Genomic DNA, 115,343 nt, shown 5'->3' with positions numbered 1-115,343 from the left:
GCAAGGTCGAGCTGCTCGCCACGCGCCAGCCGTAACAACTGACATCGACATCCCGCTTCCAGTTGACTTGACGGCTGCAGCAGGACTAGCTGCGCGCGATCAAGCCGCGGCTTGATTGCTGACATGTCGGCGCACCTGCACCGACAAAACAGCGCATCCATATCAAGAGGAATAGCCATGTCGGCCACACTCCGCCCCGCCCCCATTTCCGAAACCGAACGCCGCGAGCGGCTGTCGACACTGCGCAGCCGCATGAGTGCCGCCGGCGTGGACGCCGTGCTCCTCGGCTCGACGGAGAGCCTGCGCTATTTCACCGGCCTTGTCTGGCACCAGAGCGAGCGGCTGGTCGGCGCGCTGATCACGCAGGCCGACCTCTTCTACATCGTGCCGGGTTTCGAGCGCAGCCGCGTGGACAGCTTGCCGAAACTCGACGGCGCGATCGTGACCTGGGAGGAAGACGAAAACAGCGCAGAGACCGTGGCCGCCCTGCTCACGGCGAAGAGCCGCGTTGCGCTCGACGACGCCCTGCCGCTGTTCGTCTACCACGCGCTAGCCAAAGCTCTCGGCGCGGAGCGTCTTGTCGATGGCGCACGACTGATCCGCGATATCCGCCTGCGCAAGTCCGCGGCCGAAATCGGTATCATCCAATACGCGATGAACCTGACGCTGGAAGTCCACCGCCGCGCGCACGCCCTTATCAAGCCCGGCGTCCTGGCGTCGGATGTCGTGCGCTATATCGACGAACAGCACCGCGCGCTTGGTGCTGCGGGCGGATCGAGCTTCTGCATCGTCTCCTTCGGCGAAGCGACCTCGCTGCCGCATGGCGCGGACGGCGAGCAGACCTATGCGGCCGGCGATGTCATTCTGGTCGATACCGGATGCCGTATCGATGGTTATCATTCGGATCTGACGCGCACCTATGTTCTGGACGAGCCGGATGCGGACTTTGCCCGCGCCTGGGCGATCGAGCGCGAGGCCCAGCAAGCCGTTTTCGACGCGGCCACACTCGGCGCCGCCTGCTCCAGCCTGGATGACGCGGCGCGCGCGGTCATGGTTCGCCATGGGCTTGGGCCTGATTACGCGCTGCCCGGCCTGCCGCACAGGGCGGGCCACGGTCTTGGTCTGGAAATCCACGAAGAGCCCTATATCGTGCGCGGCAACCAAACGGCGCTTGAACCTGGCATGTGCTTCTCGAACGAACCGATGATCGTTTTCCCCGGCCGCTACGGGATCCGCCTCGAAGATCATATCCACATGACCGAGACCGGCGCGGCATGGTTCACGCAGCCGGGCAAGAGCCCGACCGAGCCGTTTGCGTGAGATGCACGACATCGCCTGACTGAGCTGTCTGGCGCCAGACAGAATAGAAATGAGAGGCCGCTGCCCGTGCAGCGGCCTCTCATCGTTTTACGGCGACGGTCCCCACAGCCCCCTGTTACAAGCGGCGTTTGCTGATAAGTCTTGCTCTCAGGGAATGGAGGAGGACGTGATGACCCGCAATATTGTTCTGGTGGACCCTTTGCCACGAACGCTCGATCTGATCATGAAGCCGGATGTTCGCCGCCGGCTGGAAAATCTCGGCGAGCTGGTGATTTCCGAAGATCGGCAGATGCCAGCTGAGCAGGTCGATGCATTGCTTCCCGAGACGGTGCTGATCTTCGGGCAGACGGATATGCCGCGCGAGCGGCTGGACCGGGCGCCGAAGCTGAAGGCGATCATCAACGTCGAATCCAATTTCATGCCGAATATCGATTACCAGGCCTGCGTCGAACGCGGCATCTGGGTGATCACCCCGGCATCGGCCTTCGCATCGCCCGTGGCTGAGGCAGCGCTCGGCATGGCGATCGATCTTGCCCGCGGCATCACCCGGGCCGACCGCGAATTCCGGGCGGGTAGCGAAGAATATGGGCTAGCGGGCAACGACGGCGTCTTCCGCTTCGCCGGCGCGTCGGTCGGGATCATCGGCTTCGGCGACCTCGGCAGGCAGCTTCGAGATCTGATCCGCCCGTTCAAGAACATGGTGCGCGTGTTCGACCCATGGCTGCCCAGCGAGGTTATCGAGCGCCTGGATTGCGTTCCCTGCGGCCTGGACGAGACGTTGAGCGAGAGCCAGGTGGTTTTCGTCTTCGCCAGCGTGACCAGCGAGAACGAGGGTTTCATCGGCCGCCGCGAGTTTCAGCTGATGAAGCCGGGCGCCGCCTTTCTCTTGATGAGCCGCGCAGCGGTGGTCGATTTTCCCGCGATGCTGGAGGCGGTGAAATCCGGCCACATCATCGCCGCAACCGACGTCTTTCCGGAAGAGCCCGTGGCGGCTGACGACCCCGTGCGCGAGCTTCCGGGTCTGCTTCTCTCGGCGCACCGCACCGGCGGCACCCGCGATGCCTTCTACGAACTCGGCACAATGGCCGTCGCCGATGCCGAACTCATCATGAAAGGCCTGCCGCCGCAGCTTTGCCGGCGTGCGGACCCGGCAACGGCGAGCCGTTTGCGCTCGAAGCCTGTGTCGGTGTCCTGAGATCGTGTTGGGATAGAGCAGAAAATAAAAAAGCCTGTCGCGGGAGGAGGTGCGACAGGCTTTTTAAAACAAATGAACAGCAGCTGGGAGGAGGAGTGCTACTGTTCGCGCAAGTCCCTCTGGGAGGAGGAGTGAGGCACTTGCAAAGTCGAAGCTCTGCGGGAGGAGGATGCATCGCTTCGATGGATATGTATATACACACCCCCGCGCCTAAACGGTAGGCAAGTTTGCGCAAGGCAGCCATGCGCCATGCGCTTGGCGCGGAGCTCTCGATATAGCCCTCGGAGCACGAAGCCCCTGTACTGATCGACCGATCCGGCTATAGAACCAGCTGTCACGTGGAAACGCTTGCGAAAGGCGATACGGCATGCTGCGCTGGGGAATTCTCGGAACGAGTTTCATCTCGAACACGGTGGCAGAAGCCATCAGTGGCAGCGACGGATCGGTGATCGGCGCGGTCTTCGGTCGCGATCCCAAGCGCCTCGCAGCCTTCGCCGACCGCTACGGCATCGCCGTCAGGCATTCCACCATCGATGCGATCATCGACGATCCCGATATCGACGTGATCTACGTCGGCCTGCCCAACAACGTGCACCACGACGCGGTTATCAAGGCGGCGGCGCGCGGCAAGCCGGTGCTGTCGGAAAAATCGCTGACCACGACGATGGAAGAAGCGCATGCGCTCGCCGCCGCTGTCGAGCAGGCCGACATCTTCTTTCTCGAAGGGCTGATGTATCTCAGCCATCCCGTCATCGCCGAGCTCGGCAACATCGTCCGATCCGGCCGTCTCGGCACCATACGCTCGATCTCGGGCGGCTATGCCGCGGACATCTGGCGGGTCGTCAATCCGGCGGGCGGCGGAACGCTCTACAATCTCGGCTGCTATCCGGCCTCGCTGATGCACTACGTCATCCAGACGGCCTTCGGCGCCGACGCCTTCGCGGATCGCGTGATCTCGGGACATGGCAACCGGTCGAGCCACGACGGCAACATCTGTGACGCGGCGCTCACCGCCCGCTTCGGCTCGGGCGTTTTGGCGACGCTGCAATCGACGGACAGCTATGGCATGGCGTTTGACTTCATTGTGCGCGGCGACCGCGCCTCGGTCCGCTTCCTCACCAATCCATGGCTACCCGTTGCCGGCGACAATCTGCTGGAGATTGAGGAATACGGCCTACCAACTGAGCGCATCGTCGTTCCGTCGGACCACGATGCCTTTGGCCATCAGGTTCGCCTCGTCGAAGACTGCCTGCGCAAGGGGCTGAAGCAGGCGCCCCGCCCCTCGCCGCGTCTTTCCGATTCCATCGAGATCATGCAGTTGCTGACCGAATGGGAGCGATGCTGCCGCGCTTGAGCCGTCGTCCAGCTTGAGAAAAAGATCGATCCGGTTATATAAAATCATCATGATAACGTCAGCACAGATCCGTGGCGCCCGCGCGATGCTCGGCCTCCAGCAAGCCGAATTGGCCGACGCCGCCGGCATTTCCGCAGCGGATCTCGATCGTATCGAGCGCGGGGCCGAAAGTGCCGACGCCACACTGCGCGCGATCAAGCAGGCGCTCGAAAGCTCGGGCATCGTCTTCGAAGCGGACGGAGAATTGATATCGGGCGGGCCGGGCGTGCGGCTGGCGCAATCGGCGGGCAAGTCGTTCGACACGGTCGAGACGGAAGTTGTTCAATATCCGGAATTCATGAAGAACGACGCACCTCCCGGTGCCGGCGGGTGAAGTTGAGGTTGAGGTTTGTGAGATGAGCTACGACTTTCATGTCGGCCAGAAGGTCGTATGCATCGATGACACGTTCAAGCATGTCAGCATTGACCAGGGTATCCGCAAGGGCGAGATCTACACGCTGCGCTGGGTCGGCGAATACACGCACTATATCGACGGCACCTTCTTCGGCGTGAAGCTGGAGGAACTGCATCGCGGCAACGACGACGGTCCGGAGGGCTACGGCGCCGCCGACATGCCATTTCGCGCCACGCGCTTCCGCCCGCTGGTCAAGGACAAGATCTCATCGCTGCGCAAGCTGCTTGCGCCGACGCCGGAGGAGCCGAAGGTGAAGGTCAAGAAGAAGGAAGAGGTCTGAGCTCGATGCCATCTGACCTCATCGAACCAACCCATCAATTTGAGGACAATTCTTGAACAGCGTTTCCGATCTCGTCGCCTCCGCAAAGACCGTTCACGCACGCTATCTGGCAGGCCGCATGGAGCGTGAAACAGTCAGGGAGTGGGTCATCCGGCTTGGCTCCTATCCTCAGCCGCACGGCGACCGGGTGCGCGAAGCAGCCGAGTGGTTTCGCGCCGCCCAGACCGATCCCGTCCCTTTGGAAGTTAAGCTTGTCGATCTCGATCGGCTTTCGGCAATCGTTTCAGGCTGACCGAAATAGGTAGTCTTCGCGCAAAACGAACCCATAAATGGCGCTTGAACTTCCCAGAAGTTGCGTTACACTCAACTTACATAATTCGTCTCTGACGGCTGACCACGGAGGTACTGGCAGTCGTTGTCGAGACGGGTCGAGGAAGGTCGGTGCGATTTCGCCCCGGCCTTTTTCTTTGTCGGATTGGCTGAAAATGTGCGCAGTGGAGGCCGGAGAAGCGGCGGCAATAGCTACCGCGCCGCTCTGCTCGTCCTTGGCGGGTTCCAGGCGATAGCCTGATTGCGGCCATCGCGCTTGGCCTGGTAGAGGCCCTGATCGGCCTCGAGAATAAGCTCGGCGGCGCTTATCTGCTGCTTCCAGTTGGATTTGGCCGAAATGCCGATGCTGGCCGTCACCACACCGTACTCGCTGCCGGTGTGAGCGATCGCCCGCGCAAGCAGGGTGCTGCGGAACTGCTCCGCCAACTTCAGCGCCTTGGTCTCGTCGGTATCAGGCAACAGAACGACGAATTCCTCGCCACCGAACCGCGCCAGCACGTCCTGGGGACGGTTCATTGTGCGTCGTAGGCAATCGGCAATCGCCTTCAGGCACGCGTCTCCTTCAGGATGGCCGTAGGTGTCGTTATAGGCCTTGAAGCGGTCGACATCGATCATCAGCACCGCCATCGGCCGGCGCTCCAGGCGGCTTCGCTCGACGGCAACCGACATCGCGTGGTCGAAGGCCCTGCGGTTGAGAAGCCCGGTCAGCGCGTCAGTCTCTGCAAGGCTCTTCATTTGCTCGGCAACTGTCCTGAGCGCGAATTCGGCCTGCTTCATCGTCGTGATGTCCGAGACCGCAACGAGCGCCATGCCATTGTCGGCGACGCGGGTGCGAAGGCTCAGCCAACGTCCGTCATGGAGCTCGAGCTGCTCGTCCTTGTCAAAGAACAGCGCGGCCGAGGCTTCCGACAACCATTCATCGGTGATCTCTTGGCGGAAATCCCGCCGCTCGTTCGATTCAACGACTTTTTTCAGGATCTCGCGAATATTCGTTCCGGGCACGCGGACGTCGCCCGAGAGCGGGAACAGCGCCGCATATTGGGTGTTGCTGAAGACAAGCGTGCCAGTTCGATCGAACATCGCGAAGCCATCCGACATGCCAGCCATGGCGAGCGACAGTAGATCCTTGCTCTCGCGTAGCTCCTGCTCGATCTTTCGTTCCTCGGTTACATCCCGCGTCGCGCCCGCAAGCCCGATGACGGTGCCGGTCCGGTCGCGCAGCGGCACTTTCGATGTCGAATAGCAGCGATCGCGGCCGCCTTCGCTCAGATACTCGATCTTGTCTAGCTGCGACTGCCCGCTCTCCATCAAGGCTTGCTCTTCGGCATAGAGCATTTCGGCGCGGCGCTGGGTGGCGAGCTGGAAATCGGACGCGCCGACCATTGCCGCCGGCGACGGGTAGTGGTGGTGCTCGGCTACGTTCTTGTTAACGATGACGAACTTGCCTTCGCGGTTCTTCACGTAGTGAAAATCGGGCGTCTGCGTCAACGCCGCCGACAGGATATCGCGGTCATGCGCCATTCTTTCGAACTGGATCAGAACGAAGGCGGCGATCATGATGCTGAGGAAATTGAGAACCGTGATCGGGAACCCGACGAGCTCGACCGCCCGTGCATTGGCCTGCGACATCAGCACCGACATGACCACGAGCAGCGTGGCCGATACCGCGATCCCAAGCACGGCCGCATCGGCGAGCCTGACCTTGCGCCTTCTCACGATCAGGTAGCCGCACAGCCCGACCATGCCCACGACGCATATGCTGATCACGCCATCGACCGCACCCGCTCCGCCCTCAGAAAGGCGAAAAACGGAGGCAATCACGATCGTCAAGAGCACGGAGAAGGGCCCGCCAAACAGAGCCGAAACCGCCACCAGCGTATAGCGGAGATCGACGAAAACGCCTTGATCCAGCGGTACCGCCAGCATCATCGAACAGATCGCGCCCAGCCCCATGGCGATGCCGAACGCCTGGTTGCGCCGGCGCTCGGACAAGACACGCGTATGATAATAGGCGTGCGACCACAGCGATATTGCTAGCGCGGTGATGGCGAGGTTTCCGAGCAGTATCTGCCAAGTTGCGTTCATCGATGGTCTGGTCTGGAACTCAGGACAATAGAGAACCCAACTACATCAATTTTCTTTCCGTCCCTTTAATCCGTAGCGGCAGCTTCTCGCCTTGGCGGCAAGCTCATCCTGCCGCCACTAGAAGGCTCGAGGAGACGGCGCGGCGTCGCCGCAGTTGGTATCATTGCCCGCGCAGCGCGCTCCAGAGCCGGTCACCTTGCCCGCTGTTTATGTTCGCTTCGGCCAACATTTGGCTGGAGAACAGTGCCCCCGGGCCCAGCTCGGCGCGCCGGTCCCTGACATGGTCGAGCACCGTTCCCGTCTGCAGGTCGATCCTCAGCGTATCACTCACCGTACCGTCGCGCGAGGTGCCCCATACGCGGATGTCGATCGAGACGGCACCGACCGGCGGCCGGCCGATGATCATGCCGCCATGCGTCACCGTCATCCAGTCCGGCAGCGCGCGGCCATCCGACAGCGTCACGCTGAAACTCGTCTTTTCGGTCTGGCTGCCATAGGCGGGCAGGATATAAAGGAAGTTCTCGTTGAAGATCGTATCGACCGTGAACCAGGTGCTGTCGTCACCCGATCCGGCGATGTGAATATTCGACCCTCCCTTGAAGAAGCCGATATGGATATCGTCGAGACGACGCCCGCTTTCGATCCATTCGGAAATCTGGCGCACGGCATGCAACACCGCACCATGGCGCGGCAGCGAGCCAATACCGTTCAGGGGCTGCGCTGCGTTGACGACAGCGTCGATCGGGCCATCCACAGTGATGTCGTCCGATATGGCGCCGAGATCGTCCATGATCTCCTTCGACGCGCCACCAATCTCCTCGGACTTGTAACCTAAATCAGGCGCGCCCGGATCATTTGCATCGACGGGGAACACGACCGGCGGATCCCTTTCGAGCGGCGGACGTTCGCCGGGCGGTGTTTCCGGCGGAGGCTCTGTCGGCGGTTCGGTAGGCGGCTCCGTAGGCGGCACGGCAGCCCCTACGGCAATCGTGACCGTATAGGTCGATGTCGCGTCGCCGTCGGAGACCGTGAAGGTGAAGCTGTCGCCACCCTCATAGCCGGCTGCCGGCGTGTAGCTGTAGCTGCCATCCGGATTGACGGTGACGACGCCGTGGGCTGCGGCCGATCCCAACTGGTAGGTGATCGGCGATCCCTCGACATCGAAGGCCGGCGGCAAGGTGCCCGTAACGGTCTGGTCGCGTCCGACCGCGATCGCCGTGCCGGACCCGACAGGCGCGTCGTTGACGGGGGTGACCGTGACGAACACGCGGTAGACCACCGTCGCCCGGCCATCGCTCACCGAATAGCTGAACTGATCCGTGCCGTTGAAATTGCCATTCGGCGTGAAGACATATCGGCCGTCAGCCGTGATCGTGACGACGCCGTGGGCAGGGCCGGCGGCGACCGCGTAGCTCAGCGGATCGCCATCGGGATCGGTGGCGGCGGGAAGAGTGCCGGTAAACGTCGTATCCTCGGCAATCGTCAGCGTCGCGTCGCTGCCGACAGGTGCACCATTCGCCACGCCGACGGAGACCGTCACGGTATAGACCGAGGTCGCCGTGCCATCGGAAACCGTATAGGTGAACTGGTCGGCGCCGCTGAAGCCAGCGTCTGGCTGGTAGGTGTAGTTGCCGTTCAGATCGATGGTAACGGTGCCGTGGACGGGATTGGCACCGAGACCATAGGTGACCGGTGATCCCTCGACATCGAAGGCCGGCGGCAGGGTGCCGGTGGCGACCGTTCCCTCCTGCACCGAGATCGACGTATCCGACCCGACAGGCGCATCGTTGACGGCGGTCACGGTCACGGTTACGCGATAGATGTTGGTGACGGTACCGTCGCTCACCGAATAGCTGAAGCTGTCGGTCCCGTTGAAGTTTCCGTTGGGCGTGTAGCTGTAGGTCCCATCGGCATTGATGCTGACCGTGCCGTGACCGGCAGCGGCCGCCAGGCCATAGGTGATGGCATCGCCATCGGCATCGGAGGCCGTCGGCAGCCGTCCGGTGAAGGTGGTATCTTCGGCGAGCGAGATCGCGGTATCCGATCCGACGGGGGCGTCGTTGACGGGCGTGACCGTGACGAACACGCGGTAGACAACGGTCGCCCGGCCATCGCTGACCGAGTAGCTGAACTGATCGGTGCCGTTGAAATTGCGATCGGGCGTGAAGGAATATTGCCCGTTCGCCGAAACGGTGACGACACCATGCGCCGGTCCCGCGGCAAGGCCGTAGGTCAGCGCGTCGCCATCCGCGTCGGTCGCGACCGGCAGCTGGCCGGTAAACGGCGTATCCTCGGAAACGGTCAGCGTCGTGTCCTGGCCGGAGGGCGCGCTGTTGACGGCGCCGACGGAGACGGTGACGGTGTAGATCGACACCGCCGTTCCGTCGGAGACGGTGTAGGTGAACTGATCGCTGCCGCTGAAGCCGCTATTGGGCTGGTAGGAATAACTGCCGTTGGCTCCGATGACCACGGTGCCGTGCGCGGCCTGCGCGCCAAGCCCATAGGTGACCGGGCTTCCCTCGATATCGTAAGCCGGCGGCAGATTGCCGGTCGCGATCGTGCCCTGCTGCGCCGAGATCGACGTATCCGACCCGATCGGCGCATCGTTGACGGCGCTGACGGTCACCGAGACGCGATAGACGTTGGTCGCCGTTCCGTCGCTGACGGAATAGCTGAAGCTGTCGGTGCCGTTGAAGTTGCTGTCGGGGATGTAGCTGTAGGTCCCGTTGGCATTGATGCTGACGGTCCCGTGGCTTGCCGCGCCGGCGAGAGCATAGGTGACCGGATCGCCATCAGGATCGACGGCCGGCGGAAGCTGGCCTGAGAAGGGCGTATCCTCGGCAAGCGAGATGGCCGTATCGGCGCCGATCGGCGCGTCGTTCACACCCTGGACGTCGATGGTGACGGTGTAGGTCACCGTCACGGTTCCATCGAACAAGGTGTAGGTGAACTGGTCCGGCCCGGCATAATTTGCCTGCGGCACGTAGCTGAAGGTGCCGTCGGGATTGACGGTGACGGCCCCATGGGCGGCCGGCGTGCCGAGGCCATAGACGATGGTGTCGCCATCCGCATCGGAGGCTGATGGAAGCGAGCCGGTAAAGCTCGTATCCTCGGAGATGCTGATTGCCAGATCCGAGCCCGTCGGCGCATCGTTTTCGGCACCGACGTTCACCGTCACCGTGTAGACGGACAGCACAGTGCCATCGGACACCGCGTAGGTGAAAGTATCAGTCCCAGAGAAATTGGCGGCGGGGACGTAGGTGTAGCGGCCGTCGGACTGCACGGTGGCCACGCCGTGGCTCGGCCCGTTCTGCAGCAGATAGGTCAGCGGATCGCCATCGGCATCCACCGCGCGCGGCAGCGTTCCCGACGCGGAACCGTCTTCATCGACAGAGATCGACACATTGCTGCCAACCGGCGCATCGTTGACCGCGGTCACGGTGATCGCGACCGTGTAGGTCGAGACCGCCTGGCCATCGGTCACCTGATAGGTGAAGCTGTCGGTGCCGTTGTAGTCGGCTGCCGGCACGTATCGGTAGGTTCCGTCGGGATTGACGGTCACCGAGCCATGCATCGGCTGCGTGCCGACGGCATAGCGGACCGGATCGCCATCCACATCGCTGGCGGCCGGCAACACGCCGTCGAAGGGCACGTCCTCGGATACCGTGATCGCGGTGTTCGATCCGACCGGGGCGTCGTTGACAGGCGTCACGGTGATCGAGACGGTATAGGTCGATTGATCGATGCCGTCGGAGACGGTGTAGGTGAAGCTGTCGGTGCCGTTGTAGTTGGCGTTTGGCCGATAGGTATAGCTGCCGTCGGTGTTGACGGTGACCGTGCCGTGCGCGGCAGGCGCACCGAGCCCATAGGTCAGGGGATCGCCATCCGGATCGGTCGCAAGCGGCAGCGTTCCGCTGGCCAGACCGTCTTCCGCTACGGTGATCGCCGCATTGGAGCCGCTCGGCGGATCGTTGACCGCACCCACGGTGACATTGACCACGTAGGTCGTGGAATCCCTGCCATCCGAGACGCTGAAGCTGAAGCTGTCGGAGCCGTTGTAGCCGGGGGCAGGCGTATAGCTGTAGCTGCCGTCTGGGTTGATCACCACGGTGCCGTTGGCTGCCTGGGCGGCGAGCCCGTAGGTGATCGGGTCACCATCGGCGTCGGTGGCCGCTGGCAGCTGGCCGGTAACGGTTTCGTCCTCCTCGGTGGAGATCGAGGTTCCCGAGCTCACGGGCGCATCATTGATCGCGGTCACGGTGATCGAGATCGTATAGGTCGAGGTCGCCTGGCCGTCGGAGACGGTGTAGGTGAAGCTGTCGGAACCGTTGTAATTCGCGGCCGGCACGTAGCTGTAGGTGCCATTGGGGTTGACTGTCACCGTGCCATGCGCCGCCTGCCCGCCAAGCCCGTAGGTCAGGCTGGGGCTGTCCACATCGGTTGCGACCGGCAGCTGGCCGTTCAGCGTCTGGTCCTCAGCCACCGTCGCAGTCGCATCCGAACCGACGGGCGCGTCGTTGACCGGGGTCACGGTCACCGCGATCGTGACGGTTGTGACACCGCCCTGTCCGTCGCTGACGCTGATGTCGAAACTGTCGGTGCCGTTGAAATCGGTGTTGGGCGAGTAGAGGTAGCGCCCGGCCGCGTCGATGACGACGGTGCCGTTGCGCGGGCCTGTTGCGACCGCATAAGTCAGCGGGTCGCCATCCGGATCGGTGGCGGCCACCACGCCCGAAACCGGAACATCTTCGCGCGTCTGGATCATCGAGCCGCTCGCGACAGGGGCGTCGTTGACGGGTGCGAGAATGATCGTCGCCCGGTCGGTATCGGTCTGGACGCCGCCGGCGCCGCTATTGCCGCCGTCGCTGGTGACCATGGTCAGCGTCACCGGCGCATTGGAATTGAGGAGCGGATGATAGATCGGGGCCGATGCGCCGGCGAGATAAGCGTTGATGTCGCCGAGCGTACCGGTGAGCGTGATCGCGCCCGAACCGTTGCCCGTCACGGCCACATTGCCGCCGGCGGCAGCCGTCAGCGTGCCGGCATCGACCGAGAGCGTCACGGTCATCGTGCCTGATCCGGCATCGACATCGGAGAGCGACAGGCCGGAAAGCGGCAGCGCCGTATCCTCCGTGCCGTTGAAGGTCGTCGGCAGGCTGTTAACAGGTGCGTCATTGACGCCTGTCACCGTGCCGTTGACCGTGCCTTGCACGCTCAGGGTTCCGTCGGAGAGCGTGTAGGTGAAGCTGGCATTGCCCGCGAAATCGGGTGCTGCCGCAAATGTCAGCGTGCCATCGGAATTCAGCGTCACCGTTCCGGACACAAGCGCAACGCTGCCGCCGACGCTGATCGGCTGGCCGTTGATCTCCGTTATCGTCAGCGCATCGCCATCGGGATCGCTGTCGTTCGCCAGGACCGGAATGACCACCTGGCCATCCTCGGCGACGGTGAAGTTGTCGTTGACGACGACAGGCGCGTCGTTGACCGGATTGATGGTGATCGTCACCGTCGCCGTATCGGTGCCGCCATTTCCGTCGTCGATGCGATAGACGAAGCTGTCGGTGCCGTTGAACCCTGCGGTCGGCGTGTAGGTGAAGGTGCCATCGGGATTGAGCACCAGAGCGCCATGCGCGGTATTCGTCACCAGTGAAACGGTGAGCGGATCATTATCGGGGTCGGTATCGGGGCCATTGCCGTTGGCGACGAGAACCGAGCCGCTCAGCTGACCACCTTCGTCCATCGTGAAGGCATCGTTGACCGCATCCGGCGCCGGGTTGGTCACCGTCCAGGCAAAACTGCGAACGGCTTCGCCGCCGAGGCCGTCTCTCGCCGTGATCGTGACGTTATAGACCGCGCTGCCGATCGCGCCGGAGGCGTTCGGGAGGATGTTGCCGGTGATCTCGCCGGTCAGAGTGTTGTAGACGAGGCCCGGCGGCAAGCCGGTGATATCGAAGGTCAGCGGATCGCCATCGACATCGGTGAACTGAGCACCGACAGGCAGCACGATGGCGGCACCATCGAGACTTGCCTGCGGCGGCAAGGCCGGCGCAGTCGGCGCGTCGTTGAGGCCGGTGACAGTGACCGTCAGCGTTGCGGTGGCGACGCCGCCATGGCCATCGGAGATCGTGTAGCTCACCGATGTCGTCGCGGTTGCACCAGCGGCAAGGCTGTCGAAGTCGGTGCCGGGGTCGAACGTATAGGAGCCGTCGGCGGCGATCAGGAAGCTGCCGCCGCCCTGGCCGGGGATTGCAGTACCGACATTGCCGGTGGCCGCGCCGACGCCGACTACGGTCAGCGTGTCGCCATCCGGATCGCTGTCGGCACCCGATCCGCCGACGATCACGTTACCTGAAATCGCGGTATTCTCGGTGGTCGCGGCGGCATCGTCGACGGCAACAGGCGGATCGTTGACCGCGCCCACCGTGATAGTGATCGTTGCCGTGGCGGTGGCGCCGCTCGGGTCCGTGACGACCACGACAAAGCTGTCGGTGCCGTTGAAATCAGGATTGGGGGTATAGCTGTAGGTGCCGTCGGGGTTGACGACGGCGGTCCCGCTCGCGGCGGCGGTCTGAAGACCATAGACCAGCATCGCCGGCGCGTCGTCGATATCGGTGGCAACGATCTGGCCTGTCGCCGTGCCGTCTTCATTCATCGAGACCGCGACATCCTGCAGAACCGGCGCGTCGTTGACCGGGTTGACGGTCACCGTCACCGTATGCGTGACGACGGCGGTTCCATCAGAGATCGTATAAGTGAAGCTGTCAGCGCCGTTGAAGTCTGCAGTCGGCGTGTAGACGTAGGCGCCGGTCGGGTCGATCGTGACGCTGCCATGCGCCGGCTGGCTGCCGACCCCATAGGTCAGCGGATCGCCATCGACGTCGGTTGCCGCCGGCAGCTGGCCGCTGAGGGCGGTGTCCTCGGCGGTCGAGACCGCGATGTCGGAGCCGACGGGCAGGTCGTTGGCGCCCGATACCGTCACCGTGAAGGTTGCGGTCGATGTGCCGCCCTGGCCGTCGGAGATGGTGTAGGTGATGCTGGTGGTGCGCTGTTCGCCGGCCTTCAGATTGTCGAAGTCGGCGCCCGGCACGAATGTGTAGCTGCCATCGGTGCCGATCACGAAACGCCCGCCCGCCGAGCCTGCGATCGACGCGCCGACATTGCCGGCAACACCGTTGACGGCGCTGACCACGATCGTGTCGCCATCCGGATCGCTGTCCGCGCCATTGCCGTTATCGGCGAAGACCGAGCCGGCGATATCAACGTTCTCGCCGGTGCTGGCGGCATCGTCGCGGGCGATGGGCGCCGGGTTGGTGACCGTGATGATAAAGGTCTGGTTCGCCGAGCTCGTGCCGTCGCTGGCGGAAACCGTGACCGAGTAAGCGCCGCCATTAAGCTGCGACGCGTCGCGGTCGACCGTTCCGGTGATGACGCCCTGTGAGGAGATCGAGAGACCTGTCGGTAGGCCCGTCGCGGTGAAGGTCAGGCTTGGCGTATCAATATCGCTGAAGTTGCCCGAGACATCGAAGCTAATGGTCTGCGCATCCTGATAGGCCTGGTTGGCGATCGGCGTACCCACCGGTGCGTCATCGACTGGCGTGACGGTGACGACCATGGTGTAAGTGACCGTCGAGCGGCCGTCGGAGACGCTGTAGGTGAAGCTGTCGCTGCCGTTGAAGTTGGCCGGCGGCGTGTAGCGATAGCTGCCGTCGGCGCTGATCGTGACCACCCCATTGGCGGGCGGAGTGGCGATGGCATAGGTCAGCGCATCTCCATCGGGATCGCTTGCGGTGGGCAGGAAGCCGGTCGCAACCGTATCCTCGGCGGTCTGGAAGCTCCCATCACTTCCGATCGGCGCGTCGTTGACGCCGACGACAGTGACCGACAGCGTGGCGTTCGCCGTGCCGCCATGGCCGTCCGATACCGCGTAGGTGACGGAGGTAACCCGTGTTTCGCCGGCCTTGAGGCTCTGGAAATCGGCGCCGGGATCGAAGCGATAGCTGCCGTCGGCGTTGATCACGAAGCTGCCGCCTGTCGAGCCGGCGACCGCCGCGCCGGGCGCGCCGTTGCCAACAGCCGAGACAACGAGCGCGTCGCCGTCAGCGTCTGTATCGTTGCCCAGTACGCCGGGCACGGCGCCGACAATGGCGGTGTCCTCATCTGTGGTCGCCGTGTCATCGACGGCGACAGGCGCGTCGTTGACGGCACCGATCGAGATGGTCGCGACCGCCGCGGCCGACGTCGCGCCGCCATCGTCGGTCACCGTGATCGACACGGTGCGATCCCCCGTGGTCGGGTTGTCGCTTCTGTTTTCATATTGAATGGCGCGCAGCAGGGCACTGGTCGCCGCGTTGCCCATCGTGCCGCCGGCAGCATTGGTGATGGCGAGCGCATTGGCACCGTCATAGCTGAAGCGGAAGGTCGTGCCGCCGAAGATGATCGTGCCGGTGTTGGCCGTACCGTAGACGATATCGACGGAGCCGTTCAGGTGGATGATCTCGGAGCCTGCATTGGCAAAGCCGCCAAGCGCGACGTTGAGCGATGTGATGCCGTTCTCGACATCGAACACGGTTGCATCGCCGCTGGCGATCGCGACCGGCGCATCGCCCTCATTGAAGGAGACGGCGATATCGACGCCAGCGCCGGCGCCGTTGAGATCGACGACGCCAACATCGTTCACCGCCGCGACGGTGATGACGATCGATGCTTCCGCAAAGCCGCCATTGCCGTCACTGATGCGGTAGGTCAGCGGCACCGTGCCGTTGAAATCGGCCGTTGGCGTGAAGGTCAGCGATCCATCGCCGTTGAGGCGGATGACGCCGCCCGCAACAGCAACCGTGCCATTGGTGGCAATCGGCTGGCCGTCGATCGCCACGATCGTCAGCGGATCGCCGTCGGGATCGACATCCACGCCACCGCCGGTCGTGCCGACGCCGGTGATCGGGTTGAAGGTGACGGCTGTATCTTCATTGGTCGCGACCGCGTCGTTGGCGGCGATCGGCGCGGGGTTGCTGACAGAGAAAACGAACTGCGTCGAGACCTGGCCGCCATGGCCATCGTCGGCTGATACGACGACAGTGTATGGGCTGCCCGCCGATGCATTCGCATCCAGCGTGCCACTGATGAGACCGGTGGCCGGATCGAAGCCGAGGCCCGGCGGCAGGCCGTTGACAGAGATCGCCAGCGTGTCGCCATCGACATCGCTGAAGAAGCCCCTGACATCGAAGCTGACGGCCGAGCCATCGGCCTGAGCGCGATCGGGGATCTGGGTCGCCACGGGCGCGTCGTTGACGGGATCGACCGTGACCGTCGCCGTCGCCGTGTCGCTGCCGCCATTGCCGTCGCTGATCGTGTAGGTGAAGGACGCGGTGCCGGCGTAGTTGGCAGCAGGCGTGAAGCGCAGCACCTGCGCGCCGTTGACCAGCACGAGCTGCACCGAGCCGTTGGAAATCGGCACGGCCGCGCCATCGACGCTCAGGTTGACGCCGTTGACGAGGACGATGCTCTTGGCATCGCCGTCGGTGTCGACATCATTGGCGAGCACGTCGATATCGACAGGCGTGTCCTCCAGCGTTCTTGCGGTGTCGTTCATTGCATCAGGCGCGATATTGCGGATGACGTAGGTGAAATCGGATTCGGCGGTGAGGCCGCCGTCGTCGGTCGCGATGACCCTGACCAGGTAATTGGACAGGCCCATCGGGCCGGATGCGCCGGCGCTGATCCGGCCGCTGATGATGCCGGTCGCAGGATCGAAGGTCAGGCCCGGTGGCAAGCCTTGAACGTCGTATGTCAGGACGCCGCCCTCGGGATCGGCGAAATAGCTCGAAATATCGAAGCTGATCGTGTCGCCGTCATTGCGTTCCATGTCGGCGATCGGGGTTTCGATCGGCGCGTCATTCTGGGCACCGACCGTGATCGTCAGCACGCCAGTGCTGAGGCCCCCTTGGCCATCGGTCACGCGATAGACGACGGTATCGATGCCGTTGAAGTCTTTTGCAGGCGTATAGTTCAGCGTTCCATCGCTATTGACCGTCACCGTGCCGTGGCCGGCTTGCGGCGGGAAATCAGGATCGATCGTCAGCACATCGCCATCAGGATCGGTATCGTTTCCAAGCACGTTGATGTTGAGAAGAGGCACGTCCTCAAGGGTGGTCGCCGTATCGTTGACGGCGGTCGGAGCCGGATTGGTGACGGTGAGGTTGAACGTCGTCCTGAACGTGCCGCCCTGGCCGTCGTTCGCCACAACGGCTACCGTATAGATCGGGCCGCCTTTCGACGCGTCCGCGGCGATCGTGCCGGTGATAACCCCATTCGCGTCCATCGACAGGCCTGCCGGCAGGCCGGATGCCGTAAAGGTCAGCGTATCGCCATCGACGTCGCTGAAGAAATCGCTGACGTCGATCGGCTTTCCATTGAGCGACTGGCCATCAGCAAGCGTCACAGCGGGAATGGGCGTTGCGGTCGGATTGTCGTTCACGCCGGTGACAGTGACGGTGATCGTCGCCGTATCGCTTTCGCCATCGGCATCCGTCACGCGGTAGGTGACCGATGTCGTGCGGGTCTCGCCGGCGCGAAGATCGGCGAAATCGGTGCCCGGGTTGAAGGTGTAAACGCCGGTGGCGTTGACAATGAAGGTTCCGCCGTTCGAACCGGCGACCGCCTGGCCGACGCTGCCCGCCTGGCCGTTGATCCGATCGATGGTCAGGGTGTCGCCATCGGGGTCCGTGTCATTGGTCAGCGCATTGCCGCCACCGCCGGCGTTTTGCCCGACCGACAGAGAATCGCTGAACGCCTTGGGCGGGAAGTTGCTGATGATCCAAGTAATCGTGCGCGAGATCGTGCCGCCATGTCCGTCCGATACCGTGATCGTCGCGACATAGGGTTCGGGGCGCGAGGCGTTGTTCGGAAGCGGACCAGAGATCACGCCGGTCGCGGCATCGATCTGCAGGCCGGGCGGGAGGTCGGACGCGGCATAGCTCAGCGTATCGCCATCGCGATCGGAGAAATAGATGCCGGCGTCGAAGGAGACGGTCTGGCCGTCGCTGTCCATCTGGACCGGCAGCGGACCGCTGACATCGGGCGCATCGTTGACGGCATTGATCGTGATCGTAACAGTCGCCGTCGAGACGCCGCCCTGCCCGTCGGAGATGGTGTAGATGATCGTGTCGGTACCATTGAAATCGGCGGCCGGGACGTAGGTGATCGAACCGTTCGCCGCAAAAGTCAGCGTCCCGTGCCCGGCAGAGGCGGCGATCAGGCTCAGCGTGTCGCCATCCGGATCGGTGTCGGCCCCGGCGGTGCCGCTCGCCGTTCCCGCGCCGGTGATAACGTTGAACGTCGCGGATTGATCCTCGTTGATCGCGAGATTGTCGTTGACGGCGGTTGGACCCGGATTGGTCACCTGGAGCTCGAAGCTCTGGGATACGGACGCACCCGTCCCGTTCGCCCCGTCATGCGCAGTCACAGTGATCTGGTAGACGCCCGAAGTGCCGCCTTGGCTGGCGTCGTGATCGATCGTGCCGAAGATGAGGCCGGTTGCCGCGTCGAAACTCAAGCCGTCGGGCAGGCCCGTGATCGTGTAGTTCAGCGTATCGCCATCGGGATCGTCGAAGAAATCCGAGACGCGATAGATCAGCTGCTGGCCATCGGCCCGCACGCGATCGGGTATCGGCTTGGTCCCCACGGGCGCGTCGTTCTGCGGGATGATCGTGATCGTCACCGTCGCGGTATCGACGCCGCCATTGCCGTCGTCGATCGAGTAGCTGAAGCTCTCCTGGCCATTATAGTTCGCATTTGGCGTGAAGCGCAGCACCGGCCGATCGGTGGGGCCGGCGACCAGTCGAACCGTGCCGTTCGTCGTCGCCACCGCCGGGCCGTTCAACTGCAGCACCACATTGTTGACGCGGATGACCTCGTCATTGTCGCCATCCGGATCGCCGTCATTGGCGAGCACGTCGATATCGACGGGCGTATCCTCGTTTGTGGTCGCGAAATCGTCGCGCGCGATCGGCGGCAGATTGAGGATGGTGTAGTGGAAGGTGACCGAGGTCGTGCCGCCCTTGCCGTCCGATGCCGTCACCGTCACCGTATAGACAGCCTCGCCGGTCGGGCCGGAGGCTTCCGGCGCGATGCGACCGGAGACCAGGCCGGTGGCCGGGTCGATGGTCAACCCCGCGGGCAGGCCGCTCGCGGCATAGGTGAGCGGATCGCCATCGGCATCCGAGAAGAAGGCGGAGATATTGAGACTGTCGGTATCGCCGTCGTTTCTCGTGCGGTCGGCGATTGGCTGGCCGACCGGCGCGTCGTTGACCGCGAGCACGGTGACGGTGACCGTCGCGGTCGCCGTTCCGCCGTTTCCGTCGGAGATCGTGTAGGTGATCGTATCGGTGCCGTTGAAGTTGGCGTTCGGCTGATAGGTGATCTGGCCGCCGGAGCCGAGCGTCACCGTGCCGTTGGCGGCGCTGGCCGCCGTGACCGTCAGCGGATCTCCATCGGGATCGCTATCAGGCACACCGCCGCTCGCCGAACCATCGAGCACATTGAAGGTCAGCGGCGTATCTTCCGTCGCGGTGACCGCATCGTTGACGGCAATCGGCGGCGGGTTGCTGACCGAGAAGGAGAAGCTCTGGCTGGCCGTGCCACCATGGCCGTCGCTGACGCTGATGGTCACCGTGTAGACGCCATTGCCCGTTGGCCCGCCGACGCTCGCCTGGCGATCGATCGTTCCCGTGACCACACCGGCGGCGTTGATCGAGAGGCCGACCGGAAGGCCGCTTGCCGAATAGGTCAGCGTGTCGTTGTCGGCATCCGTGAAGAAGCCGGAGACATCGAAGGTGACGGCTGCGCCATCGGCGCCCGAGCGGGCCGGAAGCGGAGTGCCGACCGGCACATCGTTGACGCTCGCGACATTGACCGTGACCGTATACTCGTTGCTGCCGCCCTTGCCGTCGCTGACGACATAGGTGAACCGGTCGGTGCCGTTGAAATTGGCCGATGGCGTGTAGCTGTAGGTGCCATTTGGATTGACGACAACGGTGCCATGAGCAGGCGTGGTGCTGCCGGCGGCATAGGTGATCGCATCGCCGTCCACGTCGGTTGCTGTCGGCAGGGTGCTCGAGATCACCCCATCTTCATCGACCGAGACCGTGGTATCGGAGGCGACGGGCGCGTCGTTGACCGGCGTGACGGTCCCATTGACCGTGGCCGTCGCGGTGCCGCCATTGCCGTCTGAAATGGTGTAGGTGAAGGATGGGGTGCCGTTGTAGTTGGCTGCCGGCGTGAAGGTCAGCGTGCCATTCGCATTGAGCCTGACGCTGCCGCCGGTGATGGCCACCGACCCGCCGGACGCAATCGCGGTGCCGTTGATCGCGGTCACATTGAGTGCATCGCCATCCACGTCGCTGTCGTTGCCGCGGACATCGAAGGTCACGGCCGTATCTTCAGGCGTGGTGAAGCTGTCGTTGACGGCAACAGGCGCATCGTTCACCGGCGTCACGCTGCCGCTGACTGTAGCGGTCGCGGTTCCGCCATTGCCGTCCGAGACCGTGTAGGTGAAGCTCGGGCTGCCATTGTAGTTGGCAGCAGGCGTGAAGGTCAGCGTGCCGTTGGCGTTCAGCCGCACCGTGCCGCCGGTGACGGTAACCACCCCGCCGGCCGCGATATTGGCGCCATTGATCGCGGTCACGGTGAGCGTGTCGCCGTCGACATCGCTGTCATTGCCAAGCACATCGAAGGTGACGGCAGTATCCTCTGGCGTCGTGAAGCTGTCGGCAACAGCGACGGGTATGTCGTTGACCGGCGTTACCGTACCGTTGACGGTTGCCGTCGCCGTGCCGCCATTGCCGTCGGAGACGGTGTAGGTGAAGCTCGGGCTGCCGTTGAAATTCGCCGTCGGCGTGAAGGTCAGCGTGCCGTTGGCGTTCAGCGTGACGCTGCCGCCGGTGATCGCCACGGAATTGCCGACCGTGATGCCGGTGCCGTTGATCTCAGTGATCGTCAGCGCGTCGCCATCCGGATCGCTGTCGTTGGCGAGAACGGCGATGGTGACGGCTTGGTCTTCCGGTGTCGTGAAGCTGTCGTTCTGCGCGACCGGCGGATCCTGGACGGGGTTGACGGTACCGTTGACGGCTGCCGTCGCGGTGCCGCCATGGCCGTCGGAGATGGTGTAGGTGAAGCTCGGATTGCCGTTGTAGTTGGCCGATGGTGTAAAGGTCAGCGTGCCATCGGCGTTCAGCCGGACGCTGCCGCCGGTGACGGCGACCGAGCCGCCGGACGCGATGTTCGAGCCGTTGATCTGGATCACGGCAAGCGCGTCGCCATCGACGTCGCTGTCGTTGGCGCGCACATCGAAGGTGACCGCAGTATCCTCGTTGGTGGTGAAGCTGTCGTTGGCGGCGACCGGCGGGTCCTGAACCGGGTTGACGGTGCCGGTGACCGTCGCGCTCGCCGTGCCGCCCTGGCCGTCGGTGATTGTATAGGTGAAGGTTGGCCTGCCGTTGTAGTCGGCCGTCGGCGTGAAGGTCAGCCGGCCATCGGCATTGAGCGTGACCACGCCGCCGGTAACGGCAACCGAGCCGCCGGAAACGATGGCGGTGCCATTGATCGCCGTGACAGCAAGCGTGCCGCCGTCGACATCGCTGTCATTGGTGCGGACGTCGAAGGTGACGGATGTGTCCTCGTTGGTGGTGAAGCTGTCAACCACCGCGACCGGCGCATCGTTCAGGCCGGTGACGGTTACGGTCACCGTTGCCGTCGAGAAGCCGCCCTGGCCGTCGGTGATCGTGTAGGTCACGGTCGTGACGCGTGTTGCGCCGGCGGCGAAATCGTCGAAGGCGGTGCCTGGATTGAAGGCGTAGGTGCCATCGGCGTTGATCGTGAAGGTACCACCGTTCGAGCCGGCCACGGCCTGGCCGACACCGGCGCCGGTGCCACCGACCGCCGAGACGGAAATCGGGTCGCCATCGGGATCGGAATCGACGCCGTTACCATTGTTGTCGAAGACGGAGCCCGTGAGCGGAGAGTTCTCGGTCGTCGCCAGATTGTCGGCGGCGGCCACCGGCGGCGGGTTGAGGACGGCCCAGGTGAAGCTGCGGTTCGCTGTCGCCCCGCTGCTGTCGGTTGCCGTCACCGTGACGGCATAAGGACCGTTGACGCTGGCGCTGCGGTTGATGGTACCGGAGATGACACCGGTCGTGGCGTTGATCGTCAGGCCCGGAGGAAGACCGGTCGCGGTGAAGGTCAGCGTGTCGCCGGTATCGGGATCGCTGAAATTGCCGCCGACATTGAGCGTCACCGCCTGCGCATCGTTGCCGGTCTGGTTGGCGATCGGCGTGGAGATCGGCGCATCGTTGACACCCGTGACCGTCACCGTGACAGTCGCCGTCGAGAAGCCGCCATGGCCGTCGGACAGCTGGTAGGTGACGCTGGAGGTGCGGCTCTGGCCGGCCGGAAGGTCGGTAAACGCCGTGCCCGGATTGAACACCGCCGCACCATTGGCGCCGATCGTGAACGTGCCGCCGTTCGAACCCGTGACGGCAAGCCCGACATTGCCGGCGACGCCGTTGATGGCAGAGACCTGCAGCACGTCGCCATCCACATCGGTGTCGTTGGCGAGCACGTTGAGGCTGGTGCTCACGCCCGCATTGGTCTGGGCGGTATCGTTGACGCCGACAGGCGCGTCGTTGACCGAATTGACCGTCACGCTGACCAGATATTGCACCGTGACGGTACCGTCGGTGACGCTGTAGGTGAAGCTGTCGGCGCCGTTGAAGTTGGCGGATGGGGTATAGGTATAGGTACCGTTGGGATTGACCACGACGGTGCCATGCGACGGCGCGATCGATCCGGCGCCATAGGTCAGGCTGTCACCATCGACATCGGTGGCGACGGGCAGCGTGCCGGAGAAGGCAGTATCCTCGTTGGTGGTGATCGCCGTATCGGAACCGACAGGCGCGTCATTGACCGGCGCCACTGATATCGTCGCCGTATCGGTATCGGACAAGGCGCCGCCGCTGCCGGTGTTGCCATTGTCGTTGGTCACCATCGTCAGCGTTACCGCGCCATTGGCGTTGGCGGCGGGGTTGAAGACCGGGCGGGTGCCCGCTGCGGCAAGGAAGCCGTTGATGTTGGAGAGCGTGCCGGTCAGCACCAAGGTGCCCGATCCGGAACCGCTGACGGTGACGCCGGAGCCGCCGGTGGCGGCGAGCGTGCCGGAATTGACACGGAGCGTCACAATGATCGAACCGGAGCCGGCATCGACATCGGAGACCTGCAGGCCGGCCAGCGACAGCGCCGTATCCTCGTTGGTACCGAAGCTCGCGGGCAGCGTGTTGACCGGCGCGTCGTTGACGGCCGTGACGTTGAAGGTGAAGCTGTTCGGGCTCTGGTCGGTATCCTGGCCGCCGTTCGCGGTGCCGCCATTGTCGCGGACCTGGAAGGTGAAGGAGGCGAGCGCCGTGCCGTTGGCATTGGCCGCCGGCGTGAAGGTGAGGTTGCCGAGATTGGCGGCGGAGATGACCTGGCCGGCGGTGACGGCGGTGCCGCCGAGCGAGAGCACGCCGTTTGTCGGCAGCGTGGTGATGACGACGGCGGCGAGGCTGTTGGCCGGGCTGTCGTTGGGATCGGTAAAGCCGAAGCTTGCGGCCGAGAAGGTGTAGACGCTGTCCTCGTTGATGGTGACCGTATTGTCTGTGCCGGCAGGCGCATCGTTGACTGATGTAATCGCAATCGTCGCCGTATCGATATCAACGAGCGAGGGGCCGCCGGTATTGCCGTTGTCGTTGGTGGTCATCGTCAGCGTGACGCTGGCGGTGGAATTGGCTGATGGCGTAAAGCTCGGACGCGTCGCGCCGGCGAGATAGGCGTTGATATCGGTCAACGTGCCGGACAGCGTCAGAGCCTGGGATCCGGAGCCGCTCACCGAAACGCCGCCGGCGCCAAGCGCCGAGAGCACGCCGGAATTGACCGACAGCGTCACCGTCATCGTGCCGGAGCCGGCGTCCTGATCGCTGATCTGCAGGCCGGCGAGGCCGAGAGAAGTATCCTCGATCGCGGTGAAGGAGGGCGGCAGCGTATTGACGGGCGGTGTATTCACCGAAGCGACGGCGACGGTGACCTGCGCGGTCTCAGTCACTCCGCCCGAGGTGACGGTATAGGTGAAGGTCGTCACGCCGTTATAGTCGAGCGTCGGCGTGAAGATCAGCTGGCTGGAGGCATTCAGCCGCACCGTGCCGTTGGCAACGGTGACAGCCGCACCGCCTGCGGTGATCGCGGTGCCGTTGACGGCGGTGATCGCGCGGCCCGGGTTCTCGAAACTGTCGTTTGCAAGGACCGAGATGACAGCGGGAACGTCCTCATCCGTAGACACGGAATCATTGGCGATGTCGGCGACCGGGGTGACGGTGACAGGGATGGTGCTGGTGGCGCTGAGCGAACCGTCGGAGGTCTGCACCGAGATCTGCGCCGAGCCGTTATAATCGGCAACCGGCGCATAGCTCGCGCCCGCGAGCGCCGTATTGATCGCCGCCGTGGTGCCAGTGAAGGTCATCGTCTGGTCGGCCGTGCCGTCGCCGGCGCTGAACGACAGGCCGGATGTGCCAGACAGCGAGAAGGAGCCATTGGTGACTGTGACCGTCACCGTCAGCGTTCCATTGTCGACATCGGAGACGACGATCGCATTGCCGGCGGAGGACGAGAAGACGATGGAGGTGTCTTCCGCCGTCGTCTGTGCCGTCGGCACGGTGTTGACGGGCGCATCGTTGACTGGGTTGACCACGATGGTCACAGTCGCGGTTTCCGTCACGCCGCCTGATGTGACCGTATAGGTGAAGCTCGTCGTGCCGTTGAAATTGGCTGCCGGCGTATAGGTGATCGTGCCATCGGCGGCGAAGGTGACGGTGCCCTGGCCGGCCGGGGGTTGCGTGACCGATGTGATCGCCCTGCCCGCATTCTCGAAATTGTCGGCCGAGGCGCCGTTCGTGCCGGTGATGGCGTTGAAGGTGATGGCCGTGTCTTCGTTGGTCGTCAGGTTGTCGGCGACGATATCGGCGACCGGGGTGATTGTTATCGCCACCGTATCGGTGTCGGTCAAAGAGCCATCCGTCGTGACGACGGTCAGCTGCGCCGCGCCGTTATAGTCTGCGGTGGCGGTGTAGGTGAGGCCGGCTAGCGCCGCGTTGATCTGCGCGGCCGTGCCGGACAGCCGGACCGAGGACGTGCCGTTGTTGGCGATCGTCGCCCCGGTTCCCGTCGTCACATTGGCGATGCCGTTGGTGACGGTTACCGTCGTGGTCAGCACGTCGCCATCGACATCGGCGACCGACACGCCTGAAACGGCCAGCGGCGTATCCTCGGCAACGGTCTGGGCGCCCGGAACGGTATTCACCGGCGCATCGTTAACCGGCACGATGGTCACGTTGACGGTCGCGGTCTCAGTCACGCCGCCGGAGGTGACCGTATAGGTGAAGCTGGTGCTGCCGTTGACGTTGGCCGATGGCGTGAAGGTCAGCGTGCCATCGGCATTGAGGCGAACCGTGCCGCTGGTGACGTTGACGACGCCGTTCGCGACGATGGCCGAGCCGTTGATCGCGGTGATCGTGTGGCCGGCGTTTTCGAAGCTGTCATTGGCATCGACGGCGATGACGACCGCCGTGTCCTCGTTCGTCGTGGCCGTATCGTTGGCGATATCGGCGACAGCGGTTATCGCGATTGTCTGCGTATCGGTGTCAGTTAGCTGGCCGTCGCTGCTTGTCATCGTCAGCGTCACGCTGCCGTTGAAATCTGCGACCGGCGCATAGCTCGGCCGGGCGGTGCTGGCCAGATAGGCGTTGATGCTCGTGAGCGTGCCCGACAGCGTGATGGTGGCGGTGCCCGAGCCGGTGATGGTCACCCCCGAGCCGCTTGCAGCCGTCAGCACGCCGGAGCCGACCGAGAGCGTCACCGTCGCCGTGCCCGAGCCGATATCGGGATCGGCCACGGAGAGGCCGGTCAGCGACAGCGTGCCGTCCTCGTTCATCGTCCAGCCGCCCGCAGGCAGCGTGTTGACGGGCGGGTCGTTGACGGGCGTGACCGCGACCGTCGCCACGGCGGTGTTCGACGACGCCGCACCATCGGATACGGTGACGTTGATCGAGCGGGTCACCGCACCCGGATCATCGGAGGTCGAGGCGTAGCGGATTTGACCGAGCGCCGTCTGGTAGGCGGCTTTGGTCGCCGAGCCGGTCAAGGTTAGCGTGTAGGTCGAGGCGTTGTAGCTGGCAGTGATGCCCGATGGCAGCGTGCCGGTAACCGACAGCACGTCGCCGGCTTGTCCATTGGAGATGACGATCGTCGCCGATGCCATGTTGGCGTTGTCGACGTCGGCGACGAGAACGCCGGTGTTGACGATGGCAACGCCGGCGGCGTTTTCCGTATAGCTGGCCGCGTAGCCGGTGCCGGCCGCCGATGTGTCGAGATCGAGCGTCGGCGCGTCGTTGACGGCGATGACGGTGATGGTTGCTGTATCCACGTCGGTCAGCGCGCCGCCCGACCCGGTGTTGCCGCCGTCGTTCGTCGTCATCGTCAGCGTGACCGCGCCGTTGAAATCGGCCACGGGCGTGTAGACCGGCCGCGCGGTGCTGGCGAGATAGGCGTTGATGCTGGCAAGCGTGCCCGAGAGCGTCAGCGACGAGGTGCCGGAGCCGCTGATCGTGACACCCGATCCGGATACGGCGGTCAGCTGCCCGGAATTGACGCCGAGCACGACGGTCATCGTGCCGCTGCCGGCATCGACATCCGAGATCGCAAGCCCCGTCAGCGCAAGCGCCGTATCCTCGTTGACCGACCAGCCGCCGGCCGGCAGCGTGTTGACGGGCGCGTCGTTGACGGGATCGATGGTGATGGTGCGCGTGTCGACATCGGTGAGCGCGCCGCCGGAGCCGGTATTGCCGCCGTCGTTGGTCGTCATCGTCAATGTCACCGGGCCGCTGGCATTGGCGGCCGGGTTGAACTGCGGCGCGGCGGCTGACGCCAGATAGGCGTTGATCGCCGAAAGCGTGCCCGACAAGGTCAGCGACGCCGATCCCGATCCGGAGATGGTGACACCGGCGCCCGAGGTCGCCGAAACCGTACCGCCGGAGACAGCGAGCGTCACTGTCATCGTGCCGGTGCCGGCATCGACGTCGGAGATCGACAGGCCGGAAAGCGCGATGGACGTGTCCTCGCTGGTGCTCCAGCCGGATGCCGGCAGGCTGTTCACCGGCGCATCGTTGACGGCGCTGACATTGACCGTGACGGTGGCCGTCTCGGTGACACCGCCTGCCGTGACCGTGTAGGTGAATGCCGTCTGTCCGTTGAAGTTCGCGGATGGCGTATAGACCAGCGTTCCGTCGGCGGCGAAGGTGACGCTGCCCTGCCCGGCCGGCGGCTGCGTGACCGACGTGACGGCGCGGCCGGGATCCTTGAAGGTATCGGCGGTGGCGCCGTTAGTCCCGGTGATGACGTTGAAGGTGATTGCCGTGTCTTCGGCCGTCGCCACCGTATCCGGCGTGATATCAGCCACAGGCGTGACCGTGATCGCGACATTGTCCGTGTCCGTTAGCGAACCGTCGGACGTGGAGACGACAAGAGTGTCCGAGCCATTATAATCCGCGCGGCCGGTGTAGCGCAGCGAGGCGAGCACGCTGTTGACCTGTGCAAGCGTGCCCGAGACGGTGACCGAGGCCGTGCCATTGCCGGTGACGGTTCCGGCGATAACCGAGGGCGACAGGGTGCCGTTCGCGACCGACAGGGTGACGGTGACTGAGCCGCTGTCGACGTCACTGACGGAAATGCCAGAGATCGCCGTCTGTACGTCCTCGCTCAGCGTCACCGACGTCGGCACCGTATTCACCGGCGCGTCGTTGACGGCGATGACGTTGACTGTGGCGACCGCGACGTTGGAATTGGCGGCGCCGTCGTTGACCGTGACGTTGATACTGCGCGGCGTGGTGGATGGGTTTTCCGAACTCGACAGGAAACGTATCTGCTGCAACGCCGTCTCGTAGCTGGCGCGCGGGGCCGAACCGCTGAGCGTCAGGGTAAAGGTCGTGGAATTGTAGCTCGCGGTGATGCCCGCGGGCAGCGTGCCGGCGACCGCCAGAAGGTCGCCCGCCTGGCCATTGGTGATGACCGCCGACAGCGAGGCCATATTGGCGCTGTCAATGTCGGTAATCACGCCATCGGTATCGGCGATGGCAACGCCGGGGTCGTTTTCGGTGTAGGTCGTGGTGAAGCCGGTGCCGGCGCCCGATGCGTCGAGATCGAGGATCGGCGGATCGTTGACGGGCGTGATGTTGATCACGGCCGTGTCGGTATCGGTGAGCGGACCGCCGGTGCCGAAATTGCCGAGATCGTTCGTCGTCATGGTCACCGTGACGCTGCCATTGGCGTCGGCCACCGGCACATAGACGGGAGCCGCACTCGATGCCAGGTAGGCGTTGAGATTGGCGAGCGTGCCTGTCAGCACCAGCGTGCCGGTACCAGAACCTGAGACCGTGACGGAGCCGCCGGCCGTGGCGGTCAAGACGCCTGTCGGAACCTGCAGCCGGACGGTCATCGAGCCTGTGCCGGCATCCGGATCGATGATCGACAGGCCAGTCAACGCGACGCTGGTGTCTTCGTTGGTCGTCCAGCTCACGGGCAGCGTGTTGACGGGCGCATCATTGACGGCGGTGATGGCAACCGCAGTGACAGCGGTGTTGGAGTTCGCAGCGCCGTCATTGACGGTGACGCTGATATTGCGCGATGCGGCGGCGCCATTCAGCGTCGGGTTGTCGGAGCTCGAGGTGTAGAGCACCTGTCTGAGCGCGGTCTCGTAATTGGCCTTGGTCGCCGAGCCAGTCAGCGTCAGGGTGAAGGTGGTGGCATTGTAGCTGGCTGTGATCCCCGCTGGCAGCGTGCCGGTGACCGTAAGGAGGTCGCCGACCTGACCGTTGGTGATCACGATCGAGGCCGAGGCCATATTCGTATTGTCGACGTCGATGACGCTGCTGTTGGTATTCGAGATCGCCACGCCGGCGGCGTTTTCCGTGTAACCGACCGAATAGCCGGTTCCGGTCGTCGAGCCATCGAGATCCAGCACGGGCGCGTCGTTGACCGGGTTGATGATGATGTTGCGCGTATCGACATCGGTGAGCGCGCCGCCCGTGCCGGTGTTGCCGTTGTCGTTGGTCGTCATGGTCAGCACGACGGTGCCGTTGGCATCGGCGACAGGAACGTAGACGGGGGCTGCAGCAGACGCGAGATAGGCATTGATATTGGCGAGCGTGCCCGTCAGCACCATGGTGCCGGTTCCGGATCCCGATACGCCGACGCTGCCACCGGCCGTTGCGGTGATCGTGCCGGAGGCGACGCTCAGCGTCACCGTCATCGGGCCGGTGCCGGCGTCGAGATCGGTGATCGAAAGACCCGACAGCGCCAGGCTGGTGTCTTCGTTGGTCGTCCAGCTGGCCGGCAGGTTGTTGACGGGCGCATCGTTGACGGCGACGACCGCGATGGTGGACGTGGCAACGGCCGACGACAGGCCGCCGTCATTGACCGTGACGTTGACGACGCGTGGCGTCGTGCTCGGGTTGTCGCCGGTGTTGGAGAAGGTGATGGCCTTGATCGCAGTGGCATAGCTTGCCTTGGTGGCCGAGCCCGTCAGCGTAACGGTGACCTGTCCGGCAACCGATGTATCGACCGATCCAGTGATGCCGCTCGGCAAGGTGCCGACGGTCAGCACATCGCCGGCCTGCGCATTGGTGAGCACGATGGTGGCCGAGCGCATGTTGGTGCTGTCGAGATCGCGCACGTCAGTCGCCGCGCTGCCGATCGATACGCCGGCGCCGTTTTCCGTATAGGTCGTCGTGTAGTTGACGCCGGCCACCGTATCGACGTTGCGGAAGGCGCTGACATTGTCGATGAAGATATCGTCCGTGCTCGGCGTCAAAAGGCCGCCGGCCGCGGAATAGCTGAAGACGAGGTCGCCGGTGGCGACCACGGTCGAGGGGAGGTTGATGGTAACGGCGGTGCGGCCCCAGGCCGTCGTGCCGGCGGCTGATGCGGCGACCGTGGAGGGTGATCCGGTCGCACCGTTGAAATAGGTGATGGTGGCGGTATTCGGCGTTCCGTTCAGCGTGCCCGTGGTGATGCGCGCATAGAGCACGCCGCCGATGGTGACATCCACCGTCGCCGGCGTGTTGTTATCGTTGGAGATGCCGAGCAGCAGATCGTTGCTCCAACCCACATCGAATGTCAGCTGCGCTGCACCAGATGGCGCAAGACCGTCAGTCCAGCCTGACACGTTCGCTTGTGTCAGCGTGCCGGTTCCGCCGTTCAGCGTCCAGGCAAAGCCGCCATTGGCCTGCGCCCCCGCTGTGCCGCCGACCGTCCAGCCTGTGGTCCCCGGCGTGCCGCCATTGGTGATGATCTGCGTCGGCGTCGTGCCGGAATTGAGGTCGACGATTGGTGCCTGGGCATAATAGCCGAAGTCCGCCGCGAGGTTGGCGGCGCCGATCGTGGCGAGCGCAAGCGATTGGGTCGTGCTTCCCGTCGTAAGCGTCGCCGTACCAAGCACACCATTCGCATCGGTGACGCGCACGATATACTGGCCGGGGAGAACGCCGGTGAAGAGATAGTTGCCGTTGGCGTCGGTCGTATCCGTCGCCAGAATGCGTTCGCCGGTGCTTACCAGGCCGTCGCCGTTGACGTCGTCGATCAGCTGCACCGTAACACCGCCGATGCCGCCATCGCCCGTGTTGAAGGTGCCGCTCTTGTCGTTGTCGGCGAAGATCTTGTCGCCGATCGTTCCCGTCGGCGGCGTCCAGCGCGCGGCATCGGAGATGTTGGTGAGCGCGGTCGTGCCATTGGTCGTGATCGTCACGGCCGATCCGATGGCAACACCCGTGACCGGGTTGATCTGGCGGATGTCGGTGCCGACGAGATAGGTGTTGCCGTTGATGTCGCCGCCGCCCTGCGCTCCGGTGCCACCCGTGGCATTGGCGATGCTGTCGACGATCGCGCCCGTCGAGAGATTGTAGCGGGTGATGCCAAGCGTGGTGATGCTGAGCAATGTGTTGTTGGCCGCATCTATGGCGAAGTCGCCCCAGTCGTTCGCAGCCGTGATCTGTGCGCCGAATGCCGTCGCGCCGGCCATGGTGCGGCCATTGTTGCTGAAGGTGATGCGGTAGATCTGGTCGTTGCTTCCCGAAACGTTCTCGACGCCAAGATAGAGGCCGCCGCCAAAGAATGTCGCGGCGCCGCCGCCGACGCCAGTCGTGCCCGTAACAATATTGGTCGCGGCGCCCGTGGTCAGATCGGAATCGACTAGGATGTGGGTGTTGTTGATGTAGTCATAGGCAAACAGAGCTTTGTTGCCTGCGACCGAGTTGCTGTCGGTGTAATAGATCAGGCCATTTGACTGATCGGCCGCCAGCGAGTTGATCGTGTCCGACATGGTGATGCCGCCGACGGACGTCGGCACCGTTGTGATCATCGTCGCTTTGCCGGTCAGCACGTCGACGCTGTAGATCGACCGCCCGGCCGAGACCAGTAGAGCACCGTTGCCGTTCGACGAGGCGATGTTCAGCGTATCGGCGTAATCCGCATGACTCTTGTCCGTGCCGATGAGGTCAGAGGCGATATCGCCGTCGTGGTATTCGAGATCCCAGTTGCCGCCGAGGGCAGCACTTCCGGTCGGGTCGGTCGAGGCAGCGACGTCGGCGCCGGTGAGGTAGCCGAGCATCTTGACGGCGTTCGTGCCCGTTTCGCCCTCGGCGAAATTGCAGCCGTAGACGAGAATATCGGCATTATCGGTCAAGGAGCTGCGAATAGACGTCAGGTCGGCGGCGTAGTCGGTCGCCATCGTGGTTGCCGTCAGCGACGCGGAACCGAGCTGCAGGAAGCCTTCCTTGCCGTGCGAGATGATGTGGATCGCTTCGACATCGTGCATCGACGAGAGCGTTTCGGCGAGCTCGTGAACGCCGTTCTCGTTCGGGTCGACGACGATGATTTTGAAATTGTCGCCCAGGTCTTTGACCAGCGCCTGGTAGTCGGGCACGGAGGAATCGATCACCACCACCTGGCGCGGCTGTGCGACGGCTGACGTCTCGGGTGCTGCCGAAGCAGCCTGGTGTTCGGCGAGCGCCGCCACCAGCGCATCATGGCCATCGCTGGCGCCGTCATGCTGGGCGGTCTCGGCGGAGCCGTGATCCCCTTGATCCTGGTGGGTTTTTTCCTGGGATTTTTCCACGGTCGCCGCGCCGGCGGCGTCGAATGCGATGCGTTGTTCCAACTCCATCAACATCGAGCCGTATTTCGGCTTGGCATTCCTACTCCGCACCTTTTCGATGCGGTCAGGGGCGGGGCGAACGTAGCGTTCGTTCATGGGGTTTCCTCCACGACAGATCGTTTTCGTTGGCCGGGTGCCCTTACTATCCCGGCATGTCAGCGATGTTAGTCATCCTCGGAACCGACTCCCAATGTCGGCTTTTTCAACCGTAGTGAGCAGAGAATTAACAAATTCCTAATTTTCCGCACCAGCAATTAGTTTGTACTAAATCAACCATGACAGGAGCTTGCAGCCGTATCCATCCGAGACATCATTTAGCACACACCAATAAAGAATGCTCTGAAAAATTGTGTTTTGTTAAGTCTTGATTAACCATGTTAGCAAAGACTGAAGGCAATCAGGCGGCAGTTTCGCATTCAAAGTACTCGTCATGATTGTGTATTTTACACCCTTGCAATTGCACTTCCGCAGACTTCACCCATGTCAGACACCGTTGTCTGCGGTACAGGTTCGAGGAATGAATGAATGAAAATCCCTGTATTTCTGGTCGTTTCCGTCAGCTTGATCGCGAGCGGATGCACCGTTACGCCCAAACCGTTACCCCCTGAGGCACATGCAAATTTCGGCAAGGAGAGGCTTGCCCTTGCCACCGCCAATCAAGAGCCCATTTCAGACAGGGTAGACTTGTACGAGGCCATGGCGAGGGCCTTGAAGTACAACCTCGATACGAAGGTAGAGGTCATGCAGGCGGCGCTGAAATTACGGGAGGCGGATCTGGTGAGCTATTCCGCACTGCCTAAGATTGTAGCCGGCGCAGGCTATGCCGGCCGCAGCGAAGCGGACCCCACCGAGGCCTCTACTCGCGATGATAGTATTGTCACGGCCGACCTAACATCCTCGTGGAACATCCTCGATTTCGGCCTCTCCTATGTGCGCGCAAAGCAGGCGACCGACGAAGTGCTGGTTCAGGATGAGATGAAGCGGCGTATGGTCAACAAGGTGATCGAGGATGTCCGCACGGCCTATTGGCGCGCGGTGAGCTACCAGCGTCTCGTCGGCCGCATGCGCGCGCTGGAAGGCCGTGTCGCCCGCGCGCTTAAGGACACCCGCAATCTTTCGTCCAACGGCGAAACGTCGCCGCTTGTGGCGCTTACCTATGAGCGCGAACTGATCGAGGTCAAGCGCGAGGTGGAACTGCTGGAAGGCGAACTGCTGGTCGCCAAGACGCAGCTTTCCGCGCTGATGAACGTAAACCCCGGCACGGAATTCACGCTCGAGGTTCCCAAGCGCCGCGATACGCAGCTGAAGATCAGCTACACCTCGCAGGAGATGTTCAATATCGCCGCCACCAACCGCCCGGAGATGCGCGAAATCTCCTACCGGCTGCGAATCAACGAGCGCGAAGTGGATGCGGCGCTTCTCGACCTGCTGCCCGGCATCAACCTCTACGCTGGCCCGAACTACGATTCCAACGACTATATCGCCACCAACGACTGGGTGTCGTGGGGCGCCAAGGTCAGCTTCAATCTGATGAAGCTCGCGACACTGCCTGCGGTCAACAAGAAGATCGAGGCAGAAAAGCAGATGCTGGATACGCGCTCGCTTTCGGTGGCGATGGCTGTGATGACGCAGGTCCATATCAGCCGCGCGCGCTATGCCCACCTGAAGCATTCCTATTCGACGGCGGCCGCTCTCTCTAACGTCTCGCATCGGATCCTGACACAGGTGCGCACTGAAACGGACGCTCAGAAGACCAGCGAGCAGATGCTGATCCGCGAGGAGATGAACGCGCTACTGGCCGATGCAAAGCTTGATATGGCCTATGCCGACCTCCAGAACGCCTATGCGAACATCTACGCATCGCTCGGCATCGATCCGTTCCCGCAGACACTGCGCACCACCCAGCCCGTCAAGGAGATGGCTGGCCAATTGCGTGACATGTGGCTGGAGCGCGGTGAATTGAAGACAGACCTCGTTGCGGCCAAATAACCGCCGGCATGGGAGACCGTGATGAAGCACATAGCGGCATCCGTTCTGATGATACAACTTTTGGCCGGTGGCGCAGCTTACGCCGCCGGCAATGATGCGGCGGATGCCACGGCATCGCTGGAAGGGCTGCGCGGCATCGTCCGCGCCGCCGACGAAGCCTCCATATCGAGCGATCTCGGCTTCGCCATCGCCACCCTACCCTTCAAGGAAGGCGAGAGCTTCAACAAGGGCGACATCCTCGCCACCTTCGAATGCGGGGATATCCAGGCCCAGCTCAAATCCGCCGAAGCGGCGCTGGCGGCGGCCCAGATCGCCGTTGCCAACGATGAGCGGCTGGCGCGCTCGAATGCTGCCGGCAAGTTCGAGGTCGACATATCGCGCGCCAAGGCCAACCAGGCCGCGGGCGAGGCCGATGCGTATCGCAGCAAGCTTGGCCGCTGCACGATAAGGGCGCCCTTCGACGGCCGGATCGGCGCCATGCCCTCCCATGCACATGAAACCCCGGAACCGAGCCGCCCGATCATGCACATCGTCGCCAGCAACGACCTGCTGGTCGATGTGCTGGTGCCCTCCGTCTGGCTGCGCTGGCTGCGCGAAGGCGAAGTGTTTTCATTGAGCGTCGACGAAACGGCCAAGACCCTGCCGGTCGATATTATCCGCATCGGCGCGACCGTCGATCCGGTCAGCCAGACGGTCAAGGTGACCGGGCGTTTTTCTGGCCAGGCCACCGGCGTCCTGCCGGGGATGAGCGGCCCCACAGTGTTCAAAATCCCGAGTGAGTAGGCATACGCAGATGCAAGGTGTCGAAAAGCCAGTCAACGATCCCATCAAGCTTCAGCCACCGGCAGCGGCCGCCGCGCAGCACGCCTACGAACTGTTGCTCAGGATCGAAGCCGACGCGCGCCGTGTCGAAAGCGTCGGCGAACTGCGCTTTCTGATCGCCAACGAGACGATGAAGCTCACCAAGGCCAGGCAGATCTTCGTGCTGTCGGTATCGAAGGGTGTCTTCAAGGTCGAGACGGTGTCGTCGATCGGCGCGGTGGATCGAAACGCCCCGCGTATCCGCTTCGTCGAGGGCGTCATCAGGCAGCTGTCGCGCGAGGCAGGGCTCGCGAAGATCAAGGCCTTCACCCTCCCCGCCTATTGTCCGCCCGGCGAGATCGAGCAGGACAGCTATCCGTTCCGCTTCATGGCCTGGGTGCCGTTTCAGCTGCGCGACGGCCATATCTTCGCGGGCATGCTTTTGGCGCGCGAGACGCCGTGGCCGGAGGCGGACCTGCTGCTGGCCGAAAGGTTGGCCGAGACCTATTCCCACGCCTGGCGGGCGCTCAGCGGACCAAGACGCCTGAAGCGCAATCTGCCGATCAAGCCGCTGATTGGTACCGCCGCGTTGCTGGCAATAGCGGCAATGTTCATCCCCGTGCACATGACGGTGCTGGCGCCGAGCGAGGTGGTTCCGGTCGCGCCGGAGATCGTCGCGGCGCCACTCGACGGCGCGATCGAGGAGATCCTCGTCAATCCGAACGCAACCGTCGTCAAGGGACAGCCGCTCTTCAGGTTGGCCGATACAGCCCTTCGAAACGAGCTACGCGTCGCCGAGCAGGATGTGAAGGTGGCGCAGGCGAAGCTGATGCAGATCAGCCAACGCGCCATCGCCGACCCGGAAGCCCGGCGCGATCTGGCGGTCACCCGAAGCGAATTGAGCGTCGCATCGGCCAAGCGCGATTACGCGGCCGACATGCTGGCGCGCACGAGCGTGAAGGCTGAAACCGACGGCGTGGTCATCTTCACCGACAAGCGCGACTGGATCGGCCGGCCGGTATCGATCGGCGAACGCGTGATGGAAGTGGCCGACCCCAAGCGCGTTCAACTGCGCATCGACGTGCCGGTGGCTGATGCCATCGCGGTCGAGAACGGCGCTGTGGTCAGCGCCTTTCTGGATGCCGATCCGCTGCATCCAGTTGCGGCGAAAACGCTGTCCTCCTCCTTCGATCCGCAGATGATCGAGGGCAACATTCTGGCCTATCGCATCTATGCCGGATTTGACGCGGTGCCGGAGCGCGGTCTGCGTCTCGGTATTCGCGGGACGTCTCAGATCTTCGGCGAGAAAGTGCCGCTGGCCTATTATCTGTTCCGGCGGCCGATTGCCGCGATCAGGCAACGGCTGGGTCTATGAGCGTATCACCCTCGCCCGATCTCAGACTGCCGCCCCTGCGCGAGGATCTGCAGATCGTGCGCGGCGGCACCAGCCTGTCTGGCGAGCCGGTCTGGATCGTGCTCGATCCAGTCCGCAACCGCTTCTTCCGCATCACCTTCGAGATGTTCCAGCTGCTGACGCTCTGGAATTTCGCCCGCTCGCTGCGCGGTCTCATCCAGGCCGTGCAGGCGCAGTTCGGACGGCTTCCCGAGCAGGAGGAGATTTATGCCGCGATGCGGATGCTGGAGACGAGCTTCTTCGTGACCGAACCGGCGTCGGCGACCTGGCGCGCGCTTCATGCCAGCGCGACGCGCCGCCATTCGCTTTTCATGCGGCTGATCCACAACTACCTCTTCTTCCGCATTCCGCTGGTGCGGCCGGATCGCTTCATCCGCAAGACCGCGCCTTACATTACGGGGCTCTTCAGCCCGGCATTCCATGCGCTCACCATCTGCGCCGCGATTCTCGGCCTTTATCTGGTGTCCCGGCAATGGGATGCCTTTACCGGCACGTTTCCCTACATTTTCACGCTTGAGGGCATCGTGGTCTCGGTGATCTCGGTCGGCTTCATCAAGTCGATGCACGAGTTGGGCCACGCCTATGTCGCGCATCGCCATGGCTGCCGCGTTCCCACCATGGGTATCGCCTTCATGGTGCTGGTGCCGCTGCTCTACACCGACGTCAGTGATGCGTGGCGGCTGAAATCGCGTTTCGATCGGCTGAAGATCGATACGGCGGGCGTGCTGACCGAGATGCATATCGCCGTTTTCGCGCTGCTGCTCTGGGTGTTCCTCCCCGACGGGCCGTTTCGTTCCGCGGCTTTCGTCCTGGCGGCGACCGGCTGGGTGCTCAGCCTGATCGTCAACCTCAATCCCTTCATGCGCTTCGACGGCTATTACATCTTCGCCGATCTCCTCGGCGTCGAAAACCTGCAGCCGCGCGCCTTCCGGCATCTGCGTTGGCGGATCCGCAATCTACTATTCAACACCGGCGAGGAACGGCCCGATCGCTTCGGACCGAAGCTCGACGTGATCGTGACGCTCTATGCGATCGCCACGACGATCTACCGCCTGTTTCTCTATTTCGGCATCGCGCTCCTCGTCTATCACTTCACCATCAAGATCGTGGGCGTGATGCTGTTTGCCGTCGAGATCGGCTTTTTCATCCTTCGGCCGATCCTGTCCGAACTCCGGGAGTGGTGGACCATGCGCCATGACATCATCACGAGCAGACGCAGCTATCTGTCGCTGGCGATCTTCCTTGCCATCGTCGCACTGCTCTCGCTGCCGATCTTCAAGAGCGTCTCGGCCCCGGCGGCGCTCTATCCCAACGAGTTCACGCGGCTTTTCCCGATGGAGCCGGGAAAGATCGAGGCAATCGGGATCAAGCGCGGCGATGTCGTGAAGAAGAACGACGTACTGTTTTCCATCGTCCGCCCCGAGTTGCAGCAGGAACTTCGCACCACCGAGATCGAGGCCGAGCTGACACGCTACCGCCTAGCGCGCGTGCTGGCCGATCCGCAAAACCTCGTCGATCGCGGCATACTTCAATCGCAACTGGCCGCGCTCGAGGCCAAGCGTGATGGGCTGGCGCGCCGGCAGGCATCGCTCATCGTTCGCGCACCGTTCGATGGCACCGTGATCGACATCGATCCGCAGGTCCATCTCGGCCGTTGGATCAGCCGGAAGGACCAGCTCGGGACCATCGCCGGCGCATCCGGCATGGCGGCGCGCGGCTTTTTGTCCGGCGGCGACCGCGGCCGCCTCGACGTCGGCGCCACTGGCCACTTCATCCCTGACGATCTCACGCAGTCCTCGCTGCCCGTGCAGCTTACCTCCATCGCCTCGGCGGGCGCCTCCGAGATCGATATTCCGCAGCTAACCTCCGAGTATCACGGGGAGATCGCCGTTCATCCGCAGAACGCCCATGAACGTCTGCGCCTCAGCCCTGTTTCGGCACAGTATGCGATCACCGCCGAGGTATCCGGCAAGGCTTTGTCGGAGACCGTCAGAGGCGTGGTTGTATTGAACGGCAAAGGCGAAAGTATTGCCGGCCGTGTCTGGCGACAGGTTGTAAAAGTTCTCGTCCGGGAGGCCGGTGCCTGAGGTTTTGGTAATAACTGTGAAACCATTGCGGGCGTCAGCGCTTTATATCACAAACCGGGGATAGTATTCCGGGTGATCAACAGCGGAAAGGATGCGCAATGCGCCTGTTCAGGACGCGGACAACTCATCGTCACTCCATCTGGAAGCGCGACACGACCGGCCGGGCCTATGCCAGCCACGGCAGATTCCGGCTGACGATCAATGGCGCCAATGAAAATTGGTTCTACCGCGTATCCGACATGAACGGCGAGCTGCCCTCCGTCGACAGCAACCCCTTTACCAGCGAAGACGAAACGATGAAGGCCGCGCAGGCCGAGCTTGAGGACACCGCCGCCGAGCTACCGCTGCCGCCGGAATATTGATCTCGATATCAGAAAGGCAGGCGAGACGGCTTTAGCCGGTCGTGCCGGTCACAAGCCTTGCGATCGCCTCGGTGCTTCCGGGCTGCCCAAGCCAGATCATGGCCAGCCGATCACCGGTCTGCTTCGCCAGATACATATAATTATCCGCACGCTTGACAAAGGAAGCCGCGTCGTCCTCCGGCTGCAGAAGCGTGACGCCCATCGCAGCACCCAATTCCACAACCACACCTTCGACAGCGATCGGTTTGAAGATGCGATCCACCGCATCCTTGAGCGTAAGTTCCACGTCGTTCAGATGCGAAGGATCAACCTCGAGGAGAACGACGAACTCGTCGCCGCCGATGCGCGCGATGAAATCATTGGCGCGGAAGCTGTCACGGAAGCGGCTGGCGATGATCCTCAGCACCTCGTCGCCGGCGGCATGCCCCATCGTGTCGTTGACAGCCTTGAAGCCGTTGAAATCGATGAAGGCGAGCGCCAGGAGCTTGTCGGTCTCATCGCGCCGCTCGAGGTGCTCGGCCAGAACTTCATCGAAACAGGCGCGATTGGGCAGGCCCGACAGCGCATCGGTGCGCGCCGAAGCGCGGAGCGCAAGCTCGATCTCGTGTTGATGGCGAACGCGGGCGGAGACGTCGAGGATGACTTCGACATCGAAGGACACACCATCGATGACCGTGCGCTGCGCGGAGATCAGCGTTGGCAGGATCGTTCCGTCGGCGTGACGGATATCGACTTCCTCCAGCACATAGCCGCCGTCTTCGGCGAGCATGCGATGACGCCGATCGCGCGCCGGGCTGCTGATCGCGGCACCCTCAGCGATCAACGTTCTACCGCTGATATCCTCCCATTTCAGGCCCGTAAGCCTGAGATAGGCGTCGTTCACCTTGAGGTAGCTGGATGTCTCGGTGTCGCTGGTCGACACAGCCATGGCGATCGGTGCGAACTCGAACATTCGCATCAATATCGAAGTCAGGATCTCTGGTGGAAGTATCTCTTCGTCGGCCATACACGTGATCGCAACAAGTATGGCTGGTTGTGTAGCAGACGAAAGTTAAGCTCTTCTGACTTAAAATGCTAATTTACCAAACACATGGCAACGATGAATTCTCCGGTTCCGCGCGCGATAAAATCGGAGCCGCCGCTTTGCAACAGGTGTGATTACACCTATCTTGCGTCATCATCGTCAACGAACAAGGGCTCCTGTGTTTCTCGAAATTGGAATTGTGGTCTTGCTCACCATCCTGAATGGTGTGCTCGCCATGTCGGAATTGGCTGTCGTGTCTTCCAGGCCCGCCCGCCTCAAAGTTCTCGCCGATCACGGAAGCAGAGGAGCCGCACAAGCCATAAAACTTGCCGAGAACCCCGGCAGGTTCCTGTCGACCGTGCAGATCGGCATCACGCTCGTCGGCGTTCTCTCCGGCGCCTTCTCGGGCGCCACGCTCGGTAGCCGCCTGACGGCCTGGCTGCAGCTTCAGGGCATGTCGCCGACGGTGGCCGATGCCGTGGGCGTCGGCACCGTGGTCATCGCCATCACCTATCTGTCGCTGATCGTCGGCGAACTGGTGCCGAAGCAGATCGCGCTGCGGGAACCTGAAGCTGTGGCCGCAAAGGTCGCGCCCTCCATGGCGGTCCTGTCGAAGATGGCGCTACCGCTGGTCTGGCTGCTCGATGCTTCCGGCAAACTCGTGCTGAAGCTGCTCGGACAATCCGGTAAGGGCGGCGACAATGTCTCCGACGAGGAAATCAAGACGGTCCTCGCAGAAGCGCAATCCGCAGGCGTGATCGAGAGCGAGGAATCCGCCATGATCTCCGGCGTGATGCGGCTTGCCGACCGCACCGCGCGCGCGCTGATGACGCCGCGACGCGACGTCGAGATCATCGACGTGGACGACAGCCTGGAGGAGATCCGCGCCCAGCTGCACAACACCAAGCGCTCGCGCCTGCCGGTCAGAAAGGGCAGTTCGGACGAGGTGCTCGGCGTGCTTGCGGTCAAGGATTTCTACGACGCCATGTCCGTCGATGGCACCGCCGATCTGAAGGCGATCACACAGGACGTGCCGATCGTCTCCGATCTTTCCAATGCCATCAGCGTCATCCAGGCGATCCGGACGTCGCCCGTGCACATGGTGCTTGTCTTCGACGAGTACGGACACTTCGAAGGTGTCATTTCCTCCGGCGACATCATGGAAGCGATCATGGGCGCGCTGCAGGATGGCCCGACCGACGAACAGGCGATCGCGCGCCGCGACGACGGCTCCTATCTGGTGTCCGGCTGGACGCCGATCGACGAGTTCGCTGAATTCATGAGCCTGAAGCTTGGCGACGATCTCGAATACCAGACAGTCGCAGGTCTCGTTCTCGAGGAGCTGAAGCACCTTCCGGTGCTTGGCGAAAGCTTCACCAAGGATGGCTGGCGCTTCGAGGTCATCGACCTCGACGGGCGACGGATCGACAAGATCCTGGTCAGCTCGCTGGACACGCGCCAAACGGCCGACGTCGAGTAATCACTTCGGAAGACATGTCGCGAGCGGTATCCGGTCAGGATATCCGCTCGCGGCACAATGCCTAGCTCAGCGCTTCATGTCAGGGCAGACATACGGCACCTTGGCGACGCTGTAGCGGTGCTCGACCGTATCCTTGCCGGCTTTCACGCTCAGGGTCAGCTGGCTCGGCGACACCGATTTCACCTTCGCGGTGATTTTGGCGCCATCCTCGTCCCAGGTAACGGTATCGTGAGAAGTGCGGCTCCATTTGCGTAGCGCATATGTTTCCCAGCAGGAATCCATCAGCAGGCTGCCATCGGCCATGAACACCATCATCACGCCGGGCAGGCCGGATTGCGATTTGGTTTCGATCCACGCCCGACCGACAAGCGGGTCGGCGGCCGGCGCTTGGGCCGCCGCGATCGGCGCCACCATCGTTGCCGTCGTTCCCACGGCAATTGCCAACATCTTGTATAGATTATTCAATTCTCGCTCCTCCATTCTGGAATCATGTCCCAAGAGATAAGGATCGAAGCGACAGGATTGTGACCGTCGCGCGCTTTTCTTGCGGCCATGTCGCTTTGCGGGACGCTCGACAAACGGCCACCCGGCTGCGCGCGCCTTCCCCACCTTCCGCGCCGCGCCCGATCCGCCGAACGCCCAAGCAGTAAGGCCACGCGCGGTCCCACTGTCCCGATAATCCATTCCTCATAAACGATACGTTAGGAATCTGTTGACCATAATCGGCTGCAAAGCGACCTCGCCGATCGCAAGCATCCGGCCTTCGCACCCTTCAACAATGACGGAAGTCGTGTTCGTGTACCATGCAGTCTTTTCCGTTCCCGTGACCATGCTGGCCCTGGCTGTGTCGCTTGCCGCGCACCGAATGGTGATGATCGCCCTGATCATATTCGCGGCCATGGCCGGCGCCGCACAGGCGGCCGCCGACGACCGCGCGCTGAAACTCTATTTCACCCACACGGGAGAGCGGGCGACCATCGTCTTCAAGCGCAACGGCAAGTTCGATCCGAAGGGCCTGGCGCAGATCAACCGCTTCCTGCGCGACTGGCGCCGCAACGAACCGACCAAGATGGATCCGCGCCTGCTCGATCTGGTTTGGGAAGTGTACCAGCGCAGCGGCGCCAAGGAACCCATTCACGTCGTCTCCGCCTACCGCTCTCCGGCCACGAACAACATGCTGCGCACCCGCTCGCGGGTGACAGGTGTCGCCAAGAAGAGCCAGCATATGCTCGGCAAGGCGATGGACTTCTATATTCCGGGCGTAAAGCTCGCCACGCTGCGCGGCCTCGCCATGCAGATGCAGGTGGGCGGCGTCGGCTATTATCCGACGTCCGGCTCGCCTTTCGTGCATCTCGATGTGGGCAATGTTCGCGCCTGGCCGCGCATGTCGCGCATGGAATTGGCACGGCTCTTCCCAAGCGGCCGCACGCTGCATCTGCCGGCCGATGGCCGTGCCTTGCCCGGCTACGAGCTGGCGCTCGCCGACCAGAAGAAGCGCAATCGCCCTGTGGCAATCGAGACCATCCGCACGCCTGAGAGCGATGATGACGAAGGCGCTCCGGCACCCTCCCGCGCTCTCGTAACCGCAATGCTGCCTGTGCCGCAGACGCGTGCCGAACGCGGCCTCGAGCTTCAGCTTGCCCGGCCGACGCCGCGCGCCGACAACACCGATAGCAAGGTTCCTGACCTGGCCTCCCTCACCGTGCCGCTGCCGACTTTCAGGCCGGCGCTCGATGAAACCGTCACGGCAAGCGTTCCCACGCCCGCCGCGCCAGTCCTGCTCGCCACCGCCGTCACCGGCAAGGGATCGGCTGGCCAGCTGCTCTTCGCCCTCCACGCAGGCGGCTCGCTTGCCGGCGGGGCGGCAAAGCGCCCCGACATGACCGCGGTCGCTCCTCGGGAACCGCAGGTCGTATCGGCAGGCGTCGGCGCCATGTCCGGCAAGGCGCTGGTCGCTTGGGCCTTGCAGCCACCGGGTATGAAGATCGAGATGACCGCACCACGGCCATCAGGCATGCGCCTGACGACGCTCGAAGACGTCGGTCCGGCGATGGATAGCGACACCGACGAATTTGCCGAGGAGGAATTCGATGAGGACCGCTTCGCCCTAGACGGCTAAGGCGAGCCCTCAGCGGATACATTCACCAATCAGTATTGCGTGAAATCGCCGGTTTCCGATTGCAGCAACGTCAGCGGGTAACGGGCCGGATGGTGCACGAGCGCGGTCATGTTGACCGGCCGATTGCGATCGTCGAAGGCGATTTGGTCGACCGTCAGGACTGCCGCCGGCGGCGCGAGTTGCAGCAATCGCGCCTCGTCGTCGCCCGCCAGACGGGCGCTCAGCGTCGTCTGGCCACGTTTCGGAAATATGCCGTAGCGCTGGCGCAGCTCTTCATAGAGAGAGCGGTTGGCGATGCCCCAATCGAGATCGAGCAGCCCAGGCACACGCCCGGCCGGAATCCAGTCGGTCTGGATCACCGCCGGAATATCGTCGAGCAAACGCAGACGCGATAGCACCACGACCTCCGCGCCGGGGGCGAGAAAGAGCGGCCTGCTGACTTCGAGCGGTGCCCGCACGAGGCTTGCCTCGATCAGCTGGTGGCCCGGCGCACGACCATTGGCCAGCGCAATGCTGGTGAAGCTCTTCAGCACCTGAAGCTCGAAACCGTCGCCGCGTTCCGTGACATAGAGCCCCTTGCCGGGCTGGCTATGCACCACCCCCTGCTGGATGAGTTCGCGCACCGCGTGGCGAATGGTGATCCGGCTCACATCGTAGAGATCGACGAGTTCACGCTCTGAAGGCAGCTTGCCGCGCAGCGGCAGACGCCCGTCGCTGATTGCCGCCAGCAGCGCCTCATACACCTGTTTGTGCAGTGGCCGCGGGTCGTCGCGATCGATGACGCCGCGTGTTGCGATCAATGTGTCCTCGGTTTCGAGCGTCTTCAAATTCGATTTTCCCCGGGCCTTGGCCGCCTCTGCCAATGTCATCTTCAACGCAATTCTCTCGAAAGTCCATATTGACATAACTGGTCATAACCAGTCCTATTGATGGCAAGGAGCCAGAAGAGCCCCGACGATGCCGTGCATTATCACAATCAAGGGAACCCATCATGCTTAAGAAGAGCCTTGCCGCCCTCGCGTTCTCCGCCGCCCTCTGGAGCGGAACGGCCCACGCTGAGACGATTTCCGTATTTTGCGCGCCGACGGAATTCGAGCTGTGCACCAATGTCGCCAATGCCTGGAAGGAGAAGACGGGCAATGAAGCGAAGATCAACAAGATGCCGGCGCTGCTCGATGACGCGATCCCGATCTATCAGCAGCTGATTGCCGCAAAGTCGACCGACATCGACGTGCTTTTCCTCGACGTCATCTGGCTCGGCATGTTCAAAAACGGCCTTCTCGACCTGAAGACCGTCATCCCGCAGGCCGATCAGGACAAGCACTTCGCCTCGACGCTTAATGCCGCCAAGCTAGACGGCAATCTGGTCGCCATGCCTGCCTACATGGACGTCGGGCTGATGTTCTACCGCAAGGATCTACTCGAGAAATACGGCAAGCAGCCGCCGAAGACCTGGGATGAGCTGGCCGCCACGGCCAAGGAAATCCAGGACAAGGAGCGCGCCGACGGCAAGGGCGACATGTGGGGTTACGCCTGGCAGGCCAAGAGCTATGAAGGCCTGACCTGCGACGCGATCGAGCTTGTTGCATCGAATGGCGGCGGCACGATCATCTCCGACGATGGCAAGGTGACCATCGACAATCCGAAGGCCGCCGAAGCGATCGAGAAGGCCAAGGGCTGGATCGGCTCGATCAGCCCCGAGGGTACGCTGAACTATGACGAGGAAGCCTCTCGCGCCGTCTTCGAATCCGGCAACGCCGTATTCCACCGCAACTGGCCCTATGTCTGGGGCACGTCGCACAAGGAAGGCAGCGCAGTTGTCGACAAGGTCGGCGTCATGCCGCTGCCCGTCGGCATGGAAGGCCAGAAGTCGAGCGGATGCCTCGGCCCGATGTATTACGGCGTTTCGAAGTACAGCGCCAAGGCTGACGTCGCGGCGGATTTCGTGAACTTCATCACCGGCCCCGACATGCAGAAGAAGCGCGCGCTGCAGGATGCGGTCAATCCGTCGATCCCGGCGCTCTACACCGACCCGGACGTGCTGGCGAAGATCCCCTTCCTCAAGGACAACCAGCAGGCCTTCGCCGATAGCGCCGTGCGTCCCTCGGGCTATACCGGCACCAGCTACAACCGCGTGTCGCAGGCCTTCTATCGCTCCGTCCACGACATGCTGTCCGGCGGTGGCGATATCAAGTCCGGCCTGACCTCGCTCGCCGGGCGACTGGAAAAGCTCAAGGAAAGCCGTTGAGCCTCGACTGAACGCACGAGGGCAGGCCCATAGCGGTCTGCCCTCGTCTCGCGCATCGCAAATCGCCGCCGGCAAGGGGGCGAGCCTTTTATCGTGATCAAGTCCGGGTGAAAAATGGCATCGGTTTCGCTTGAATCCGTTTCGAAGAATTTTGGGACGCACACCGTCATTCAGGGCGTCGACCTCAGGATCAACGACGGCGAGTTCGTCGTCTTCGTCGGCCCTTCCGGCTGCGGCAAGTCAACGCTTCTGCGCATCGTCGCGGGCCTTGTCGCCGCATCCAAGGGTGTCGTGACGATCGGCGGCGAGGACGTAACCGATGTTCCGGCCTCGAGACGCGGCGTCGCCTTCGTCTTCCAGTCCTATGCGCTCTATCCGCATATGAGCGTCGCTCGCAACATCGGCTTCGCGCTGGAAACGCTGGGGATGGCCAAGGACGCAATCAGCCAGAAGGTTTTGTCGGTGGCGCGCATGCTCAAGGTCGACCACCTGATGGATCGCCGGCCGCGCGAACTCTCCGGCGGCCAGCGCCAGCGCGTGGCGATCGGCCGGGCACTGGTGCGCCAGCCGGAAATCTTCCTGTTCGACGAGCCGCTGTCCAACCTCGATTCCGACCTCCGGATGGAAATGCGCATGGAGATCGCCAAGCTCCATGACGACCTGAAGACGACGATGATCTACGTCACCCACGACCAATCCGAAGCGATGACGCTCGCCGACCGGATCGTCGTTCTGAACCACGGTCGCATCGAGCAGGTGGGAACGCCCCAGCAACTCTACCACGCCCCCGATAACCGCTTCGTCGCAAGCTTTATCGGCAGCCCCCGGATGAACTTCCTGGTCGTCTCGCCGAAGACAGGCGCGGACACCGGCACGATCGTCGGGCCCGGCAATCTATCGATCGCCATGGTCGCCACCAACCCCGCTGGCCCGATCGCCGAGATCGGCATCCGGCCTGAGGGACTGCGGCTTGTTGGCGCGAACGAAGGCCGCATCACCTGCACGCTGGAGCGCGTGGAAGACCTTGGCCACGAGCATTTCGCCTATTGCCGGATCACCGACGACACCGTCTGGGTGATCCGCGTCGCAAGAGCACCGGCGCATGATCTCATCGGCCAGCCTGTCGGCCTGGATTTCGCTGATGCCGCCGTTTTCGCCTTTACGGCAGACGGCAAGCGCGTTCTGCTCAGCCAGCCGGCCGGCGGACAGGCACAGGTGATCGAACCATGAGCGCCAAACTTGCCCGCCGCGATTACCGGGCCGCATGGCTGTTTCTGGTTCCCGTCATCGCCGTCATCCTGTTGGTCGCCGTTTGGCCGCTGAGCCGGACCTTCTTCTTCTCCTTCACCGACGCCTATCTCGACGACCCATCCGTCTATTCCATGGTCGGTCTCGACAACTTCATGGAGGTCATCAACGACCACAGCTGGTGGGTTGCAGTGAAGAACACGCTGGTGTTCACGATCATCTCGGTCGCAATCGAGACGGCGCTCGGGCTTGCGATCGCACTGCTGCTCAACGAGATGATCCCGGGCCGCGGCCTCGCGCGCGCCGCCATTCTGGTGCCGTGGGCCATTCCTGTCGTTGTCGCCACCAAGATCTGGGAATGGATGCTCAACGATCAGTTCGGCGTCATCAACAAGATCTTGACGGGCCTCGGCGTTGTGGATCACGGTATCGCCTGGACGGCCAGCAGCTCGCTGATCATGGGCGTCGTCATTTTCATCGACGTGTGGATGACCACGCCTTTCATGGTGCTGCTCATCCTCGCCGGTCTGCAGCTGATATCGCCGGAGATCTTCGAAGCCGCCGAAGTGGACGGCATCCCCGCCTGGAAGCGCTTCTGGTCGATCACCCTTCCGATGCTGCGCCCGGCCATCGGCGTCGCCGTTCTTTTCCGCGTTCTAGACGCGCTCAGAATGTTCGACCTTGCTTACGTTCTGGCTGCGAGCAACGAAAACGTCATGACCGTATCGATCTATGCCCGCGACCGGCTGATCAGCTTCCAGGAACTCGGCGTCGGCTCGGCTGCCTCGACCTGGGTCTTCCTGCTCGTCGCACTGGTCGCAATCATCATCATCGGGGTTCTTCGCCTCGACAAAGCGGCGGGGACCTGATCGATGGCCAATGCAATCGCACAAAAGGCGCTGCGCAAGCCCGCCGGCTACTATCGCATGAGACGGCGCGTCGTGCGCGGCCTGCAAATCTTCGCGCTGCTGCTCGTGCTCGTCTATACGCTGTTCCCATACTACTGGGCCTTCGTCTCCTCGACGAAGCAGGGTGCCGCGCTCTATCGCTCGGCCCTGATGCCGGCGCTGGATTTCACTTACTACCGGCAACTGATCGACAACCCGGTCTTCATGGGATCGCTGCTCAACTCGGCCTATGTCGCGATATCGACGACCTTTCTGTCGCTGATCATCGGGCTCTCGGCCGCCTATGCGCTCGGCCGCATCGAGTTTCCGCAGCGGCGCGCGATCCTGATGATCGTCCTGATGATCTCGATCTTCCCGCAGGTCGTGGTGCTCTCGGGCATGTTCGAGCTGATCAACTGGCTGGGGCTCTTCAATCGCCCAAGCGCGCTGATCCTCACCTATCTCCTGTCGACCGTGCCTTTCACGACGTGGATCCTCACCACCTTCATCCGCGAGTTTCCGCGCGAACTCGAAGAGGCCGCCATCATCGACGGCTGCTCGCACTTCCGCATCCTGATGAAGGTGCTTTTGCCGCTGATGGGACCGTCGCTCGCCAGTACCGGCATTCTCGCCTTCATCCTCGCCTGGAACGAGTTCCTGTTCGCGCTGACATTCACGCTGACCGACGAGAACCGCACCGTGCCGGTGGCGATCGGCCTGATCGCGGGCACCAGCCGCTATGAGTACCCGTTCGGGCAGATCATGGCGGCCTCGATCACCGTCACGCTCCCCCTCATTGCCGTCGTGCTTATCTTCCAGCGGCGGATCGTGGCGGGCCTCACCGCCGGCGCCGTCAAAGGCTGACAGATACAAGGATCAAGACCATGGACATGCTTGTGAAGCTCTACGAGCTGAAGCGCGACCCAGCCCTCGACGAACGCATGACATCGCAAGGGGTCACCATCCGCCGCGTGCTGGTGCCGGAACTGCCGGCGCTGACATCGTGGATCGAACCGCGCTTCGGCGCCGGCTGGGCGGCTGAGGCGACCGCCGCCACCATGCGCCAGCCGACCACCTGCTTCATCGCCATCCAGGCTGGAGAATTGATCGGCTTTGCCTGCCACGAGGCGACCGCCAAGGGATTCTTCGGCCCCACCGGCGTCGATCAGGCGGCCCGCGGAAAGGGTGTCGGCCACGCCCTGCTCCTCGAAACGCTGCTCGACATGCACGCGCAGGGCTATCCCTACGGCGTGATCGGCGGCGCCGGGCCGATGGATTTCTACCGCAAGAGCGTCGGCGCGATCCCGATCGAGGGCTCCGATCCGGGTATTTATCGCGGCATGCTCTCGCTCGCCCACCCGAGCGAAATCTCCTCATAAAGGACACGATTTCGGACGCGTCGGCGCCGTATTTCAGCCTTTGATTTCAAAAATACCCGGGCTGCCGGCGCAGCGCTGCTTCGCCGGTACAGCAGGCGTTTTGGCCTGTTTCGACGCTGTCGGCGACCGGTGCATCTGTCACAAAAATTGATTTTAAGATGGACAATTTTTGTATATCGCCCTATATACGCAGCTAAGGAGCACAGTGCTCCATCGAAAATGACAGTATCAAAGTTCGAATACGTGACCTTTTGTCATATCGGATAGATATTTTCGATATAATATATTTTTTCTCGGACGAATTTGACTTATGAGATGTCGATTTGTCTCAGCAACACAACGGATAATACATCCTGATCCAGAAGATATTCTGCAGATCGTGGACGTATGCGAATAAAGGAGAATGCCTGGCCTCTCGAGCTCGGCGCCAAGATTATATGAATGCTGCAACTGAAACAGACGCGCCGACATCATCGGCTTCGACCAAGATCAGTCTCAACAACATCTACAAAGTTTTCGGCGAACACCCGAAGAAGGCCCTGGCGCTACTACGCGCAGGCAAGTCAAAATCCGAGATCCATGCAGCAACGGGCTGCTCGATCGGCGTCAACGACGCCAGTTTCGATATTCGCGCCGGCGAGATCTTCGTCATCATGGGCCTGTCGGGCTCCGGCAAATCAACACTGTTGCGCCTCCTCAATCGGCTGATCGAACCCACGTCCGGATCGATCAAGATCGATGGCCGCGATATCACCGACATGTCGCGCAGCGAGCTGATCGCGCTTCGCCGCCGCGATATCAGCATGGTCTTCCAGTCCTTTGCGCTGCTACCCAACCGCACCGTTCTCAGCAACGCCGCCTTCGGTCTCGAGGTTGCCGGCGTTGGCGAAGCCGAGCGTCGCGAGAAGGCATTGGCCGCGCTGAAGGCGGTCGGCCTCGAGGGCTACGCCGACAGCCGCCCGGATCAACTTTCCGGCGGCATGAAGCAGCGTGTCGGCCTTGCCCGCGCGCTCGCCAGCGAACCCACCATTCTCCTCATGGATGAGGCCTTCTCGGCGCTCGACCCGCTGATCCGCACCGAAATGCAGGACGAACTCGTTCGCCTGCAGTCCGAGCACAGCCGCACCATCGTCTTTGTCAGCCACGATCTCGACGAGGCGATGCGCATCGGCGATCGCATCTGCATCATGCAGAACGGCAATGTCGTGCAGATCGGCACGCCGGACGAGATCGTCACCAAGCCGGCCAACGACTACGTCCGCTCTTTCTTCCGTAACGTCGACGTCGCGCATGTCTTCAAGGCCGGCGATGTCGCCCGCAAGTCGCAGGTCACTATCATCGAGCGCGAAGGCGTTTCGGCTGCGGCAGCACTTGAGCGGATGAAGAACTACGATCGCGAATACGCGATCATTCTCGGCCGCGACAAGACCTATCACGGCATGATCAGCCAGACATCGCTGATCGAAAAGATCAGGGCGAAGACGGCCGATCCCTATCGCGGCGCCTTCCTACCCGAGATCGAGGCCATTCCGGCCGACGAGCCGCTGTCGAACGTTCTTGGCAAGGTGGCGGCCAGCCCTTGGCCGGTTCCCGTCATCGACGGCGGCAAGCGCTATCTCGGCTCCATCAGCAAATCCGCGCTGCTCGAAACGCTCGACCGCGCCGGCTGATCACAAACACATCGGATAAATCATGAACTTCGATATCGGAAACGGCATCGACGCTGCCGTCAATTATGTGCTCGACAACTTTTCACCCGTGCTTGATTTCATCGCGGCCACGATCGGCTTCGTGACATCAGGCATCCAGAACGCCCTGCTCGCCATCCCCATGCCCGTTGGCATCGCGATCTTCGTGATCCTCTCGCTCTGGCGGGTCGGGATCGGCTTTGCGGTGTTCACCGCGCTCGGCCTGCTGCTCGTCAACCACATCGAGCTCTGGGGCCCGATGATGGAAACCTTGTCGCTGGTCATCGCCGCGACGCTGATCGCCATGCTCGTCGGCCTGCCGCTCGGCATCGCCATGGCTCGCAAGGATTCCGTCGCAGCCGTCGTGCGCCCGGTCCTCGACCTGATGCAGACCATGCCTGCCTTCGTCTACCTGATCCCAGCCGCGATGTTCTTCGGCCTCGGCGCCGTGCCCGGCGCAATCGCGACGGTGATCTTCTCGATGCCGCCGGTGGTTCGCCTGACCAATCTCGGCATTCGCCAGGTGGATGGCGAGTTCATCGAGGCGGGCAATGCCTTCGGCTGCACGGCCACCCAACTTCTGTTCAAGGTGCAGCTCCCGAACGCCCTGCCCTCGATCATGGCGGGCATCAACCAGACGATCATGCTGTCGCTGTCGATGGTCGTGATCGCCTCGATGATCGGAGCAGGCGGCATCGGCAACACGGTTCTGACAGGCATCCAGCGCCTCGACGTCGGCACCGGATTCGAGGGCGGCATCGCCGTCGTCATCCTCGCCGTCATCCTCGACCGCATCACCCAGAGTCTGGGCAAGCCGCGCGCCGCATTCTGGCAGGGCCTGTTCCGCAAAAGCGAACGCGAAGAGCTGAAGCCGGCGACGGCCTGATCTCTAGCAACTCATCATGGCGGGCAGCGCCTGCCAAATGCGAACCTTCACAAAAGGAGCACTCATGTTCAAAACACTCGCAACTCTCGGCCTTGCCGCCGCTCTCGTCAGCGGCGCGGTCACCTCGACCATGGCGCAGGACGCCAAGCCGGTGAAGATCGGCTGGGCCGCGTGGTCCGACGCCGAATTCGTCACCAAGCTCGCCGCCAAGCTGATCGAGACGAAGCTGAACCAGAAGGTCGAGCTCGTGCAGGCCGACGTCGCGCCGCTCTACCAGGGTGTCGCGCGCGGCGACCTCGACACGATGATGATGGCCTGGCTGCCGCAGACGCATGCCGACTACTATGCCAAGGTCAAGGACAAGGTCGAGACGCTCGGCACTGTCTATGACGGCGCCAAGCTCGGCTGGGTGGTTCCCGATTACATTCCCGCCGACCAGATCGGCTCGATCGAGGACCTGAAGAAGGAAGACGTGCAGAAGAAGCTCTCCGGCACCATCCAGGGCATCGATCCGGGCGCCGGCCTCACGCGTCTGTCGGAAAAGGCGGTGAAGGATTACGGGCTCGACGGCTACAAGCTGCAGATCTCCAGCGAAGCCGGCATGCTGACGACAGTCGATCGCGCCATGCGCGGCGAGAAGTGGTTCGTGGCCACCGCCTGGAGCCCGCACTGGATGTTCGGCAAGCACAAGCTTCGCTATCTCGATGACCCGAAGAAGTCGCTTGGCGAAGCAGAACATGTCGACATTCTCGCCCGTAAGGACTTCAAGTCCGACAACCCCAAGGTTGCGGCCTTCCTGTCGCGCATGAACCTGCCGATCCCCGATCTCGAAGCGGCGATGTTTGCCGCGCAGGAAACGTCCTACGACCAGGCAGTGGATAAATATATCCAGGACCATCCCGACCAGGTGAAGAGCTGGATCGGCGACGAAGGCTGATCGCATTCTCGCGCCTCGCCCGATCTCCGGCGGGGCGCGACCCTTCGACCGAACAGGAGCGATGAATGTATATCGACCGCCTGCAACCGACCGACGCCGAGGACGATACGATGGGTGGGCGCATGTCGCTCGCCCGCGACGCGGTGAAGCTCTCCATCGAAGCCGCCGCGAGAAACCTCGGCATCACGCCCGACATCTGGGCATCGTGGGAAAACGATCGCGCGGCGCCGGCCGCCGGCAATCTGGAAACGATCGCCGATACGCTTGAGGTCAGCCTCGCATGGCTGCTGCGCGGCCACGGAGCGGGACCCACATGGCCGGTTGCGAACGACAACGCGCATCGGCCGAGCTGAACGGAAAGCCGCTATGCGGCTGCCCGATCACCGCACACAGACACAAGGAAATGACAATGGATACGAAAGCGATCACCGCCGAGCTGGCACAGCATGTCCCTGTTACCTCCACGCTGGAGAACGTCATCGAGGACGTCGCACCTGCCGATATCGCAGACATGCATACGCTCTATTCCGACATGGGCTGGCTGATTGCCGAGCGGTTCTCGACGCTTGAGGACAAGCAGCGGGTGTTCGAGCTGATCGAGCTCGGCATGCGCAACGGCGACGGAAGACTGAAGGACGCCGTCTCCACCGGGCTGATCGAAGCGATGATTTCGCGCACGGGCGCTCAGCCAGCGCGATGGCGCCAGATATCTGCTGAGCTCGGCCCGTTGTCCTCCGCCTACGTCAGGCAGTAATCAGACAGACCAGTCGGCCGGCCGCGCGTTTTTCAACGCGCGGCTTTCGGTTTGGGTTTGCGTGGGGGCGCCGACCTGTCATACGAAGACCCGCAAGAAACAGACGCAGGACCCTCCCCACCATGCCAAACTCTCTCATGCCCGTTTTCGACGGCCACAACGACGTATTGCTCCGGCTCCAGCATTCGGGCATCGCGCAGCCGGCCAAGGCGTTTATCGAGGGAGAAGCGACAGGGCATATCGATCTTCCCAGGGCGCGCGCCGGCGGCCTGGCCGGCGGGCTCTGCGCCATCTACATCCCCTCGCCCAGCATGGGGAAGGACGCCAATGGCGACTTCCTGACGCCGGCGCAGCCGGAATCGCTGAACCGCACCCTGGCGATGGCCCGCATACTCTTTGACATCGAAGCGCAGAGCGCCGGCGGGCTGAAGGTCTGCCGCACGGCAGCCGATATCCGCCAGTCGATCGAAACCGGCGCCTTCGCAGCCGTGATGCATATCGAGGGCGCCGAAGCGATCGCCGCTAATCTCGATGCGCTCTATGTGCTGCACCAAAGCGGACTTCGCACGCTTGGACCAGTCTGGAGCCGGCCGAACATCTTTGCCTACGGCGTTCCGTTCCGCTTCCCGTCATCGCCCGACATTGGCCCCGGCTTGACAGACGCCGGCAAGGATCTGATCCGTGCCTGCAACGAGCTGAAGATCATGGTCGATCTCTCGCATATGAACGAGCAGGGCTTCTGGGACATCGCCAAGCTCTCGAACGCACCACTGGTCGCCTCGCATTCCAACGTCCACCAGATCAGCCCGCACAGCCGCAACCTGACCGACCGACAGCTGGACGCGATCCGCGACACGGGCGGTCTCGTCGGCATCAATTTCGGCGTGCTCTTCCTGCGTGACGACGGCACCCGCAATGCCGATACGAGCCTCGACCTGCTGGTGCGTCATGCCGCCTATATCGCCGATCGCATCGGCATCGACCACGTCGCGCTGGGCTCGGATTTCGACGGGACGACGATCCCGGCAACGATGAAGGACGCGACCGGTCTGCCTCTCTTGATCGACGCGTTCCGCGCCGGCGGCTTCGATGAGGAAGCACTGGTCAAGATCACCCACGCCAACTGGATCAGTGTGCTCGAGCGCACTTGGGGCGGCTAAGCCGCCTGCGACTGCAATCGCGGCATAAAGCAGCGGAAACCATGCCCTACTTGGACACGTGTTCCGGCTTGCCCTTGGTCTTCGTGTAGGCGAAATCCTCGAGCTGCTTTTCGGTCATGGAATCCACCATCTCGCGGGATGCGCCCTTGAGCTTGCTCTTCGGCGTTTCACCGCGCTTGGCGGATAAGGCTGCGCCGGCTGCCTTCTGTTGCGCTTTCGATTTTGCGGGCATGGTCGTCTTCTCCCTTTCGTCCTGAACTCATGGCGACAGCGAAGGTTCCTGGGAGCGTGCGCGCAGTCATTCCAACCGCGCGATAGAGTTTCTCGATCGCCGATCCTTTCCTTTTTGAAAGAGAGATTTATCTAACGCTCTGTGACTAAAAGATTTTTCAACGGAGTGGGATCCAAATGGCTGCATCTATACTGATCGGAATACTGATAACCTTCCTGGTCATCATCCTTGTCTTGTACCTCGTCGCCCGCCTGCCGATCGATGCCAGAGCCAAGCAGATCGTGCAGATCATCGTCATCATCATCGGCATCATTTCGCTTTTGAAATATCTGGCTGTTTTCTAAGGCCGGGGCTCGATCGATGGAGGGATCGCATTGAGCCTGATCCGTGGCAAAAGCGCCGAGAAGACGAAGGCCAGCTTTCCGGAGCTGTTCTTCGATCTCGTCTTCGTCTTCGCGCTCATCCAGCTGTCGCACACGCTCGTCGAGGACTTCAGCTCGACGACGCTGGCGGAATCGGTCCTGCTGATCCTGGCGATCTGGTGGCTGTGGGTCTACACGACCTGGATCACCAACCTGCTCGACACCGACAAGGAAGCGGTGCGGCTGCTGCTCTTCGCCCTCATGTTCGGCGGCATCCTACTTGCGATTGCGCTGCCGGAAGCCTTCAAGCATCAGGGCCCGGCATTCGCGGCGCTCTATTGCGCCATGCAGATCGTGCGCTCGGTCTTCATGCTCTACGCCTACAGGAGCGTCGACCGGCCCTCATACCTCACCTTCGTGCGCATCACCGTCTGGGTGATCGCCTCCAGCGCCTTCTGGATGATCGGCGGCTTCGCCAGCCTTGAAGCGCGTGTCGCCTTCTGGGCCGTCGCGCTTTTGATCGAATACGTCTCGCCTTTGGCCCGCTACTGGGTGCCCGGATTGGGAAGCTCCCCGCGCGAAACGCTGGACATATCGGGCGAGCACATGGCGGAGCGCTGCGCGCTCTTCGTCATTCTCTGTCTCGGCGAGACGATTCTAACCACCGGCAGAACCGCGGCCGAGCACATGCAGTCGAACCTCTCCGTCATGGTGTTCTGCAGCGCGTTTCTGACGACAGGCTTCATGTGGTGGATCTATTTCCATCACGGCCAGCAGAAGGCCGCCGACAAGGCGGAGACGACCTCGGCGCCCGAGACCGTGGCCCACGGTCTTTTCACCTATGGGCACCTGCCGATCGTCGCCGGCATCATCCTCACCGCCGTCGGCGAGGATTTCAGCCTGTCGCATCCCGAAGAGCATAGCAGCCTGAAGACCACGCTCGCCATTCTCGGCGGACCGGGCCTGTTCCTGATTGGAAATATCTGGCTGAAATTGACGGCGGCGCGCAAGCTGCCGCTCTCCCACATCGCCGGGCTCGTCATCCTGCTGGCGACCGCCGTTCTTCTGCCGGTGCAGCAGAATTTCACGATCCAGATGGTGAGCACCGTCACGCTGCTGCTCGTCGCGCTGTGGGAATATCTGGCATTGCGTAAGGCGAACGCGACCACCGCCTGAGCCGCATGGCTCACTCATTCGCGAGCTACATCCGGATCGCCGAGATGGTGACCCGGATGCGACCAATCTACAAATCAGCCAGCAGTACCGATCTTGTCCTGCGTCTTCGTGTCGAAGTCGCTGGCGTCGTGACGCTCCCATAGCTGGCTCGACGGTTCACCGGAGAGACGGTTGACCATGCGCCCGCGCTGGACCGGCTTGCGCTCGCCGATCTGATCAGCCCAACGCTGGATATTCTTGTATTCCTGAACCTGCAAAAATTCCGCCGCTTCGTAGATCCAGCCCTTCACCAGCCCGCCATACCAGGGCCACACGGCCATATCTGCGATGGTGTATTCGGCACCGCCGAGATACTCGCTCTCGGCAAGCCGGCGATCCAGAACGTCGAGCTGACGCTTGGCCTCCATGGCGAAGCGGTCGATCGCATATTCGATCTTGGTCGGCGCGTAGGCATAGAAGTGGCCGAAACCGCCGCCGAGATAGGGTGCGCTGCCCATCTGCCAGAACAGCCAGGAGAAGCACTCGGCGCGCGCCGCCGGCTCCGTCGGCAGGAAGGCCTGAAATTTTTCGGCGAGATAGGTGAGGATCGAGCCGGACTCGAAGACGCGGATCGGCTTGGCACCGCTGCGATCGACCAGCGCCGGGATCTTGGAGTTCGGATTGGCCTCGACGAAGCCGCTGCCGAACTGATCGCCATCCCCGATCCTGATCAGCCAGGCATCATATTCCGCACCGCTGTGGCCGGCGGCGAGAAGCTCCTCGAGCATGATCGTAACCTTCACGCCATTCGGCGTGCCGAGCGAGTAAAGCTGCAAGGGATGGCGCCCGACCGGCAGTTCCTTCTCATGCGTCGCGCCGGCGATCGGCCGGTTGATGTTGGCGAAACGCCCGCCGCTGTCCTTGTTCCAGGTCCAGATCTTTGGCGGCGTATACTCAGTCGAATTGGCCATGCTTTGTCTCCAGTGGTGGCGTCTTCATGCGATACGCAACCGGTCTCGATTGCGCTGAATGCGGATAGGTTAGTGTCAGATCTTTCGCCCGACCTCGGCGATCATTTCGAAGGATTGCAGGCGCGCGTGGTGGTCATAGACGTCGGACACGATCATCAGTTCGTCGGCACCGGTCTCCTCGATCAGCTTCTCCAGGCCGGCGCGAACCGTCTCGGGCGAGCCGATGATTGAGCGGGCGAGCATCTGCTGGGCCTGCACTTTTTCCATCGGCGACCAATAGGTCTCGATATCGTCGATCGGCGGTTGGCTCAGGCCGCGCGTGCCGCGAAACATGTTGGTGAAGGACATCTGCTGTGTCGTCGCAAGCCGGCGCGCCTCGGCATCGGTTTCGGCTGCGATCACGTTGACGCCGACCATGGCGTAGGGCTGCGACTGCTGCTCCGATGGCTTGAAACGGGTGCGATAGATCTGCAGCGCCTGAATAAGAAGCTCGGGCGCAAAGTGGGAGGCGAAGGCATAGGGCAGGCCGAGTTCGCCCGCGAGCATGGCGCCGAAATTGCTGGAGCCGAGAATCCAGAGCGGCACTTCGGTGCCTGCGGCCGGAACCGCCTGTATCCGCTGGTTCGGGCCGGCGGGCGCGAGAAATGCCTGCAGTTCGAGCACATCCTGCGGGAATTGATCGGCGGACTCGGGCGAGCGACGCAGCGCGCGAAGCGTCATCTGGTCGGTTCCCGGCGCGCGGCCGAGACCGAGATCGATGCGATCGGGAAACAGGCGCGCCAGCGTGCCGAATTGTTCGGCGATGACATAGGGAGAGTGGTTCGGCAGCATGATGCCACCGGCGCCGACGCGGATCGTCTTCGTCCCCGCCGCGAGATGGGCAAGCACGACGGCTGTCGCCGCACTCGCGATCCCGATCATGTTGTGGTGTTCGGCCACCCAGATGCGCTGGTAGCCCCACTCTTCCGCATGCGCGGCCAGATCGCGCGCGTTGTCGAGGGCGCCACGGGCGTCCGTCTCCTCCGTCACGCGAACAAGTTCGAGGATGGAAAGAGCGGCCATGGCAATACCTTTGTAATCAACAAGTGGAGACAACCGCTGAAGACGGCTGCCCTAATCAAAAGGTATATGGAGTCCGCGACGCGCCCGAACAATGGTTTGGACGTCTGCTTTTTTGAGATCGGCCATTGCCCGGCCGATAAGCCCCACCTAGGCGACTGTCTTGCGGTTCCAACGCCCGCTCATCTTCGCGGCACTGCCGCCGAATGTCAGGCCGAGCATGATCGCCGCCCTATAGAGACGGATGAGGACGACCACGACGAAGGCGAGCGCTCTGGAGCGCAGACCCGTGATGCGATCCGAGCGGATAATGGAGAGAAGGCCGGCGGCCGGCGAGAGCGCCACGGCGAGCGTGCGCGCCACCCAGCGCAGTCGCCAGGCGGACTTGGCCTGGATGCGCACGAAATCATGCGCGGTGTGCCGATCCCATTTCTGCGCGAGTTCGGCGAAGGTCTTGCGGGCGGGGTGATAGACGATCATGCCCGGGCAATAATGCGTGCGATAGCCCTGGCGCAGCGCCCGCTGTCCCCAGTCGCGGTCCTCGGCGACCTCGATGCCGCCAAAGCGGCCGACGGCCGAGAAGACCTCGGCGCGCATGGCCAGATTGCCGGTTCCGGTAAAGCCCTGCTTGGCGATGTATTCCTTCATTCGATAGGCGAACACGCTCTCATAGGCTTCGAGCATCGTCAGATGGTCGGCGTCCTCATAGGCGATGCGCACGTCGCCGCCGAGGATCGAGCGCTCGGGATCGGCCGAGAACTGCCGCTCGATTTCGGCAAGCCAGCCCTTGCCCGCGAGGCAATCGGCATCGATGAAAGCCAGTATCTCGCCGCTGGCATGCGCCACACCACGGTTGCGTGCCGGCCCCGGCCCCGGAATGGGTTCCGAGAGCAGCGTGACGGACGCGAATGCGGAGCAGGTCTCGACCGGCAACACCTTCGAGCCATTGTCGACCACGATGATCTCGACCGCCTGCGTCACACCGGTTTGCCCGGCCAGCGACGCAAGGCAGGCGCTGAGCGCCTGCGGCTGGTCAAGATGCGGGATAATGACGCTGATCATTGACGTCCAATCTGCGGTCGAACAGGGTTCGGTAAGCGTCGAGATAGCGGTGCGCCTCGGCCGTCCAGCGGAAGCTGCGCTCGGCAACGGCGCGGCCGAGCACACCCATCTCCGCGCGCCGCTCCGGATCATCCACGAGCGAGACGATGCCCTCGGCAAGCGCGCGCGGCGAATGCTCGGCGACAATCATCGCCGCATTGCCCGCGTCGTTCGTGGCTTGGCGCAGATTGAACTGCACGATCGGCAGGCCGAGCATCATGTATTCGAAGACCTTGTTCATCGACAGCTTGTCGTTGAAGTCGTTCGGCGGGTCGGGGATGATCCCGACATTGAGCGCCGAGAGATGCGCGAGCAGCGACGGTCCGCTGAGATACCCGGTGAAGCGCAGCCGGTCGCCCAGCTGTCTTTCGGCGGCGAGCGCCTTCAGCCGGCCGAATTCCGGTCCGTCGCCGATGATCAGGCAATTGATGTCGTCGCGCTTCTGCACGTGAACGATGTCGTGCATGGCCTCGACCAGCGTATCCACGCCATCCTGCGCGCCCATGATGCCGATATAGCCGATCAGGTGCTTGCCGGGAACGACGAGCGACTGCTCCGCCTCCGTCAGCCTGAAGCGCGAGGCCTCGGGATAGCTTTTGACCACGACCACCTTGTCGGGAGACATGCCACCCCGCGCCACCGCTATGTCGCGGAAGGTCTCGTTGGTGGCGATACTCACATCGGCGACGCGGAAGGTCTGGCGCTCGAAGAACTGCACCAGCCGATAGAAGAAGTCCTTGCGGCCGAACTTGCTGACATAGAGCTCGGGGCTCAGATCATGATGGTCGAACACGAAGTAGGTGCCGAACAGGATCTTGTGCACCAGCGCCACGAGAAACATCAGGTCCGGCGGATTGCACGCCTGGATGGCATCGATGCGCTGGCGGCGGCGAACGCGGAACGACAGATAGAGCTGGTTGATCAGCGCCGTGGCGTATTCGCGGAAATAACCGGCCGCCGTGTCGGCCTCGCGCAGCGGATGGCGGTAGATATGAATGTCGTTGATCACCTCATAGGCCTCGTTGTGGCCCTTGCCCATCGGGCAGATGACGGAGACCTCATAACCCGCGTCGTTGAGCGCCTGCGCTTCCTGCCAGACGCGACGATCGAACGGAACCGGAAGGTTCTCGACCAAGATTAGAACGTGTTGATTCATAGAACTGGTGGCCTCCCATACGCGTCTGGTGAACACGCTGAGCCACGACCATACGGTCTCGCCACCGTAACTCTCTAGTTAGCTAACAGGATAAGCGATAGACCTTTTGTGTAACTACCACTCAATCTTAAGAGCGGCTATAAACACTTCAGTAATACTTGCATCAATGCTTTCAAGCATAGTGTCTCGAGTGGTTGCAAAGGAAGTGGCGGGCTGTGTCAAACACTGTTTTGAAAGCGACGGACGGGAACGTCGTGATATGCCCGATCACCGCAGGCGACATCGCCTCGGTCGCGGATTTCCTGCACGCGGAACTGAACAGCCGCCTCTCGCCCGCTCTATGGGCCTCCGCGATCCGTCCCTCATGGCAGACCACGGCACCGAACCACGGCTTCATGCTGACGTGTGACGGCCGCGTGGTCGGCGCGCAGGTCGCCTTCTATTCGGAACGCCACGTCGGCGATCTCATGGAAAATGTCTGCAATCTCTCCGCCTGGTGCGTCAACGAGAGCTATCGTTCGCACGGCCTGAGACTGCTCCGGGCTATACTTGGCCAGCAGGGCTATACTTTCACCGATCTATCGCCGAGCGGCAACGTCGTCCCCCTGAACCGGCGCCTGAACTTCAGCGACCTGGATACCGCCGCCGCACTGATCGTCAACTGGCCGATGCCACGCCTCGGGACCGGCATCCGCATCATCTCCGACCGGAAGGCGATCGAGGCCAGCCTCGACGGACGCGACCTGGAGATCTACCGCGACCACGCCAATGCGCCCGCCGCCCACCACATCGTGGTGACGCGCGGCCGGCAGCGCTGCTATGTGATCTTCCGCCGGGACCGGCGCAAGCGCCTGCCGTTGTTCGCGTCGATCCTCTATGTCGGCGATCCCACGCTGTTCCAGGACGCCGCGCAGCAGGTCTACGGCTACCTGCTGACCCACTTCGGCATCCCGATGACGCTGTTGGAAAACAGGCTCGGCATTACCCGCCCGCGCTTGTCGATCGCGCTTCGCTCGCCGCGGCCAAAGATGTTTCGAAGCAGCCGGTTGGGGGCCGATCAGGTCGATTATCTCTATAGCGAACTCACGTGCGTGCCTTGGTAGTAGGGGAGCAGGTACACATGCAATCGGCAATCAAGATCAACCTGTCCCACCTCGTCCTTCAGGCCGCGCAGAAGCACGCAGACCTGCCCGCGCTCACATACAAGAGCGAAACGTTGAGCTACGCCGAGCTTTGGAGACGGGTCTGCGGGTTTGCTTCGGCGCTTCGCGAGCTCGGCGTGCAGCGAAGCGACCGTGTGGCCGTGCTGCTCGAAAAGCGGATGGAGACGGTGGTCTCGATCTTCGGCACGACGGCGGCCGGCTGCGTTACCGTTCCCGTCAATCCGCTGCTGCGGCCACCGCAGGTCGCCTATATTCTCGCAGACTGCAACGTCCGCGTCCTCGTGACATCGCACGATCGACTGCTGCAGCTGCAGGAACATATAGCCGATCATCCCGCACTTGAGCATATCGTGCTCGTCGATCAGGTCTCGGGCGATATTCAGGGGCTCGACATCAGAAAGGTCGGCCTGCATGGCTGGGCGCCGTCGTTTTCGCAGGAGCAGGAAACCGCGCCACCGATCGTCGCCGTCGATTACGACATGGCGGCCATTCTCTATACATCGGGAAGCACGGGAAAGCCGAAAGGCGTCGTTCTCAGCCATCGCAACATGATCGTCGGCGCCGAAAGCGTCAGCCACTATCTGAAGAACGGTCCTCACGACACCATCCTCTCGGTGCTGCCGCTGAGCTTCGACGCCGGCCTGAGCCAGCTGACGACCGCGTTCAATTCCGGCGCGCATGTCGTCTTGATGAACTATCTGCTACCCGGCGACGTCATCCGCCTCTGCGAAAAGCACAAGGTGACGGGTATCACCGGCGTGCCACCCTTTTGGATCCAGGTGGCAGCGCTCGATTGGCCGGCCGAAACAGCCGCGCGGCTGCGCTACTTCGCCAACACCGGCGGCCGCATGCCGAAGGCGACGCTCGATCGGCTGCGCAACCTGTTTCCCCAGGCCCTGCCCTATCTGATGTATGGCCTGACCGAAGCGTTCCGCTCGACCTATCTCGACCCGTCCGAGATCGACCGCCGGCCGGATTCGATCGGCAAGGCGATCCCCAACGCCGAAATCCTCGTGGTCCGTCCCGACGGTTCGCGTTGCGATCCGGGCGAACATGGCGAACTCGTCCATCGCGGCCCGCTGGTCTCGATGGGCTATTGGAACGACCCCGCCCGCACCGCCGAGCGCTTTCGGCCGGTGCCGGGCAGCGAGGCCAGCTGGCGCGCGCCGGAGCTCGCCGTCTTCTCGGGCGACACCGTCGTAGCCGACGAGGAGGGTTTCCTGTTCTTCGTCGGCCGGCGCGATGAGATGATCAAGACGTCAGGCTACCGCGTCAGCCCCACTGAAATCGAGGAAGTGGCCTATGCCACCGGCCTCACCAAGGACGCGGTCGCGCTTGGCGTCGAGGACGGCGCGCTCGGTCAGCGAATCGTGCTGGTCGCGAGCCCCATCGCCAGTTCGCTCGATGTAAGCGCCCTGTTGACCGCATTCCGCCGGACCCTGCCGCAATACATGGTTCCGTCGCAGGTGGTCGAAATGAGCGCCATTCCAACCAATCCAAACGGCAAGTTCGATCGGGTTCTATTAAGGGAGCAATTAGGTTCGTGAGTTCGCACCCTTCCATTTCCATGTTCGAGCCGGTCGGAAACTGTATGGCGGTGGGCGGCATCCCGTTGGATCGCCTGGCCGAGCGTGTCGGATCGACGCCGTTCTTCGCCTATGACCGAGGCCTGATCACCTCGCGCATCGGCTATCTCCGCTCCATTCTGCCCGCTGACGTCAAGCTCAGCTACGCGGTGAAGGCCAACCCGATGGCGGCCGTCGTCCAGCATCTCGCCGGCCTCGTCGACGCATTCGACGTCGCGTCGGCATACGAGATGAAGACGGCGCTCGACACGCCGGTGCATGCAAACAACGTCAGCTTCGCAGGTCCGGGAAAGACGAGTGCAGAGCTGACGCAGGCCGTTGCCGCCGGCGTGACGATCGAGATGGAATCGGCCAACGAGGCCGCCCGGGTCGCAGACATCGGCCACAGGCTCGGCATCCGTCCGCGCGTGGCGCTACGCGTCAATCCGGATTTCCAGGTCAAGGGCTCCGGAATGCGCATGGGCGGCGGGCCGCAACAGTTCGGCATCGATGTCGAGCAGGTTCCCGATCTCCTTCAAACGCTCCGTGTCGCCGATCTCGATCTCCTTGGCTTCCACGTCTTCGCCGGCTCGCAGAACCTGCACGCCGACATCCTCTGCGAAGCGCTGACGCGAAACGTGGCGCTGCTGATGCGGCTTGCGGATCAATCGCCATGGCCGGTTCGCTATCTGAACCTCGGCGGGGGCTTCGGTATTCCCTATTCCGAGAAGGATCAACCGCTCGATCTGGTGCCTGTCGGCGCCAAGCTGAAGGAGTTGATCGAGGGCGAAATCCGTCCGCAACTTCCCGATGCACGCGTAACGATCGAGCTCGGGCGATATATCGTCGGCGAGTCCGGCGTCTACGTCACGCGCGTGGTCGACCGAAAGGTCTCGCGTGGGCGCGCCTATCTGGTGGTCGATGGCGGCATGCATCATCAGCTGGCTGCATCGGGCAATCTCGGCCAGGTCATCCGCCGCAACTATCCTGTCGTCATTGGCAACCGGATGCAGGAGGGCGAGCGCGAGGCAGTCTCCGTCGTCGGCTGCCTGTGCACACCGCTCGATCTGCTCGCCGACAACGTGATGCTGCCGCCGGCCGAGATCGGCGACCTCGTCGTCATCTTCCAGGCCGGCGCCTACGGCCTGACTGCCAGCCCGACGGCGTTCCTCGGGCATCCGATGCCGGTGGAAATTCTCGTCTGATTTGATTTCAACCGGCCTATAGCCGGCAACATTAAGAGGGGTATCATGAATTCGTCTACCTTCGAGGCCGTCAAGGACGTCATCATCGAAACGCTCGGGATCGAAGACCGGGACCGGATCGAGACCGCTGCTACGCCGCTGCTCGGCAACATTCCGGAGCTCGATTCCTTCGCGGTGCTGAGCCTGGCGGCCGCACTCGAAGCGCGCTTCGGCTTTCAGATCGACGACAGCGACTTCACCGGCGAGGTGTTCGAAACCGTGGGGTCGCTGGCGCAATTCGTCGATCGCAGCCTCGTGGATCGCAAACAGCTTCACTAGCAACCGTGGCTTGGTGGCCAATCAACGGTGGGGGATAAAGTGGCAGTCATGGAACGAGATCGTCCGATCACGCGCGATACGGAAGCAGCCTCGCCGGCGCTCTCCGTCATCATCGTCACCTATAACAGCGCGGAAGCGCTGCCGCCGCTGCTCGATTCGATCCCGGCGGGTCTCGCCGGCATCGATCGCTTCGAGGTCCTGATCGTCGACAACGAATCCAAGGACGGGTCGGCGGAACTGGCCGAGACCCATCCGGTCTCGCCGACCGTGATCCGCATGGGCTACAATGCGGGCTATGCGGCCGCAATCAACGCGGCAGCAGCACGGGCGCATCCGGGATCGCACCTGCTCATCCTCAATCCGGACCTGCGCCTCTATCCCGACGCGGCGCGGCCGCTGGTGGAGCGCGCCGAGAAGACTTCGACCGGCGTCGTCGTTCCGTTGAATTACACCGAAGAGGGACGGGTCGATCCGACGCTTCGGCGCGAACCGTCGATCATGACGGCCTGGGCCGATGCGCTGCTCGGAGGTACGCTTGCGATGCGCGTTGGTCTCGGAGAAGTCATCGGCGGCGCGGCGCGCTACGGCCGCAGCGGCACCGTGGAATGGGCGACGGGATCAGCGCTGCTGGTATCCGCACGGGTGCGGGACTTGATCGGCGCGTGGGACGAATCCTTCTTTCTCTACAGCGAGGAAGTCGATTATCTTCGGCGCGTCCGCGAGGCCGGCTTCGAGGTGGTGTTCGAACCGCGCTCGCAGGTCATGCATGAAAGCGGCGGCAGCGGCCGCAATGCGCGTCTCTTCGCGCTGATGACCGCCAATCGCATCCGCTACTACGGCCGCCACCACAATGCTCTGCAGACATCGATCTTCAGGCTGGGCATCGCGCTCGGGCAGGCGATCCGCTGCTGGCGGGGGGCGGCGCACCGGGCGGCGCTATCGAGCGCGCTGTTGCCGCTGAAGTCTCCGACCGAATTCATGGCGATCCGCCGGGGCTGAAAATGGCAAGGACGGCGCTTCGGATCATAAACTTTCACGGCATCGGCGAGCCCGCGCGGACGCTGGGACCGGGCGAAGCTCCCTATTGGCTGAGCGTCGCGCGGTTCAACGACATGCTCGACCGTATCGCCGATCACCCCGAGCGCGATGCCTTGGCTATCACTTTCGACGACAGCAACACCTCCGACCTCACGATCGCAGCACCTGCGCTCACCAAGCGTGGCCTCACAGCACAGTTCTTCGTCCTGACTGGCCGGATCGGCGAGCCGGGATCGCTTGGCAAGGCCGATATCAAGGCGATGATCGACATGGGCATGCCCATCGGCAGCCACGGCATCGCCCACCGTGACTGGTCGAGCCTTGCCCCTGCCCAACTGGACGAGGAGCTGAAGACGTCGAGGATCGTGCTGGAAGATGTTTGCGGTTTCGAGATCAAAGACGCGTCCATCCCCTTCGGCCGATATAACGCCGCCGTTTTGTCGCGGCTGCGGAACGCGGGATACAGATGCGCATATTCAAGCGACAAGGGGAGTGCCGATCCCGCTGCATTCCTGCAGGCCCGAACTTCGGTTCGATCCGATACGACGGATGATGCGCTGAACGACGCCCTGTCAGGAGATATGCCCGCCATGAGCCGGCTGCGGAGAGCGGCTCGCATGCAGCTGAAGCAGTGGGTCTGACCCTCTAACCCGTAGCGTCGTCCTGCCGCCGGCAATCAGGATTGGGCTGATGCCCGAACCGCGGCGTCCCCGCCGATCACGCCGTTGAGGTTGGCGGCGCCCTCGGCCCGCACGCGCGGCAAGCTCGCCGGATACTCCCGCTGCACGAAGTCGATGATCTTCTCGCGCATTTCGCAGCGCAGGTCGAAGGTCTTCGGTGCATTGGAGGCCGAGACGAGGATGCGGATTTCCATGACGTTTTCGCGGAAATCCGTGACCTGTACGGCGACCACCCGCTTGTCCCAAAGCTTGGAGGCGGCGGCTATTTGCTCGACCTTGGCCCGGATCACCGTAACGGGCACCGAGTAATCGAGATAGATCATCACAGTGCCGATCAGCGCCGAGCTCTCCCGCGTCCAGTTCTGGAACGGGTTCTCGATGAAATAGCTGAGCGGCAGGATCAGCCGTCGCCAATCCCAGAGCTTGACCACGACATAAGTCGACGTGATCTCCTCCACATTGCCCCACTCGCCCTCGACGATCAGCGCATCATCGATGCGGATCGGCTGGGTGATCGCAAGCTGGATACCGGCGAAGACGTTCTTCAGTACCGGCTGCAAGGCGAGGCCGAGCACGATGCCGGCAACGCCGGCCGAGGCGAGCAAGCTCACGCCATATTGCTGCACCGCCGGAAAGGTCATCAGCCCCGCCGCTATCGTGATGGCAACGATCATGAAGGCGGCGATGCGCTCGCCGATGCGCGATTGGGTGACATGGGTGCGCGCCAGCAGATTGTCTTCCGCGTCGAGCTTGAAGCGACGCAGATAGACCGTCATCCAGATGTGCAGCGTGGTCTTGGTGATCCAGCCGACGACAGCAATGAAGCCCAGAAGCAGGATGTGGCGGATGAACTCCGCCTGTGGCGTCGTCAGCGGCGCGATCGTGGCGCCGAGCGAAAGGGTCATCGTCAGAATGCTGAGCCTAAGCGGCCTGCGACCGCGCGACACCAGCGATCGCCAGAACAGATCCCGCGTTTCGACCACGCGGCTCAAGAAGCGAAAAGCGAGGCGATGGATCATCAGGCCTACGGCCAATGCGACGGCAAGGACACCGATGCTGACCAGCCAAGCGGGCAACCATGCGGTTGCTTCCTGAAAGTCGAGAATGAAGCGTTCCATACGACATCAGCTAGAGTGCAATGCAGCATGGGAAAGGTCAGGCGGCGAAAATCAGGCTTTTCGTGACCGGTCGTGCTTGCGGGAGACGGCGTGGTCCGAGCGGACGAGCCCCGGTCTCAATGCGAGGTCAGAGCCAGCGAAACCGCGCCCTGCCGCGTCGATCGATGCGGTGAAGCGCGATCGGCGTGGATCGGCCGCTGATCGTATCAAGCAGGCGGATGCTCTGCTTTCCGGCCACGAGCGCGAGAAATCGCGGGCATCCGCGGATCGTTCCGCCGTTGTCGTTCTCGGTAAAGATGCAGGGCACGGAGAGAGCCGTCCCATACACGTTCATTCGTCCACTCTTTGGCATGCGCAAATCCTATCGCTTTGCGTCGCCGTGTAGTGGAGCCGTGATTCCTTCATATGACAATTGCGTGATAATTTTGGACATGTGTGAAATTGCCGGCGCCGCGCATTTTCGCGGTCGCTGATAGTGCCCGCGCGAAGGCGCAGGACGACACCAGCTGCGGGCAAGGCCCACGACGTAACCTTCTTCCCGGCAGCGGGTACGACCCCTGTTTGGGGATAGACCACCTGCAATTTCAGGTTCAGACAAGCCACACAACCTACCTTCGGCTCTTAGCTGCGCGGGCTTGGGTGACCGATTCTTCATTCAGACCTTGGGCCGGAAGCCGCCTGCCGTTCGCTATCGGGGTTTCGACCTGGCTTTTTATTGACGCCATTTGAACATTTGGGATTGATGAGCATGACGACCGTTGCATCCACGCTGACGATAACGCAGATCAGATCCCTGTCGTCCGCGGCAGTCGCAGCTTGGACAACCGACGACATCGCGTCGCTGTCCACGGCCCAGGTCAAGGCGCTATCGTCCTCTCAGATCGCGGCGCTCGACGTCGAGGACGTCGAGGCGATGAACTCGCAGCAGCTCAGCGCGATCGCCAAGACCTCCATCGTCGGCTTCACCTTCGATCAGCTTCATGCGCTCAACAAATATGCCATCGAGAGCCTGACATCCGTCCAGGTCTCGGCGCTTACCACCTCGCAGCTGAGCGCCTTGACGACCGAGCAGTCGGAAGCGCTGACCCCGAACCAGATCAAGGCGCTGTCCACCGCCCAGCTCGCGGCACTCAGCCCCGAGGACATCGCGACCTTCTCGACCGCCGATATCGCCGCCATCACCAAGGCCATCCAGGGTCTCGGTACGGCGGCACTCGCGGCCCTGTCTCCGGATCAGATCGCGGCCTTGAACACAAGCGCCGTCGCGTCGATGACGAGCAGCCAGATCGGCGCATTGAGCGCAGACCAGGTCGAAGCGTTTACGCCGGCGCAGATGGCGGCGATGACTTCGGCGCAACTGGCGGCACTCGGGCCTGATGATATCGCGATGCTGTCGCTCGAAGACATTGCCGCGATCAACACCAAGGCCATGAAGGGCCTGAACCTGTCCGCCCTGTCACCCGACCAGATCGCGGCGATGACGACGGCCCAGGCGAGCACACTGACGACGGCGCAGCTCGCCTCGCTTGATATCGGCCAGATCGAAGCGCTCTCGCCGGCCCATATCGCCACGCTCAGCTCCAGCGCGCTGGCGAGCCTGACAACAGCACAGATCGAAGCACTCAGCCCCGAACAGGTCGAAGCCTTCACGCCGCAGCAGGTCAAGGCGCTCACCTCCGACCAGCTTGCCGTTCTCAACCAGGATGGCATCGCAGCCTTCTCGGCTGCCGATATGGCGGCGATCAGCAGCAAGGCGATCGCGGGGCTCAGCGCCGGCGCAATCGCGGCGCTGTCGACCGGGCAGATCGCCGCCCTCGGCACCGGCTCGATCGCGAGCCTGACGACCGGGCAGCTCGAGGCCCTGAACGACGACCAATTCCGGGCACTCTCCCTGGTCCAGGTGAAGGCGCTGAGCTCCGGGCAGCTGGCAGCGCTCGACGCCGCCGATATCGAAGCCTTCTCGACCGCCGCCATCGCCGCGATTTCCAGCCGCGCCATGTCGGGCCTGAGCACGGATGCGATCGGCGCGCTGTCATCGGCCCAGATCGCCGCCATGTCGACGAGCCTGATCGCCAATCTCACCGGCAGCCAGCTCGAAGCCTTGAGCGCCGACCAGATCGCGTCGTTCTCGACCAGCCAGATCACCTCGCTGGGCGCGCAGATCGCGGGCTTCAGTGCCGGGCAGCTGGAAGGTCTCTCGACCGGCAAAATTGCCGCGCTCAGCACCGCCGCGATCGCAAGCCTGACGACCGACCAGATCGACGCGCTGAGCGTGGAGCAGGCCGAGGCCCTGACGCCCGCGCAGGTCAAGGCGCTGAGCGCAGCGCAGATCGCGGCCTTCGGTGCCGACGATATCGCAGCCTTCTCGACAGCCGATATCGCTGCGATCACCAGCAAGGGCTTCACCGGGCTCAGCATGGATTCGCTCTCGACCGCGCAGATCGCGGCACTGTCCACCGCCCAGATCGCGAACCTCGGAACGGACCAGCTGGCCGCGCTCACCACCGACCAGACCGAAGCGCTGTCGCCGGCACAGGTGAAGGCCCTAAGTTCGGTTCAGCTCGCCGTGTTCGACGCCGAGCACATCGCCACCTTTTCCACCGACGATATCGCGGCCATCACCAGCAAGGCCATCAACGGTCTGACCACCGATATCATCTCGACCTTCTCGACCGCCCAGATCGCGGCCCTGAACTCGACGGCGATCCCGCGGCTCACGAGTACCCAGATCGCGGCGCTCAGCACCGATCAGGTCGAAGCATTGACGCCGGTACAGGTCGCCTCGCTGACATCCGTTCAGCTCGCCGCGATCGATGCCGATCACATGGCGACCTTCTCGACGGCCGATATCGCGGCGATCACCAGCAAGGCGATCCCCGGTCTCAGCACCGATATCATCGCCACCTTCTCCACCAGCCAGATCGCCTCGCTGACGACGGCGCAGGTGAGCGCGCTTAAGACCTCGCAGCTTGCGGTTTTGAGCACCAGCCAGGTCGAGGCGTTCACGCCGTCGCAGGTCATGTGGCTGAGCTCGCTGCAGCTCTCCGCGCTCGGCGAAGACGGCATCGCGACCTTCTCGACGGCCGATATCGCAGCGCTCTCAAGCAAGGCGATCCCCGGCCTCAACATGGCGAGCCTGTCCTCGGGCCAGATCGGCGCGCTGACGACCGCTCAGGTCAATGCGCTGAAGACGCTGCAGGTCGCCGGCCTGGGAACGAACCAGGTCGCGGCGCTGACGACCGCTCAGATCGCCGCCTTGAGCACGACCTCGATCGCCAGCCTGACGACAGATCAACTCGACGCCCTTGGCTCGGCGCAGGTCGAGGCTCTGTCTCCGCTGCAGGTGATGTCGCTGACCTCGCTGCAGCTTGGCGTGCTCGACGCCGGCGATATCGCGACTTTCTCGACCGCCGATATCGCCGCGATCACCAACAAGGCCCTGCCGGGCCTCAGCACGGATGTGCTCGCAACGCTCTCCACCACCCAGATCGCGGCCATGAGCACAAGCGCGGTCGCAAGCCTGACAAGCGATCAGATCGCCGCTCTCAGCACCGCGCAGGTCGAAGCCCTGTCGCCGGCGCAGGTGAAGGTTTTGAGCTCCGCGCAGATGGCGGCCCTCGGCGCCGATGACATCGCGACCTTCTCCACCGCCGATATCGCGGCGATCACCAACAAGGCCATCTCGGGCCTCAGCGGCGACGCTATCGAAGGACTGACGAACGAGCAGATCGCCGCGCTCAACACCAGCGCGATCGCCAGCCTCACCAGCCTGCAGATCGGCGCGATGAGCACATCGCAGATCGAAACGCTGTCGCCCGTTCAGGTGGCAGCGCTGACATCGGTCCAGTTCTCCGCGCTCTCAGCCGAGGATATCGCGACCTTCTCAACCGCCGATATCGCGGCAATCACAAACAAGGGCCTGCCCGGCCTCGGCACCGATGCGGTCGCGGGCCTGACCACCGCCCAGATCGCGTTGCTGAGCACGAGTGCTTTGGCCAGCCTCACGAGTGGCCAGGTCGCGGCTCTCGGAACGGACCAGATCGCCAAGCTTTCGACGGCACAGGTTAAGGCGCTGACATCGGCGCAGGTCGCAGCGCTCGGCGACCATGTCAGCGTTCTCTCCACCGACCAGATCGCCGTCCTGACGCCATCAGGCATCACGGGCCTGACATCCGACCAGATCGATGCGCTGAGCAGCGCGCAGCTTGGCGCGCTCAGCACCAGCCAGATCGCGGCGATGACCACCAAGCAGGTGGCGGGGCTCAGCACCGGCGACATGGCCGGATTGACCACGCAGCAGCTGGCCGCCATGAGCTCAGCCGGCGTTTCCGGCCTCTCGACCAGCCAGGTCGCGGCCCTTAGCAACACACAGATCCTGGCGCTCTCGACCAAGCAAATGGCGGCGCTCAGCTCCTCTCAGGTCGGCGCACTGCGCACCGACGACATCGCGTCACTCTCCACCGCGCAGATCGCCGCTCTCTCTGTTGGCGGCATTGCCGGGTTGAACTCGCAGCAGCTGGCGGCACTTTCGACCGCGCAGGCGGAAGCGCTCACCAGCAACCAGGTCGGCACGCTGAATTCCAGCCAGCTCTCGGTCCTCGGACCGGATGATGTCGTGACCTTCTCCACCAAGGATATCGCCGCGATCACGTCAAGCGCGCTGGGCGGCATGTCGACGGACACGATCCGGGCTCTGACGACAGCGCAGATCGCCGCGCTGAGCAAGAATGCGATTGCAGGCCTCACCACCCAGCAGCTTGCCGCACTCAGCACAGCCCAGGCGGAAGCGCTGACCAGCAGCCAGATCAGCGGCCTGAGCTCCTCGCAGCTCGCCGCCCTCACCGCCGATGACATCGCGACCTTCTCGACCAAGGATATGGCCGCCATCGGCTCCGGCGCCATCACTGGCCTCTCGACTGGCACGATCGCGGCGCTCTCGGCGAGCCAGATCGCGGCGCTGAACACGGCGGCGATCACGGGGATGACGACCGGCCAGATCTCGGCGCTACGCACCGATCAGGTCGAGGCGTTGACGTCGGCGCAGATCGGAGCGCTGAGCTCGAAGCAGACGGCGGCTCTCAGCACCGACGATATCGCCATTCTGTCGGCGAAGAACATCGCGGCGATCAACTCCGGCGCCATCGCCGGCCTGTCGGCAGCCGCACTCGCGACGCTGACGACAAGCCAGATCGCAGCACTCAGCACCGCTGGCATCGCCGGCCTGACCGTTGATCTCATCAACGCGCTCAGCAGCGACCAGATCGGAGCGCTGACCACGAGCCAGATCGCAGCCTTGAGCTCGCGGCAAATCGGAGCGCTTGGCACCGACGACCTTGCATCGCTGACGACCGCGCAGGTCGCGGCATTGAGCACGGCGGGCATACCCGGCCTCAGCAGCGATCAGATCGCGGCATTGAGCACCGACCAGACCGAGGCATTGACCAGCCTGCAGGTCGGCGCCTTGAACTCCAGGCAGATTGCCGCCCTGGGCACGGACGACCTCTCACACTTCTCCACCGCCGATATCGCCGCCATCGGCTCGGGCGCTATCCTTGGCCTTTCGACCGCCGCGATCAGCGCGCTGTCGACGGCGCAGATCGTCGCCATGAGCTCGGCCGGCATCTCGGGCTTGTCCAGCGGCCAGATGGCCGCGCTCGGATCCAACCAGGTGGAGGTGCTGACAACAGCGCAGATCGGCGCATTGAGCTCCAAACAGGTCGCTGCACTTGCCACCGACCGTATCGCGGCGCTTTCGATCGACCAGATCGCCGCCTTCGGCACGGCGGGGATCGCGGGCCTGACCAGCGATCAGATTAGCGCGCTCAGCGTGCGCCAGGTCGAGGCGTTCACCAGCGTTCAGGTAGGCGCGCTGAACTCGAAGCAGATCGCCGCGCTCGGAACGGATGATCTCGACAGTTTCAGTACCGCCGACATGGCCGCGATCACCTCCAGCGCAATAGCAGGTATTTCGACATCAGCGCTGGCCTCGCTCTCGGGCGACCAGATCTCGGCCCTAAGCCCCACCGGCATTGCCGGCCTCACCAGCGACCAGATCGGCGCGCTGCGCACCAATCAGGTGGAAGCCCTGACGACCGCCCAGGTCGGCGCACTCACCTCCAAGCAGATCGCGGCGCTGAACACAGCCGACATCGGCGCGTTTTCGCCGGAACAGATCGCGGCGCTGAGCACCGCGGGCATAGCCGGGCTCTCGACCGGCCAGCTGGTTGCGCTGCACAGCGACCAGATGGAGGCGCTGACCAGCATCCAGATCGGCGCGCTCTCCTCACGACAGGTCGCCGTTCTGACGTCTGGTAATCTCGACAGCTTCACCACCGCCGAAATCGCCGCGATCAGCTCGTCGGCCATCTCCGGCCTGTCGACCGCAGCCCTTGCCTCGCTCTCACCAAGCCAGATCGCGGCGCTGAGCACCGCAGGCATCGCCGGCCTCAGCACGGACCAGATCGCCGCACTCAGCGTCGACCAGGCAGAAGCGCTGACCAGCCTGCAGGTGGGCGCGCTGAGCTCCAAGCAGATCGCGGCACTCGGCACCGATGATCTCGACAGCTTCTCGACGGCCGATATCGCCGCGATCAGCTCTGCCGCCATCTCCGGATTGTCGCCGACGACGATCGCCTCGCTGTCGGCCGAGCAGATCGGCGCGCTGAGCACGGCGGGTATTGCCGGGCTCTCGACCGCCCAGATCGCGGCTCTGAGCACAAGCCAGGTCGAAATGCTGTCCACCGGCCAGATCGGTGCACTGGGTTCGGCCCAGGTCGCGGCACTCAGCACCGGCGACATCGCCGTGCTTTCGGTCGAGCAGGTGGCAGCGCTGAGCGCGAAGGGGATTGCCGGCCTCGGCAGCGCCCAGGCCGGCGCGCTCAACATCGACCAGATGGAGAAGCTCTCGACAAGCCAGATCGCGGCGCTCAGTTCGGACGCACTGAAGGGGCTGACCTCGTCCAGCCTGGACGCACTGACGCCCGCCAAGCTCGCGGCGATCAGCTCCGGTGCCATGAAAGGGCTGTCGACGGGCTTCATCGCGTCGCTGTCGACCGAGGAGATCGCGGCTCTCGGCAGTTCCGGGATCTCCGGCCTGACCAGCGACCAGATCCATGCGCTGAGCACGGATCAGTTCAGCACCTTCACCACCGACCAGATCGCGGCGCTGAGCTCGACCGGACTTGCCGGCTTGACGACCGACCAGCTGCAGACGCTGTCGACCGAGGAGTTCGCGGCCATCACGCCGGCCTCGATCAAGGGGCTGACGACGGCGCTGTTTTCGACCCTGCCGTCGAACGACATCGCAGCGCTGACCACGGGCCAGGTGGCGGCGCTCAGCTATAGCCAGGTCGTGGCCATGAGCTCGGCGCAGATCGGTATGCTCTCGACCATCCAGATCGGCGCGCTCAATGTGGTTCAGGCCGCGGCCCTCGGCCCGGATGATCTGGCGGGCTTCTCGCCCGAGAGCATCATCGCACTCAGCTCCAGCGCGGTTTCGGGTTTGAGCACGAGAGCGCTCGGCGCGCTCACGGTGAGCCAGGCCGAAGCCTTCACGCCGGCTCAGATCAACGCGATGACCTCTGCCCAGGTGCAGGCGCTGACCAACGGCCCACTGGCAAGCGCGAGCACCGCCGCCGCGACAACGACGACAGCCACCACCACGCCATCGACGGCGACAGCTTCGGCCGCAGCCACACCCGACACGAGCGAATCGTCTCAGGTTGCCTCGGTGATCATGTCCTATCTGGGATAAGCAGCTGATTGCGGGCGCGGCAGCGCCCGCTTCAAGTTTCAGGGAAAAGCCTGAAAACGGCATTGATCGACAGGCCATTTTATGGAGCATGTGGCGGAGACGTTCGTATTCAGTTGACCGCAAGGAAAGTCGCCTACGCCATGTCGATGATGGAAGAGCCCGATGTCGTGATCATTGGCGCCGGCGCGGCCGGGACAGGTGCGGCCCGAACGCTCGCCAAGGCCGGCCTGAAAACGCTGGTGCTCGAGGCTCTTGACCGCAAGGGCGGCCGTGCCTCGACGAAAACGGCAGCGGGCAGCGTCGTTGATCTCGGCTGCGGCTGGCTTCACTCCGCCGATCGAAATCCCTGGACCCGCATTGCCGGCGAGATCGGCATCGCCGTCGATCGCCGGTCATCCGCCTGGGGCGGCCAGTTTCGCGATCTCGGCTTCACTGCATCCGAGCGCGATGAGGCGCATATCGCCTTCGAAAATTGGACGGAGCGGGTCTCCACCACTCCGCCCCGCTCCGACATCGCCTCTGATGCGCTCGACCCGGCCGATGGCTGGACAAGCTACCTGCAGGCACTGAGCGGCTATATCAGCGGCGACGAACTCGAGCGCATTTCCTGCAAGGACTACGCGGCCTACGACGGAGCCTCGACGCACTTCAACTGGCGCGTCGCAACCGGCTATGGCGCACTCGTCAGCGCTGCCATGCCTGTAGAGGCGATGGTGAGGCTTTCGACGCCCGTCGAAGCGATCGGGCTCGACGGACGTCGCGTCGAGGTCGAGACAGCGGTCGGCACCGTGCGCGCCCGCGCGGTCATCGTCACCACTTCCACCAATATCCTGGCCGGAGACACGATCCGCTGGCCATCCGCACTTGATGCGTGGCGAGAGGCGGCGGCCCGGCTGCCGCTTGGCGCCAACGAGAAGCTCTTCCTCGAGATCATCGGCTCCGGCCCATTCGAGGACGAGACGCACCTTATCGGCGATCCCCGCGATGCATCGACCGGAAGCTACTATATCCGCCCCTTCGGCCAGCCCGTGATCGAATGCTACTTCGGGGGCGCCGGCGCGCGCGCCGTGGCGGAGCAAGGGCACGAAGCGGCATTCGCACGCGCGACGGATCAGCTCGCTCATCTGTTCGGCAGCGATTTCCGTCGCAATCTCCGACCGCTCGTCGCATCGGACTGGACCAGGACGGCTTCGATCGGCGGCGCCTACAGCCACGCGCTACCCGGCTATTCCGACGCCCGCCTGACGCTCGCCAAATCTTACGACGAGCGCGTGTTCTTCGCCGGCGAAGCGACCCACACCACGGACTTTTCGACCGCCCATGGCGCCCTGCAAAGCGGCGAACGCGCCGCGCGCGAGGTCATCGCCGCCCTTGCAGGGTAGCGCCCGGGCGACACCCAAGACATACCCATCGCGATCAGGAGAGACGAAGCCATGCCGGACCACACGTTCAACCAGCCGCTCGGCGGCAACGACATGCCCCGCTTCGCCGGCCCGGCGACGATGATGCGGCTGCCGAGCCAGGCGACGGCGGAGGGTCTCGACGCGTGTTTCGTCGGCATTCCGCTCGATGTCGGCACCTCCAACCGGCCGGGCACCCGGCTTGGCCCGCGCCAGATCCGGCAGGAGTCCTGCATGCTGCGCCCCTACAACATGGCAACGGGGGCGGCGCCCTTCGCGCGGATGCAGGTGGCCGATATCGGCGACGTGCCGATCGACACCTTCGATCTCAAGCGCTCCGTCGATATCATCACCGCCTTCTACGACGACCTCCTCACCCATCCCTGCATCCCGCTGACGCTTGGCGGCGACCATACGCTCACCTATCCGATACTGCGTGCGATCGCGAAGAAGCACGGCCCCGTGGCGCTGATCCATGTCGATGCCCATGCCGACACCAACGACGAGATGTTCGGCGAGAAGATCGCCCACGGCACGCCGTTCCGCCGCGCCTATGACGACGGGTTGCTCGTCAACGACAAGGTGTTCCAGATCGGCCTGCGCGGCACCGGCTATTCGCCCGAGGATTTCGATTGGGCGCGCGACAAGGGCTGGACGGTGGTTCAGGCCGAGGAATGCTGGGGCAAATCGCTGAAGCCCCTGATGGAAGAGATTAGGGCGAAGATCGGCTCGACGCCCGTTTACCTGACCTACGACATCGACAGCCTCGATCCGGCCTTCGCGCCGGGCACGGGAACGGTCGAGATCGGCGGCCTCACGACATGGCAGGCGCTCGAAATCATCCGCGGCTGCGCCGGGTTGAACCTTGTCGGCGGTGATTTGGTCGAGGTCTCACCGCCATTCGACCCATCGGGCAACACGGCGCTGATCGCCGCAAATCTGATCTACGAGATGCTCTGTGTCCTTCCCTGACACATAGGCATTTAGCGGCAAGCGCGGCGATTCACCGGTTTGAAACCTGTTCGTGCGACAAGAACGGTTCAAGGGTCAGACCCTGAAGACCAAGCCGTGTTGCACTGAGGTACGGAAAAATGAGACCGTTCGCCGTTCTTTCCGCGAGAGTTGTTCTTGCTGCCGCTCTCTTCAGCGCCGGCGCTCCGCTGGTTGCCAACGGCACCGAGGAATGGATCGGATCGTCCCGCCAATGGTCGATCGGCTATGTGCATAATGGCGGCGAGCCCTATTGCGCGCTGGTTTGGGACAGCATGACGGGAAGGACCGTCGAATTCCACGAAAGCCTCAAGGATGCGTCCTGGCTCATCAAGAACGACGCATGGTCGCTCCCGGACCACCTTGCCACCAAGGTTTCGGTGACGGGCAAGAGCAACAGCATGGAGGTGCCGGCCATCGGCGCCGACAGCAAGAGCCTGCGTGTGTGGAGCCTGCCTGGAAACTCCAACGCGGGCGGTGTCCAGGGCATCATCCGCGCCGCACTCCGCGGGATGGCGGATATCAACGTCGCGTTCCAGGGCAACGAGCCTGACTGGGTCATCCCGACCTCGCGCATCTATCCCATGCACGCGACCTATGCCGCCTGCATCGAGCGTTTGTCGAACAAGAAGCCGGTCAAGATCGAAAGCGCCACCACAAATCCGTTCTGAACAGATAACAGACGGGACTAACCGCGATTGCTTGGGCGGAATCAAGCTGGTCACAACCCCGCGACTGGCTGCTTATCCCTTTAAAATAGCACTTGCCACCATGCCTTCGCTGGCGATATATCCCGCCCAGGGTTGGAGACGTTAAGGTACTGTCTCCCTCCGTCGGTGCCTGACGCGTGAACTTCTGAACCACGTAGGACGAGCCTGATGGACTTTTGCAGTTTTCCCGAATGGGCGCCGAAAGCGCCAGTTTTCGCAAATCATGGTTTGCCTGCCCGCGTGCGCTCGAAACTTTTCGCCTGCTGTCGTTAAGGCAGCTAACCGAACGGCGGACGGGCGCGGCGAGCATTTCGCGTTGCAGGCTTTCCATCTTCGTTTGCCGGATATGCAATGAGGCTATTCAATGGATAATTCACCGAATCCACCGGCGCTGTTAGGTCGCCTGTGGCTGGTATTGCTCGGCGCGATCATATCGCTCGCCGGGTTGTTTTTCGCGGTCGGCGGCGGCAAGCTCGTCTCGCTGGGCGGCAGCTGGTACTTCCTGCTCGCCGGCATCGGACTTGTCATCGCGGGCCTGCTCATCATCCGGCGCAAGCCAGTGGGCGCCCTGCTCTTCGGCCTTGTCTTCGTTCTCTCGGCAATCTGGGCCATCTGGGACGCCGGCTTTGAGTTCTGGCCGCTGATCTCGCGACTGCTGGCGATTGCCGTCGGCTCCATCGTCGTTGCGCTCTCCTTCCCGCTGCTGCGTCGCTCGGCTGGCCGCACGCCCGCTTACGGCGCTTCGTTCGGCCTTGCTCTGATTCTCGCGATCGGCACCGGCGCAGCCTTCTACGGCATGTTCATCCCGCATCCGCCGGTCGTCGCCACTGGCGCCGGCCCGGCCCGCACGCCGGTCGATCCGGCTCGCGAACAGAAGAACTGGGAGCACTACGGCAACACCTCGGGCGGCAGCCGCTTTGCGGCGCTCGACCAGATCAATCTCGACAATGTCGGCGATCTGAAGGTTGCGTGGGAATACCACACCGGCGACACGCCGATCAGCCCCGGCGCCAACGGCGCGGAAGACCAGGAAACCCCGCTGCAGGTCGGCGACCGCGTGTTCGTGTGCACCCCGCACAACAACGTCATCTCGATCGACGCGGATACCGGCAAGGAAATCTGGAAGGCCGAGATCAACGCCAAGTCGTCTGTCTGGATGCGTTGCCGTGGCCTCGCATACTTCGATTCGACGCGTGCGCTCGAACAGCCTTCGGCACCGAACTCCACGCCGGTCACCGCGGTCAACGTCGCACCCGGCGCGCTTTGCGAACGCCGCATCCTGATGAACACGATCACCGCCGAGCTGATCGCGCTGGACGCCGACACCGGCGCGTTCTGCCCTGACTTCGGCACCAATGGCCGCGTCGACCTGAAGGTCGGCATGGGCCAGGCGGCTGATCCGAGCTACGTTCTGACCTCGGCGCCGACGCTTGCCGGCACCACCGTCGTCGTTGGCGGCCGCGTTGCCGATAACGTCAGCACCGACATGCCTGGTGGCGTCATGCGCGGCTTCGATGTCGTGACCGGCCAGCTGCGTTGGGCATTCGACCCGGGCAACCCCAACATCACGCTCCTGCCGCCTCCGGGCGAAAGCTACACGCGTTCGACCCCGAACGTATGGGCGTCGATGTCCTATGATCCGGCTTCCAACACGGTCTTCATGCCTGTTGGTAGCCCGTCGGTCGACCTTTACGGCGCGACCCGCACCGACCTCGACCACAAGTACGGCGCCTCGATGCTGGCGCTCGATGCCACCACCGGCCGTGAGAAGTGGGTCTATCAGACCGTTCACAACGACCTGTGGGACTTCGACGTTCCGATGCAGCCTTCGTTCATCGACTTCCCGAAGGCCGACGGCACGACGGTTCCCGCTCTGGTGTTCGGCACCAAGGCCGGCCAGCTCTACGTGCTCGATCGTGCAACCGGTCAGCCGCTGACCAAGGTCGACGATGTACCGGTGAAGCCGGGCAACATCCCGAACGAGCCGTACGCTCCGACCCAGAAGCTCTCCGTCGGCATGCCGCAGATCGGCGCCAAGACGCTGACCGAAAGCGACATGTGGGGTGCGACGCCGTTTGACCAGCTGCTGTGCCGCATCGCCTTCAAGGGCATGCGCTACGATGGCGTCTACACGGTTCCGGGCACCGACCTCGCGCTCAACTTCCCGGGCTCGCTGGGCGGCATGAACTGGGGCGGCCTTTCGACCGACCCGAACTCCAACTACATCTTCGTCAACGACATGCGTCTCGGTCTGTGGATCCAGATGAAGGAAGCCGCACCGACCAAGGCCGTCAACAGCGGTGGCGAGTCCGTCAACACCGGCATGGGCGTCGTTCCGATGAAGGGCACGCCGTACGCGGTCAACAAGAACCGCTTCCTTTCGGCGCTCGGCATTCCTTGCCAGGCTCCGCCCTTCGGCAGCCTGACGGCGATCGACATGAAGACGCAGAAGATCGCCTGGCAGGTTCCTGTCGGCACCGTCGAAGACACCGGCCCGCTCGGTATCAAGATGGGTCTGCCGATCCCGATCGGCATGCCGACGCTCGGCGGCACGCTTGCCACCCAGGGCGGCCTGATCTTCATCGCCGGTACGCAGGACTTCTACCTGCGCGCCTTCAGCACGGCGACCGGCAAGGAAGTCTGGAAGGCCCGTCTGCCCGTCGGCAGCCAGGGCGGCCCGATGACCTACAAGTCGCCGAAGACAGGCAAGCAGTACGTCATCATCTCGGCCGGCGGCGCACGCCAGTCGGATATCCGTGGCGACTACGTCATCGCCTACGCTTTGCCGAACTAAACGTCAGCGAAAAGCAACAGAAAGGGGCCGTTCAGCGGCCCCTTTTTTGTGCATGAACGAGATTTGTCACATATCGTGCAAAAAAGAGTGAAAACCTATCTGCGCCCTTGGCGATCTGCCGCGTCGGCTGCATAATGTGAGTCTGACGAGTATCGCGGCTATCGGCTACAGACTGTCCCGAACTTCGTAAGCGCATTGTAATAAAATAGTCTGACGCGTTCTTATCTCGCGAGCCGACACGTAGCGATCCCGTCCTCATTCAACCGGCCGCGGGAGAGCAAAGATGCAGAAGAGCGAAAGCGACGTATTCGATCTGTTTTCGGAGATCTATACGAACGCCGCGCAAGAAGAGCTAAGTCTCCAGGAATACCTCCTGGCCTGCCGTGATGACAAACGACTATATGCCACCGCGCAGGAACGCATGGTGGAAGCCATTGGCGAACCTAAACTAATCGACACCAGCGCCGATGAGCGATTAGGCCGCATATTCTCCAACCGCACCGTCAAGATTTATCCCGCCTTTGCCGATTTCTATGGAATGGAAGACACGATCGAGCGGATCGTCGGCTATTTCAGATATGCCGCGCAGGGTCTCGAAGAGCGCAAGCAGATCCTCTATCTCCTCGGTCCCGTAGGCGGCGGCAAGTCGTCTCTCGCCGAACGGCTGAAAAAGCTGATGGAGCGTTTCCCGATCTACACGCTGGCGATCGACGGACAGGTGAGCCCGGTCTTCGAATCACCGCTGGGTCTCTTCCAGCCGGAGCGCATGTCCGATCTCCTGGAAGACAAGTACGGGATCGCCAGACGCCGGCTCACCGGCCTGATTTCGCCCTGGGCCACCAAGCGGCTCGACGAGATCGGCGGCGATATCTCGCGCTTCAGCGTCGTCAAGCTGATGCCGTCGAGGCTACGCCAGATCGCCATCGCCAAGACCGAGCCCGGTGACGAGAACAATCAGGACGTCTCGGCGCTGGTCGGCAAGGTCGATATCCGCCAGCTGGAAAATTACAGCCAGGCCGACCCCGACGCTTATTCCTACAGCGGCGGCCTCAACCGCACGACGCAGGGGTTGCTCGAATTCGTCGAAATGTTCAAGGCGCCGATCAAGGTGCTGCACCCGCTGCTGACGGCAACGCAGGAGGGCAGCTATAACGGCACCGAAAACTTCGGCGCCTTCCCCTACCAAGGCATCGTGGTTGCCCACTCCAACGAATCCGAGTGGCAGCAGTTCAAGAACAACCGCAACAACGAAGCCTTTCTCGACCGTATCCTCGTGGTCAAGGTGCCCTATTGCCTGCGCGTGACCGAGGAACGGCAGATCTATGAGAAGCTGCTGCGCGAAAGCGAGCTCGCAAAGAGCGCCTGCGCACCGGAGGTTCTGGAAAATCTCAGCCGCTTCACTGTGGCGACACGCCTGATCCGCCACGAAAACTCGCCACTCTACACCAAGATGCGCGTCTACGACGGCGAGAACCTGAAGGACACCGATCCCAAGGCCAAGTCCGTGCAGGAATATCGCGATGTCGCCGGCGTCGACGAGGGCATGAACGGCATCAGCACCCGCTTTGCCTTCAAGGTGCTGTCGGAGACCTTCAACTACGACACCAAGGAAGTCGCCGCCGATCCCGTGCACCTCATGTATATCCTCGAGCAGGCGATCAAGCGCGAGCAGTTTCCGAAGGAAATGGAGGCGAGTTATCTCGACTTCATCAAGTCGGAGATCGCCACCCGCTATGCCGAGTTCATCGGCCACGAGATCCAGAAGGCTTATCTGGAATCCTACAGCGAATATGGCCAAAACCTCTTCGACCGCTACATATCCTATGCGGATGCCTGGCTGGAGGACCAGGATTTCAAGGATGCCGATACCGGCCAGATCCTGAACCGCGAAATCCTGGACAGCGAACTCTCGCAGATCGAGAAGCCTGCCGGCATCGCCAATCCCAAGGATTTCCGCAACGAAGTGGTGAAGTTCACGCTGCGGGCAAGGGCGCGCAATGGCGGCCGCAATCCGGCTTGGACAAGCTACGAGAAACTGCGCGAGGTGATCGAAAAGCGGATGTTCGGTCAAGTCGAGGATCTGCTGCCCGTCATCAGCTTCGGCTCCAAGAAGGATAGCTCGACCGAGAAGCAGCATGACGAATTCGTTCAGCGGATGATCGAGCGTGGCTATACCGCGCGCCAGGTCCGCCGACTGGTCGATTGGTACATGCGGGTGAACAAGGCCGGTTGACGATGCCAAAACCGGAGCCAAAGCGAGGGATTGGCGCATGCCGAATTTCATCGACCGCCGGCTTAACCCGAAGGACAAGAGCCTCGGCAACCGGCAACGATTCCTGAAACGCGCCCGCGACGAGCTGAAGCGGGCGATCAAGGATCAGATCAAATCCGACAAGATAGCGGATGTCGACACCGCCCATGGTGTTCCGATGCCCGCGCGCGGCGCCGGTGAGCCGAGCTTTCGCCCCTCCTCCACATCGGGCAACCGGGAACATGTGCTGCCGGGAAACAAGGAGTTTTCGGCGGGCGACCGTATCTCGAAGCCCGATGGCGGCGCGGGCGGCGGTGGGGGACATGGCGCGGGTGGCGGCGGAAGCGATGACGATTTTCAGTTCATCCTGTCGCGCGAAGAAGTGCTCGATCTCTTTTTCGAGGACCTCGAACTGCCTGATCTCATCAAGCTGAGCCTGAAGGAAACGGTGACGTTCAAACCGCAACGCGTCGGCTTCACCACTTCCGGCTCCCCCACCAACATCAATATCGGCCGCACGATGCGCAACAGCTTCGGCCGGCGCATGGCCTTGCAGCGGCCCAGCGAGCGGCAGGTAAAGCTCATCACCGACGAGATCGCGGCGCTCGAAGCCGAGACGCCGCTCTCGGCCGAGACCCGCCGCAAACTGACGGCCCTGCGCGAAGACCTTGCGACGCTTGAGCGCCGCCGGCGGCGGATTTCCTATGTCGATCCCGTCGACGTTCGCTTCAACCGCTTCGAGCGCCAGCCGGTGCCGAACGCCAATGCCGTGATGTTCTGCCTGATGGACGTCTCAGCCTCGATGGGCGAGCGCGAGAAGGATCTCGCCAAGCGCTTCTTCGTGCTGCTGCACCTCTTCCTCAAGCGCCGTTACGGCCGGATCGACATCATCTTCATCCGCCACACCGACGAGGCGCATGAGGTGGATGAAGAGACCTTCTTCTACAGCAAGCAGAGCGGCGGCACGGTGGTCTCCACGGCTCTCGAGGAGATGCAGCGGATCATCGAAGCGCGCTACCCGGCCGACATGTGGAACATCTACGCGGCCCAGGCTTCCGACGGCGACAACAGCAGCGGCGATTCCGAGCGATGTGCGGCGCTCCTGCGCGGTGACCTGATGCGGCTTTGCCAATATTACGCATATGTCGAGATCATAGACGAACGGGAGACCGAGATATTCGGCGCCACCGACAATGGCACTTCGCTTTGGCGCGCCTATCGCACCGTCGATGGCGAGGTCCCCAACTTCCACATGGCCCGCATCGCAAGACCCGGCAATATCTACCCGGTCTTCCGCAAGCTCTTCAGCCGCAAAGCCGGCGCGCGTACGCATAACTGAGGGAAGACCGATATGGCGAAGCGAGCGGAGAGTTCCGAGCTGCTGTTTGAAGGCTCCGACTGGAATTTCGGAACGCTATCGATCGTCCACGACGCCATCCAGGATATCGCGATCGGCGAGATGGGGCTCGATATCTATCCGAACCAGCTGGAGATCATCTCGTCCGAACAGATGCTCGACGCTTACTCCTCGGTCGGCATGCCGCTGATGTACCAGCACTGGTCCTTCGGCAAACGCTTCATCTATGAGGACAGCCTCTATCGCAAAGGCCACCGGGGGCTCGCCTACGAGATCGTCATCAATTCCAACCCCTGCATCGCCTATCTGATGGAGGAAAACACGATGGCCATGCAGACGCTGGTCATCGCGCACGCCTCTTTCGGGCATAACCACTTCTTCAAGAACAACTATCTGTTCCGCCAATGGACGGATGCCGGCGCCATTCTCGGCTACATGGACTTCGCCAAGAAATATATCGCCAAGTGCGAGGAGCGTCACGGCACCGAGGCGGTCGAGGCAATCCTCGATTCAGCTCATGCGCTGATGGACAACGGCGTCTTCCGCTACCGCCGCCCTCCCCGCCTCTCCTCCGAGAAGGTGCGTGAGCGGGCGCGTGAACGATTGGAATATGAGGAGCAGACCTATAGCGACCTCTGGCGCACCCTGCCCTCTTCCGTCGACAGCCGCGATCCGCACGAGGCGGAGCGCAATGCCTCCGAACGCAAGAAAGCGCTCAACCTGCCGGAGGAGAACCTTCTCTACTTCATCGAGAAGCACAGCCTGATCCTGGAGCCCTGGCAGCGCGAGATCCTCAGGATCGTGCGCATCATCGCCCAATACTTCTACCCGCAGCGGCAGACCAAGGTGATGAACGAGGGCTGCGCGACCTACGTGCACTACACGATCATCAATCGCCTGTTCGATCAGGGCAAGATCAGCGAAGGCAACATGCTGGAGCTTCTGAGCAGCCATTCCAACGTCGTCTTCCAGCCAGGCTTCGACGATCCCCGCTTCTCGGGCATCAATCCCTATGCACTCGGCTTCGCGATGATGCAGGATATCGAACGCATCTGCACCAATCCGACCGACGAGGACCGGAACTGGTTTCCCTCCATGGCCGGCAACAACGACCCTATGGGGACTTTGCGCGACGCATGGGCGAACCACCGCGATGAATCCTTTATCCTGCAGTATCTGAGCCCGGCCGTGATCCGCAAATTCCGGCTCTTCAGGCTGTCCGATATGGCGGCCGACAAGTTCTGCGAGGTCTCCTCGATCCACAACGAACGCGGCTACGCGGAAATCCGTTCGGCTCTCGCCCGCAGCTACGATGTCAGCGCCAGGCAGCCCGATATTCAGGTCGTCGACGTCGATCTCCTCGGCGATCGCAGGCTTCGGCTGAAGCACACGGTCAATGACGGTCTTCTTCTCGAAGAAACCAGCCGCAACGAAACCCTCACCCATATCCGTCATCTCTGGGGATACGAGGTCAGCCTCTCCGGCGTTGATGGCGCGACCGGCAACGTCCTCTACGATCATTCGACCGGATAAGCGTCCTGACGGGAGACGGAGCCGATACCCTCTCCATCTCAGCTTTGCAGCGTGATGGCAGCTCCTCCATTGCTTCTGACGAGTGACATCAGCATCGGCCCGATCGCGAACTCACCCTTCTCCGTACGTCGCGTCAGATCTCTCAGATAGCCGCCCGCCGAGTTGATCTTGGTGGCGCGCTGGAGAATGCAGGCGATGACGGTCGCCGCGTTGTCATAGCCCATGATGGTGCAGGCGTCGTGATAGGCCGACGGCGTGACCCCCAGCATCGATTTGACCACGGATGCGGCGTTGGTGAGATCCCGCCAGCTTCGAATGCCGCCACCGGGCCCATAGGCCGCGATATCAGGGCATGCCTGCAGCACGAGACCAAGCGGGAAGGATTTCAATTCCGAACCACGGTTATCCCCAGCCTTTGGCATGATCGTCAAAGCTTTGTCATCGGAGCCGACCATCTTAGGCTCAGGCAGCGATGGAATGGATACCGAGACAGGCCTCCGAGGAAACGCATTGTCCGCATCCTCTCGATCTTGCTCGACGTTATGCCCATCCGCGTGTTGCCGGTTCTCGATTTGAGCAGGCGCTTCAGAATCAAGAATAGATTCGGAATTGGAATTCTGTATGTGGCGCTCATTTTGATAGGGATTGGCGCTCAAATTTTGCAATTTTATCTGTAGATCCAGATGGTTAAGCACTTTCAGCCGCAAACGTTCGATCTGATCGCAAACGACTTCCAGCTCGGTGGTCGTCGGAGCGCGCGGAACGCTTTCGACAATGTCGCGAAACTCGTTGAAAGTCTGAGCCCATTCGCCCGGAACCTGGTCGGCGATCGCGGCTTCGATCAGCTTGGCGATATCCCGGCGAAACAGGCTGATCTGCTCGCGCAGATGCTGGACGTACAATTTCTCCGCCACGACCTTTGCCGCCAGATGCTCGATCTCCTCGGCACGGGCAAGCAGAGGCGCAAGCGAAAAGCCGAACGCATCGCGAATGGAGCCGGAGCGATCCTTGCGGGCATAGCGCTTTCCGTTCGGGCTGTCCTTGCGGGTCAGCAGGCCGGCATCGACAAGCGCTGCCAGATGACGACGGATCGTCTGTTCGGCCATGCCATGGGAGCGCAGGGACAACTGGGCATTGGAGGGAAACACCACCAGCCCGGTTTCTTCCGACAGCTCGTTCTGCGGATAGAAGCTCAGAAGCGCATTCAAGACGGCAAGCGCACGATCCGTCACGCCGAGCAAGGGCTTGGCCTCGCACAGCGAACGATAGAGCTTCCACTTATCGATCGAATAGCCCGGCTTGATCTGCTGGGCTCTGACCTGATTTGCGAGCATGCCAAGCGACATCGCTCGCCGCCCAAAGGGCGTCGTTACAAATTGGCCTTCCATCACCTTCACCTTTTCCAAGGCAAAAGAAGTTCGTCCACCAAAACGGTGCCAAAGATGCTTGACAGTGATTCGAGGAAGTGCGATTCTCTAGCTGCTAAACCAATGAGAAGAGCTTCCGCGACGGCAACGTCCGGGGGCTTTTTTCTTTTGCGGCGTTATCCTTTGCTCTTGTTGTCTACGGACTGCAGGAATTCGCCGTGAAGCGTCTCCATGCGATCATTCAGAAAATCGACGAAACTGGTCGGCACCGCCTTGGTGAAGCTGATGCGCGGACCTGATTTCGGGTAGCTGACGGTAGCCAGAAGAAAGCCGTTGGCACGGATTTCGGCTGTCTGCGGTGTCTCGATGACGGCAGGCTTGGAGGCAGCGGTCTTGAGGGCCGCAAGTGCCAGAGCGAAACGATCGGTCTCCGAGCTGCGCTTGACCTCCGAGAGGGCCTCTTCCACGCATTCGGCGGCATCGGGACGCGCCACGAAAATATCGACGAACTCGATCCAGCGGCGACGACCGATATCCGGCGCCGAACCGATGACGAGCATGGTGGTGCGCGGAACGGCCGATGCGATGCGCAGCATTTCCGAGATATGGGACTTGCCGGTGGCCAGCGACGCCGAGATGATGTCGCGCTTATATCCGGCCTGTTCCTGAGACAGCGCGAAGGCGCACTTCTCGATGAAGGACAGATCGTTGCGGTTGGCGTTTTCTTCGCCCTGGAAGACGATCGCTTCTTCGTCCGTGAGCTCACGAACGATGGCGCGAAACTTCAGGCCGAGCTTCTTGGCGGCTGCCAGACGGCGGCGACCGAAGACGATCTGGTAAGGCTTGGGGCCATTCTTGAACGGACGGATCAGGCCCGGCACGATCTGGCCGCGCTCGCTGATCGATGCAGCGATATCCTCGATGGCGCTGTCGTCGTAGGCACCGTCGAAGCGATCGGGAATGGTCGAGGGTGCTACGTCATCGGGATCGACGTCGACGATATGGTCGCCATCCTTCAGCAGGCGATCGAGGACCTCGCCCTTCTCCTGAATCTGGCGCACGCCGGCGGCAACCTTCAAAAGATGCGGCGATGTTGTCTTGGCCTGCGGCGGTGTCGCCGATGGCTGGTCGAGCTGACCGAGCACATTGGCGAACATGCCTCGAGAGTCTTTGCGGCTCATTCACGCCCCCATGCATTCCAGAGTAGTTTTTCGATCTCGGCGTTCGAGGCGTTGATCGATTCCATGGCGCGGTCGTAGGTCTTCGGTGCGGAGAACCTCGAGCGCTGCACTTCATACAGGCTCTGCTTCCAGGTCAGCGCATCGGCAACGGCCGTGGATTTCGTCACCATGTTCAGCAAGAGATCGTCACCGAAGACCTGGCGCATCAGCGCGGTCATGTTCGCCTGCGGGTGATCATTGGCTTCGAACTTGGTGACGAGAAACTTCGCGAAATCCCACTGCGCCGAAGCGCCCATGTCGCTCAGGATCTGCATGTAGGAGGATGCGAGCTCCAGGAACTTGCCGGTGGAATCGACATCCAGCATATGCGCCGGCACCGGGATGATGACGGCGGTCGCAGCGGTCAGCGACGACAGCGTCAGGAAGTTCAGCGACGGGGCGGAATCCATCAGGATCACGTCATAGTCGTCGGCAACCTGCTCAAGCGCCTGCGAGACACGCAGCAGGAAGCTGGTGCCACCGCTCTTGCGCATTTCGAGCGCGACCGCGGTTTCGAACTCTGTGAGATCGAGACCGGCGCAGATCACATCGAACCCCGCAATGTGGGTCTGATGAATGAGCGAACGCGTCGGCTTCGTATCCTCGAAGCGGATCGCCGCATAAAGCGTTTCGTCTTCGCGCGGATTGAAATCAGGCAGATTGCCGTGAAGGCTGGTCAGCGACGCCTGCGGATCGAGATCGACGGCCAGCACGCGGTAGCCCTTGAGCGCCAGATAGTGGCCGAGGTGGATCGTGGTCGAGGTCTTGCTCGATCCGCCCTTGAAGTTGGTGACGGCAAGAACCTGGCAGGCTTCGCCGTCGACGCGTCGCGGGTTCATCCACTTCTTGCGGCCCTTCTCGGCGAGCGTCATGCGCAGTTCGAGGATCTGTTCCAGAGAATACATGCGGCGGCCATTGGCCGTTGTCTCCGGTGCGGGTCCTTTTTCCTTCACGACGATCTGGCGGATATAGGCTTCGGAGACATCGAGAAGCGATGCGACTTCCGACGACGTGAACTTCCGCATCTCTCTGCGGGCGTCAGGTGGATATTGTGCCATCGATAGGTTTTGCAGCGCCATTTCCAGTTTGCTGGAAAAGCTCTGCATGAAGTCGAGGCTGCTCAAGTGCCGGTTCACGATTCTACCCTCAATTCGGTTTTGATAACCTAAGCGCCGAGATGGTTAATGGTGAGTTAACCCGCCTGTTGTTTCGCAAAAAAACGATAATTCGCACTTTTTGCGTAGTTGAAGAAGTAGCGCGATTCGCAATTGGCTGCAAATTGCCGAGTTCCCCGCGGGGAACGTCGATTTGGCCACCCATCAGGCGGCAGCGGCGCTCTGTTCCCCGCGGGGAACTCGATCGGTCGATCGAGGCTGTCGCGCCCTACAGGGCCATGGCCTGGTTGGCGTCTGCTTGCTTTGTACGCGCCGATAATCGGCGACGGCAGCTGATCCCAGTAAGATCATCGGAACGATAACACGGCCCGCCGTCGGCGTCTCGCCCTGTGAGGGGTTTTGAACAGGTGGTTCACGCGTCGTCGCGCTGCGGCCAACGCATGGCGGGCTTGCGGTTGGGAGGGCAATGCCGCCTGTCTGGCGCCGACAAATGGGCTCCTCCTCCCTGCCCCGGTCGAATGCCTGAGGCCCGCAAGCCGCCTGTACGGTGTTGGGTTGGCGAGAGGTTGTGTGCTGCATTGATCAGACGAGAGCGCCTGCCGGTGCCTCACTCTATATCTCCCGACGTCCAAGGCGCGTGCCGGTCGCCGTGATCTCGTCTTTCGCCGGATCTTCTCAATCGTGGTGGCGCCGGCTTGGCGATGACGCCAAAACAGAAAGGGCGCTCAACTCTTTCGAGGAGCGCCCTTCGTTCCCGGACAGCAAAAGCGTGTGAGTTCACGGCTCACTCTGCAGGCTATCGATACGGGTGGTGACAGATAGATGATGCGGGGATCAGCCGATTTCAAGAGTGGACGGCGGGTGAAGAACTCTCCGGCGGGTTATGTCCCGCCTCTGGTAGAGACCTCTTCGCTCCGACCTTCATTTTCAGCCGCAACTGCGAGAGTGGGGTCGCGCTCGCGCCTTCGAGCCCGAGCCGGGTTGCCGGATCGCAATCCCTGAACAGACACTGACGACGGATCGATGCCTGCTTTCTTTGCACGGGTCTTGACGATCAGATTGACCGACTGCGGTGTTAGCATCCGTCGCGAGACATTGCCCCATTGATCGATTTTGCGGAAGACGGGCCCGGTCTCTATGTCGCCTTCCCGTATCCATTCCATCAATGCCTTGGCCGCCTCGCCAGATAGGTTCAACTGGTTGTCGCGTTCCGCCGCGCCGATCCTGACGGTCAACCGAGTCCGACGGGTGTACCTTTTGTGAATATCGTTGCTGCCTCCGATGCACAGGTCTTCGACGCGGAGACTGGCGACCTCCGCGCGACGTTGGCCGCCGGCCTCTGCCGCCAGCAACAGGATCGCGCGATCGCGGCGACCGACGATGCCGTCCTTCTTGCAGGTCTGGAGAAGACGGCGGAGGATATCGTCTGTTATTGGCGTGGCGCTCATTGAGACCGGCGTGTGCCCGCCATTGTGCTTCGCCTGCTTGATAGCTTCTTTGACAGACGCGCTGTCGAAGGAGCCGGACAGGCCACGCTCTCGCGTCAGCAATGCCCAACTTGCGATCCGTCGACGAACGGTCGAAGGGGCATGTGGGAGGGAGCCTTTGAGAAGGGTCCGCTGGCGCAGACTGTCCTCAACGTGGCGCGGCATGCCATCACTCTGTCCATCCGGCGCGGCGGCTGCACAATGAAGGTGCTGCGAGATGAAGGCGTGAACCATTTCTTCTGGCGTTGGCCAGGGCAGGGACCTCTCAGTCGTGGCGCGAGCCCAAGCCTGAAGATAACCCAAGTCAGAGGCGAGAGCGCGGAGTGTATTCTGCGCGATATTTCTCTGCGCCAGTCTTTTCAAGATAAGGGCATCTTCGTCCGTCAGCAGCTGCGCGAGCTGGTCGCGCCTGTCGAATGGGAAGATGCTATCAAGAATGTCGAGCGTCTCCGCGCGCGAAAGCGCCTGCGGATCGAGCGTCTCTTGAATATTGGGGCGAATTTTTCGCATGCCGTGCTGATCGTGAACCGTAGAAAGTCGCGACTATACGGACTCTCCGACTCGAAAGCGATCACTATCGATAACTACCTAAAATGAGCCCCGAAAATGGGCCGTACGAGTCAGTAAACAAAACCGCTCGTTATCTTCCGTGTTGGAAAAATACCGTTTTAAAACAATGCAATGCTGATAGTGAACTTTGTCTGAAGATCGCACTCTTCGTGCCCGCTCCAACGCAAACTACATAGCAATTTCCGTGCGATCTGGCAATCGCCTCCAGGCCTAAGCGCCGTTTTCATCAGCGAAAGCGCCGCCTTCTTTCCAAACCGAACGCCGGTCTTCGCGGCAGCGGAATAATCGGCCAGGCGAAAAGAGCTGTCATATTTATAGCCGCACCGCCCTCGCATCCGGCGCGGATAAAATGCTAGCCTGCCGTAAAAGAAGAATGCGGAGGCTTGAGATGACGAAGAAGACGTTTGGGGAGAGGACACTGGGGGACTGGCAGGCGCTTGCCGAAAAGGAGCTTCGCGCCTCGCCTGATACGCTCGTGTGGAAAACACCCGAGGGGATAGACGTCAAGCCGCTCTACACAGAAGCCGATCTGGACGGTGTCTCGCAGCCGGGCTCGCTTCCGGGCTTCGCGCCCTTCACTCGCGGTCCGCGCGCCACCATGTATGCTGGCCGGCCCTGGACGATCCGGCAATATGCCGGCTTCTCGACCGCCGAGGCATCCAACGCGTTCTACCGCAAGGCGCTGGCATCAGGTCAGCAGGGCGTCTCCGTCGCCTTCGATCTGGCCACCCATCGCGGCTATGACAGTGACCATCCGCGCGTCGAGGGCGATGTCGGCAAGGCGGGCGTGGCGATCGACAGCGTCGAGGACATGAAGATCCTCTTTGACGGAATTCCGCTGGAGAAGGTCTCGGTGTCGATGACGATGAACGGCGCGGTCATTCCGATCCTTGCGAATTTCATCGTCGCCGGTGAGGAGCAGGGCGTGTCGCGGGCCGCCCTTTCCGGCACCATCCAGAACGACATCCTCAAGGAGTTCATGGTCCGCAACACCTACATCTATCCGCCCGAGCCCTCGATGCGGATCGTCGCCGATATCATCGAATACACCTCCAGGGAGATGCCGCGCTTCAACTCGATCTCGATCTCCGGCTATCACATGCAGGAGGCGGGCGCGACGCTGGTACAGGAGCTTGCCTTCACGCTGGCCGATGGGCGCGAGTATGTGCGGGCGGCGATTGCCAAGGGTCTCGACGTCGACGAGTTCGCCGGCCGCCTGTCCTTCTTCTTCGCGATCGGCATGAACTTCTTCATGGAAGCGGCCAAGCTGCGTGCGGCGCGGCTGCTCTGGACGCGGATCATGGAAGAGTTCACGCCGAAGAAGGCGTCGTCGCTGATGCTGCGCACGCATTGCCAGACGTCGGGCGTCTCGCTGCAGGAGCAGGATCCCTATAACAACATCATCCGCACCGCCTTCGAGGCGATGTCGGCCGTGCTCGGCGGCACGCAATCGCTGCACACCAATTCCTTCGACGAGGCGATCGCGCTCCCCACCGAATTCTCCTCGCGCATCGCCCGCAACACCCAGCTGATCCTCCAGCACGAGACGGGCGTCACCAAGGTGGTCGATCCGCTGGCCGGATCCTACTATGTCGAGAGCCTGACGAACGAGCTTGCCGAAAAGGCCTGGGCGCTGATCGAAGAGGTCGAGGCACTCGGGGGGATGACGAAGGCCGTGAACGAAGGGTTGCCGAAGCGGCTGATCGAGGAAGCCGCAACCCGGCGGCAGGCGGCGGTCGACAAAGGCGACGAGATCATCGTCGGCGTCAACAAGTACCGGCTGGAAAACGAAGAGCCGATCGACATCCTCGATATCGACAACAGCGCCGTGCGGGCCTCGCAGATCAAGCGTCTGGAAGAGACGCGCCGCCGCCGCGATCCGGCAAAGGTGGCGGAAACGCTGGACCGGCTGCGCGAAGTGGCTGAGAGCGGCAAGGGCAATCTGCTCGAGGCTGCGGTCGAGGCGGCGCGGGCGCGTGCAAGCGTCGGCGAAATCTCGGATGCGATGCGCAGCGTTTTCGGCGACCACACCGCCGAGCCCGAGGTCGTGAAAAACGTCTATGGCAATGCCTATAGCGACGAGCCGGAGCTGCAGCAGTTGCGCACGCGAATGACAGCGATTTCCGAAGCACTGGGTGGAGCGCCGAAAATCATGGTCGCGAAGCTTGGGCAGGATGGCCACGACCGCGGCGCCAAAGTCATCGCCTCGGCCTTCGGCGATATCGGCTTCGACGTGCTGGCGGGCCCGTTGTTCCAGACGCCGGAGGAAGCGGCGAACCTCGCGATATCGAGCAAGGTGCATGTGGTCGGCATGTCGTCATTGGCCGCCGGCCACAAGACGCTGGCGCCGCAACTGATCGAGGTGCTGAAGGCGAAGGGCGCCGAAAACATCATCGTCGTGGTCGGCGGGGTCATCCCCCGGCAGGACTATGCCTTTCTCACCGAGCATGGCGTGGCGGCGGTGTTCGGCCCCGGAACCAACGTCATGGACGCCGCCAATTCCGTGCTCGACCTCCTTGAAGGCAAGCGCCGCAACCGGTGAGTTGGTCGTCTAACCGGTCGCCAGCTTCGGCCGCTAATATAAAGCGCTGGGTTGCGCTCCGCACCACTTCCCCAAGTCGATGTTTCCGCTACATAACTGGCGGGAGCAACCGGTCGACGTCCATGAAACCTGATGAATTTGATTTTCTCGCCCATGACGGCGAGCTCGCCCGGCTTATCCGTGGCTTCGACTGGGAGAAGACCTCTCTTGGTCCACTAGCGCTATGGCCGAACGCCGTGAAGGTCACGACCTCGACCATTCTGCAGTCGCCGGTGCCGATCGTGACACTCTGGGGCGAAGACGGCGTCATGATCTATAATGATGCCTATTCGGTCTTCGCCGGCGGCCGGCATCCGCAGCTTCTGGGATCGAAGGTGCGCGAGGGTTGGCCCGAGGTCGCCGATTTCAACGACAATGTCATGAAGGTCGGATTGGCCGGCAAGACGCTCGCCTATCAGGATCAGGAGCTGACACTGTTCCGCACAGGCAGGCCCGAACAGGTCTTCATGAACCTCGACTATTCGCCCGTCATGGATGAGGACGGCCGTCCGTGCGGGGTGATCGCGATCGTGGTCGAGACGACCGCCAAGGTGGCAGCCGAGCGCTGGCGCAATGGCGAGCAGGAGCGACTGCGGCGCATGTTCGAGCAGGCGCCCGGCTTCGTCGCGATGATGCACGGCCCCCACCATGTCTTCGAGCTGACCAACGCGGCCTATAACCAGCTCGTCGGCGGGCGCGATGTCGTCGGCATGTCGGTGCGCGATGCGTTGCCGGAGCTTCGCGGGCAGGGTTATTACGAGTTGCTCGATCAAGTCTACACATCGGGCGTCGCCTATGAGGGGCGGGCGCTGCCGGTTGATCTGCAGGCCTCGCCCGACGATCCGGTCGAACGCAAATATGTCGATCTCGTCTATCAACCGGTAACGGAACCTGATGGCAGCATCGTCGGCGTTTTCGTGCAAGGGTCCGATGTCACCGACCGCGTCGCGGCGGAGGAGGGGCTGCGGGCATCCGAGCGGCAGAGCCGCCAGATCATGGACGGCGCCATCGACTACGCCATTCTCGCGCTCGATCTTGATGGGATCATCCTGCGCTGGAACGAGGGCGCGCGCCGCATCTTCGGCTGGACCGAAGACGAGGTCGCCGGCAAGCATTGGCAACTGCTCTTCACGCCCGAGGATCGCGCCGCCGACAAGGCGAGCGAGGCGATGGCCGCGGCACTCAGGCAGGGCAACGCCCACCACGACCGGTGGCACCTGCGCAAATCCGGCGAACGCTTCTGGGCCAATGGCGAGATCCGCCCGATCCGCGACGAGGACGGAACGCCCGTCGGCCTGGTCAAGGTTTTGCGCGACCGCACGGAAGAACACCTGACGGCGCAGGCGCTGAGCGACGCCGAGGCGCGGTTGCGCCGAGCGCAGGAGGCGGGCGGCGTCGGCGTGTTTTCGCTCGATCTGGAAACCAATGTCCTCAACGCCACGCCGGAATTTTGCAAGATCTACGGCTATGAAGATGCCGGCGACGTCCGCATCGAGACGTTGGAAGGGCTGATCGTCGAAGAAGACCGCGAGATCAGCTCCAACGGCAGGACGCGGGCGGCGGGCGCCTCGCCCTTGAACGTCGAGTATCGCATCCGCCGCGCCGACAACGGCCAGAAGCGCGTCATCGCCCGCAAGGGAGAGTTCGAACGCGACGCCAGCGGCAAGCCGTTGCGCTTCGTGGGCGTCGTGCAGGATGTGACCGACCGGCGCAAGGCGCAGCGCGAACTGAGGGAAAGCGAGGCCCGCTTCCGCGCGCTCGCCCAGGCGATCCCCAATCACGTCTGGACCGCGCGGCCCGATGGACAGCTCGATTGGTTCAACGAGCGCGTCTACGAATATGCCGGTGCCGCACCCGGCGAGCTCGACGGTGGCGCCTGGACCAAGATCGTCCACCCCGACGATTTCACCGCCATGGCCGACCGCTGGCGATCCGCCTTGTCGTCGGGTCAGGCTTATGAGATCGACCTCAGGCTGCGGCGCTCCGATGGTTCCTATCGGTGGCACATCGCCCGCGCGGTACCGTCGCGCGACGAGGATGGCCGCGTTTTCCGCTGGATCGGCACCAATACCGACATCGAGGACCAGCGCGAGACGCGCGCGAAGCTCGAGGCGCTGAACGAAACGCTCGAGCAGCGCGTCGCCGAGCGCACTGCCGACCGAGACCGGATGTGGCGGTTGTCGACCGATATCATGCTGGTCGCCGATTTCGAGGCCAAGATAACGGCGGTCAATCCGGCATGGAAGACAGTCTTCGATTGGGAGGAGAGCGAGCTCATCAATCGGTCGTTCCTCGATTTCATCCATCCCGAGGATATGGCGACGACGCTGGCCGAAATCGGCAAGCTCAGCGAGGGCGCGACAACCTTCTCATTCGAAAATCGTTACCAGGCTAAGGACAAGAGCTACCGCACGATATCCTGGACCGCGGTTCCCTATGACGCGTCCATCCATGCGGTCGGCCGCGACGTGACGGAAGAACGCGAGGCGGCGATCGCGCTGCGCAACACCGAGCTTGCCCTGCAGCAGGCCCAGAAGATGGAGGCCATCGGCAACCTCACCGGCGGCGTCGCGCATGACTTCAACAATCTGCTGCAGGTGGTGGCGGGCAATCTCCAGCTCCTGTCGCGCGATGTTATCGGCAACGACAAGGCACAGCGCAAGATCACCAATGCGCTGGCCGGCGTGGAACGCGGCGCCAAGCTCGCGGCTCAGCTTCTGGCCTTCGGCCGCCGGCAGGCGCTCGATCCCCGCGTCGTCAATGCCGGCCGGCTGATCCGCGGCATGGACGAGATGATCCGGCGGACGATCGGCGAAGGCGTCGAGGTGGAGACGGTCGTCTCGGGCGGATTGTGGAACACGCTGGTCGACCCCATGCAGATCGAAAACGCGCTGCTCAATCTCGCGATCAATGCCCGTGATGCGATGGAGGGGTTCGGCAATCTGACGATCGAGGCCGGCAACGCCTATGTCGACGACGCCTATGCAAGGCAGCATCAGGATGTCGTGCCCGGCCAGTATGTGTCGATTTCGGTGACCGATACCGGGTCGGGCATCTCTGCCGATCTTCTGGACAAGGTGTTCGAGCCGTTCTACTCGACGAAGCCGGAGGGGAAGGGCACGGGGCTCGGCCTCTCCATGGTCTATGGTTTCGTCCGCCAGTCGGGCGGCCATGTGAAGATCTATAGCGAGGTCGGACACGGAACGACGGTGAAGATGTATCTGCCTCGTTCGCTGCAGCAGGAAGACTTGCAGGTCATCGATCCGCATGCCCCTGTCGAAGGCGGACCTGAGACCATTCTCGTCGCCGAGGATGATGAGGGCGTGCGCACCACCGTGGTCGAAATGCTGCAGGAACTCGGCTACCGCGTTCTGAAGGCAGGCGATGCGGCGGCTGCGCTCTCCGTCATCGAGAGCGGTATTCATATCGACATGCTCTTCACCGATGTCGTCATGCCCGGATCGCTGAAAAGCAGCGAGATGGCGAAGAAGGCGAAGGAGCGGCTACCTGGCCTCGCCGTTCTCTTCACCTCCGGCTACACCGAAAATTCCATCGTTCACGGCGGCCGGCTCGATCCCGGCGTGCAGCTGCTCTCCAAGCCCTACACGCGCGAGGCGCTTGCCCGCAAGATCCGGCATGTCATCGACGAAACGCAGAAAAACGCGGAGCGCCGAAAGGAGACGTCCATCTCCGCCATGCCCGCGCCCGTCTCGCCGGCGGCGTCGCAGGCGCTGCGCGTGGTTCTGGTCGAGGACAATGCGCTGATCCGGATGGCGACCGCCGATATGCTGGCCGAACTCGGCCATGAGGTGCTTGAGGCCGAATCCGCCGAGGAGGCGCTGCCGCTCTTTGGCAGCGAACCGATCGATGTGCTGGTGACCGATCTCGGTCTTCCCGGCATGTCCGGAGACGATTTCTGTCGCGAGGTGCGCAAGCGCTGGCCTGAGATCGGCATCGTTTTCGCGACGGGTTCGGAGAAGAAGCCAGAGATGGACGACAGTTCCAGGACGGTTCTGCTGCTCAAGCCACACGGGCTGGATGAGCTGAAGAATGCCTTGGACGCTGTCGGGGGAACGAGCTGAGCGGGCGATGCCGCTCGGCAACGGTCGGCGAGCGATACTCTGCTCTCAAGGTTTCAAAGCGGACGGCCAAACCCTGGCCGTCCGCTTTTTCAATTGACCAGTGTGGCCCTTATCGAGCGCCCGCCTGCAAGCCGGCCGCATCCGACAGGATCGCGGTCGCCTCGTTCAGGAGAACGTCCTTGGCCTTCTTGCGCGCATTCTCGAGCGCGATATCGGCCGTCAGGCTGCGCTCGTTGGATTGCAGGCCATCGTCGTTGGTGGTGTCGACGCCATCATCCAGCTGTGCGCGCGACTTCAAGCGGTTTTCGCGTGCGGTCAGTTCCTTGCGGCGGTCGGCTTCGTTGAGCGAGATCACGCCCTTGTCGCGCTGCGCCTTCAGTTCGGCAACGTCCTCGATAAGACGCTGGAAGTCCGGGTCGGTCTCCACACGCTTGTCGTGAAGGGCCTGCAGCTTCGGCAGTTCCGCCTTGAGGTTGCCGGACTGCTTGTAGCGCGCGGGCTTGATCTGCGCCCAGGGGAGCGCGTTGTCATAGCTGGTTTCGCCGAACGTCTTCGGGTCGGAGAGACCGGGCAGGGCTATGTCGGGGGTTACGCCGCGCAGCTGCGTCGTGCCGCCGTTGACGCGGAAGAACTGCGCGATCGTCAGCTTCAGCTCGCCGAATTTCGGCTTGTCGTTGCGCGCCACCTGGTCGAGATTGACCACGGTCTGCACGGTGCCCTTGCCGAAGCTAGGCTCGCCGATGATCACGCCGCGACCATAGTCCTGGATGGCGGCCGCGAAGATCTCGGAAGCGGAAGCCGAGCCGCGATTGATCAGCACGCCGACCGGGCCGGTCCATGCCGGTGTCGGCAGATCGTCGCTTTGAACCTCGACCTTGCCATCGGCGCCGCGCTGCTGGACCACCGGGCCCTTGCCGACGAACAGGCCGGTGAGGTCGATCGCTTCGGCGAGCGAACCGCCGCCATTGTTGCGCAGGTCGATCAGCACGCCGTCGACATTGTCCTGCTTGAGCTCGGTCAGCAGCTTGGCGACGTCGCGGCTGGCGCTTCTATAGTCTTTGTCGCCCTTTCGGCGTGCTTCGAAGTCTTCGTAGAAGGCCGGCAGCGTGATCACGCCGATCTTGCGGGTGACGTCGCCGTCCTTGACAGGGAGAACGGCCTTCTTGGCCGCCTGCTTTTCGAGGCTGATCTTGTCGCGCACGAGGCTGATGACGCGGTGGCCGCCATCGGCGCCGGCATCGGCGGGCAGGATATCCAGGCGGACGATCGAATCCTTCGCGCCGCGGATCAACTGCACGACCTCGTCGAGGCGCGTGCCCATCACTTCCTTGATCGGGCCGTCGGCGCCCTGGCCGACACCCGTGATGCGGTCGCCGACCGCGAGCTTGCCGGAGAGCTGCGCGGGGCCGCCCGGAACGAGTTCGCGGATGGTCGTGTAATCATCACGCTCCTGCAGCACTGCGCCGATACCGACAAGCGAAAGCTTCATCGAAATATCGAAATCGGCCGATGCGGTGGCGCCGAAGTAGTCGGTATGCGGATCGATCGAGGTCGAATAGGCGTCCATGAAGGACTGGAAGACGTCGTCGCTCTTGTATTTATAGGCGCGCTCGAGCGCGTTCTTGTAGCGCTTGTCGAGCGTGTCGCGAATGGTGGCTTCGGTCTGGCCGCCGAGTTTCAGGCGCAGCCAATCGGCCTTCACCCGCTTGCGCCAGAGATCGTTGCTCTCGGCCTCGGATTGCGGCCAGGGTTTGTCGTCGCGCACCAGCGCGTAGTCTTCCTGCGCGGTGAAATCGAAGCCCTTCTTCAGGAGATCGCGGGCATAGGTCATGCGATCGACAATGCGCTGTTCGTACAGGTTGAAGATCGAGAAGGGGAGCTTGAGGTCTTCCGTCTTGATCGCGTCGTCGATCTTGGTGCTGTCGGCCATAAAGGTGTTGATGTCGGACTGCAGGAAGATCATCCGATCCGGATCGAGCGACTTGATGAAGCGGTCCATGATCTTGACGGAGAGGTTGTCGTCGAGCGCGACCGGCCGATAGCTGTAGCGCGTCAAGAATTGCGCGCTCAGCTGCGCCGCCTGTTCCTGCTGCTTTTGCGGCGCCAGAACCGGCACCGGTCCCATGTCCAGCGCATGAGCCGTGGGCGCAATCGCCAGGAGAATGCCGAGGAAACCGTATTTAATGCGCATCAAGCTCTGATCCAATTCCGACTGCTCGCGTTTGTCTACAATGTAGGTGGAGCAATTATGGTTTTTTAGCAACCGGGTTGATTGGACGGATAAACGCTGACGTCGATATCATCTACAACTTTTGGTGAGACAGGCGTTATGGCGGGCACACTTGCGAGGATAAGGACCATGCGGCGCATCAGAAGCGCGGCGGCTCAATGTCCTTGGAGCGGTATGCCGCGATCGCCGTATTGGCCATCAGCATGGCGATCGTCATCGGCCCGACGCCGCCGGGAACCGGCGTTATCGCACCCGCGATCTCGCTGCATTCCTCAAATGCCACGTCGCCGACCAAGTGGGTCTTGCCCTCGGCATTGCCCTCCACCGGCACGCGGTTGATGCCGACATCGATCACCGTTGCTCCAGGCTTCACCCAATCCCTGCCGACCATCCGCGCCCGGCCAACCGCCGCAACGAGAATATCCGCCGTGCGGCAGATCGCGGGCAGATCCCGCGTGCGGGAGTGCGCCGTGGTTACGGTCGCATTGGCGGCAAGCAGAAGCGCCGACATCGGCTTGCCGAAGAGGTTCGATCGGCCGATAACGACGGCGCTGAGCCCCGAGAGATCGCTGCCATGGACGCCGCGAACGAGCACCATGGCGCCGGCGGGCGTGCAGGAAATCAGCCCTCCATCAAGATCGCCGGTCGCGAGCTTGCCGGCATTGACCACGTGCAGGCCATCGACATCCTTCTCCGGCCGGACCGACTGCGTGATTTTCTCGGCATCGAGATGGGACGGCAGCGGCAGTTGCACGAGGATGCCGTGCACGGCCTCATCCTCGTTCAGGCTTGCAACGAGGGCTGCGATTTCATCCTGCGTCGCGGTCACGGGAAGCGAATGCTGAATGGAAGTGAAGCCGCAATCCTTGGCCATCCGTCCCTTGGCGCCGACATAGGCGTGGCTCGCCGGATCGTCGCCGACGATGATCACCGCCAACCCCGGGGTCACGCCAACGCGATCACGCAAAGCTTCGGTCGCGGATTTCACGGATTGGATGACGGCGGCGGCAGATTGCCGGCCATCGATCAAGCGAGCAGCCATCGAAGACCTCTTTGGGAAGAGAATTATGGGAAAGTCGGGTGAAAGGGGCAGACGACGTTGTCGCCTGCCCGGTCACCTCACACGAGCGTCTTGGCGGCTGCCAGGACCTCTTCGCCGACATGAACCTCATGGCGGGTTTCCGGATATTTCCGGTCGCGGACATCGTCGGCGAACGCCCGGAATGCTTTCACGCGCAGTTCCTGCAGGCGTGCCTCTTCGGCGGCGAGATCGGCATATTGCTTGCCGTGGCGCGGCACGCGGCTCGTGCCGGTTCCGAGCACGTCGCAGGAAAACAGATATTGGGAATCGCAGACGGCGCCGCAGCCCATTCCAAGTGTGATCAGCGGTGTCGAGCGTGTGATCCACTCGGCGATCGCCACGGGGACAACTTCCATCTCGACCGCCCAGGCGCCGGCCTGCTCATAGTCCTTCACGCGACGATAGATCGATGCCGCCTCCTCAGGCGTCTTGCCGATCGAGCGGAAGTTCGTCCAAGTGGCCCAGCGCGGCACGAGGCCGACATGGCCGCTGACGGGAATGCCCTCCTTGGCCATCGCTTCCAGCAGGCGCAGCGAGCCGGCGAAGTAGATACAGCTGGCGCCAAGATCGAGCGCGCGAAAGCCTTCGCGGATGGCGCTCGATTCGTCGTGGATGGCGCCCTGCACATGGGCTGCCTGGATGAAGGCGGTGGGGGCTGCCTTGCGTATCCGGGGAAGCTGCTCGTCCACCTCGCAGGTGAACATCTCGATGCCGGCCTCGGCGGCTGCCGCTGCCTCCGACGGGCTATCGACATGCATGGTCAGGAATTGGCGCTTGCCCTTGAGCGCGCGCAGATCGGCTACGGTCAATGCACGGGTCATGCCTGGTTGCCTTCCTGCGCTTCCTTGCGGGCGTTTTCACGTTGCAGCTTCTTCTGCCAGCGCGCGTTCATCGCTTCATCGCCATCCTTGGTGCCGTCGTGCCAAGTGCCGAACCACTTGTCGAACGGGATCAGGCCATCGGCATAGTTCACCTCGAAATACTTGTGGTGGAGGTAGTGGGCATAGGCGTGCGTATCGAGCCCGCCTTCCTCGCCCGCCTCGATCTTGTCGAAGCCGACATGGCCGACCACCGCGCCGAGCGCCAGCGAATGCAGATTGTAGATGGCGACCAGCGGATGCGAGCATATCACCAGATGGATCAGTGCTTCACCGAAGAAGAGCAGGTGCTCGACCGGGTGCATGGCAAGCGATGACCACGGCGACGGATTGACCGAGTTGTGGTGGACCGAATGAACGAACTTGTAGAGTGCCGGAATGTGCAGCGCGCGGTGGATCGCGAAGAAGTAGGCTTCGTGGAACACGGGCACGAAGAGCACGATGCAGGCAAGCCAGACCGGATTGTCCTGGAACGTCGCCATCGGCACGTAGTTGTTGGCGAATGCCCAGAGCGTCACGACCTCGATCGCGGTCCAGATCGTAACGCCAGTGCCGACGCCGCGAATGATGCTGTCATAGGCCTGCGAGCCGAATAGGAAGACGGTGTTCTTCTTGTCGGCCGGGAAATTCGGATTGTACTTGAAGCGGTTTTCCTGGCGGCGAAGCTTGTAGAGCCGCAGCTCGATGACACCGTAGAACAGGAAGAACGCCGCGAGGTTGCGTGCGAAGATGAGCGCGATCCAGCCGACCGAGAAGGTCTTCGTCGTCTCGGTCCCCGGCGTCAGGAAAAACCAGAAGATCGCCGCGGTGACCATGAAGAAGGCGTTCCACGGAAAGAAGTAGTTCGGCAACCACTTCAGGAATTTCAGTGGGTTTGGCGGCAGCACGAAGACCGGTGCCGGCGTCAGCACGCCGTTCGGCGTCCAATGGCCTCTCTTGTCTCTCTTGCCGAATTTTGAATCGTCCATGACTTGCCTCCCGCATGCGTCATTGATTGGGTAAAGCCGGATTGTCTCCGGCGGGAGTGCCTTCGCCTCCTTGCGAACGCACGCGCCTTTGATGCTCTATCGTGACTCCGGCATCGCCTGGAGGCAAAGCCTATGATGATACTTTTGCATCATCGAAGCCGTGCGCGATCGCCTATCCCATGCGTTCCGACGCATAGGAACCGGGGCTCGCCGGAAAGACGATCGTGCGGTTGCCGTTCATGAACACCCGGTGGTGGATATGGGCGTGGATCGCTCGGGCCAGCACCTGGCTCTCGACGTCGCGGCCGATCGAGACGTAGTCCGGCGCCGACTGCGCATGCGTGATGCGGGCGACGTCCTGTTCGATGATCGGACCTTCGTCGAGATCGGCGGTGACGTAGTGCGCGGTGGCGCCGATCAGCTTCACGCCACGCTCGAACGCCTGCTTGTAGGGGTTCGCGCCCTTGAACGATGGCAGGAAGGAGTGGTGGATGTTGATGATCCGCCCCGACATCTTCTCGCAGACGGCATCCGAGAGCACCTGCATGTAGCGGGCGAGAACGATGAGCTCCGCCCCGGATTGCTCGACCACCTCAAGCAGGCGAGCCTCCGCCTGCGGCTTGTTGGCCTTCGTCACGTTGACATAGTGGAAGGGGATGTCGTGATTAACCACGACCTTCTGATAATCGAAGTGGTTGGAGACGACGCCGACGATATCGATCGGCAGCGCGCCGATCTTCCAGCGGTAGAGCAGGTCGTTCAGGCAATGGCCGAAGCGCGAGACCATGAGCAGCACCTTCATCTTGGCGCTGCTGTCATGGAATTCGCAGCTCATGTCGAAGGTCTTCCTGATCGGCTCGAAACCTGTGACGATCTCTTCGATCGGTGTGCCGGCCTCGCTGGCGAAGGTCAGCCGCATGAAGAACAGGCCGGTCTCAAGGTCATCGAACTGCGAGCTGTCGATGATGTTGCAGCCCTTGTCGGCGAGGAACCCGGCGATAGCAGCAACGACGCCGCGCGTGGACTGACAGGTGACGGTGAGAACGTGAGACTTCATGGGAATATCCAATTGCAGCCGACCCCGAAAGGGCAGCGGTTGAAACAAGGTTGGGGGCGAAGCCGAGCCCAAGGATGGGGCGGGATCAGGCCGCCAGCAGCGACTTCAGCTTGACGTCGGCCTGCGCGAGCGCTGCCGGATCGACGGTCTTGCCAGACGCGATCAGCATTTCCGCCAGCCGGATGTCGCGGGCGATGCCATTGCCCGGACCGATGCCGCTCGCCGAAAGCAGCCGCCCGTCGGCGCCGATCTGGAAGATGATGAAGGCGCCTTCGCCGACGTCGCGGCGAACGGAGGTGACGGCGCCCTCGGCAAGGCCTGCCACCTGAAGCGTCAGCTCGTATTGATCCGACCAGAACCACGGCACGGCGGTGATCCGCTCGTCCGCGCCCATGAGATTGGCTGCCGCGAGCATCGCCTGCTCCTGGGCGCTGCGCCAGGATTCAAGCCGGACGCGCCTTCCGCCGTAAACCGGGATCGGGAAGGAGCAGCAGTCGCCAGCGGCAAAAATGTCGGGGTCGGAGGTTTTAAGATGGTCATCGACCATGATGCCGTTTTCGATCGTCAGCCCCGCCTTTTCCGCGAGCTCGACATTCGGGATCGAACCGATGCCAATGACCGCGATGTCGGCATCAATCGTCCGGCCGCCGGTGAGGCTGATCGAGACGCCATCGGCACCGATCTCGAAGGTCTCGATCCGGCTTTCGCACAGAATCTCGACGCCCGCCGTCTTGTGACGCGAGGCCACCGCATGGGCGATATCCTCGGGCACGCCGCGCGAGAGGATGCGCGCCAAGCCCTCGATCAGGGTGACGGTGGCGCCAAGGCCGCGCGCGATCGCCGCGAGCTCGAGGCCGATGAAGCCGCCGCCGACGATGGCAAGCCGGCTACCCTCATGCAGATGGCGCTTGATTGCCAGCGCATCGGCATGGGTGCGAAGCGTCAGCACGCGCTCGGAGCGTTCGGCAATGCCGGGAAGCGGACGCGGGCGGGCGCCGGTCGCAAGCAGCAGCTTGTCATAGGCGAGCGTCGTTCCGTCCGAAAGCTCGACGGTCTTTTTTGATCGGTCGATCGCGATCGCGTCGGCGCCCAGGCGCACATCGATACCGCGCTCCTTGTAGCCAGCGCCATCCATGATGAACTTCGGATCGGCGCCCTCGAGGATACCGTTCTTCGACAGCGGCGGTCGCTCGTAGGGGTGAAGCGCCTCTGCGCCCACAAGCGTGATCGTGCCGTCGAAATTGCGCTCGCGCAGTTGCAGCGCGGCACGTCCGCCGCACTCGCCGGCGCCAATGATAACGATAGAGGACATGGCTGTCTCCGTACGACCGGTTCGCTTGATGTCAGGCTGGAATCGCGAGCAGGACTTCGCCCGCTTCTATCTTCGCCTGATAGGTGTTGAGGCTCTTGCAGGCCGGCGGCCGGCGCGGCGTGCCGGTGCGGTAGTCGAAGGCACCCGAATGCTTGGGACATTCGATCTCGTAATCCATCACTAGGCCGTCGGCGAGGTGGATGGCCTCGTGCGAGCAGAGGCCGTCGGTGCAGAAGACCTCGTCTTCAGGTGAGCGGTAGACTGCATAGGTGCGACCGCCATGGTCGAAGCGTATGACGCCTTCCTGCTCGATGTCGTCAAGGCGACAGGCCGATACCCAATTCATGATGTGCCTCCTCACTAGGCTCGGCGTTCGCCGAGATATTGAGCCCGCTCACGGCGGGCCGATACGGTCTTTCCAAACCGGCGGATCCTCCTCAGGCCCGCCGCAGTCATCTCGATCTAGGCTTCGACCCGCTGCGGCTGGCCCGTCGCAAGCGAGCGCTGCACCGCCTGGGCGATCCTGTGCGCTGAAAGCGCGTCCTCGCCCGAAACCGCGACCGGCCGTCCCTCGCGAACCGCGTCGACAAAGGCCTGAAGCTCGCCGGAAAACGCGCCTTCGTAGCGCTGCAGGAAGAACGGCAGCGGATTGGGCTGCGTCTGTCCCTGCGCCGATCGCGTGACGACCCGGGCTGGCGTCATGTTTTCGCTCTCCAGCGATGCGTCCGATCCGAGAACCTCGACGCGCTGGTCGTAGCCATAGGGCGTGGCGCGGGTATTCTCGATGGTGCCGATCGCTCCGGAGCGGAATTTTAGCATGATCGTCGCGATATCGATATCACCGGCCTTGCCGATCTCGGGGTCGATCACGCAGCCGCCGAATGCCGATACTTCGACCACTTCGTCGCCGGATAGAAAGCGGGCGAGGTCGAAGTCGTGAATGGTCATGTCCATGATCATGCCGCCGGACGAGCGCACATAGTCGATCGACGGCGGCCAGGGATCGCGGGAGGTGATGCGGATCGAGCGAACCTGGCCGATGCTGCCCGATTGAACGGCCTCGCGCATCGCCACGGTATTGGCGTCGAAGCGCCGGTTGAAGCCGATCTGCAGCAGACGACCATTGTCGGCGCAAACGCGAATGGCTTCGGCAATTCCCTCTTCGTCGAGCGCGAGCGGCTTCTCGCACAGGATATGCAGGCCGGCCCGCGCCGCAAGCTTCACATGCTCCAGGTGGAGCGCGCTGGGAGAACCGATCACCACCGCCTCGGGCGCGCCTTCCGAAAACAGCGCTTCCAGGCTGCGCCGCGCGACAACGCCATACTGGCTTGCCAGCGTCTCGGCGCGTGCGGCGTCGGCGTCGAAAACGCCGGTCACGTCCACGCCGCGCACCCTGCGCGTCAGGTTGGAGAGGTGAACCTCGCCGATGCGGCCGGCGCCGATAACCGCAACGCGAACGGTGCGTGAAGACGACACGGCGGGATGTGATGGATCAGTCATGATTTCGATGCTTCCTGTTCAGGCGCATGGCGCCTCTTCCTCCGAACATGACTGGAATATCCGTCCGCAGATGGCTTGGCGCAACGTCGATATTGACGCAATTGCATCATTCGCTAAGGTCCGGGGAAGGGAGCGAGGGAGGATGTTCCGTGGCGAGAAAGCCGAGCATGGAGGACGTCGCGGCGGCGGCCGGCGTTAGCCGGATCACTGTCGACAGGGTGCTGAACGGTCGTGGCGGCGTGAAGCCGAAGACCGAGCAGCTGGTCATCGAAACCGCCAAGGCGCTCGGGGTCGATCGCGCGCTCAGCATGATCCCGACGCGCATTTTGCGCATCGGTGTGGTGCTGCAGAACAATGTGAATTCGTATTATGTGAAGCTGCGCGAAGGCTTCGTCCGCGCCGCGCAGCAATATAAGCGCTACAACATCCGCGTCACCTTCTGGTATTTCGAGCAGATCAAGGCCGACGCGGCGATCAAGACGCTGGCCAGAGCCGCCGCCGAGTGCGACGGCCTCGTCGTCATCCTGTTCGACGACCCGCAGGTGACGACCAAGGTGGAGGAGCTGTCGCGCAAGCTTCCCGTCGTCACGGTCGCGTCCGACCTGCCCGGCACCGGGCGCATCGATTATGTGGGATCGAATGCCATCCAGGAAGGGCGCACGGCGGGCGCGCTCATGGGACGCTTTCTTGGCGATGCCGGTGGCGACGTGGTCGTCATTGTCGGCCTTCACCAGCTCCTGGAGCATGACCAGCGTGCGGTCGGCTTCCGCGATATCGTGGGCCAGAATTATCCGAGCTGTCGGGTGGTCGAGACGTTCCAGAGCTATGAGCAGGAAAACATCCGCAAGGATTTTCGCGCTTTGCTGCGCCGGCATCCAGACCTGCGCGGCGTCTACAACATGTCGGTGGGCAACCCGGTTCTGGCCGAGGAGCTGAAGGCGATCGGAAAGGACCAGTCCGTCTGCGTCATCACCCACACGGTAACCCCGGAGCGGGTGGCGCTGATGAACGATGGCGTCGTCGATGCGATCATCGATCGCGAGCCCTTCATGGACGCCCGGCGGGCGATCGAAATCCAGCTCCACCATGCCGGCCGCTTTGCGGAGGAAGACATCACGCCACCCCAACGGCCGCAGATTTTTATCCGGGAAAACGTCCGGCTCGAGTGATTTGCAACCGCCGGTGCGTCCTGATTTGATGCAAAAGTATCATTTCTCTCATTGTCAGGCGCGGCCCCTCGCATCACCCTTACCAGCCAGAAAAGCGAACACGGAAGCGAAGGAGGTCGCGCCGCTGTTCCACGCAGCGGGCGTGCTCCGGTACCCCGCTTCACGATTTGGAGGGAGGACATGATGTTCGGCATCGACAAGAACGCAAGGCGGCAAGACTGTCCCGCCGCTGGCTGTCCCAGCATCTTCATGCAATTTCATAACCGCGACGCCGTTGCTCCCAAGCTTTCGGCCATTCGGCAATCCTGCCCGCTCGCTTCGCGACGGCATCGCTAGCCCGTCGCAGAACGACGACTGAACCCCTTTTTTCTAAGACTGTCGGCCGCTCCGCTCACACCGGAGATCGCGGTTCCGTGCCCGGTCGGCAGAGGAGAAGCTTATGAGTGAAGATGCTGAAGTGAGGGCGCCCGCGATGCTTATCGAGGCGCGCGGCATAGAAAAATCCTTCCCCGGCGTTCATGCCCTGCGCAGTGCCCGGTTCGATCTCGCCCGCGGTGAAGTCCACGCCCTGATGGGCGAGAACGGGGCTGGAAAATCCACGCTGATGAAGATCCTGACGGGCGTCTATCAGCCAGACGCCGGCGAGATCATCCTCGAAGGCGAGCCGGTTTCGCTGCATGGGCCGAAATCGGCGCAGGCAAAGGGCATCAGCATCATCCATCAGGAACTCTACCTGATGAACCACCTGACTGCGGCGCAGAACATTTTCATCGGCCGCGAGCCGCGCTTTGGCCTTGGCATGTTCGTCGACGAAACGGCGATGAACAAGGCGGCGGCGGCGCTCTTCAAGCGCATGAAGGTGGATATCGATCCGCAGGTCGAAGTTGGCGACCTCACCGTCGCGCGCCAGCAGCTGGTCGAAATCGCCAAGGCGCTGTCCTACGATTCCAAGGTGCTCATCATGGACGAGCCGACCTCGGCGCTGAACGAGACCGAGGTCGATCACCTGTTCGCCATCATCGAAGACCTGAAGTCGCAGGGCGTCGGCATCGTCTACATCACCCACAAGATGGACGAAGTCATGCGGATCGCGGACCGCATCACCATCATGCGCGACGGACAGTACATCGAGACGCTTCCCGCCAAGGAGACGCCGATGTCGAAGGTGATCTCGCTCATGGTCGGGCGTGAACTGGCCGACGCCACGCGCGCCGAAGGTGTGTCGACAGAGGAAGAGGTGCTGCGCGCCGTCGGCCTCAACCGCGGAAACGTCATCCGCGACGTGAGCTTCACGCTCCGCAAGGGCGAAATTCTGGGCTTCGCCGGCCTGATGGGGGCAGGGCGAACCGAAGTGGCGCGTGCGATCTTCGGCGCCGATCCGCTGGAATCCGGCGAGGTCCACGTTCACGGCAAGCGCGCTGCCATTCGCAGCCCGCAGGATGCGGTCCGCCTCGGCATCGCCTATCTCAGCGAAGACAGAAAGCATTTCGGCATCGTGACGCGCATGTCGGTCCGCGACAACGTCACCATGGCTTCCTGGCCGAGTTTCACCTGGGGCGGCGTCTTCATGCGCGACGGCGCGCTGGAGAAGGTCTCGGCCGAATACGTCAAGACGCTCAAGGTCAAGACCCCCTCGGTGGAGCAGGAAACCCGGCTTCTCTCAGGCGGCAATCAGCAGAAGGTGGTTATCGCCAAATGGCTGCTGCGCGATTGCGACATTCTCATATTCGACGAACCGACGCGCGGCATCGATATCGGCGCGAAGGCTGAAATCTACGCTCTGCTCCAGAAGCTGGCGGCACAGGGCAAGGCGATCATCGTGATTTCCTCGGAACTTCCGGAAATCCTGCGCCTGTCCCACCGCGTGGTGGTGATGTGCGAAGGCCGGATCACCGGCGAACTCGATGGCAATACCGCGACACAAGAAGCGATCATGACCCTGGCGACACGGCGCCAGGTAACGGCCGCGTAAAGGGAACACGAACATGACAGACGCAACCTTTCAACCCACCGCCGCTCACAAGCCGAGCTTCTTCTCGGCCGCGGCCTTGCAGAAGGCGGTCGCCTTCGTCGTGCTGATCGCGCTCCTCGCCTATTTCAGCATCGCCACCAACAACTTCCTGACGCAGGGCAACCTGATCGGCATCATGCAGGCGACCGCGGTCAACGGCGTGCTTGCCGTCGCCTGTACCTTCGTCATCGTCTCGGGCGGCATCGATCTTTCGGTCGGTACCTTGATGACCTTCTGTTCGGTCATAACCGGCGTGCTTCTGACTTTTCTCGGCCTACCGATGCCGCTCGGCATCATCGGTGCGCTTTTGACCGGCGCCTTCTGCGGCGCCATCTCCGGCATCGTCATCGCCAAGTTCAAGATCCCGCCCTTCATCGCCACGCTCGGCATGATGCTGATCCTGAAGGGGCTGTCGCTGGTCATCTCGGGCGTCAAGCCGATCTACTTCAACGATACGCCGAACTTCCCGATGATCTCGATCGACTCCTTCGTGGGCCAGATCGTGCCGGGTCTCGAAATTCCGAACGGCGTGCTGATCCTCTTCGTCGTCGCCATCATCGCCTCGATCATCCTCAACCGAACGCTGCTTGGCCGCTACATCTTCGCGCTCGGCAGCAATGAGGAAGCGGCGCGTCTTTCGGGCGTCAATGTCGACCGCTGGAAGATCGTCACCTATGCGCTCGGCGGTCTCGTCTGCGGCATCGCCGGCCTCCTCATCGCCTCGCGCCTCAACTCCGCGCAGCCGGCGCTCGGCCAGGGCTACGAGCTCGACGCCATCGCGGCTGTCGTCATCGGCGGCACTTCGCTCAGCGGCGGTCGCGGAACGGTGCTCGGAACCATCATCGGCGCCTTCATCATGTCGGTCCTGAACAACGGCCTGCGCATCATGGGCGTGGCGCAGGAATGGCAGATCGTCGTCACCGGAATCATCATCATCGTTGCCGTCTTCGTCGACATGATACTGCGCAAGAAAAACTAAGCAGGGAAGGGAGCAGCACAGGGGATTTCTGACTGTTTGGATACCACTTTCGCCGCCCGGAGGAGGGCGGCCACCATCAACGGAGGAAGACATACAATGAAACTGAAAACCGCAATCGCCGCACTCGGCCTCGCCTCGGCTCTGTCCGCGCCCGCCTTCGCGCAGGAACCCTATTTCGCGATCATCTCGAAGGGATTTCAGCACCAGTTCTGGCAGGCCGTGAAATCGGGCGCCGAACAGTCGGCGAAGAAGAATGGTGTCACCATCACCTTCGAGGCGCCGGAAACGGAAGCCATGATCGACAAGCAGATCGACATGCTGAACGCCGCGATCGCCAAGAAGCCGCAGGGCCTCGGTTTCGCAGCGCTGGACTCGCAGGCTGAAGTGCCGCTTCTGAAGAAGGCGCATGAGGCAGGCATCCCGATCGTGGCATTCGATTCCGGCGTCGACAGCGATCTGCCGCTCGCCACCTGCTCGACCGACAACCTGAAGGCAGCCGCTGCTGCCGCCGACAAGATGGCGGAAGCCGTCGGCAAGTCCGGCGAGATCGGCATGCTCGTCCACGACCAGACCAGCCAGACGGGCATTCAGCGTCGCGACGGCTTCAAGAACGAGATCGAGAGCAAATATCCCGATATCAAGATCGTCGACATCCAGTACGGTGGCGACCCGCTCGTCGCGACCGAAAGCGCCAAGGCCATGCTCGCCGCGCATCCTCAGATCAAGGGCATCTTCGCCTCCAACGAAGGCTCGGCGATCGGCCTCCTGCAGGCGGCGCGCGAAAGCAAGGCGAAGATCATCGCCATCGGCTTTGACTCCGGCAAGCAGCAGAAAGCCGCGATCGCCGACGGTTCCGAATATGGCGCCATCACCCAGAACCCCGTCGGGATCGGCGAATGCGTCGTCGATTCGCTTGCCAAGGCGATCAAGGGCGAGAAGCTCGACAAGGTCATCGACACCGGCTTCTACTGGTACGACAAGAGCAATCTAAGCGACCCGAAGGTTTCGGCCGTTCTCTACGATTGATCCTCCCCCGCGGTGGCCTTTTAACCGGGGCCACCGCCCGCTTTTCCGGTCCGCCCTCACGAACCATTGACGGCCTATCTTCTCCAGCGCCCATCCGGCCCCTCCAGCCCAAGGCGCACAAACGGCGGTACCAAGGCGACGTTCTCCCCGCCTCGGTGCCGCCGTTTTTCGTTTTCCGTTCCCCAGCGCAAACCTGCCCCGCACCCCGAAATTGGGAAAATGATGAGAAAACGTTTTCTCACGTTGACTTTGCATTTGGGAAACGCTTTTCTCACCTCCGCGAGAAGGAGGAGATCGCGTGGTCGCTCGGAGCAACCGTGTCACAATTCATGACGTCGCCAAGGCTGCGGGCGTCAGCGTTTCGACCGTGTCGAAGGCGCTGAACGATACCGGCCGGATGGCGTCGGAGACGCGCGAGAAGATCAAGTCGATCGCGGCTGACGTCGGCTTCCGGCCGAATGCTTTGGCGCGCAGCCTCCTCTTCAACAGAAGTTTCACGGTGGGGCTCCTCACCAACGATACCTATGGTCGCTTCACCCTGCCGCTGATGTCGGGGATTTCAGAAGCGCTGGTCGATCACGGCGTCTCGGTCTTTCTCTGCGCCATCGAGGATGATCCGGCACTCGCCAAGGTTCATGTCGATGCCATGCTGGACAAGCAGGTGGATGGCATCATCGCGACGGGCAAGCGGGTCGACAGGTCTCTCCCGGTCGATCTCGCTGGCCTGCCGGTGCCCGTCGTCTATGCCTTCACCGAGGGTGTGCCGGGAAGCGTCATCCTGACGGCGGATGATTCCGACGGCGCGCGGCTCGCCGTCGAGCGGCTTCGCAAGGTCGGGCGCAAAAGGATCGTCCATGTGACCGGTCCCGACAGCTTCGTCTCGGCCGTGGAGCGCGCCGATGCGTTTCGCCAGGCCGTCGGTCCGGATGCGCTCGTCATGCACGGAGCGTGGACGGAGGCCTGGGGGCATGAAGCCGTCACCATGCTTTGGGGCGGCGACAAGGAAACGCCCGACGGCATCTTTTGCGGCAACGACCAGATCGCGAGAGGCGTGGTGGATGCCTTGCGCGAGAAGGGCGTTCGCGTGCCCGAGGATGTGTCGATCATCGGTTTCGACAACTGGGAGATCTTCGCCGACCAGACGCGGCCTGCGCTGACGACGGTCGACATGAATTTGAAGGAGCTCGGTCGCACGGCCGGGCTGACGATCTTGGATCTTGCCGAGGGACGGGCTGTGGAGGCCGGACTGCGCAAGCTTCCATGCAAGCTGGTTGTTCGCCAGTCCTGTGGTGGAGACCGGGAAATCTAACGGGAGGCGGGGCGCGTTTGCCCCATGATTTGGAGGAAATCATGCATAAGAGAATGCTTGCAGCGACGGCTTTGCTGTCAATATGCCTGTGCTCGGCGGCATCCGCCGAAACCGTCAGCATGTGGGTGCGTTCGGGCAGCGGCGGCGGCGCCTTCAAGGCGGTCATCGACGCCTATAACGCGGTCAATCCCGACAAGGTCGAGCTCACGGAAATCCCTTCGGACCAGATGGTCCAGAAATATGCGACGGCGGTTGCCGGCGGCCAGGCGCCCGACGCGATTTCGCTGGACCTGATTTACACCCCGTCCTTTGCGTCCGCCGGTCAGCTCGAGGACATGACCGACTTCGCCAAGTCGCTGAGCTATTTCAACGCGCTGGCCCCCGCTCACGTCAAGCAGGGCACCTATGAAGGCAAGGTCTACGGCCTGCCGCTCTTGGTCGAGACCTCCGTCTTCGCCTGGAACAAGGGCCTCTACAAGAAGGCTGGCCTTGACCCCGAGAAAGCACCGACGTCATGGGAAGAGATCACCGCCAATGCCGAGAAGATCCGCAAGCTCGGTGGTGATGACTACGGCTTCTATTTCTCGGGCGGCGGCTGTGGCGGCTGCATGATCTTCACCTTCGCGCCCCTCGTCTGGGGTGCCGGCGCGGATATCCTCTCCGAGGATGGCAAGACCGCGGCACTGGATACTCCCCAGATGCGAAAGGCCGTCGAAGACTATCGTGC

General features: G+C 62.7%; 73 protein-coding genes (2 of these 73 only partly in view). 49 read left to right on the top strand and 24 right to left on the bottom strand.

Annotated features, from left to right (window positions below; genetic code table 11):
- From D460_RS0101425 to D460_RS0101395, 7 genes are all read left to right on the top strand, one after another.
- Positions 1 to 35, top strand: the end of a protein-coding gene (locus tag D460_RS0101425; protein WP_037110745.1) for a response regulator transcription factor. The gene continues 604 nt to the left of window position 1, outside the view; only the last 35 of its 639 coding nucleotides appear in the window; the start codon falls outside the window, past its left edge; its stop codon occupies positions 33 to 35.
- A gap of 142 nt (positions 36 to 177) precedes the next feature.
- On the top strand, positions 178 to 1,320 hold the full coding sequence (locus tag D460_RS0101420; RefSeq protein WP_018896704.1) for a Xaa-Pro peptidase family protein: 1,143 nt from the start codon (positions 178 to 180) through the stop codon (positions 1,318 to 1,320).
- 169 nt (positions 1,321 to 1,489) lie between these two features.
- Positions 1,490 to 2,515: a hydroxyacid dehydrogenase gene (locus D460_RS0101415; protein ID WP_018896703.1), complete on the top strand. Its 1,026-nt coding sequence runs from the start codon at positions 1,490 to 1,492 to the stop codon at positions 2,513 to 2,515.
- 367 nt (positions 2,516 to 2,882) lie between these two features.
- Positions 2,883 to 3,869, top strand: a complete 987-nt coding sequence (locus tag D460_RS0101410; protein WP_018896702.1) for a Gfo/Idh/MocA family oxidoreductase — start codon at positions 2,883 to 2,885, stop codon at positions 3,867 to 3,869.
- A 49-nt stretch (positions 3,870 to 3,918) separates the two neighbouring features.
- Positions 3,919 to 4,242, top strand: coding sequence for a helix-turn-helix domain-containing protein (locus D460_RS0101405; protein ID WP_018896701.1), 324 nt, complete (start codon positions 3,919 to 3,921; stop codon positions 4,240 to 4,242).
- Positions 4,243 to 4,264: 22 nt separating this feature from the next.
- A complete protein-coding gene (locus D460_RS0101400; protein WP_018896700.1) occupies positions 4,265 to 4,603 on the top strand; it encodes a hypothetical protein in 339 nt (112 codons plus the stop codon).
- A gap of 52 nt (positions 4,604 to 4,655) precedes the next feature.
- Positions 4,656 to 4,895, top strand: coding sequence for a hypothetical protein (locus tag D460_RS0101395; RefSeq protein WP_018896699.1), 240 nt, complete (start codon positions 4,656 to 4,658; stop codon positions 4,893 to 4,895).
- A gap of 230 nt (positions 4,896 to 5,125) precedes the next feature.
- Here D460_RS0101395 and D460_RS32400 read toward each other — a convergent pair whose 3' ends face one another.
- Positions 5,126 to 7,018 (bottom strand): diguanylate cyclase, encoded by a 1,893-nt coding sequence (locus D460_RS32400; protein ID WP_018896698.1) that lies wholly within the window; start codon positions 7,016 to 7,018, stop codon positions 5,126 to 5,128.
- 160 nt (positions 7,019 to 7,178) lie between these two features.
- Positions 7,179 to 32,396, bottom strand: coding sequence for an Ig-like domain-containing protein (locus tag D460_RS35800; RefSeq protein ID WP_018896697.1), 25,218 nt, complete (start codon positions 32,394 to 32,396; stop codon positions 7,179 to 7,181).
- 429 nt (positions 32,397 to 32,825) lie between these two features.
- Between D460_RS35800 and D460_RS0101380 the strand changes: the two genes are divergently transcribed.
- The 5 genes from D460_RS0101380 to D460_RS0101360 all read left to right on the top strand — a co-directional run bounded on the left by D460_RS0101380 (position 32,826) and on the right by D460_RS0101360 (position 38,953).
- Positions 32,826 to 34,289 (top strand): TolC family protein, encoded by a 1,464-nt coding sequence (locus tag D460_RS0101380; protein WP_026282674.1) that lies wholly within the window; start codon positions 32,826 to 32,828, stop codon positions 34,287 to 34,289.
- Between the two features lie 21 nt (positions 34,290 to 34,310).
- A complete protein-coding gene (locus tag D460_RS0101375) occupies positions 34,311 to 35,072 on the top strand; it encodes an efflux RND transporter periplasmic adaptor subunit (RefSeq protein WP_018896695.1) in 762 nt (253 codons plus the stop codon).
- Between the two features lie 10 nt (positions 35,073 to 35,082).
- A complete protein-coding gene (locus tag D460_RS0101370; RefSeq protein WP_018896694.1) occupies positions 35,083 to 36,465 on the top strand; it encodes an HlyD family efflux transporter periplasmic adaptor subunit in 1,383 nt (460 codons plus the stop codon).
- Positions 36,462 to 38,591, top strand: coding sequence for an HlyD family efflux transporter periplasmic adaptor subunit (locus D460_RS0101365; protein ID WP_018896693.1), 2,130 nt, complete (start codon positions 36,462 to 36,464; stop codon positions 38,589 to 38,591). Before D460_RS0101370 ends, D460_RS0101365 begins: the two co-directional genes overlap by 4 nt.
- Positions 38,592 to 38,689: 98 nt before the next feature.
- Complete coding sequence (locus D460_RS0101360; RefSeq protein ID WP_018896692.1) at positions 38,690 to 38,953, top strand: hypothetical protein; 264 nt, start codon at positions 38,690 to 38,692, stop codon at positions 38,951 to 38,953.
- 31 nt (positions 38,954 to 38,984) lie between these two features.
- Here D460_RS0101360 and D460_RS0101355 read toward each other — a convergent pair whose 3' ends face one another.
- Positions 38,985 to 39,905, bottom strand: a complete 921-nt coding sequence (locus D460_RS0101355; protein ID WP_018896691.1) for a GGDEF domain-containing protein — start codon at positions 39,903 to 39,905, stop codon at positions 38,985 to 38,987.
- A gap of 250 nt (positions 39,906 to 40,155) precedes the next feature.
- On the opposite strand from D460_RS0101355, the gene D460_RS0101350 reads away from it, so the two are divergent.
- Positions 40,156 to 41,457, top strand: a complete 1,302-nt coding sequence (locus tag D460_RS0101350) for a hemolysin family protein (protein ID WP_026282673.1) — start codon at positions 40,156 to 40,158, stop codon at positions 41,455 to 41,457.
- Positions 41,458 to 41,523: 66 nt separating this feature from the next.
- Here the strand turns inward: D460_RS0101350 and D460_RS0101345 are convergent, their stop codons facing one another.
- On the bottom strand, positions 41,524 to 41,922 hold the full coding sequence (locus D460_RS0101345; RefSeq protein ID WP_018896689.1) for a hypothetical protein: 399 nt from the start codon (positions 41,920 to 41,922) through the stop codon (positions 41,524 to 41,526).
- 325 nt (positions 41,923 to 42,247) lie between these two features.
- Between D460_RS0101345 and D460_RS0101340 the strand changes: the two genes are divergently transcribed.
- Positions 42,248 to 43,576 carry a DUF882 domain-containing protein gene (locus D460_RS0101340; protein ID WP_245267696.1) on the top strand — a complete coding sequence of 443 codons (1,329 nt, stop codon included), beginning with the start codon at positions 42,248 to 42,250 and terminating at the stop codon, positions 43,574 to 43,576.
- Positions 43,577 to 43,605: 29 nt separating this feature from the next.
- Here D460_RS0101340 and D460_RS0101335 read toward each other — a convergent pair whose 3' ends face one another.
- On the bottom strand, positions 43,606 to 44,331 hold the full coding sequence (locus tag D460_RS0101335; RefSeq protein WP_245267702.1) for a GntR family transcriptional regulator: 726 nt from the start codon (positions 44,329 to 44,331) through the stop codon (positions 43,606 to 43,608).
- 236 nt (positions 44,332 to 44,567) lie between these two features.
- Between D460_RS0101335 and D460_RS0101330 the strand changes: the two genes are divergently transcribed.
- The 11 genes from D460_RS0101330 (at position 44,568) to D460_RS0101280 (ending at position 54,763) form a co-directional block, all read left to right on the top strand.
- Positions 44,568 to 45,824 (top strand): ABC transporter substrate-binding protein, encoded by a 1,257-nt coding sequence (locus tag D460_RS0101330; protein ID WP_018896686.1) that lies wholly within the window; start codon positions 44,568 to 44,570, stop codon positions 45,822 to 45,824.
- Between the two features lie 114 nt (positions 45,825 to 45,938).
- Positions 45,939 to 47,054 carry an ABC transporter ATP-binding protein gene (locus D460_RS0101325; RefSeq protein ID WP_018896685.1) on the top strand — a complete coding sequence of 372 codons (1,116 nt, stop codon included), beginning with the start codon at positions 45,939 to 45,941 and terminating at the stop codon, positions 47,052 to 47,054.
- Positions 47,051 to 47,941: a sugar ABC transporter permease gene (locus D460_RS0101320; protein WP_018896684.1), complete on the top strand. Its 891-nt coding sequence runs from the start codon at positions 47,051 to 47,053 to the stop codon at positions 47,939 to 47,941. Before D460_RS0101325 ends, D460_RS0101320 begins: the two co-directional genes overlap by 4 nt.
- Before the next feature lie 57 nt (positions 47,942 to 47,998).
- Positions 47,999 to 48,823, top strand: coding sequence for a carbohydrate ABC transporter permease (locus D460_RS0101315; protein ID WP_051110755.1), 825 nt, complete (start codon positions 47,999 to 48,001; stop codon positions 48,821 to 48,823).
- A 20-nt stretch (positions 48,824 to 48,843) separates the two neighbouring features.
- A complete protein-coding gene (locus D460_RS0101310; RefSeq protein ID WP_018896682.1) occupies positions 48,844 to 49,338 on the top strand; it encodes a GNAT family N-acetyltransferase in 495 nt (164 codons plus the stop codon).
- A gap of 437 nt (positions 49,339 to 49,775) precedes the next feature.
- The gene (proV, locus tag D460_RS0101305; RefSeq protein WP_018896681.1) at positions 49,776 to 51,008 is read left to right on the top strand and encodes a glycine betaine/L-proline ABC transporter ATP-binding protein ProV; all 1,233 of its coding nucleotides are present in this window, start codon (positions 49,776 to 49,778) and stop codon (positions 51,006 to 51,008) included.
- A gap of 22 nt (positions 51,009 to 51,030) precedes the next feature.
- Positions 51,031 to 51,912 carry a proline/glycine betaine ABC transporter permease gene (locus D460_RS0101300; RefSeq protein WP_018896680.1) on the top strand — a complete coding sequence of 294 codons (882 nt, stop codon included), beginning with the start codon at positions 51,031 to 51,033 and terminating at the stop codon, positions 51,910 to 51,912.
- 64 nt (positions 51,913 to 51,976) lie between these two features.
- Positions 51,977 to 52,849: a glycine betaine ABC transporter substrate-binding protein gene (locus D460_RS0101295; protein WP_018896679.1), complete on the top strand. Its 873-nt coding sequence runs from the start codon at positions 51,977 to 51,979 to the stop codon at positions 52,847 to 52,849.
- A gap of 65 nt (positions 52,850 to 52,914) precedes the next feature.
- The gene (locus D460_RS0101290; RefSeq protein WP_018896678.1) at positions 52,915 to 53,202 is read left to right on the top strand and encodes a helix-turn-helix transcriptional regulator; all 288 of its coding nucleotides are present in this window, start codon (positions 52,915 to 52,917) and stop codon (positions 53,200 to 53,202) included.
- Between the two features lie 56 nt (positions 53,203 to 53,258).
- A complete protein-coding gene (locus tag D460_RS0101285; protein WP_018896677.1) occupies positions 53,259 to 53,603 on the top strand; it encodes a hypothetical protein in 345 nt (114 codons plus the stop codon).
- 122 nt (positions 53,604 to 53,725) lie between these two features.
- Entirely contained in the window at positions 53,726 to 54,763 is a 1,038-nt protein-coding gene (locus D460_RS0101280; RefSeq protein WP_037110664.1) for a dipeptidase, read from the top strand.
- A gap of 46 nt (positions 54,764 to 54,809) precedes the next feature.
- On the opposite strand, the gene D460_RS0101275 is transcribed toward D460_RS0101280, so the two are convergent.
- Positions 54,810 to 54,995 carry a DUF3008 family protein gene (locus D460_RS0101275; protein ID WP_018896675.1) on the bottom strand — a complete coding sequence of 62 codons (186 nt, stop codon included), beginning with the start codon at positions 54,993 to 54,995 and terminating at the stop codon, positions 54,810 to 54,812.
- Positions 54,996 to 55,171: 176 nt separating this feature from the next.
- On the opposite strand from D460_RS0101275, the gene D460_RS35795 reads away from it, so the two are divergent.
- Both D460_RS35795 and D460_RS0101265 read left to right on the top strand, forming a co-directional pair.
- Positions 55,172 to 55,339, top strand: coding sequence for a Thivi_2564 family membrane protein (locus D460_RS35795; RefSeq protein ID WP_018896674.1), 168 nt, complete (start codon positions 55,172 to 55,174; stop codon positions 55,337 to 55,339).
- 30 nt (positions 55,340 to 55,369) lie between these two features.
- Positions 55,370 to 56,533 (top strand): low temperature requirement protein A, encoded by a 1,164-nt coding sequence (locus D460_RS0101265; RefSeq protein ID WP_018896673.1) that lies wholly within the window; start codon positions 55,370 to 55,372, stop codon positions 56,531 to 56,533.
- A gap of 74 nt (positions 56,534 to 56,607) precedes the next feature.
- Here D460_RS0101265 and yghU read toward each other — a convergent pair whose 3' ends face one another.
- From yghU to D460_RS32395, 4 genes are all read right to left on the bottom strand, one after another.
- Positions 56,608 to 57,483, bottom strand: coding sequence for a glutathione-dependent disulfide-bond oxidoreductase (yghU, locus tag D460_RS0101260; RefSeq protein ID WP_018896672.1), 876 nt, complete (start codon positions 57,481 to 57,483; stop codon positions 56,608 to 56,610).
- A 75-nt stretch (positions 57,484 to 57,558) separates the two neighbouring features.
- Positions 57,559 to 58,545, bottom strand: coding sequence for an LLM class flavin-dependent oxidoreductase (locus tag D460_RS0101255; RefSeq protein ID WP_018896671.1), 987 nt, complete (start codon positions 58,543 to 58,545; stop codon positions 57,559 to 57,561).
- Positions 58,546 to 58,692: 147 nt separating this feature from the next.
- Complete coding sequence (locus D460_RS0101250; RefSeq protein WP_018896670.1) at positions 58,693 to 59,604, bottom strand: glycosyltransferase; 912 nt, start codon at positions 59,602 to 59,604, stop codon at positions 58,693 to 58,695.
- Complete coding sequence (locus tag D460_RS32395; protein ID WP_081619832.1) at positions 59,576 to 60,799, bottom strand: glycosyltransferase family 4 protein; 1,224 nt, start codon at positions 60,797 to 60,799, stop codon at positions 59,576 to 59,578. Before D460_RS32395 ends, D460_RS0101250 begins: the two co-directional genes overlap by 29 nt.
- Before the next feature lie 215 nt (positions 60,800 to 61,014).
- On the opposite strand from D460_RS32395, the gene D460_RS32390 reads away from it, so the two are divergent.
- The 6 genes from D460_RS32390 to D460_RS0101215 are packed head-to-tail and all read left to right on the top strand — an operon-like array spanning position 61,015 to position 66,729.
- A complete protein-coding gene (locus tag D460_RS32390) occupies positions 61,015 to 61,902 on the top strand; it encodes a hypothetical protein (RefSeq protein ID WP_196809308.1) in 888 nt (295 codons plus the stop codon).
- 17 nt (positions 61,903 to 61,919) lie between these two features.
- The gene (locus D460_RS0101235; protein ID WP_018896667.1) at positions 61,920 to 63,509 is read left to right on the top strand and encodes an acyl-CoA ligase (AMP-forming), exosortase A system-associated; all 1,590 of its coding nucleotides are present in this window, start codon (positions 61,920 to 61,922) and stop codon (positions 63,507 to 63,509) included.
- Positions 63,506 to 64,732 (top strand): pyridoxal-dependent decarboxylase, exosortase A system-associated, encoded by a 1,227-nt coding sequence (locus D460_RS0101230; protein WP_026282668.1) that lies wholly within the window; start codon positions 63,506 to 63,508, stop codon positions 64,730 to 64,732. The genes D460_RS0101235 and D460_RS0101230 overlap by 4 nt, the downstream gene beginning before the upstream one ends.
- A gap of 45 nt (positions 64,733 to 64,777) precedes the next feature.
- The gene (locus D460_RS0101225; protein WP_018896665.1) at positions 64,778 to 65,050 is read left to right on the top strand and encodes an acyl carrier protein; all 273 of its coding nucleotides are present in this window, start codon (positions 64,778 to 64,780) and stop codon (positions 65,048 to 65,050) included.
- Between the two features lie 48 nt (positions 65,051 to 65,098).
- On the top strand, positions 65,099 to 66,049 hold the full coding sequence (locus D460_RS0101220) for a glycosyltransferase family 2 protein (protein WP_018896664.1): 951 nt from the start codon (positions 65,099 to 65,101) through the stop codon (positions 66,047 to 66,049).
- 2 nt (positions 66,050 to 66,051) lie between these two features.
- A complete protein-coding gene (locus D460_RS0101215; protein WP_018896663.1) occupies positions 66,052 to 66,729 on the top strand; it encodes a polysaccharide deacetylase family protein in 678 nt (225 codons plus the stop codon).
- Positions 66,730 to 66,764: 35 nt separating this feature from the next.
- Here the strand turns inward: D460_RS0101215 and D460_RS32385 are convergent, their stop codons facing one another.
- The gene (locus D460_RS32385; RefSeq protein ID WP_018896662.1) at positions 66,765 to 67,886 is read right to left on the bottom strand and encodes a mechanosensitive ion channel domain-containing protein; all 1,122 of its coding nucleotides are present in this window, start codon (positions 67,884 to 67,886) and stop codon (positions 66,765 to 66,767) included.
- Positions 67,887 to 68,013: 127 nt separating this feature from the next.
- The gene (locus D460_RS0101205; RefSeq protein ID WP_018896661.1) at positions 68,014 to 68,220 is read right to left on the bottom strand and encodes a hypothetical protein; all 207 of its coding nucleotides are present in this window, start codon (positions 68,218 to 68,220) and stop codon (positions 68,014 to 68,016) included.
- A gap of 414 nt (positions 68,221 to 68,634) precedes the next feature.
- Here D460_RS0101205 and D460_RS0101200 point away from each other — a divergent pair, with 414 nt between their 5' ends.
- From D460_RS0101200 to D460_RS0101165, 8 genes are all read left to right on the top strand, one after another.
- Positions 68,635 to 75,639, top strand: a complete 7,005-nt coding sequence (locus tag D460_RS0101200; protein WP_037110737.1) for a hypothetical protein — start codon at positions 68,635 to 68,637, stop codon at positions 75,637 to 75,639.
- A gap of 146 nt (positions 75,640 to 75,785) precedes the next feature.
- Complete coding sequence (locus tag D460_RS0101195) at positions 75,786 to 77,021, top strand: NAD(P)/FAD-dependent oxidoreductase (RefSeq protein ID WP_026282666.1); 1,236 nt, start codon at positions 75,786 to 75,788, stop codon at positions 77,019 to 77,021.
- 51 nt (positions 77,022 to 77,072) lie between these two features.
- Positions 77,073 to 78,011 (top strand): agmatinase, encoded by a 939-nt coding sequence (gene speB, locus D460_RS0101190; protein ID WP_018896658.1) that lies wholly within the window; start codon positions 77,073 to 77,075, stop codon positions 78,009 to 78,011.
- A gap of 119 nt (positions 78,012 to 78,130) precedes the next feature.
- Positions 78,131 to 78,700, top strand: a complete 570-nt coding sequence (locus tag D460_RS0101185) for a hypothetical protein (RefSeq protein ID WP_018896657.1) — start codon at positions 78,131 to 78,133, stop codon at positions 78,698 to 78,700.
- A 403-nt stretch (positions 78,701 to 79,103) separates the two neighbouring features.
- Positions 79,104 to 81,533, top strand: coding sequence for a glucose/quinate/shikimate family membrane-bound PQQ-dependent dehydrogenase (locus D460_RS0101180; RefSeq protein ID WP_018896656.1), 2,430 nt, complete (start codon positions 79,104 to 79,106; stop codon positions 81,531 to 81,533).
- A gap of 283 nt (positions 81,534 to 81,816) precedes the next feature.
- Complete coding sequence (locus D460_RS0101175; RefSeq protein WP_018896655.1) at positions 81,817 to 83,766, top strand: PrkA family serine protein kinase; 1,950 nt, start codon at positions 81,817 to 81,819, stop codon at positions 83,764 to 83,766.
- 37 nt (positions 83,767 to 83,803) lie between these two features.
- Positions 83,804 to 85,123, top strand: a complete 1,320-nt coding sequence (locus tag D460_RS0101170) for a YeaH/YhbH family protein (RefSeq protein ID WP_018896654.1) — start codon at positions 83,804 to 83,806, stop codon at positions 85,121 to 85,123.
- 12 nt (positions 85,124 to 85,135) lie between these two features.
- Entirely contained in the window at positions 85,136 to 86,674 is a 1,539-nt protein-coding gene (locus D460_RS0101165; protein ID WP_018896653.1) for a SpoVR family protein, read from the top strand.
- A gap of 38 nt (positions 86,675 to 86,712) precedes the next feature.
- Here the strand turns inward: D460_RS0101165 and repC are convergent, their stop codons facing one another.
- The 4 genes from repC to D460_RS34745 form a co-directional block, all read right to left on the bottom strand.
- Positions 86,713 to 88,062, bottom strand: a complete 1,350-nt coding sequence (gene repC, locus D460_RS0101160; protein WP_026282665.1) for a plasmid replication protein RepC — start codon at positions 88,060 to 88,062, stop codon at positions 86,713 to 86,715.
- A gap of 155 nt (positions 88,063 to 88,217) precedes the next feature.
- On the bottom strand, positions 88,218 to 89,222 hold the full coding sequence (gene repB, locus D460_RS0101155; protein ID WP_026282664.1) for a plasmid partitioning protein RepB: 1,005 nt from the start codon (positions 89,220 to 89,222) through the stop codon (positions 88,218 to 88,220).
- A complete protein-coding gene (gene repA / locus D460_RS0101150; protein ID WP_026282663.1) occupies positions 89,219 to 90,397 on the bottom strand; it encodes a plasmid partitioning protein RepA in 1,179 nt (392 codons plus the stop codon). The genes repB and repA overlap by 4 nt, the downstream gene beginning before the upstream one ends.
- Positions 90,398 to 91,257: 860 nt before the next feature.
- Positions 91,258 to 92,373, bottom strand: coding sequence for a tyrosine-type recombinase/integrase (locus tag D460_RS34745; RefSeq protein WP_018896649.1), 1,116 nt, complete (start codon positions 92,371 to 92,373; stop codon positions 91,258 to 91,260).
- Positions 92,374 to 92,821: 448 nt separating this feature from the next.
- Here D460_RS34745 and scpA point away from each other — a divergent pair, with 448 nt between their 5' ends.
- Together scpA and D460_RS0101130 are read left to right on the top strand one after the other, a co-directional pair.
- Positions 92,822 to 94,975: a methylmalonyl-CoA mutase gene (scpA, locus tag D460_RS0101135; RefSeq protein WP_018896648.1), complete on the top strand. Its 2,154-nt coding sequence runs from the start codon at positions 92,822 to 92,824 to the stop codon at positions 94,973 to 94,975.
- A 122-nt stretch (positions 94,976 to 95,097) separates the two neighbouring features.
- Positions 95,098 to 99,096 carry a PAS domain S-box protein gene (locus D460_RS0101130; RefSeq protein WP_018896647.1) on the top strand — a complete coding sequence of 1,333 codons (3,999 nt, stop codon included), beginning with the start codon at positions 95,098 to 95,100 and terminating at the stop codon, positions 99,094 to 99,096.
- Between the two features lie 109 nt (positions 99,097 to 99,205).
- Here the strand turns inward: D460_RS0101130 and D460_RS0101125 are convergent, their stop codons facing one another.
- From D460_RS0101125 to iolG, 8 genes are all read right to left on the bottom strand, one after another.
- Complete coding sequence (locus D460_RS0101125) at positions 99,206 to 101,287, bottom strand: carboxy terminal-processing peptidase (protein WP_018896646.1); 2,082 nt, start codon at positions 101,285 to 101,287, stop codon at positions 99,206 to 99,208.
- Positions 101,288 to 101,465: 178 nt separating this feature from the next.
- Entirely contained in the window at positions 101,466 to 102,368 is a 903-nt protein-coding gene (folD, locus tag D460_RS0101120; protein WP_018896645.1) for a bifunctional methylenetetrahydrofolate dehydrogenase/methenyltetrahydrofolate cyclohydrolase FolD, read from the bottom strand.
- 77 nt (positions 102,369 to 102,445) lie between these two features.
- Positions 102,446 to 103,228, bottom strand: coding sequence for a 3-methyl-2-oxobutanoate hydroxymethyltransferase (locus D460_RS0101115; RefSeq protein WP_018896644.1), 783 nt, complete (start codon positions 103,226 to 103,228; stop codon positions 102,446 to 102,448).
- A complete protein-coding gene (locus tag D460_RS0101110) occupies positions 103,225 to 104,253 on the bottom strand; it encodes a sterol desaturase family protein (protein WP_018896643.1) in 1,029 nt (342 codons plus the stop codon). Before D460_RS0101110 ends, D460_RS0101115 begins: the two co-directional genes overlap by 4 nt.
- A 172-nt stretch (positions 104,254 to 104,425) precedes the next feature.
- Positions 104,426 to 105,310, bottom strand: a complete 885-nt coding sequence (purU, locus tag D460_RS0101105) for a formyltetrahydrofolate deformylase (protein WP_018896642.1) — start codon at positions 105,308 to 105,310, stop codon at positions 104,426 to 104,428.
- An 85-nt stretch (positions 105,311 to 105,395) separates the two neighbouring features.
- Positions 105,396 to 106,622: an FAD-dependent oxidoreductase gene (locus D460_RS0101100; RefSeq protein WP_018896641.1), complete on the bottom strand. Its 1,227-nt coding sequence runs from the start codon at positions 106,620 to 106,622 to the stop codon at positions 105,396 to 105,398.
- A gap of 31 nt (positions 106,623 to 106,653) precedes the next feature.
- Entirely contained in the window at positions 106,654 to 106,968 is a 315-nt protein-coding gene (locus tag D460_RS0101095) for a MocE family 2Fe-2S type ferredoxin (RefSeq protein WP_018896640.1), read from the bottom strand.
- A gap of 116 nt (positions 106,969 to 107,084) precedes the next feature.
- On the bottom strand, positions 107,085 to 108,122 hold the full coding sequence (gene iolG, locus D460_RS0101090; protein WP_018896639.1) for an inositol 2-dehydrogenase: 1,038 nt from the start codon (positions 108,120 to 108,122) through the stop codon (positions 107,085 to 107,087).
- A gap of 149 nt (positions 108,123 to 108,271) precedes the next feature.
- Here iolG and D460_RS0101085 point away from each other — a divergent pair, with 149 nt between their 5' ends.
- The 6 genes from D460_RS0101085 to D460_RS0101060 all read left to right on the top strand — a co-directional run.
- Positions 108,272 to 109,291, top strand: coding sequence for a LacI family DNA-binding transcriptional regulator (locus tag D460_RS0101085; RefSeq protein ID WP_026282660.1), 1,020 nt, complete (start codon positions 108,272 to 108,274; stop codon positions 109,289 to 109,291).
- Positions 109,292 to 109,730: 439 nt separating this feature from the next.
- Positions 109,731 to 111,263 carry a sugar ABC transporter ATP-binding protein gene (locus D460_RS0101080; protein ID WP_018896637.1) on the top strand — a complete coding sequence of 511 codons (1,533 nt, stop codon included), beginning with the start codon at positions 109,731 to 109,733 and terminating at the stop codon, positions 111,261 to 111,263.
- A gap of 13 nt (positions 111,264 to 111,276) precedes the next feature.
- Positions 111,277 to 112,281 (top strand): ABC transporter permease, encoded by a 1,005-nt coding sequence (locus tag D460_RS0101075; protein WP_018896636.1) that lies wholly within the window; start codon positions 111,277 to 111,279, stop codon positions 112,279 to 112,281.
- 96 nt (positions 112,282 to 112,377) lie between these two features.
- The gene (locus D460_RS0101070) at positions 112,378 to 113,307 is read left to right on the top strand and encodes an ABC transporter substrate-binding protein (protein WP_018896635.1); all 930 of its coding nucleotides are present in this window, start codon (positions 112,378 to 112,380) and stop codon (positions 113,305 to 113,307) included.
- Between the two features lie 298 nt (positions 113,308 to 113,605).
- Complete coding sequence (locus tag D460_RS0101065; RefSeq protein WP_018896634.1) at positions 113,606 to 114,616, top strand: LacI family DNA-binding transcriptional regulator; 1,011 nt, start codon at positions 113,606 to 113,608, stop codon at positions 114,614 to 114,616.
- A gap of 41 nt (positions 114,617 to 114,657) precedes the next feature.
- A protein-coding gene (locus D460_RS0101060) for a sugar ABC transporter substrate-binding protein (RefSeq protein WP_026282658.1) crosses the window boundary here: on the top strand, positions 114,658 to 115,343 show its 5' portion. It continues 553 nt past the right edge of the window; 686 of the gene's 1,239 nt are visible here — the first part of the coding sequence; it begins with the start codon at positions 114,658 to 114,660; its stop codon lies off the right edge, out of view.

Source organism: Rhizobium sp. 2MFCol3.1 (assembly GCF_000377565.1).
Lineage (GTDB): Bacteria > Pseudomonadota > Alphaproteobacteria > Rhizobiales > Rhizobiaceae > Rhizobium.
The sequence above is the reverse complement of the archived record's forward strand: the minus strand, read 5'-3'. Positions and strand labels throughout refer to the sequence as shown.

Bases quoted from the DNA above. Each gene is read 5' to 3' on its own strand.
- repB (WP_026282664.1), bottom strand. From the start codon at position 89,222: ATGAGCCGCAAAGACTCTCGAGGCATGTTCGCCAATGTGCTCGGTCAG.
- D460_RS32400 (WP_018896698.1), bottom strand. From the start codon at position 7,018: ATGAACGCAACTTGGCAGATACTGCTCGGAAACCTCGCCATCACCGCG.
- D460_RS0101400 (WP_018896700.1), top strand. From the start codon at position 4,265: ATGAGCTACGACTTTCATGTCGGCCAGAAGGTCGTATGCATCGATGAC.
- D460_RS0101410 (WP_018896702.1), top strand. From the start codon at position 2,883: ATGCTGCGCTGGGGAATTCTCGGAACGAGTTTCATCTCGAACACGGTG.
- D460_RS0101280 (WP_037110664.1), top strand. From the start codon at position 53,726: ATGCCAAACTCTCTCATGCCCGTTTTCGACGGCCACAACGACGTATTG.
- D460_RS0101300 (WP_018896680.1), top strand. From the start codon at position 51,031: ATGAACTTCGATATCGGAAACGGCATCGACGCTGCCGTCAATTATGTG.
- D460_RS0101125 (WP_018896646.1), bottom strand. From the start codon at position 101,287: ATGCGCATTAAATACGGTTTCCTCGGCATTCTCCTGGCGATTGCGCCC.
- D460_RS0101170 (WP_018896654.1), top strand. From the start codon at position 83,804: ATGCCGAATTTCATCGACCGCCGGCTTAACCCGAAGGACAAGAGCCTC.
- D460_RS0101310 (WP_018896682.1), top strand. From the start codon at position 48,844: ATGGACATGCTTGTGAAGCTCTACGAGCTGAAGCGCGACCCAGCCCTC.
- purU (WP_018896642.1), bottom strand. From the start codon at position 105,310: ATGAAGTCTCACGTTCTCACCGTCACCTGTCAGTCCACGCGCGGCGTC.
- D460_RS0101320 (WP_018896684.1), top strand. From the start codon at position 47,051: ATGAGCGCCAAACTTGCCCGCCGCGATTACCGGGCCGCATGGCTGTTT.
- D460_RS0101380 (WP_026282674.1), top strand. From the start codon at position 32,826: ATGAAAATCCCTGTATTTCTGGTCGTTTCCGTCAGCTTGATCGCGAGC.
- D460_RS0101100 (WP_018896641.1), bottom strand. From the start codon at position 106,622: ATGTCCTCTATCGTTATCATTGGCGCCGGCGAGTGCGGCGGACGTGCC.
- D460_RS35800 (WP_018896697.1), bottom strand. From the start codon at position 32,396: ATGAACGAACGCTACGTTCGCCCCGCCCCTGACCGCATCGAAAAGGTG.
- D460_RS0101295 (WP_018896679.1), top strand. From the start codon at position 51,977: ATGTTCAAAACACTCGCAACTCTCGGCCTTGCCGCCGCTCTCGTCAGC.
- D460_RS0101095 (WP_018896640.1), bottom strand. From the start codon at position 106,968: ATGAATTGGGTATCGGCCTGTCGCCTTGACGACATCGAGCAGGAAGGC.
- D460_RS0101180 (WP_018896656.1), top strand. From the start codon at position 79,104: ATGGATAATTCACCGAATCCACCGGCGCTGTTAGGTCGCCTGTGGCTG.
- D460_RS0101110 (WP_018896643.1), bottom strand. From the start codon at position 104,253: ATGGACGATTCAAAATTCGGCAAGAGAGACAAGAGAGGCCATTGGACG.
- D460_RS0101165 (WP_018896653.1), top strand. From the start codon at position 85,136: ATGGCGAAGCGAGCGGAGAGTTCCGAGCTGCTGTTTGAAGGCTCCGAC.
- D460_RS0101225 (WP_018896665.1), top strand. From the start codon at position 64,778: ATGAATTCGTCTACCTTCGAGGCCGTCAAGGACGTCATCATCGAAACG.
- D460_RS35795 (WP_018896674.1), top strand. From the start codon at position 55,172: ATGGCTGCATCTATACTGATCGGAATACTGATAACCTTCCTGGTCATC.
- D460_RS0101075 (WP_018896636.1), top strand. From the start codon at position 111,277: ATGACAGACGCAACCTTTCAACCCACCGCCGCTCACAAGCCGAGCTTC.
- yghU (WP_018896672.1), bottom strand. From the start codon at position 57,483: ATGGCCAATTCGACTGAGTATACGCCGCCAAAGATCTGGACCTGGAAC.
- D460_RS0101200 (WP_037110737.1), top strand. From the start codon at position 68,635: ATGACGACCGTTGCATCCACGCTGACGATAACGCAGATCAGATCCCTG.
- D460_RS0101330 (WP_018896686.1), top strand. From the start codon at position 44,568: ATGCTTAAGAAGAGCCTTGCCGCCCTCGCGTTCTCCGCCGCCCTCTGG.
- repC (WP_026282665.1), bottom strand. From the start codon at position 88,062: ATGGAAGGCCAATTTGTAACGACGCCCTTTGGGCGGCGAGCGATGTCG.
- D460_RS0101315 (WP_051110755.1), top strand. From the start codon at position 47,999: ATGAGACGGCGCGTCGTGCGCGGCCTGCAAATCTTCGCGCTGCTGCTC.
- D460_RS0101375 (WP_018896695.1), top strand. From the start codon at position 34,311: ATGAAGCACATAGCGGCATCCGTTCTGATGATACAACTTTTGGCCGGT.
- D460_RS0101325 (WP_018896685.1), top strand. From the start codon at position 45,939: ATGGCATCGGTTTCGCTTGAATCCGTTTCGAAGAATTTTGGGACGCAC.
- D460_RS0101220 (WP_018896664.1), top strand. From the start codon at position 65,099: ATGGAACGAGATCGTCCGATCACGCGCGATACGGAAGCAGCCTCGCCG.
- folD (WP_018896645.1), bottom strand. From the start codon at position 102,368: ATGGCTGCTCGCTTGATCGATGGCCGGCAATCTGCCGCCGCCGTCATC.
- D460_RS0101415 (WP_018896703.1), top strand. From the start codon at position 1,490: ATGACCCGCAATATTGTTCTGGTGGACCCTTTGCCACGAACGCTCGAT.
- D460_RS0101285 (WP_018896677.1), top strand. From the start codon at position 53,259: ATGGATACGAAAGCGATCACCGCCGAGCTGGCACAGCATGTCCCTGTT.
- D460_RS0101205 (WP_018896661.1), bottom strand. From the start codon at position 68,220: ATGAACGTGTATGGGACGGCTCTCTCCGTGCCCTGCATCTTTACCGAG.
- D460_RS0101215 (WP_018896663.1), top strand. From the start codon at position 66,052: ATGGCAAGGACGGCGCTTCGGATCATAAACTTTCACGGCATCGGCGAG.
- D460_RS32395 (WP_081619832.1), bottom strand. From the start codon at position 60,799: ATGAATCAACACGTTCTAATCTTGGTCGAGAACCTTCCGGTTCCGTTC.
- D460_RS0101420 (WP_018896704.1), top strand. From the start codon at position 178: ATGTCGGCCACACTCCGCCCCGCCCCCATTTCCGAAACCGAACGCCGC.
- D460_RS0101080 (WP_018896637.1), top strand. From the start codon at position 109,731: ATGAGTGAAGATGCTGAAGTGAGGGCGCCCGCGATGCTTATCGAGGCG.
- D460_RS0101290 (WP_018896678.1), top strand. From the start codon at position 52,915: ATGTATATCGACCGCCTGCAACCGACCGACGCCGAGGACGATACGATG.
- D460_RS34745 (WP_018896649.1), bottom strand. From the start codon at position 92,373: ATGCGAAAAATTCGCCCCAATATTCAAGAGACGCTCGATCCGCAGGCG.
- D460_RS32385 (WP_018896662.1), bottom strand. From the start codon at position 67,886: ATGGAACGCTTCATTCTCGACTTTCAGGAAGCAACCGCATGGTTGCCC.
- D460_RS0101405 (WP_018896701.1), top strand. From the start codon at position 3,919: ATGATAACGTCAGCACAGATCCGTGGCGCCCGCGCGATGCTCGGCCTC.
- scpA (WP_018896648.1), top strand. From the start codon at position 92,822: ATGACGAAGAAGACGTTTGGGGAGAGGACACTGGGGGACTGGCAGGCG.
- D460_RS0101235 (WP_018896667.1), top strand. From the start codon at position 61,920: ATGCAATCGGCAATCAAGATCAACCTGTCCCACCTCGTCCTTCAGGCC.
- iolG (WP_018896639.1), bottom strand. From the start codon at position 108,122: ATGACTGATCCATCACATCCCGCCGTGTCGTCTTCACGCACCGTTCGC.
- D460_RS0101185 (WP_018896657.1), top strand. From the start codon at position 78,131: ATGAGACCGTTCGCCGTTCTTTCCGCGAGAGTTGTTCTTGCTGCCGCT.
- proV (WP_018896681.1), top strand. From the start codon at position 49,776: ATGAATGCTGCAACTGAAACAGACGCGCCGACATCATCGGCTTCGACC.
- D460_RS0101195 (WP_026282666.1), top strand. From the start codon at position 75,786: ATGATGGAAGAGCCCGATGTCGTGATCATTGGCGCCGGCGCGGCCGGG.
- D460_RS0101255 (WP_018896671.1), bottom strand. From the start codon at position 58,545: ATGGCCGCTCTTTCCATCCTCGAACTTGTTCGCGTGACGGAGGAGACG.
- D460_RS0101360 (WP_018896692.1), top strand. From the start codon at position 38,690: ATGCGCCTGTTCAGGACGCGGACAACTCATCGTCACTCCATCTGGAAG.
- D460_RS0101355 (WP_018896691.1), bottom strand. From the start codon at position 39,905: ATGTTCGAGTTCGCACCGATCGCCATGGCTGTGTCGACCAGCGACACC.
- D460_RS0101250 (WP_018896670.1), bottom strand. From the start codon at position 59,604: ATGATCAGCGTCATTATCCCGCATCTTGACCAGCCGCAGGCGCTCAGC.
- D460_RS0101115 (WP_018896644.1), bottom strand. From the start codon at position 103,228: ATGACCCGTGCATTGACCGTAGCCGATCTGCGCGCGCTCAAGGGCAAG.
- D460_RS0101130 (WP_018896647.1), top strand. From the start codon at position 95,098: ATGAAACCTGATGAATTTGATTTTCTCGCCCATGACGGCGAGCTCGCC.
- D460_RS0101365 (WP_018896693.1), top strand. From the start codon at position 36,462: ATGAGCGTATCACCCTCGCCCGATCTCAGACTGCCGCCCCTGCGCGAG.
- D460_RS0101175 (WP_018896655.1), top strand. From the start codon at position 81,817: ATGCAGAAGAGCGAAAGCGACGTATTCGATCTGTTTTCGGAGATCTAT.
- D460_RS0101370 (WP_018896694.1), top strand. From the start codon at position 35,083: ATGCAAGGTGTCGAAAAGCCAGTCAACGATCCCATCAAGCTTCAGCCA.
- speB (WP_018896658.1), top strand. From the start codon at position 77,073: ATGCCGGACCACACGTTCAACCAGCCGCTCGGCGGCAACGACATGCCC.
- D460_RS0101070 (WP_018896635.1), top strand. From the start codon at position 112,378: ATGAAACTGAAAACCGCAATCGCCGCACTCGGCCTCGCCTCGGCTCTG.
- D460_RS0101275 (WP_018896675.1), bottom strand. From the start codon at position 54,995: ATGCCCGCAAAATCGAAAGCGCAACAGAAGGCAGCCGGCGCAGCCTTA.